Raw genomic sequence first — 115,343 nt, 5'->3', positions numbered from 1 at the left:
CTGAATGTGGCTCGACACCGCTGCCTCCTCCCCGGTCCCCCTACCGGGGATTCAGGGCTTCATTGTCCATCGCCGGGAGCTGTTTCGCTCTGGATGTCTCGGCGGCGTACTGGATACCATCGGATATGCCCTGGCGGCCCTCGTTCTTCTCACCCGCTCCTGCGGACGCGGCGGCCGGCCCGCCGGAGATCCCCGGCGTGCGGCGTTCCTATGTCACCGCTCGCGGGGTGCGTTTCCACGTCACCGAGGCGGGGCCGACGGATGGCCGCCCCGTGTTGGCCTTGCACGGCTGGCCCGAGCATCATTACGCCTATCGTCACCTGCTCGCCGACCCGCCGGACGGACTGCGGATCATCGCGCCCGACCTACCCGGCTACGGCTGGTCCGGTCCCGCGCCGCACCGGTGGGCCAAGGACGAAGTCGCCTCCGACCTGCTCGCATTGCTGGACGCGCTCGGCCTGAAGCGCGTGCTGCTGGTCGGCCACGACTGGGGCGGTTACATCGCCCACCTGCTCGTGCTGCGCGAGCCGGAGCGATTCGACGCGCTGCTGGCGCTCAACATCGCCCACCCGTGGCAGACACCGCGCACTTTCCTCCCGCACGCGTGGCGGTTCCTGCTCTATCAACCCGCCGTCGCGGCGTTCGGCACCTACCTGCACCAGCGCACCCGCTTCCTGGACCTCGTCTTCGCCGGCGCCGTACGCGATCGCGAGAAGTTCGGACCCGAGGCGATTCGCGTCTACGCGGACCGTTTCCGCGACCCCGTCTGTGCCCGCACGGCGACCGACACCTACCGCACTTTCCTGCTGCGCGAAGTTCCGCGCTCGGCCGGACACGGCGAACGACGTCGAGCGAAGATTCCGATCCGCACCCTGTTCGGAGTCGAGGACGCGGCGGTCCATCCTTCGCTCGCCGCCGAGGAGACCGCGCGTGCCGACGACTACCGCCTGGAACCGGTGCGGGGCTGCGGCCACTTCATTCTCGAGGAACGTCCGGATCTGGTCCGTGCCCGGCTGGCCGAGTTGGCGGCCGCTACCGCGCGATCCGCCTGATCACGGCCGTCGTCGCGGCCTCACGTCGAGGATGCGCACCCGCCACGGCGAGTATGTGTGGCCGGAAGGCGCCGCGCGCGGCTGACCGATCGCCGCACCGGCGCCCCGACGCCGCCTGTCGGTGGCGTCGGGCACGATGGACCGCATGACCACGGCCACCGACGCGTCTCCGATCGACCTCACGGCCCCCGACCTGCGCGAGCACGCCGAACAGCTGCTGCGCGAGCTGGCCGGGGCGGGCGCCGCGCTGCGGGAGGATCAGTGGACCGCGATCGAAGCGCTCGTCGTACGGCGGCGCAGGGCGCTGGTCGTGCAGCGCACCGGCTGGGGCAAGTCGGCGGTGTACTTCATCGCCGCCAAGCTGCTGCGCAGGGCCGGGCGCGGGCCCACGGTGATCGTGTCGCCGCTGCTCGCGCTGATGCGCAACCAGGTCGCGGCGGCACAGCGCGCGGGAGTGGTCGCCGCGACCATCAACTCGGGCAATGTCACCGAGTGGGACGAGATCCACGCACAGGTCGCCGCCGGTGCGGTCGACGTGCTGCTGGTCAGCCCGGAGCGATTGAACAATCCGGATTTCCGGGATCAGGTGTTGCCCCGGCTCGCGGCCGACGCCGGGCTGGTGGTGATCGATGAAGCGCACTGTGTGTCGGACTGGGGCCACGACTTCCGGCCGGACTACCGGCGCATCCGGACGCTGATCGCCGACCTGGGCTCGGACGTCCCGGTGCTCGCCACCACCGCGACGGCCAACGACCGGGTGGTCACCGATGTCGCCACCCAGATCGGCACCGACACCCTGGTGCTGCGCGGCACGCTGGATCGCGAGTCGCTGCACCTGTCGGTGGTCCGCTTCGACGATGCCGTGGAGCGCACCGCCTGGCTCGGCGGGCACCTCGACCGGCTGCCCGGCTCCGGCATCGTCTACACGCTCACCGTCGCCGCCGCGCACGATCTGGCCGACGTGCTGAACTCACACGGCCACACCGTCGCCGCCTATACGGGCCAGACCGACCCGGCCGAACGCGAGGCGCTCGAAGCGGCGCTGTTGAACAACGAGGTGAAGGCGCTCATCGCCACCTCCGCGCTCGGCATGGGCTTCGACAAACCCGATCTGGGATTCGTGGTGCACATCGGTGCGCCGTCCTCGCCCATCGCCTACTACCAGCAAGTGGGACGCGCGGGGCGGGGCACCGACCGGGCCGAGGTGATCCTGCTTCCCGGCCCCGAGGACGCGCGGATCTGGAGCTACTTCGCCTCCGTCGCCTTTCCCCGCGAGCACATCGTGCGTGCCGTGCTCGACGCGCTGGACTCCGACCGGGCGTTGTCCACCGCGGCGTTGGAACCGCTGGTGGAGTTGAACCGCTCCCGGCTGGAGATGGTGTTGAAGGTGCTCGACGTGGACGGCGCGGTGCGCCGCGTGCGCGGCGGCTGGATCGCCACGGGCCGGCCGTGGACCTATGAAACCGAACGGTACGAGCGCCTGTCCATCGCCCGCGAGGCCGAGCAGCAGGCCATGATCGACTATCAATCGACCGCCGGTTGCCGCATGGAATTCCTGCGCCGCCAGCTCGACGACCCGGGTTTGTCCACGGATTCGCCCGGCTGCGGCCGCTGCGACAACTGCACCGGCCACCGCCCCGACCGCACTGTCGCCGCCGACGCGGTGGCCGCGACCAAGGCCCGGCTCGATCGTCCCGGCCTCGATCTCGCGCCGCGCAAGCAGTGGCCCACCGGTATGGCCAAGCTGGGAATCCCTTTGTCCGGCAAGATATCCGGCGGAGCCGAGACCGGTCGTGTTCTCGGCAGGCTGACCGACCTCGGCTGGGGGCAGCGACTGCGCGCGCTGCTCGACGGCCCCGACGACCCGGTTCCCGACGCGGTCTTCGACGCCTGCGTCGCCGTTCTGCGCGAGTGGGATTGGGCCGCCCGCCCGACCTCGGTGCTCGCCCTGGAATCGCCACGCCACCCCGTGCTCACCGCCACCCTCGCCGCCCGCCTCGCCGAAGTCGGCCGCCTGCACGACCTCGGCACGCTGCGCACCCGCCCGGACCGACCGCCCGTCTCGGCGGCGAACTCCGCGCATCGCGTCGCCGGACTCTTCGATTCCTGGGAGATCCCCGACCTGACCCGAGTACCGGGCCCGATCTTGCTGGTGGACGCCATCACCGACACCGGCTGGACCTTCACCGTCGCCGCCCACGCCCTCCGAGCAGCCGGCGCCGCCGCCATCCTCCCCTTCGCCTTGGCCACACCGACATAACGACGACACCCAGCGAACGCGTGCGGTCTCCTGACCCACGAAGAAGCCGCACGCCGTCGAACAGGCTCCACCGGCATCCATCGGGCACGCCTGCAACGCGGTTCGTAAGCGTCGCCTCGCTGAACGTCCAACGGGTCGTAGCGGCTAGTTGTTGCCGGGCAGATCGATCAGGAAATCTGTGATGCGGTTCCAGATCTCTTCGTGCGGTGCACCGTGTTCGGTCAAATCACCCAGGTCACGGACCTCGTCGATGACGATTCGTATGCGAGTGACCGCGACCGGGTCCCGCTGCCAATGTTCCTGGCCGACTCGCAGCGTCGCGACCAGCAGGTCACCAGGAAAAAGGTCGCCTCCGGCCAGCGGATTCCATTGCAACTGGTGTAACACACGCGGCAGTAGGACATCGACGCCTTCGTTCTGCTGCAGAAGACGACGAACATCTTCGTCGGTCAGACGCCCGATCGGCTTGCGCCGCAGCTCATGCACAGTACGCATCAGACCGCTCGCATCCGCAGGCATCGTGGGCCACACGTCGTCCTCGAGCTGCTCCAACGACAGATCCTCATCAGCGTCCGCGCATACCGTCCATCTCCCGGTTTCGTACCGGAAAAAGAGAGTAGCGACGTTGTCCGGTGCATGAACGATTCGCGCGAAGGCGACATCTCCGAAGAGGCGGAGGCCCGAAACCTCGAAAGTAGGCTCACCGATCGGCTCACCAGACGGCTCGTCATAGTCGGGATCGGGCACATTGTCCAAGAACTGCTCGGCTTCCTCGGCGCACATCAACGCGGCCATCTCACGAGGGATCCCGCGCTCCACCGCCACCCAGAACTCGTTGATCAGCCCCAGGATCAGCGACTCGTCGTCACCCGGAGACCTCATCCCGGCATTCTGCCCGCACCGCCGTCCCCGTGCCCCGTCCGCCGAAGTCACAGACTCAACGTCGCCCGCAAGCGCGCGTCCAGGGATTCCGTTTCCTCCAAGGAGAGCACGCCGAGGTGTTCGGTGAGCCAGGGCCGGTAGGCGCGGTGCAGTTTCAGGGTGTCGGCCCAGCCGTGCTCGGTGTGGGTGGCCAGCACGTGGCCCGGGTCGGCGTCGCGCAGTGGAACGACTTGCAACCAGCGATAGCGCGAAGTGATCACCGCCGAATCGGACACCAGCACCACTGTCATGCGCCGCGGGAAGGGGGTGCCGTCGCTGAGGGTCGGGGCGTAGCGCCAGACCTCACCGCGTCTCATGCGGCGCCGTCGGCGTCGTCGGCGGCGGCGGCCTGGGTGATCGCCACGTCGTCGTAGGCGGCGGCCAGTTCGGCTTCCTCGTCGATGGTCAACGCGGTCAGGCTGTCGTGCACGAGCGTGGTGCGCAGCGCGGCGTTGATCACCGCCGACAGGCTGCGGTTCTGGCGATCGGCGGCCGCTCTGGCCCACTCGGCCACCTGTGGATCCAGCGTGACGGTCACGCGCGTCGCCTTGCTCATACCCGTATGCATACCAGAGCGGTGCAGCGCCGCGGACCGGTACGGGACATCCGTCGCGGCGGCGCGCGATCGTGCGCGGATTTCCTTCGGCTCGGCCACTACAGTCGACCCGTGGCCAGCAAATCCACCGGGTCGGCGATCGAGCTAGAGGTCGGCGATCACACGCTCAAAGTCTCCAACCCCGACCGCGTCTACTTCCCGGAGTCCGGCGCGACCAAGCTCGACTTGGTGCGGTACTACCTGAGCGTCGGGGACGGCATCGTCAACGCGTTGCGCGGCAGGCCCTGCATGCTGCACCGGTTCCCCAAAGGACTCGCGGGCGACAAGGTGCATCAGAAGCGGCTTCCCGCGGGCGCGCCGGACTGGATTCCGACTGTGCGGGTGTACTTTCCGCGCTATGGACGGCACGCCGACGAGTTGTGCGTCGAGAAGCTCGCCGACGTCATCTGGGCGGTGCAGATGTCGACCGTCGAGTTCCATCCGTGGAATTCCCGCGCCGCCGATACCGAGCGTCCGGACGAGTGGCGCATCGACCTCGACCCGATGCCGGACTGCCCGTGGTCGCGGGTGCAGCGGGTCGCGACGGTGGTGCAAGAGATCCTCGACGAGATCGGCGCCGTCGGATGGCCGAAGACCTCCGGCGGCAAAGGCCTGCACGTGTACGTCCGGATCGCGCCGCACTGGGGTTTCCAGGAGGTGCGCCGGGCGGCGCTGGCGTTCGCCCGCGAGGTCGAGCGCCGCGCACCCGATGACGTGACCACCACGTGGTGGCGGCGCGACCGCGACCCGAAGCTGCTGTTCGTCGACTACAACCAGAACGCGCGCGATCACACCATCGCCGCCGCCTACTCGGTGCGCGGCGTCCCCGCCGCGACGGTCTCCACCCCGGTACGCTGGGACGAGATTCCCGACATCGATCCGCGAGACTTCACCATGTCCTCCGTCCCCGCTCGCTTCGCCGAACTCGGCGATCTGCACGCGGGCATGGATGACGCGGTGTTCCACCTGGATCCTCTCCTGGAGTGGGCCGAGCGGGACAAGGTGGACGTGGAGCTCGACGACGAGCAGAGCGGGGCCTAGCGCCGCGCCCGGCGGTGCTACGGTCGCAACGTCCACCCGCTCGCGACCACGTCCTACTGCTCCGAAGGAGGTCCAACCATGAACCGGCCGGCAGTAACGATCGCGATCGCCCCCGCCGATCCTGCCCCCACCCTAGTGGAGAAGGCCGTGGTGGAGGCGGGCGCCGCCGTCTCCGATCTCGACGAGGCGCAAGGGCTGATCTGGGTCGGCGGCCCGGGCGAGTTCCCGGAGCGACTGCCCGCAGGCGTGGAATGGGTGCAGCTCCCGGCCGCCGGTATCGAGGAATGGTTCACCGCGGGCGTCATCGCCAGGCATCCCGGTGTGCGATTCACCTCAGCCGCAGGCGCTTTCGCGGCGAGTGTGGCCGAGCACGCGCTCATGCTGCTGCTCGCGGGCGTCCGCTATCTGCCCGAGCACTTGCGCGCGGCGGACTGGCGGCAGCAGGACTTCTTTCCGCACGTCGGCACGCTGCGCGGCAAGACCGTCACGATCGTCGGCGCGGGCGGCATCGGCCGTGCGCTGATCCCGATGCTGGTGCCGCTCGGCGCGCACATCATCGCGGTGAACCGCAGCGGACGGCCGGTCACCGGCGCAGGCATCCCGCCGTCGGTCGAGACGATCTCCGCCGAGCACCTCGGCCGGGTCTGGCCGCACACCGATCACGTGGTGGTCGCCGCGCCCGCCACGCCCGCCACCAGGCATCTCATCGGCGCGGACGTACTCGCGCGGCTCAAGCCGTCCTCCTGGATCGTCAACGTCGCGCGCGGCAGCCTCGTCGACACCGACGCACTGGTCGACGCGCTGCGCTCCGGCGCGATCGGCGGCGCCGGACTCGACGTCACCGACCCCGAGCCGCTCCCGGCGGGCCATCCGCTCTGGTCGCTGCCGAATGCCATTATCACCCCGCATGATTCGAATCCGCCCCAACTCCGCTTGGCGGCCTTCGCCGACCACGTCCAGGCGAACGTCGAGCGCTTCATCGAACGCCGCCCGCTGCTCGCACCGATCGATCCCGCGCTCGGGTACTGACGAAGGCACTTTGCGCGCAACAACATTCGAGTGTGTCAGCCGAACAACGCTCGACCGAGGATTTCCTCGACGACTCCGCTCTTGGCGTTGGCGTAGTGCTGCACGAACTTCCATTCGCGCTGCGTCAGTTCCCGTTTGGTCCGTTCGTAATACGCACGATCGTCCTCGTGCGTGCGCAACCAGTCGCGGAAGGCCAGGATCCGCTCGATCTCGGGCCCTCCCGATTCCGGCGAGAGCACATGCAGATTCACGTTCCACCGCGCACCGCTGTCCACCCGACGAACGAAACAGCGATGCTGGTACCAGTCCGGTTGCCGGATACGCAGCTCATACCCGGCAGCCTCGAGGGCTGATAGATAGGCGACTTCGGCGGCGGCATCCGGAACAAGCAGCAGGATGTCGATGACCGCCTTGGCCGCGAGAGGGGGAACCGGCCACGCCGGGTTGTATTCCTCGAGCATCACCCCGGCCGCGTAGGGCCGCAAGTCGCCGACCGTCGCCGCCGCTATGTCGTCGTCATCCAACGTCGCCATACGTGACGGTAACCGGCACACGCATCAGCCTTCTAGAAATGTGCCATTGACAACTGGCACATTCATCACTGATTCTTAGCGCATGACAAGGTCGACGAGGACCTCGGTCCCCGGTGTTCCCACCGCGCCCTCGGCACGCGCCACTGTGGCCGCGGCAGCTACCAGGCTCACCCTGCGTCCGCTGAACTGCGCGGTTCCGATGAATCCGCCGGGTGTCTGGTTCGCGCGTAAGCTCATCGCCACCCTGATGGCCGTCGGCGGTCCGGTTCCGGCAGGCACTTCCGTCACTCAGGTCCGGTCGGGCGCGGTGCGCGGTGAATGGGTGCGGGCGGCGGGGGTGCCGTTCGGAACGCGGGCCGTCTACTACATCCACGGCAGCGGCTACGTGATCTGCTCGGCTCGCACCCATCGCGGGCTCGCGGCCCGGCTGTCGGCCGAGACGGGACTCCCGGTCTTCCTCTCCGACTATCGTCTGGCGCCCGAACACCGGTTCCCGGCCGCGGCCGACGACGTCGAAGCGGGCTACCGCTGGCTGCTCGGCCGTGGCATCGCCCCGGAAGACCTGGTGATCGCATGCGACTCCGCGGGTGGGCATCTCGCACTCGACCTGCTGGTCGAGAACGGACGGCACCGACGGCCGCAGCCCGCGGCCGTGGCGATGTTCTCCCCGCTGCTCGACCTCACCCTGAGCCTGGCGGCCGAGCGGGAACGCGTCCGGACCGATCCGCTGATCTCGGCCGCCGCCGCGAGCAAGCTGCCCGCGGCCTACACCAGCGGCCACGCCGCCGACGCGGCGCGCCTGCGGCTGGCCATCCCGCACGGTCTCGCGCTGCCGCCGATCCTGGTGCAGGTCGGCGGCACGGAGATGCTCGGCGCCGACGCAGAGGCGCTGTGCGAAATGGTCCGGCGCGCGGGCGGCAGCTGCGAACTCGAGATCTGGCCGGGACAACTGCATGTCTTCCAGGCCCTTCCCATGGTGGTGCCCGAAGCCGACCAGGCTCTCGCCCGCGCCGCCGACTTCCTGCGCGCGGCGCTGGTCGCTACCTCCGGCACGGAAAAGGTGAGCTGAGATGTTCGGATTGGACAAGTTGGTGGGCCTGGGCCGCACCCGGCGCACGCACGGCGCGCGAGCCGTGGTCACCGGCGCGGGCAGCGGCATCGGCCGGGCGTTCGCGCTGGAGATCGCGGCCCGCGGCGGACGGGTGATCTGCGCCGACATCGATGAGACGCGCGCCGACGAGACGGTCGCCCTGATCGAACGCGATCACCCTGGCGCCGCGCACGCCTTCCGCTGCGACGTGGCGCAACGGGAAGACGTGGAGCTGCTGGCCCGCTTCGCCGAAACGATTTTCGACCGCCCGGTCAGCCTGGTGATCAACAACGCCGGCGTCGGCATCGGCGGAAAAGCCGTGGGAAACATCGGTTTCGACGACTGGCAGTGGGCCCTGGGCATCAACCTCTGGGGCGTCGTGCACGGCTGTGAAGTGTTCGCTCCGCGTCTGCGCACGGCCGGGCGCGGCGGCATCATCAACGTCGCCTCGGCCGCCGGATTCGCCGCCGCGCCCTCGATGGCCGCCTACAACGTGTCCAAGGCGGGCGTGCTGTCGTTATCGGAGACCATGGCCGCCGAGCTGAGCGGCTCCGGAGTCGCGGTCACCGTCCTGTGCCCGACGTTCGTCCGCACGAACGTCGCGCGCGACGGCCGGATCACCAAGGAATCGGCGCAGCTGGCCGACTTTCTCATGCGCTGGACGGGATTCTCCCCCGAGCGCGTCGCGCGCACCGCCCTCGACGCGCACGACCGCGGGCAGCTCTACGTACTCCCCCAGCTGGACGCGCACGTCGTCTGGCTGCTCAAGCGGTACTTCCCCGCGCAATACACCTTTGCCCTCGGGCTCCTGGAGCGGCTGCTGCCACAAGAGGACTCGACCACCACCGACCGCACGTCGGTCACCGACAAGACAGGAGTCTGACATGGCCGCCATCGCGATGGACTTCGACGACATGCTCCGCAAGATCAAGGACCGCCAGTGGGCACTGGCCGACATCGATTGGGACGCTCCGGGCGCCGAGACGATCACGCCGGAACTGCACGCCAAGCTCAAGCCGTTCATGGCCGATCTGATGTGGATCGAGAACGTCGGCGCGCGCGGCTTCGCGGCGATGGCCAAGAAGGCGCCGAACGAGACGCTGCGCGAGATCTACCGCTATTTTCACGCCGAGGAGCAGAAGCACGCCAACGCCGAGCTGGCGCTGATGCGTCGGTGGGGCATGCTCGACGGCGACGAGATCCCGCAGCCGAACGTCAACGTCAAGCTGGTGATCGATTTCCTGGACAAGTACTCCGACGACATGTCGCTGTCGTTCCTCGGCACCGTCATCCCGATGCTCGAGGTCGCGCTCGACGGCGCGCTGATCAAGTTCATCATGGACGAGATCGAGGACCCGGTCTGCCAGGAGGCGTTCAAGAAGATCAACTCCGACGAATCCCGCCATCTGGCGGTCGATTTCGCCGTGATGGACCTGCTGGGGCACGCGGAGATGCGCAAGCTGCTCATCGACCTGGTCGGCGGCTGGGCCAAGCCCTCGCTGATCATCGGCGTGCTGAGCTACGTGCCGCTGCTGAACAAGATGCGCGACAACATCGTCGCGATGGGCGTGGACGAGGAGAAGCTCTACGGCGCGCTCAAGCGGTACGCGAACGTGGGCGAGCGTAGTGAATTCGCTCGCAGGCTGCCGATGTACCAGATCGTGAAGACGCACGGCAGCTGGGTAATCGACCGTGGCCACCCCTACCACCTCGTGGCCGACGCGCTGGTGAAGATCACCGGGTTGGTGCCGAAGACGCTGCTGCGCAGCAACCCGACCTGGTCGAAGGAACTGACCTACGAGCCCGCGGCATGACAGGGAATCCGATGAGTACGCACACCCTCGACGTCGCCGTCATCGGCGGCGGATTCGCCGGAATCGGCACGGCCATCCGGCTGAAGCAACGCGGAATCCGTGATTTCGCGATTCTCGAGCGCGGCACCGCGATCGGCGGAACCTGGCGCGACAACACCTATCCCGGTGCGGCGTGCGATATTCCGTCGCGGCTGTACTCCTACAGTTTCGCGCCGAACCCGAACTGGTCGCGCACCTACTCCGGGAGCAACGAGATCCTCGGCTACATCGAGGCGATGGCCGCGGAGTTCCGGCTCGGTCCGCATATCCGGTTCGGGCACAACGTTTCCGGCATGGTGTTCGACGAGCAGGCCGGGGTGTGGGAGATATCGATCGACGGCCACGCGGACCCGATCCTCGCCCGCACCGTCGTGCTGGCGTCCGGCCCGCTGGCCAATGCCAGTCTTCCGGACATCCGCGGCATCGAGACCTACCGAGGGCACAAGATCCACAGCGCCCGTTGGGATCACGACTACGACTTCACCGGCAAACGGGTCGCGGTCGTCGGCACGGGCGCCAGCGCGGTCCAGATCATCCCGGAACTGGTCGACAAGGCCGCCTCGGTGAAGGTGTTCCAGCGCACGCCCGGCTGGGTGCTGCCACGGATCAATCGGCAGACCAACGGCTTGACCAAGGAGCTCTACCGTCGGCTGCCCGCCGCCGAGCAACTGGCGCGACGCGCCTGGTTCTACGGCCACGAGTCGGTAGCGCTGGGCGTGGTCTGGAACACGCCGCTGACCAGGGTGGTCGAGCTGGTCGGCAAGGCGCAGCTGCGCAGGCAGGTCAAGGATCCATGGCTGCGCCGCCAGCTCACTCCGGACTTCCGGGCCGGCTGCAAACGCCTGCTGATGACCGACGACTACTACCCCGCCCTGCAGCGGGACAACTGCAAGTTGATCACCTGGCCGATCGCCCGGATCTCCGAGCACGGCATCCGCACCGCGGAAGGCATCGAGCACCAAGCGGATTGCATCGTCTTCGCGACGGGATTCGACGTCTCCAAAACCGGGACGCCCGTTCCGGTGGTCGGACGCGGTGGCCGGGTTCTCGCGGACGAGTGGTCGCGCGGGGCCTACGCCTACAAGAGCGTCGCGGTTTCCGGATATCCCAACCTGTATCTCACGTTCGGCCCCAATTCCGGCCCGGGACACAACTCGGCGCTGGTCTACATGGAAGCCCAGATCGACTACCTCGTCGGCGCGATCGGCGTCATCCTGGACCGGGACCTGCGCATGCTGGACGTGCGGCGCGACCGGCAGGACCGCTACAACGCCGCCATCCAGCGCAGACTGTCGGCCACCACCTGGAACTCGGGATGCCACAGCTGGTATCTCACCGAGGACGGCTTCAACGCGACCATGTATCCGGGCTTCGCCACCCAGTACGTCCATCAATTGCGCAAGGTCGATCTGGACGACTACTTCGTGGTCGAATCGACCGCCGACCAGCGGCGACAACGAGTGGCACGGGTTTCCTGAGTGCCGGAGGTACCGGCGGCGCGGACGATAGACTCGGTCCGCAGGGAGTTCTACAGCGCGCCGCCGGTCCTTCGGCGCCGTGGGCAGCGAGGGAGGTGAGGTCGACGCCGGAGTACCGGATCGATGACCTCGCGCGCGCCGCGGGCACCACCACCCGCAACGTGCGCGCCTACCAGGAACGCGGGCTGCTGCCGCCGCCGGTCGGCAAGGACGGCCGGGCCAGCATCTACGACGACGCGCACCTCGAGCGGCTGCGCTTGATCGACGCGCTGCTCCAGCGCGGTTTCACCACCGCGCACATCGCCGACTTCATCACCAGCTGGGAGACCGGCAAGGACCTGACCGAGGTACTCGGCCTGCAACACGCCGTGACGGCGTCCTGGGCCAAGGACGAGACCTTCGAGGTGCCCCGCGAGCTGATCGGCACCATCCTCGGCGCCGACGCCGACGAGCTGGTCGACCGGCTGCGCGAGATGCGGCTGGTCCGGCTGGAGGGCGACACGGTGGTGTTCACCGAGACCCAGTTGCTCACCTCGTTCGCCGAACTGCACGAGTACGGTCTGGAACTGCGCACGCTCATCGAGATCTATGCCAAGGTGGCCGACCGGATCGATGACATCACGCACATCATGATCACCGCCGCCAAACAGCACATCATCGACGAGCACGGTCCCGGCTGGATGCCCGACACCAGCGGCGAAATCGCCGAGACCACAACGATGCTCAACAAGATGCGCGAGCTGGCGGTCGCCTCGGTGCACGCCACGCTCGCCCGCTCGCTGGACGTCACGCTGCGCCGCGAACTCGGCGACTATCTCGCCACCGCCGCCGAGCGAGAGAAACAGCGCAGCGAATCCGGGCGCGACGTACCCTCCTAGACAAGCGCAGAGTGCCGACCTTCGACGGATGGAGTCGCCGTGGCGTCCGACCGACCGAGAATTCCGCCGCTGCCGCTGGTACGGGCCGTCGAATCGGTGCGCGCCGCCCTGGCCTTCGCGTTCCGCAAGCTGGTGCCCGGGCACCTCGCGCTGATGGAGCTGATCGCCGCCGGATGGATCACGCAGGCCATCCACGCCGCCGCGGCGCTCGGCGTGGCCGACGCACTCGCGGCGGGGCCGCGGTCGGGCGCGGACCTCGCGGCGGCGGTCGGCGCCGACGAGGACGCGCTGCGGCGGTTGCTGCGCCTGCTGATCAGCCACGGCATCTTCACCCAGCGGCGCGACGGACGGTACGCGCTGACGCCGATGGCGCGAGCCCTGTGCCGCGACTCGGACGTGTCGTTGCGCGACGCGGTGCTGTTCTTCGGTTCGCCCGGGCACCGCAACCACTGGTCGCACTTGGTCGACGCCGTGCGCACCGGCGAACCGGTCGGCGTGAAGCTCGACGGGATGCCGTTCTTCGAATACATCCAGCACGACCGGGAACTCGGCGCACTGTTCGACCGCGCGATGACCAGCATCGGCACCCTGTCGATGGAGCCGCTGTTCGCGGCCTACGATTTCGGCCGCTACGCGACCCTGGTCGACGTCGGCGGCGGCGAAGGGACGATGCTCACCGAGATCCTGCGCCGCGCACCACGATCGCGTGGCATTCTGTTCGACGTGCCCGAAGTGGTGGCCGCGGCCCCCGCTCGGCTCGCCGCGCTCGGTCTCGCCGATCGCTGCGCGGTGGAGAGCGGATCCTTCTTCGACAGCGTCCCCAGGGGCGGCGACGCCTACATCCTCAAGCACATCCTGCACGACTGGGCCGAACCGGACGCCGGTCGCATCCTCCGCACCGTGCGCGCGGCCATGGAACCCGACGCCCGGTTGCTGATCGTCGAACTGGTCGTCCCTGAACACACCGCACCGCACCCGAGCAAGTACATCGACTTGGAGATGCTGGTCAACGCGGGCGGACGGGAACGCACCGAGGCCGAGTACCGCGACTTCCTCGCCAGGAACGGATTCACGCTGACCCAGCGCGTACCGACGGCTTCCCCGGACAACGTGCTCGAGGCCAGGCCGAGCTGAACCCGCTCGCCGGACGCGTTGCCGCTCGGCGGCGCTACGACGTGGCCGGGACGACGAACGCCAGCGTGGCGATCCCCACGGCGCCGTCGGCCACACAGGTGGCCCGCATCGGCTTTCCGACCGGCGTCTGCCGCGACTCGAAGCCGCTGTAGTAGCCGAACACCGGCCCGGACCGCTCCGACGGCAGGAAGAAACCGAGGCATTCGGCTTCCAGCACCGACGCTCCCTCACCGCTGTGGCACAAGGCGGCCGCGTCCGTGACGCCACGGTCGACATAGCAGCCCGCGGGCTCCGCTGCGGCGGACCCGGCTCCGACCCAGGCGAGGCCACCCGCGAGGAACAACAGAACGGTTCCCGCGCCCACTCGCCGCATCATGGTGTGCACCGCAATACCTCCTCGGCAGATCTCAGCCCTACCCGGTCGCTGCCGTGCTCTTCCACTATTTCAGCAGAATCGAAGGGGACGGTCGAGCACGACACCGCCGCGCAAATACTGTTTCTCCAGGGCGGATACCGAACCCATCCGGCGAGGCCGTGGCGTCTCCCCGCGGGAGTTCCCCCGTCCGGCGTCGAGACCGCTAGGCTACGAACAGCATTGGCTGGTTCGGTGAGGATGTGATTCGGCCGTGGAATGGACCTTCACTCCGGACGAGTTCGCCCATATCTGGCGCGAGACAGACCTGGATCGTCACCCCTACCCGCTGCGCATCCTGGAGACGCCCAGAACCGAGGACGACGCCGAGAAGTTGCGCATCGCCCTCGCCGAACGGCTGCCGCTGGGCTCCGACCCCGACCTTTCGGCCTGTCTGCGCATTCTGGCCAGGCCGCATACCAGGATCGTTGCCATCGGTGGTACACACCAGCCGGGCGGCGAACTGCGGTTGCTGGCCGCCGCCATCTACGATCGTGCCGTGCTCGCGGTGCAGGAACCCGGCGCGATTCCGGATTTCGGTGGTCGCGTGCGCATTTCGATCGGGCACAGCGCCAAACTGGGCCGGCGGATCGCGGCGCTGCTGCCGAAGACCCCCGCGGGCCGCGAACCCGCTCGCGTCGCGTCCGGGGCCGCCGTGCGCGACCGAGAGACCGTGACCGCGCGGCAGCAAGCAGCGCCGCGGATTCGCAAGTTGCTGCTGGAGCCGCATACCGCCGAGGGCCACATCAGGATCGAGTCGCGGCTCGATCGACCGACCCAGCCCCCGCCGATCCATTACACCTGGATCGATGTGCGCGACGACGGAAGATACCTGATCAAAGCGGGCGACGAGGTGCGCATCGCGCCCGCCTCCGCTGATCAGATCGCGACCCAATTGCAAAAGCGCATACCGATATAGCCCACTTTGGTGACCACTGCCGCCGACTATTGCTGACCCGGCGCTGGGCTTCCGGTTAGTCTGGGGCAGACCGACCGATCTCAGGGGTGAGCGATGACGATCGATACCAGCCGAGCCGATATCGCCCGATTCAAGGAGGCCGCGCAGGCCGGGACCGTCCAGTTCGATCCGGCGGCGGCTCGGCAGTGCGCCGAAATGTACGAACGGCAGGCCGATCGGCTGATCCACCTACAGCAGAGTCTCGAATCCGCCGCGGATCTAGGCGGTTTCGGTGGATTCGTCTCCGCCCAGCAGTTGCAGGCGGGATTCAGCCACAAAGCGCGTGACGCGGCGGCGCTGCTCGACCACTACATCGAAGCGGCCTACCGCATGAAGGAAGCGTTCTTGATCAGCGGAGGACTGTTCGAAGAGGCCGACGCCGCGAGCGCCGCCGCCCTGCGCGCGGTCCGGACGAGGTTGCCCCGATGACCGGTTCCGATCCCACCTACATCAACTCGATGGAGCATTTCGAGTCGATGCGGCACGACGAGATCTACGCGAAGGCACAGCAGATCGATCCCGCGCAGGTGCTGCACGCGTCGACCATCTGGCTCGACGCGGCCGGTACGCTCACCACGTCGTTCCCACTCACCCACGGCGGCGTCGATCGCGTGATGGACGCGGCGGACTGGAAAGGCGCCGCCGCCGACGCCGCTCAGGCTTGCGCACGCAGCTTCGCGGCGTCGGCCGACGAGCTGGCGGCGGTGCTCGGTCAAGTGGGCGCCCGCCTCGGCGGGGTCGCCGCGGCCGCCGAGGCGGTGAAACTCGCGGTGGTGCCGCCCGGCGCTTCCGGACCGGTCGGCGCGATCGCGCAGTTACTGGAGGCGGCGCACGTCATCGACGCGCAAATGGCGCAGGAGGCGCTGCGCCAAGAGGCCGTGCTCGCGATGAACATGGTCTACAAACCCGCCTATTCCACGGCGGGATCCGCGGTGCCCGCGCTGCCGGCACCACCCGCCGCCACGGCGCCGTCCGCGCCGCAGGCGGTCTCACCCGGCACGCCGCGACACTCGGCGCCCGAGCAGACATCGCCGAACAACCAATGGTCGCCTGGAACAACGCAACCCGCGCCTGCCGCACCGGAATCGCCCGCACCGTCGCATAATTCGACACCGCCCGGGCCGAAGCCGGATCCGCAACAGACGCCTTCGGCGCCGCCCACCCAGCAGGCTCCGCCGCCGCAGCAAGCGCCGTCCGCGCAGACGCCACAGCCCACGCCGACACCCGAGCCGACACAGCAAGCGCCGTCCACGCAGACGCCACAGCCCACGCCGACACCCGAGCCGACACAGCAGGCGCCGTCCACGACCGCGCCGCCGAGTCCCGCTCCGTCGCCACAGACCCCGGCGCCAACGCAACCGCCGAGTTCGTCGGCCCCTCCCCCGCCGACTACCGAACCGACGCAACCGCCGAGTTCATCCGCGCCACCTCCGCCGCCGAGCCCACCACCTCCGACCCCGGAACCGACGCAGCCGCCGAGTTCGTCCGCGCCGCCACCCGCAACCCCGGCCCCAGCCCCTGCGCTGCCGCCGAGCCCGCCGCAGGCACCGGCACCGGCTCCCGTTCCAGCCGTACCGATGCCCGACCCGAACGGCCAGCCGGGCGTCACCGGGCCGGTGGACGGCAGCCAGCAGCAGATTCCGACGACCAACCAACCTGGCGTCGTCCCGTCCTGACGGCCCGTCACCGGAGTCTCCGCAACACGAGCCACACCCCGGTACCTCGGAAACCGTCGGCAGCGCTCCTTGTGGCGGTCGGGCACCTCGACGAGGCTGCTCGCCGCACCGGCGGCACCGTGATCGAGTTCCGTCTGGCAGGGAATGCGACCCCGAACTTCCACCAAGGAGTCATCGCCTACCACGACCATCACGTCGCGGTGGTCGCGCTGCGCGATCCGCGGTGCTGGCGGTCGCCGACCCCCGGGTGATCGATTTCGATGACGCGGCGATCGAGTCCGGGCCCCTCACATTCATCGAGGCTCCTGACCTGGTCGCTGCTCTGGCCGAACAATCAGGGTTCGAACTACTCACAACGGCCGAACTCGCCCAGCCGTTCGATGCGGCAGCCTGGCCCGAACTGGACCGAGACGATGTCCGGTATTGGAGACCACAGACCGTCGGCGACGCGCTCTTCAACTATTGGGACTGAAGCGACCCGCCGTCCTGGCTCCCGGGTCAGTCGCTCGGTCGTACCGGTGACCTGTCGAACGGTGCCTGATCAGACCTTCACGAGGTCGTCGGCGTGGATGACGGGACGCTGCATCGTGTCGGGGAGTTCGGCGGTGGAGCGGCCGAGCATGCCCGCCAGTTCGGTGCTGTCGTATTCGACGACGCCCCGCGCGACAACGCGATTGTCCGGAGCCACCAGATCGACCACGTCGCCGCCGTAGAAGCGGCCACGGACGCCCACGATCCCGGCCGCGAGCAGCGACCTGCGGCGGTGCGCCACCGCTTGGACCGCGCCGTCATCGATGAGCAGCGTGCCGCGGCTGTCCGCGGCGTGCCGGACCCAGAACTTGCGGGCGGACAACCGCACCGGCCGCGCGGCGAACGCGGTGCCGACGGTGCCGGTGGACAACGCGGTAGCCGCCGACGAAGCGGCGGCGAGCAGAACCGGCACGCCCGCGTCCGCGGCCAGGCGCGCCGCCGACAACTTGGACGCCATGCCGCCGGTGCCGAGCGCGCCGCCGCTGCCCGCGATGACGCCGTCCAGGTCGGCACTGCTGCGCACCTCGGGAATCAGCGTGGCCGCACCCTTGCGCGGGTCACCGTCGTAGAGGCCCGCCACGTCCGACAGCAGCACAAGTGCGTCGGCGCCGACGAGGTGGGCGACGAGCGCGGCGAGCCGGTCGTTGTCGCCGAAGCGGATCTCCTCCGTCGCGACCGTGTCGTTCTCGTTCACCACCGCCACCGCGCCCAGCGAGCGCAGGCGATCGAGGGTGCGCTGCGCGTTGCGGTGGTGCTCACGCCGGGAAAAGTCGTCGGCGCTCAGGAGCACCTGCCCGACCGTGCGGTCGTAGCGGGCGAACGACGTGCCCCAGGCATGCGCCAGGGCCAGCTGCCCGACGCTCGCCGCGGCCTGCTTGGTGGCCAGGTCACGCGGACGGCTGGTCAAGCCCAGCGGCGCGATGCCGGCGCCGATGGCGCCCGAGGATACGACCACCACATCGGATCCGGCGCGCATCCGCGCCTCCACCGCGTCGGCCAGCCGATCCAGCCGCGCGGTATCCAGGCCGCCTTTCAAGCTGGTCAGCGCGGAAGAACCGATCTTCACCACGACCCGGCGCGCCGCCGCGATCGCCAACCGCGCCTCGCTCAGGCCCGAGGAATCCGCCTCGGCGCTGATAGACCTCACCCGCATCCCCACCGAACTCCCTGCACCACAATCGAATCCACGGTAGTCGGGACCCAGCCGCGAACGATCGAGTCCGCCGGACACGGCGCCCACCGAGGGCGCACGGCGACTCGACCGTGGTCCACGTCTACTCCTCGTCTTCCTGTACCAGACCGCGTCGCACCCGGGACGCGTGCTTGCGCTCGGCCGCGCTGACCCGGTCGGTCTGTTCCAGCCGGATATCGGTGCCGCGCCCGGTGGGCACCATGTCGATGCCAGCCGAGATCTGCGGCTCCCAGTCGAACGTCACGTCGCCGATGGTCACCGGCGCTCCCGGCTCCGCGCCCAGCCGCACCAGTTCGTCTTCCACGCCCAGGCGCGCCAGACGGTCGGCCAGGTAGCCGACGGCCTCGTCGTTGTCGAATTGGGTCTGCCGCACCCAGCGCTCCGGCCGGGTACCGCGCACGATGAAGCCGCCCGGCTCCTCCGGGTCGGCGAGCACGCTGAATCCGGTCTCGTCGACCGCGATCGGGCGGATGACCGGGCGCTTCGGCGCTGCCTGCGGATGCTCCTCGCGGTACCGGCGCACCAGATCCGCGAGGGCGAAGGTCAACGGACGCAGGCCCACGTGGCTCACGGCGGAGATCTCGAACACCGGCCAGCCGCGTTCGGTGAACTCCGCGGTCACCATCTCGGCCAGTTCGGCCGCGTCGGGTACATCGATCTTGTTCAAGATCACCACGCGTGGGCGGTCGGCCAGATCGCCGAGCCCGGCGTCCGCGCTCAGCGCCGGCTGGTAGGCGGCGAGTTCGGCTTCGAGCGCGTCGACATCGGACACGGGGTCGCGGCCCGGCTCCAGCGTGGCGCAGTCCACCACATGGGCGAGCACCGCGCAGCGCTCCAGGTGCCGCAGGAAGTCCAGCCCGAGTCCGCGGCCCTCGCTCGCGCCCGGGATCAGTCCGGGCACATCGGCGATCGTGAAGGTGGTCTCACCGCTGGCGACGACGCCGAGATTGGGTACCAGCGTGGTGAACGGATAGTCGGCGATCTTCGGCTTGGCCGCCGAGAGCACCGAGACCAGCGAGGACTTGCCCGCCGAAGGGAAGCCGACGAGCCCGACGTCGGCGACCGACTTCAGTTCGAGCACCAAGTCGAGTTCTTCGCCGTCCTCGCCGAGCAGCGCGAAACCCGGCGCTTTGCGGGCCTTCGACGCCAGCGAGGCGTTGCCGAGTCCGCCGCGGCCGCCGCGGGCGACGATGAAGCGGTTGCCGGTACCGACCAGGTCGACGAGCACTTTGCCGTCGTCGTCGAGCACCACGGTGCCGTCGGGCACCTTCAGCACCAGGTCGACGCCCTGCTTGCCGTCGCGGTTGCCGCCTTCGCCCGGCTTGCCGTTGCCCGCCTTCGCGTGCGGGTGGAAGTGGAAGTCCAGCAAGGTGTGCACGTTGGAGTCGACCTCGAGGATGACGTCTCCGCCGTTGCCGCCGTTACCGCCGTCCGGCCCTCCGAGCGGCTTGAACTTCTCGCGATGCACCGAGGCGCATCCGTGGCCGCCTTTACCCGCACGCACATGCAGTACGACACGGTCGATGAACTTGGACATACGCCGAATCATCCTCCTTCGGGACTGGTCGTACTGAGGGCTGCTCGTTCGCGAACACGAAAAACGGGCCAGGGTTCCGAGACCCTGACCCGCTCGCTGTTATCCGGAAGTGGTTCGGCGGTCAGGCCTGAACCGGCTCCGGGGTCACGATGTTGACGGTCTTGCGTCCACGCTTGGTGCCGAACTCCACCGCGCCCGCCGCCAGGGCGAACAGGGTGTCGTCACCGCCACGGCCGACGTTCACGCCGGGGTGGAAGTGGGTGCCGCGCTGACGCACCAGGATCTCGCCCGCCTTGACCGACTGGCCGCCGAAGCGCTTGACGCCGAGTCGCTGGGCGTTGGAATCGCGTCCGTTCCGGGAGCTGGACGCACCCTTCTTGTGTGCCATAGCTGGTTCTCCTCGGGATGTCTTACTTGATGCCGGTGACCTTCAGGACCGTCAGCGGCTGACGGTGTCCCTGGCGCTTGTGGTAGCCGGTCTTGTTCTTGAACTTGTGGATCCGGATCTTCGGGCCCTTGGTCTGCTCGACCACCTCGGCGGCCACGGAAACCTTGGCCAGCTTGTCGGCGTCGGTGGTCAGCTCGGCGCCATCGACGACGAGAACCGGATCCAGCGCCACGGCGGTACCCGGCGCACCCTCGATCTTCTCGACCTTCACCAGGTCACCGACCGCGACCTTGTACTGCTTTCCGCCGGTCTTGACGATCGCGTACGTTGCCATCGGTCGGCTGCCCTTCTTCCTATAGTGCTCGGCACTCGTTCACGCGGCGACACCTCCGGTCTGAATCCACCGGAAACCGCCACACGACTGGTCTGGTAATCGCCACCGCCTCGGCACCTGGTGGCTCTCGGTATCGAACTGTCGAGAACCGGGCCACGAAGACAAAACATGTTGTCACCGGGCAGCGACTGTCCAAGATTACAGGACGGCTACCGCGACGACCAAACCGGCGTTCACCCGCGCACCGCGGCCCTGCCACGCGTTCGCTGCGGGAACGCCTGTGGCCCCCGACCGGAAGGACCGGCGGGGGCCACAGTGGTGTCGGCGAGAACTCAGTTCGCGGCGTCCGGCGCGCCTGCCGGGCGGCCGACCGACCGCCTGCGCGGCCGGTTGCGCTGCGGCACCTCGACCGGCTCGGGCTGGGAGTAGTCGACCGCGGGCGCGGGCGCCTGGTCTCCGGTGGGCAGCACGAACACCGCTCCGGAGCTGTCCGCGGCGGGCGCGGCGGCCGAACGGGCAACCCGCCGGCGACGAGCCGGACGGCTCGGGCCCGGCTCGGCGACCCCGTTGGCGGCGGCACCGTTCTCGGTCGTCGCGACGGGCTCGGCAGCCGCGACGGTGTCGGCGACCGGCTGCGGCGCGGCATCCGAGACGGACGCACCGACGGGCTCGGAGACGGGCTCTTCCGCCGGTGCCGACTCGACCTTTTCGACTTGCTCGACGACCTCGACCACTTCGGCGGGCTCGGTCTCCGGCTCCTCGGCGGGCACCGCGACCGCGGCCTCGACGGTCTCCGTGACGACGCGCTCTTCGGCGGCCTCGTCCGCGACGGCGGCCTCGGCCGTGTCCGCGACCTGCGGCTCGGCGAACGTGTCCGCGGTCGCTTCCGGCGCCTCCTCGGACTGGTGCGCGGCCATCGCCAGCGCCACCGGATGCGCCCGTTTGACGGCCGCGTCGTCCTCGGTGGGTTCGGCCGCGGGACCGGACCCGTTGGCAGGCTGGGGAGCCGCCGCGGCAGCCTTGTCCCGGCCTCGACGCCTGCGCGAACCGCTCTCGCGGGTGCGCGCGGCCGGCTCTTCACCGGAGCCGGGCTCCACCGGGTAGCTGTGCACGAGGATGCCGCGTCCGTGGCAGTGCTCGCAGGTGGTGGAGAACGCCTCGACCAGGCCGGTGCCCAGCTTCTTGCGGGTCATCTGGACCAGGCCCAGCGAGGTGACCTCGGAGACCTGGTGGCGGGTGCGGTCCCGGCCCAGCGCCTCGGTCAGGCGGCGCAGCACCAGATCGCGGTTGGACTCCAGCACCATGTCGATGAAGTCGACGACGATCATGCCGCCGATGTCGCGCAGCCGCATCTGGCGCACGATCTCCTCGGCCGCCTCCAGGTTGTTCCTGGTGACCGTCTCCTCCAGGTTGCTGCCGCCCGCGCCGGTGAACTTGCCGGTGTTCACGTCGATCACCGTCATGGCCTCGGTGCGGTCGATCACCAGGGTGCCGCCCGACGGCAGCCACACCTTGCGATCGAGCGCCTTGGACAGCTGTTCGTCGATCCGGTAGGTCTCGAACACGTCGACGCCGTTGTTCTCGTGCCGGGAGACCCTGGTGAGCAGGTCCGGCGCGACGGTGCCGATGTACTTCTCCACTGTGCTCCAGGCCCGGTCACCCTCGATGACCAGCTTGGAGAAGTCCTCGTTGAACAGGTCGCGGATGACCTTGACCAACAAGTCGGGCTCTTCGTAGAGCGTCTTGGGCGCGTTGCCGTCCTTGCCGGTCTGCTCCTGGATGGTGCGCCAGGTCGCCTGCAGCCGCTCCACGTCGCGGGCCAGTTCGGTCTCGCTGACGCCTTCGGAGGCGGTGCGGATGATGACACCGGCGTCGGCGGGCACGATGTCGCGCAGGATCTCCTTGAGGCGCTTGCGCTCGGTGTCCGGCAGCTTGCGGCTGATCCCGGTGGAGGTGCCGCCGGGCACGTACACCAGGAAGCGCCCGGCCAGGCTGATCTGCGTGGTCAGCCGGGCGCCCTTGTGGCCGACCGGGTCCTTGCTCACTTGGACCAGCACCTGGTCGCCCGGCTTGAGCGCCTGCTCGATCTTGCGCTCCTTGCCGCCGAGCCCGGCGGCCTCCCAGTTGACCTCACCGGCGTACAGCACGCCGTTACGGCCGCGGCCGATGTCGACGAAAGCGGCCTCCATGCTGGGCAGCACGTTCTGCACCTTGCCCAGGTAGACGTTGCCCACCATGGACGCGGAACCTGTGCTCGTCACGAAGTGCTCGACCAGGACGTTGTCCTCGAGCACGGCCACCTGCGTCGCGGTGGGGTGATCCGGGAACGACTTCTCGCGCACGACCATCACGCGGTCCACCGCTTCGCGCCGGGCCAGGAACTCCGACTCGGTCAGGATCGGCGGGCGGCGACGGCCCGCCTCGCGCCCGTCGCGACGGCGCTGCCGCTTGGCTTCCAGCCGGGTGGAGCCGGTGATGCCCTGGACCTCGTCGACCGCGACGCGGCCGCGGCTCTTGTTGCGCGGCTCGCGCTCGTGCACGACCGTGTTCGGCGGATCGTCGTCAGCGGGTTCGTTCTCGCCCGAGTCACCGGCCACCTTGCGCCGACGGCGGCGACGGCGACGGCGGCTCGAGCCTTCCGGCACGCCGTCCTCGTCCTCACCTTCGCCCTCGGCGGTCTCGGCGGATTCCGCCGCGTCGGTGGCTTCGGCGGACTCGGCGGCTGCGGGAGCCGACTCGTCGTCGGTCTCGGTGTCCTCGCCCTCGCCGTCGCCATCGGACTGCTGCTCGCCCCGGCCGCGACCGCGCCCCCGGCGGCCACGGCGACGGCGCCGCGGCTGGTCGGCGTCGCCGTGCTGATCGGACGACTCGCGCTCGTCCTCGGTGACCTCGGTCTCGTCCTCGACGGGCTCGGGTGCCTGCTCGTCGGCGCGGCGGCCCGCACGCTCGGCGCGGCGCTGTTTGCGCGCCTCCTCGGCGGCCGCGGCGTCCGGCGACAGGAACAGCGGCGCCTGCACGACGGCGGCGGCCTCGAACACCGCGGGAGCCACCGGCTCCGGTTCCGGCCGCACCGAGTGCGTGAACAGGTGCGTGTGGTTGGCCGGCGCGCTGAGCGGCGGCTGCGCGGTGGACACCGTGTCCGGCGCGGAGAAGATGACGCCCGCACCGGAGAACGGAACGTCACCGGCGGGTGCCGGTGGTTCCGTGGCAGGCGCGGGTCGTTCGGCCGCGGGCGTCGGCTGTTCCGGCGCCGGTTGCTCGGCCACGGGCGCCCGAGTGGGCGCGCCTTCCTCCGGCTGCGCCGGTACGGAGGCGTCTCCCGGCCCGGCGGCGGGCTGCTCGGCCGCGGCGTCCGCCTCGACCGTCACCAAGGCGTCGCGCACGGACTCCGCGACGGCTCGGTCGACGTTCGACTGGGCGCTGCGCGCGTCCGCCCCCATCTCGGTGAGCTTGGCCAGGATGCGCTTGCTCGTCACCCCCAGCAGCTTGGCGAGTGCGTGAACTCGGATTCGCTCCGGCAATTGTTCGGCATCCTGTGATGTTGTTTCCAGCGGCTCTTGATCGGCCACGAAGTCTCCTCGGGCCCCCGGGCGCGTCCCTCCCGGCGGGAGTGACGCGGCCGACGCGGGGGCGCTGTCCGTTCGACTCGCACCCGGTGGGCGCGAGATCAAGTGGTCTCGCCCCGCGTGCCCGGTTATCTCCTCGGTTGTGCGTCGGTCGGGCTAACTGGTCACGCGGCGCCTGGCTGTATGGCTGAACTCCGCGGCGCGAGCGCTCATCCAGCGTGCCTACACGAACAGCGGACCCGGTGACCAGGCCGTTTGTCCATGGCAGCGATGATCGGCATCGAACCGTGGTGTCATCCGGCTGCCCTCGTCACGTTTCGTTCGCGCACCTGCACGAACAGTCGGCGTCGAAAGCAGCCGATGCCAGTATCCCATACCGCGCGCCGGGCGTTCGCCATCGGCGCTCGACTCGGTCCCGCCCGCGGCGCGAACGCGGGTCTCGCGGCGGCGCGGGCACGACGATCGAGACTCGGTCAGGCGGGCAGTTCGGGGAACCAGAGGGCGATCTCCCGCTTGGCCGATTCGGGTGAATCGGAGCCGTGGACCAGGTTCTCCTGGGTCTCCAGAGCGAAGTCTCCGCGAATGCTGCCGGGCACGGCCTTTTCGACCGGGTCGGTGCCGCCCGCGATCTGGCGGAACGCGGCGATGGCGCGCGGGCCCTCCAAGATGGCCGCGACGACCGGGCCCGAGGTGATGAACTCGATCAGGGACCCGAAGAACGGCTTCTCGGCGTGCTCGGCGTAGTGGCCCTTGGCCAGTTCCTCCGACACGTGCTTCAGCTCCAGGGCGACGATCTTCAGGCCCTTGCGCTCGATCCGTGCCAGCACCTCGCCGACAAGGCCACGGGCCACACCGTCCGGCTTGATGAGTACCAACGTCTGCTCAGTCACGGCGCACAGCCTATCCGGCATACTTCCGGGCACCGCACCAGCGGTCGGCTGATCGGCTTCCCGGGCGCTCGGCAGGGAGACCTCCGCTGGAAAAAGTGCGACCGGCAGCGTCCTTGGCGGCCCTGCGGCTACGACCGCTGGATGCGCTGGCTCGGCAGCAGCCCTTTCTCCATCCGGCCGCGCACGTCGGCGCGCAGCACCAGGATGAAGCCCCAGACCACGGCGAACACCACACCGATGACGCCGATGGACACATGGATGAACGCGCCGAGCAGCACCAGGACCTGCAACCCGAGGTTGAACGGCAGCGCCCAGGACCGCCGCTGCAACCCGGCCCCGAGGAACATCACCACCGCGAGCACCACGAGATAGGTGCCGGACAACCAGGTCACGCCGCCGCCGACGTCGGCGACCACCGGCAACGCGAGCAACACCACGATCGCCTCGAGCACCAGCGTGCCCGCCATCACCCCACGGAAGCCCTTCCACGGGTCGGTCGCGGGCGCGGGCACCGACTGCTCGTCTCGTTCGGCCGGTTCGCTCATGCTGTGCCCTCCTCGGCATCCGCCGGGCTCGTGCGGTGACCGGCGCTCATGCGGTGGTTCCCGGTCCCACGATGGTCGAGTGGGCCGCGGTGCACGCACCTGGCGCTCACGCCGGGTCCTTTCCGAACAGCGCGCGAGCCGCGCCCGCCGTGACGACCGATCCCGTGATGATCACTCCCGCGCCGGACACCATCTCGCCCGCGTCGCCCACTTCCTCGGCGATCGCGATCGCGGTCTCCAGCGCGTCGGGCAGGGTGGCGGCGGATACCACGCGCTCGTCGCCGAACCGCTGGACCGCGAGGTCGGCGAGGGTCTCCACGTCCAGCGCGCGGGGCGACCCGTTGCTGGTGACGACGATCTCGTCGAACACCGGCTCCAGCGCGGTGAGGATGCCGTCGGCGTCCTTGTCACCGAGCACCGCGACCACGCCGACCAACTTGCGGAAGTCGAATTCGTCGGTCAGCGCCGCGGCCAGCGCCCGCGCGCCCGCCGGATTGTGCGCGGCGTCGATGAAGATGGTGGGCGCGCTGCGCATCCGCTCCATCCGCCCGGGACTGGTGACGCTCGCGAAGCCCGCGCGCACGGCGTCGATGTCGAGCCTGCGCTGCGCGCCCGCACCGAAGAAAGCCTCCACCGCCGCGAGCGCGAGCACCGCGTTGCGCGCTTGATGCTCGCCGTGCAACGGCAGGAAGATCTCGTCGTACACCCCGCCCAGGCCCTGCAACTCGAGTTGCTGCCCGCCCACCGCGATCTGCCGGGCGAGCACGCGGAACTCCGAGCCCTCGCGCGCGACCGCGGCGTCCACCTCGACGGCACGGCGCAACAGCACCTCCATCGCCTCGGGTTCCTGCTGCGCGATCACCGCGACGTTGTCGCGCGGCACCAGGCTCTCCGGGGCGCGCTTGATGATCCCGGCCTTCTCCCCCGCGATCGAGGCCAGGTCCGGACCCAGATAATCGGTGTGGTCCAGGCCGATCGGCGTGATCACCGCCACCTGCCCGTCGATGACGTTGGTGGCGTCCCAGGTGCCGCCCATTCCCGTCTCGACGACCGCGACATCGACCGGCGCCTCGGCGAAGGCGGCGTAGGCCATGCCGGTGAGCACCTCGAACTTGCTCATCGCGGGCCCGCCCGCGGCCGCCGACTGCTTGTCGATCATCTCGACGAACGGCAGCAGTTCGCGATAGATCTCCACATACCTCGCCGGGGTGATCGGCGCGTTGTCGATGCTGATCCGCTCGGTGGCCAGCTGCAGATGCGGACTGGTGATCCGGCCGGTGCGCCGATGCAGTGCGGTGAGCAGCGCGTCGATCATCCTGGTCACCGAGGTCTTGCCGTTGGTGCCCGCGATGTGGATCGCCGGATAGTTCTGCTGCGGCGAGCCGAGCAGATCCATCAGCGTGGCGATCCTGGTGAGCGACGGTTCGATCTTGGTCTCCGGCCAGCGCTGGTCGAGTTCCGCCTCGACCAGCGCCATCTCGGCCAGTTCCACCGGCGACGGACCGGAGCCGAGCCGCGCTCCGCCGCCACGGCCCTCGTCGTCGCCGTATTGCGGTTCCGGCTCGTGGTTCACTTGCCGCTCAACTCCGCCAGTCGGGCCCCGATGCGCGCCACCTCGTCCGCGGCGACCTGCTGCCTGCCGCGGATCTTCTCGACCACGTGGTCGGGCGCCTTGGCCAAGAACGCCTCGTTGCCGAGCTTGGCGGCGGTGCCATGGAGTTCCTTCTGCGCGGCGGCCAGATCCTTCTCCAGCCTGCGGCGCTCGGCGTCCAGGTCGACCGCGCCCGAGGTGTCCAGCTCCACGGTGACCGTCCCGGCGCTCAGGCGGACCTCCACCGACGCGGTCGCGGCGAAGCCCGCGTCCGGCTCGGTGAGCCGCGCCAGGTTGGCGACCGACGCCGCCTGCTCGCCGAGCCCCGCCTCGCCGACCCCGATCAGCTTGGCCGCGACCTTCTGCTTGTCCGCCAAGCCCTGGTCGCTGCGGAACCGCCGGATCTCCGTGATCAACCGCTGAGTGTCGGAGATACGTTGCGCCGCCTCCTGGTCAACGGGCACCCCGGAGGCCTGCGGCCACGGCGCGATCACGATCGACTCGCCGCCGGTCAGCGCCTGCCACAACGCCTCGGTGACGAACGGCACGACGGGGTGCAGCAGGCGCAGCACCGCGTCGAGCACGGTACCGAGCACCAACCGGGTCGCTTCCGCCCGCGCGCCGTCGGCGGCGAACTGCACCTTGGCCAGCTCGAGGTACCAGTCGCACAGCTCGTCCCAGGCGAAGTGGTAGAGCGCCTCGCACGCCTTGCCGAACTCGTAGGCGTCGAACGCGGCGTCCGCTTCGGCGCGCACCGCGTCCAGCCGGTCCAGGATCCAGCGATCGGCGTCGGTGAGCTGTGCGCGATCGGGCAGGTCGCCCACCCGCGCGCCGTTCATCAGCGCGAACTTCGTCGCGTTGAACACCTTGGTCACGAAACTGCGCGAGGCGAGCACATGCGGCTCGCCGACCGAGAGGTCGCCGCCGGGCTGCGCGCCGCGTGCGAGGGTGAAGCGCGTGGCGTCGGCGCCGAAGGCGTTGATCCAGTCCAGCGGGTCGATGCCGTTGCCGCGCGACTTGGACATCTTCTTGCCGAACTGATCGCGGATCAGGCCGTGCAGGAACACGTCCTTGAACGGCACCTGCCGCGCGCCGCCCTTGCCCGTGGTCAGCACGGCGTCCTCGGCGACGTAGGTGCCGAACATCATCATCCGCGCCACCCAGAAGAACAGGATGTCGTAGCCGGTGACGAGCACGCTTGTGGGATAGAACTTCTCGAGTTCGGCGGTGGCGTGCGGCCAGCCCATCGTGGAGAACGGCCACAGGCCGGAGGAGAACCAGGTGTCGAGGACGTCCGGGTCCTGCACCCAGCCCTCGGGCGCCTGCTCGTCGGGCCCGACGCACACCACTTCGCCCTCGGGGCCGTACCAGATCGGGATGCGGTGGCCCCACCACAGCTGACGCGAGATGCACCAGTCGTGCATGTCGTCGACCCAGCCGAACCAGCGCGGCTCCTGGCTCTTGGGGTGGATCACGGTGTCGCCGCTGCGCACGGCGTCGCCTGCGGCCTTGGCCAGCGACTCGACCTTCACCCACCACTGCATGGACAGGCGCGGCTCGATCGGCTCGCCGGTGCGCTCGGAGTGCCCCACGGAGTGCAGGTACGGCCGCTTCTCGGCGACCACACGGCCTTCTCGCGTGAGCCGCTCGCGCACCTTGACGCGGGCCTCGAAGCGGTCCATGCCATCGAATTCGGTTCCGGTGCCGGTGATCCGGCCGCGCTCGTCCATGATCGTCGGCATCGGCAGCCCGTGCCGCAGACCCATCTCGAAGTCGTTGGGGTCGTGCGCCGGTGTGATCTTCACCGCGCCGGAGCCGAATTCGGGATCGACGTAGTCGTCGGCGATGATCGGGATCTGCCGTCCGGTGATCGGATGCTCCAGGGTCGTGCCGATCAGCGCCCGGTAGCGCGGGTCCTCCGGATGCACGGCCACCGCCGTGTCGCCGAGCATGGTCTCCACCCGGGTGGTGGCGACGACGACGTGCGGTTCGTCGTCGCGGAGCGAGCCGTAGCGCAGCGAGACCAGCTCGCCTTCCACGTCCTCGTACTTGACCTCGATGTCGGAGATCGCGGTGCGCAGTTCGGGCGACCAGTTCACCAGCCGCTCGGCGCGGTAGATCAGGCCCGCGTCGTAGAGCCGCTTGAACATCGTCTGCACGGCGCGCGACAGGCCTTCGTCCATCGTGAAGCGGTCCCGGCTCCAGTCGACGCCGTCACCGAGCGCGCGCATCTGCCACTGGATGGCGCCGCCGGATTCCCGCTTCCAATCCCAGACCTTCTGCACGAACAGTTCGCGGCCGAAGTCTTCCTTCGTCTTGCCGTCCACCGCGAGCTGCTTCTCCACCACGGTCTGGGTGGCGATGCCCGCGTGGTCCATGCCGGGCAGCCAGAGCACCTCGTACCCCTGCATCCGCTTGCGGCGCGACAGCGTGTCCATCAGGGTGTGGTCGAGCGCGTGGCCCATGTGCAGCGTGCCGGTGACGTTCGGCGGCGGCAGCACGATCGAGTAGGGCGGCTTGCCGCTGCCGGTGTCGGCGGTGAAATAGCCAGCGGCTACCCAGCGCTCGTACATCTCGGCCTCCACCTCGCTGGGAGTCCAGCTCTTGGGGAGGGCATCGGCACGATTACGCGTGTTGTCAGGGGCTGCGCTGGTCACCCCGCGATTCTAGAGCGCGTCGCCGCGCCGACTTCGGGTCGGTCGACCCGGCTCGCCGCTACCCGCGGATCCGCCGGGCGGCAGCGCTGTGGAAATCGGGCGGGATATCGGCCCGCGGGCGCTCCGGACGAATCGCGCGGAGCGGTATTTCGCGACGGAGACAAAGAAAGGCGGAGTCTTCGGTGGATGAGGGACACCGAACACTCCGCCTATGCCAGTAGCTTACCGGCGATCCGAGGCCGGACTCGGAATCCATAAGCAATTCTCAGCTTCCGGCATTTTCTACCCCGGATATTCCCCTTATCGGGCCGGCACGGTGACGTCGGCCGACACCAAGTCGCCGTTGATCGCGATCGCGGCGGTCGAGCCCGCGCCCGCCGCGGAGATCACCTGCGCAGCCGGATCGCTCACATTACCGGCGGCCCATACGCCCGCCACGCTGGTGCGCCCGGTGGCGTCCGTCACCACCCAGCCGCTGTCGTCGAACGCACACCCGAGCGCCACCAGCACGTCGTCGTTGGCGCGGAAGGTCGGCGCGACGAACATCGCCGTCCTCGGCACCGCTCGCCCGTCGGCCAGCTCCACACCGCGCAGCCGGTCCTGCACCACGAACCGGGCGACCTCGCCGTCGAGCACCCGCACGCCGCGCGCGTCCAAGCGAGCGCGGTCGTCGTCTGACAGTGGCATCGTGTTCGGGAAGAAAATGACGTCGTCCGACCACTGCGGCAGCAGCAGGGCCAAGTGCACCGCCCGCGCCGATGCGCCGGGTTCCCGCCCGCCGAGCACGCCGAGCGGCTGGTCACGCACCTCGTAGCCGTGGCAATAAGGGCAGTGCAGCACGTCGCGCCCCCATCGTTCGCGCACTCCGGGCAGCCGCGGCAGTTCGTCGCGCAGCCCGGTCGCGACCAGCAGGCGGCGCGCCCGCAGCGTCGCACCGCCCCGCAGCCGCAGCACGAACTCCGACTCACCCACCCGTTCCGCGCCGACGACGACATCGGAGATCACCTTTGCGCCGTAGCCCGCCGCCTCCTCGGCTCCGGCCGCCAGCAACTGCGCGGGCGGCATCCCGTCCCGGGACAGGAACCCGTGCATGTGCTCGGCGGGCGCGTTGCGCGGCGCGCCGCCTCCGACCACCGCGACCCGCCGCCGCGCCCGGGCCAGGACCAACGCCGCGGACAACCCCGCCGCACCGCCACCCACGATCACCACGTCATATGTCTCGCTCATCCGCGATCACCTCCACCGACACAGTGCCGTCGCTCGGCGCATATCAGCAACTATTGTTGCCAAATCCGGGACGACGCGGTGCACTGGTGACATGTCCACACCACCAGGCGTCGCCCAAGCCCTCGCCGACATCGGTCCGCGACTCAAAGCGCTGCGGACTCGACGCAACGTCACGCTCACCGCGCTGGCGGAAAGCACCGGGATCTCCAAGAGCACGCTGTCGCGGCTCGAGTCCGGCCAGCGAAAAGCCAGCCTGGAACTGCTGCTGCCGATCGCGATGGCCCACCAGGTGCCGTTGGACGAACTGGTGGCCGCACCGCGGATCGCCGACCCTCGGGTCCACACGACGGCACGAAAGATGAACGGGCTCAGCATTCTTCCGCTGACCCGGCAGCCGGGGCCGTTGCAAGCGTTCAAGATCATCATCCCGCCCGAGCGTGGCGAGCCCGACCCGAAGGTGCACGAGGGTTTCGAGTGGCTCTACGTCCTGTCCGGACGACTCCGGCTGGTGCTGGGCGAACACGATCTGGTGCTCGGCCCCGGCGAGGCCGCGGAATTCGACACCCGCCAACCGCATTGGTTCGGTAGCGCGGGCCGGGGACCGGTGGAAATTCTCAGCCTTTTCGGGTCCCAGGGTGAACGAATGCATCTTCGCGCGCGGTCGGCGGGCCGGAAACCCACATGAACCGATAGTGTCCGAAATGTCCAGTATTGCCGAAAGGACGAAACCTCGGGACTCTGGGAAGGGTGAACACCCCAGGCGCATCTCACTCGGCGAATCACCAAGAAAAACGGGGGTTTTCCCGGATGCCGAACCCGTCTCGGCTGCGGACGCTGGGAGAGGTGAACCCCCCGCTGGAAGCCGTGCCCGGGCACGCCCCCGAACCGCGACCGCCGATCCTGGTCCCGGATGCGCTGCACGATCTACGCGGTCGCGCGGTCGCGGAGATTCGATACCCCGCCGCGGCGGCGCTGATCGTCGCGGGCGTCCCCGGCGCGGGTAAGAGCACCGCCTTGCGCAAATTCTTCGGCGCCGACGCGGCGGCCACCGCACCGTCGCACAGTCCCGCCGGGGTGCTGGTGCTCGACTCGATGCAGGCGCGCAATCGCTGGCGGCCCAGACTCTGGTGGCTGCCCTACCTGCTGTGGCGTCCGGTGGTGCACGTGGCGCACTTCGTCGCTGTTCGCGCCGCGCTGCGTGAGGTCGACGGCCCGGTCGTCATCCACGACTGCGCCACCTTCCGGTGGGCGCGCGTTCTGATCGCGCGCTGGGCGGCGGGACGTGAATTGCACCTGCTCCTGCTCGATGTGCCCGCGCCGGTGGCCAGGGCGGGCCAGCACAGCCGCGGACGACGGATCAATCACGTGGCCTTCCGGCTGCACGTGCGCGGCTGGCGGCGATTGATGAGCGTGGTGGCGACGGAACCCGCGGCCCGCGGTTCCCGGTCGGTCGTCATCGTCGACCGCGCGGCCGTCGACCGCCTTGGGTGCGTGACCTTCGCCTGACCGGCGAAACCGCCGCCTCGGTGCGCCTCAGGGCACCAGGACGGTCAGTGCCGCCGGGACGGCCCTGATGGTGAGCGGCAGGGTGCCCGCCGGTTCGCCGTCGGCCGTGGCGGGCGCGCCCGTGGCGGTCAACGTGACGGCCGCGGCGCGGAACTGCTTGACCTCCGGGTGATTCTGGCGTTTCCCCGCCGACAGCGCGGGCAGCAAGCGCAGCATCTCCCGCCGCGACAGCGCGCCGACCACGGTCAAGTCGAGCAGTCCGTCGTCCATGATCGCGTCCGGGCAGATCAACATGCCGCCGCCGTAGGTGCGGGTGTTGCCGACCGCGACCATGACCGCCTCGGTCTCCAGCAGCGAGCCCATGCCGGGGTTGGTGAGCCCGTCGGTCACCGCGTCCACCAACTCGACGCGGTAGGGAACGGTGAAGCGCCCGGAGATCTCGGCCAGCGCGGCGACGGTATAGCGCAGCCTGCCTTTCGGCCAGCGCATCTCATTGGCGCGCAGCGTGACTCGCGCGTCGAATCCGGTGCCGGTCACCGTGGCGAACCACATCGGCGCGCCGGGCGACTCGATCCGGCCGAGATCGATCGTCCTGGTCCGCCCGCGCAGCACGAGCGCGGCGGCGGCGAGCGGGTCGTCGGTCGGCACACCGAGTTCCCTGGCCAGGTCGTTGCCGGTGCCCGCGGGAACCATGCCGAGCGGGACGCCGGTCTCCGCGACGGCCTGAAGGGTCAGGTTGATCAAGCCGTCGCCGCCGGCGCAGACCACGGCATCGGGCGGCGCGTCGCCCGCGATGACATCTCGCACCTGCTGAACCGTTTCGGCGGCCGAGGGCGCGCACACCTCGGCGACCTCGGCGCCGCCCGCGCGGAGACGGGCGATCGCGGCGCTCGCCGCCGCGCCGCTCTTACCGTGCCCGGACCGCGGGTTGGTCACCACGGTGACCTTGCGTACCGGCGAATATTCGGTCACGGCACCAGCTTTCCCGGATTGAGGATGCCGGCCGGATCGAGTTCGGCCTTCACCGCGCGCAGGACGCGCACGCCGAGGTCACCCACTTCGTCCGGCAACCAGGGGCGGTGGTCGGTGCCCACCGCGTGGTGGTGGGTGATGGTGCCGCCCGCCGCGACGATGGCGTCGCCCGCGGCGCGTTTGGCGGCCTGCCACTGCGCCAGCGGGTCGTCCAACTGCTTGGCGACGACGGTGAAGTACAGCGACGCACCGGTCGGGTAGGTGTGCGAGATGTGGCACATGACCAGCGGGGGCGTCCCCTGCGCACTGAGCGAATCGGTCAGCGCCCCGGTCACCTTCTCCTTCAGCGCGCTCAGATTCGACCAAGTGGTGGCGGTTTCCAGCGTTTCACAGAGCACCCCGACATCCAGGAGCGCGTCGCGCAGGTACGGCGCAGCGAAACGACCGTGCTCCCATTCCCTGGCCGCTGCCTCGCCCAGGGCCGAGCCGCCCGCCGTGGCCAGCAGCGCACCCGCTTCGGCGCTGCGCGCGGCGACGTGCGCGGCACTGCCCTCGTAGGTGGTGACGGCCAGACATCCGGCCACCGGGTTGCCGCCGATATCGCCGGAGCGGGCGAGGTTGATCCCGGTCTCCGCCTCGTCGGACAGCCGGAGCACGGTCGGCGCCGCACCCTCCTGCACCACCGCGCGCAACGCTGCGGCGCCGGTCGCGAAATCGGGAAACGACCACGCCTGATAGGCGACGGTTTCCGGGACCGGGTGCACGCGCAAGGTGACCGCGGTGATCACGCCGAGCGTGCCCTCCGATCCGACGAACAGCTCACGCAGATCCGGCCCCGCCGCCGAGGCGGGGGCGCGCCCGAGGACGAGCGTGCCACTGGGCGTGGCGATCTCGAGCCGCTGCACCATGTCGTCGAAACGGCCGTAGCCCGCCGAAGCCTGGCCGGACGATCGCGTCGCGGCGAAGCCACCGATGGTGGCGAACTCGAAGCTCTGCGGGAAGTGCCCGAGGGAGAAGCCGTGCACGCCGAGCAGTTCCTCCGCGCGCGGGCCGGTGAGTCCCGCGCCCAGTGTGGCAGTGCCGCTGATCGGATCGATCGCGGTGATCGTATCCAGCCTGCGCAGATCCAGGGCGATCACGGCGTCGAAGCGACCGCGCACGGGTTCGACGCCGCCGACCACACTGGTGCCGCCGCCGAACGGCACCACCGCGACGGCGTTCGCCGCGCAGTAGGCGAGCACGGCGAGCACCTCGTCGTGGTCGGCGGGGAAGACGACGGCGTCCGGCGCGTCCTGCGGGCCCTCGGCCCGGCGGCGCAGCAGATCGGGTGTGCTCTTCCCCCCTGCGTGCCGCAACCGATCGCGGTGGTCGGCCGACACGTTCCCGGAACCGACCACCTCGACCAACCCGGCCCGCCGCGCGGGCGTCAACGCCGATTCGCGCAGTGGCACGTCGCCCTCATCGCGGCGCGCCACCGGATCGCCGGACACCCCGAACACCTGCGTCAGCAGACCACGGATCCGCTCCGAAAGTGGCTGGTGCCCAGCCGGGATTCCCCAGGCATCCCAGACCATACTCGCCGCCGACCCGCTCACGCCGGTCTTTGCCGCGGAAGCCGAATCGCCCGCGGCGTGCTGCCGTGTTTCCACCATGCGTTACAGTTTGACATAGACTGTCAAGCAGTAACGAAGGTTCGGACCATTCCCCTTGGTCGACGCCAGCCGTCGGCCGATCAACCCCCGGTGGTGACACCTTGACCGCTCCTGACGACTCCGCCGAGCGCCTCTCGGCGACCGACCTGGCGATCCTCGACGCCGCTCGCGCGTGCGTGGAGGAATTCGGCGTGCGCCGCACCACCCTCACCGAAGTGGCGCGGCGAGCGGGCGTCAGCAGGCCGACCGTCTACCGCCGCTGGCCGGACACCGGCGCGCTGGTGGCCGAGCTGCTGGTCCGCGAGCTGCGCGGGATCGTGGCGGCGACCATGCCGTCGGCGGGCAGCGCGCGCGTCAGGCTGGTCGAGGGCGTGGTCGCGGGAGCGGCGACGGTCCGGTCGAATCCTCTGTTCGGCAAGATCTTCCGTACCGACACCGATCTGATGCTCACCTACGTCTTCGGCAGGCTGGGGCGCAACCAGCGCGCTCTGATCGAGCTGTTCGCGGCGGGTATCCGCGACGGCCACCGGGACGGCTCCATTCGCGGGGGCGACCCGGAACGGATGGCCACGATGCTGCTGCTGATCGCCCAATCCGCGGTGCAATCGGCGGGCACCGTCGCGCCGCTGCTGGCGGGCGAGCATCTCGACGCCGAACTCCGTCGCGCGATCGACGGGTACCTGGACGACCACACCCGGGAGACGACCGAGGACACCGACCGGAGACAAGCGCGATGAGCCGTCTTCGCACCCTTCTCGCCGTATCCGAAAGGCATTGTGATGAGCACTGATCCGGGGCACACCGGGGACTCCGCGTTGAACGCCGCCCGCCGTGCGGCGGATCTGTCGCGGCTCGGCGACGGCGCCGAGGTCGACGTGCTGGTGATCGGCGGTGGCGTCACCGGCGCGGGCGCGGCGCTGGACGCCGCGGCCCGCGGGCTGCGCACCGTGCTGGTGGAACGCCACGACCTGGCCTTCGGCACCAGCCGCTGGAGTTCCAAGCTGGTGCACGGCGGCCTGCGCTATCTCGCGAGCGGCCGCGTCGGCATCGCCCACGAAAGCGCCTCGGAGCGCGGCATTCTCATGCGCACCACGGCGCCACATCTGGTGCGCCCGCTGCCCCAACTGGTCCCGCTGCTGCCGAATATCGGCACGACGCAAGCCGCACTGGTGCGCGCCGGTTTCCTGGCGGGTGATCTGTTGCGGCGTGGTGCGGGCACCCCCGCGGCGCTGCTGCCCCGGTCCCGGCACGTCGCCGCCGCGGAGGCGGTACGGCTCGCACCGACCGTGCGCCGCGCGGACCTGCGCGGCGGGCTGCAGGCATGGGACGGACAGCTGGTCGACGACGCGCGCTTGGTCGTCGCACTGGCGCGCACCGCGGCGGCCAACGGCGCGCGCATTCTGACCCGCGTCGAAGCGCTCGACGTGACCGGGAATTCGGCGACCCTGCGTGACACGCGCACCGGCGAGACCCTGGCGGTGCGGCCGCGCGCCGTGGTGAACGCCACCGGAGTCTGGGCCGATCAGGTGGATCCGAGCATCCGGCTGCGCCCGAGCCGCGGCACCCACCTGGTGTTCTCCGCCGCGTCCTTCGGCGGCCTGTCCGCGGCGCTCACCGTACCGGTGCCCGGCAGCATCGGCCGCTTCGTCTTCGCCTTCCCCGCCGCGCACGGCCGGGTGTACCTGGGGTTGACCGACGAGGACGCGCCGGGCCCGGTTCCCGACGAGCCGAAGGCCACCGACGGCGAGATCGATTTCCTGCTCGAGACCATCAATCCCGCCCTGCGCGAGCCGCTGACCCGCGCCGATATTCGCGGCTCCTACGCCGGGTTGCGCCCACTGCTGGAGACCGCCGACGACAGCACCGCCGACATCTCGCGCAAACACGCGGTGCTGCGTTCCCCGAGCGGGATCGTCACCATCGTGGGAGGCAAACTCACCACCTACCGCAAGATGGCCGAGGACGTGATCGACGCCGCCGTCACGCACAACGGTCTCGCCGCGGCACCGTGCCGCACCCGGCGGCTACCACTGGTAGGCGCGGTCTCCGGAGCGGCGCGCGACCGCATCGACGCGCCGCCGGTGCTGATCGAACGCTACGGCGGTGAGGCGGACGCCGTGCTGGCCGCCGCGCGCCGTGATCCTGCCCTCGCCGAGCCGGTCGCGCCCGGAATCGACGTACTCGGAGCCGAATTCGCGTTCGCGGTGTCCCACGAGGGCGCGCTGGAGGCCGACGACCTGCTGGATCGGCGCACGCGCATCGGCCTGATCGCCGAAGATCGGGCCGCCGCGGCGCCCGCGGCCGTACGCGCCCTCGCCTGACGGCACGACGCGTCCGGGCGGCTCAGTCCATCGACCATGCGGACAGTTCCGCGCGCATGCACGCGCGCGGCCAGCGGTCGAGGCCGTGGGCCTGCTCGGCGGCGCGCAGCGCGACCAGCCCCGGCGTCTCCTCCCCCGCCGACAGGTAACGGAAGCCGAGCCGCTCGTAATACGGCCCGTTCCACGGCACCTCGATGAACGTCGTCAGCGTCATCGCGGGTAGGCCCGCGACGGCGGCCCATCGGGCGGCCTGGTCGAGCAAGCGCTTGCCGATCCGGCGCCGGGCGTGATCCGGGCGCACCGAGACCTGCTCGATGTGGGCGTTCCCGTCGACCACTGCCGCGACGAGGTAGCCGATCGGCAGGTCGTCGTCGGTCCACACCCAGGCCCGCCCGGCCTGCTGGAACTGTCGCAGAGTCGCCAGCGAGGGCGGTTCGTCGTCGGCCACGGTCGTCATCCCGATTCGCGCGAACGGCTCGCCCGCCGCGCGCTCGATGTCCTGGAGCACGGGGAGGTCTCGGGATGTCGCGGGTCGGATCACCGGCCCATTGTCGGTCCGCCCCCACGACATGAACCAGCGAATTTCACTGCGCCCGCGTGGCGAGGATGCCGTTGAGCAGCACTTGCACGGCCCAGGCCGCGCGCGCCGCACCGCCGCCCGCCAGCAGAGCCTCCCGCATGGCCACGACGGTCGGATAGCGGTCGGCGGGCAGTTCGGCGAAGCGACGCTCGATCGCGGCGAGGTACTCCTGCTCGCTGCCGCCCCCGATGCGGTGCGCACTCTGTTCGGACGCCGACGCGGTGATGTGCAGGAACAGCAGGTCCACCGCCCACGACGCGGTCAGCTCGTCCAGTCCCGCCTCGGTGAGCGCACCGAGCATCAGCTCCACCAGCCGCAGGGCGTTCGGACTGCTCGGAATCACACCGAGCGCGACGAGCGCCAGCCCTTCGTGCCTGCTCATCGCCGCCACCGTGGCATCGACCAGCTCGGTGAGCCGCTCGCGCCAGCTCGCCCAGGCGGGCTCGGGGACGGAACCGAGGACATGGTCGAGCATGGCGGCCATCAGATCGTCGCGATTGGCGACGTATACGTACAGCGAGGCGGCGCCGGTGTCCAAGTCCTGTGCGACCCGGCGCATGGTCAGCGCCGCCGCTCCATCCCGGTCCAGGATGCGCAGGCCGGTCTCGACGATCACCTCGCGGCTCAGCGGAGCTTTGGCCGGGCGGGCCCTGCGGCTGACGGCTGCTGCGCTCATGAGCCGAGCATAACGAGGGACGAACGCCGTTCGGGTGAGCGGCGCAAGTCCATGCGCGTCCGGAGCTGCCGCGAAGAGGCCGATCCGGCGGGACGGAGCAGGCCGCCGAACGCCGCTTGCTGCGGAAAACACCACAACATGCAGCTCACAGCCTTTGCAAAGGTTGGCGGCGACCGCTCACGAGAACCCGCCCGACAGAGCGTGATTCGAGAATCCGATGACACGGCGAGACGTTCGCACTGTCCGCTTCGCGATACGCGCAGACCCCGGTTCGGTTGTCGCCGACGCTCTATGCTGGCTTCGGTATGCCGGTAGTGCGCCGGGAAGGAGGGCGCGGGTGCGCAGAAAACCGTCCACCGTGGGTGTCGCACCGGGCGACGGACTCGTCGCCCGTTTCGGTGCGGTCGTCGCCTACCTCGGGGCCGAAACGACCTCCACGGACCGAATACTCGGCACCATCGAAGCCGTGGCCGAAGGCGAGCATCCCGGCGCCGCGCTGGCGCAACGCTTGGCCGCGGTGATCTTCGGCAGCACCGTCCAACCGCCGCCGTTCGGTGTGGTCGCCCCCACCGCGGACGGCGTGCTGATCCTGTTGCGCGGACCGGTCACCGCGGAGATCCAAGGCGCGGAGGGCACCCGCCGCCTCGACGGCGGGCGTGCGTTCACTTGGGTGGACGAGATCGTGCGCGAACCGGTGCGCCGCATCACGATCGGCGCGGACACCGGCGAGCCGCCGACCGCCTTGCCCCGCACCGACCTGCGCGCCGGCGTGGTCCCCGGCGGCGGCTTCGTGCTGCACGCCGCGGTACGACGCACCGGAAAAGCCGCCGAACCACGCACGTCCGAGCCTTCCGCGCAGGCCGAGCCCGAGGCGACGGCGGCGGCCGGTTTCGCGGCGATGCCGGAACCGACCGGCGCGTCCGACGCCGTCGCGCAAGCATCGCCCGCTCCGCGACCGACCGGTGCGTCCGACGCCGCCGCACAGGCAACGCCGATCCCTCGGCAGACCAGCGCCGCCGACGCCCTCGCACAGGCAACGCCGATCCCTCGGCAGACCAGCGCCGCCGACGCCCTCGCACCAGCGACACCCAGGCCGACCGAGTCGGTCCGCCCCTTCGCCAAACCGCGTCCGCCCCGGCCGGTCCCGGACCGACCGCCGGCGTGGTCCCAGGTGCAGCCCGCGCGCGAACCGGTCGCCCTGCGCAAAGCGCCCGAGAACGGCGGAACGCGAGCCATGAGCCCGGCGGCGCTGTCCGGAGACGCCGTCGGTGCGCTGGTCACCGAAGAAGGGGCGGCCTACCCGTTGGACCGCGCCTACGTCATCGGGCGCGGACCGCAGGTGGACGAGGCGGTCCGCACCGCCGCCGCCACTCCGATCGTCATCCAGCGCGATCGCCATGTCTCGCGGGTCCACGCCTATGTGTCGGTGGACGGCGGCAAGGTGTACATCCGGGACGCCGCCGCTACCTCCGGCACCTTCATCGCCGGTCCCGGCACCGACCAGTGGACCAGGATCAGCACGTCCCCGACCGAGCTCCCGCCCGGCTGGCGGGTCCGCATCAGCGAGCGGGTCCTCACCTACCGAGGCGACGAGCAGCGCACGGGCACGGCGGATATCGCGGGAGCGCGCCGCCGTTCGTAGCCGCCGAGGGCGCCGGCAAAGTGGCCGCGGTGACGAGTTCGCCTGCCAGCACCGGCGCCCGGGTACTCGAACAGCGTCGCCGCGCCCGCACACGCACGGCATCGGGCACCCGGACCGGCGCCGACCACCGAGCCGCAGTGCGGTGGACTGCGTTCGAGCATGTCATGACCCCGGCGCTCGCGGCTGCCTCGCACCAGGGCGCCGCACAGCGTGAACGGCTCGCCGAGCCGCCGCGCTCGCGGAACCGGGCTCCGGGTCGGCCCCTCGCACGGCCGAGGCCAGGCCGCACCACGGCCGTGTACCGGACGGCTTCGCGCCCGGCTCACCGGCCTCGCGCCGGGGACGGCCGATCAACCGGTCGAGTCGAGCCCGGATCGCGCGGGGAGCACAATGGCGACATGCACCGAAACGGACCGAGCCGCGACATCGACGAGTCCGAGCTGACGGTGACCCCGCCCGAAGAGCAGGCCGCGGGCGTCACCGCCGTGGCGGTGGCGTTGAAACGCTCGATCGAGGAGATGGGCGTCATCCGCACGGCGCGCACCCTGGCCCGGGTCAATCAGGTGCACGGCTTCGACTGCCCGGGCTGCGCCTGGCCGGAGCCGAGCGGCCATCGCAGGCCCGCCGAGTTCTGCGAGAACGGCGCGAAGGCCGTCGCCGAGGAAGCCACGCTGCGCACGGTGACTCCCGAGTTCTTCGCCACCCACTCGGTGGCGGACCTGAGCGACAAATCCGGCTATTGGCTCGGGCAGCAGGGCAGGCTGACCCACCCGATGGTGCTGCGTCCCGGAGACACCCACTACCGGTCGATCGCCTGGGACGACGCCTACCGTTTGATCGCCGACACGCTACGCGGGCTGGACTCGCCGGACGAGGCGGTGTTCTACACCTCCGGCCGCACCAGCAACGAGACCGCGTTCCTCTATCAGCTGCTGGTGCGCAGCTACGGCACCAACAATCTGCCGGACTGCTCCAACATGTGCCACGAGTCCTCCGGCGCGGCGCTGTCGAGCTCGATCGGGATCGGCAAGGGCTCGGTCTCCATCGACGACTTCGCCAAGGCCGACCTGATCATCGTCGCGGGACAGAATCCGGGCACCAATCATCCCCGGATGCTCAGCGCGCTGGCCGCGGCCAAGGCGAACGGCACCCGGATCGTCGCGGTGAACCCCCTGCCCGAGACCGGGCTGCTCGGCTTCCGCGACCCGCAGACGATCAAGGGCGTCACCACCGGCGTGCCGATCGCCGACGACTTCCTGCAGATCCGCCTCGGCGGTGACCTGGCCCTGTTCCAGGCGCTCGGCCGCCTGCTGCTGGAAGCGGAGGACCGCGCACCGGGCACGGTGGTCGACCGGGCGTTCGTCGACGCCCACTGCGCGGGCTACGCCGAATACGAAAAGCACGCGCGCACGGTCGATCTCGACACCGTACTGGAAGCGACGGGTCTCACCGCGGCCGAACTCGAGCACACCGCCGAGCTGTTCGCCCGCTCGCGCAACATCATCCTGTGCTGGGCCATGGGCCTGACCCAGCAGGCCCATGCGGTGGCCACCATCGAGGAGGCCACCAATCTGCTGCTGTTGCGCGGCATGATCGGCAAACCGGGCGCGGGTGTGTGCCCCGTGCGCGGTCACTCGAATGTGCAGGGCGACCGCACCATGGGCATCTGGGAGAAGATGCCCGACACCTTCCTCGACGCCCTCGACCGCGAATTCGGCATCAGCAGCCCGCGCGAGCACGGCCTCGACACCGTCGCCGCCATCCGCGCCATGCGCGACGGACAGGCGAAAGTCTTCATCGGCATGGGCGGCAACTTCGTCTCCGCCACCCCCGACACCGCCGTGACCGAAGCCGCGCTGCGCGACTGCGCGCTCACCGTGCAGGTCTCCACCAAACTCAACCGCAGCCACGTCGTGCACGGCCGTACCGCGCTCATCCTGCCGACGCTCGGGCGCACCGACCTCGACCTGGCCCCGGACGGCGCCAAGAATCAAGTCTCCGTGGAGGACTCGATGTCGATGGTGCACCTGTCCACCGGACGGTTGCGGCCGGTCAGCGACCAGCTGCGCAGTGAAGTCGCCATCGTCTGCGAACTCGCCCGGGCAGTCCTGGGCCCCGACCACCCGGTGCCGTGGGCCCGCTTCGCCCGTGACTACGACAGCATCCGCGACGCCATCGCCCGCGTCGTGCCCGGCTGCGCCGACTACAACGCGAAAGTTCGCGGCCGGGGCGGCTTCCAGCTACCGCATCCGCCGCGCGACGCCCGCGAATTCCGCACCGCCACCGGCAAGGCCAACTTCGCGGTCAACGAGCTGACCTGGCTGCCGGTCCCCGCGGGCAGACTGATACTGCAAACCCTGCGCAGTCACGACCAGTACAACACCACCATCTACGGCCTGGACGACCGCTACCGCGGCATCCACAACGGCCGCAAAGTGGTGCTGGTCCACCCCGAGGACATCACCGCGTTCGGTTTCCGCGACGGCGATCTGGTCGACATCGTCTCCGAGTGGACCGACGGCACCGAGCGCCGCGTCGAAGGCTTCCGCCTGGTCTCCTACCCCACACCGCGCGGCAACGCCGCCGCCTACTACCCCGAGACCAATCCCCTGGTGCCACTGGACCACGTCGCGAAACGATCGAACACGCCAGTCTCCAAAGCGGTCACCATTCGGTTCGAGGCGAGCAAGGCATGACCAGCCGGGTCCGGCCGCAGGACAGTGCTCGCGCCGAAGGGAACACGGCATGAGCCGCGTCACCGCTCGCCGCCGGATGCGCCGGATCTCGCCCAGCGGGCAGATCCAGCGCCCGGACACCTTGGCCGTCGAAGAACCGCTCGAGATCCGCATCGACGGGCAGTCGCTGACGGTCACCATGCGCACCCCCGGCAACGACATCGACCTGGTGCACGGATTCCTGCTGAGCGAAGACGTCATCGGTTCCGCCGAGGACATCGTGGCGGCCCGCTACTGCGCGGGCACCGACGACCAGGGCCGCAACACGTATAACGTCCTCGACGTCACCCTGCGCACCCCCGTGCCGGTGTCGACCCGCTCGTTCCTCACCACCGGAGCCTGCGGACTGTGCGGAAAGACCGCCCTGGACGAGGTCCGCAAGCGCACCCGATTCCCTCTGCCCGCCGCAGGCCCGGTGGTGGACACCCGGGTACTGGCCGCGATGCCCGGCATGCTGCGTGACCGCCAATCGGTGTTCGAAGCCACCGGCGGCTTGCATGCGGCGGGCCTGTTCACCACCGACGGGCAAGCGCTGGCGGTGCGCGAGGACATCGGCAGGCACAACGCGGTGGACAAGGTGATCGGCTGGGCACTGCGCGAATCCAGGGTGCCCGCCCATGATCTGGTGCTGATCGTGAGCGGGCGCGCGTCGTTCGAACTGGTGCAGAAAGCCGTCATGGGCGGAATCCCGATGCTCGGCGCGGTCTCGGCGCCGAGTTCGCTGGCCGTCGATCTCGCCGCCGACGCCGGACTGAGTCTGATCGGCTTCCTCCGCGGCGACACGATGAACGTCTACACCGTCCCCGAGCGGCTGCGCACCGATCCGGGCGCCGACTCGTTGTTGGCCTGACTCACTATTGCCCGCGCCGGACGCCCGTTCTACCGTAACTGCACGGAGCCGGAACGGATTCGGCGAGAACGGAGCGGCCGATGCGGATATCGGTGGAGGGGAACTCCGAGGGCCTGCGGATGCGGATGCGGTTCGAGCAGTACCGCCGCCTGCTGCTGACGCGGATCGTGCTGGCCGTCTTGGCGGTACAAGGAGCGATCGTCGGCCTTTGGGCCACGTTCGCGCCGCATTCCTGGTACACCAGTTTTCCGGGGTTCGGCGCCAAGTGGGTGGCGGCGGACGGCCCTTACAACCACCATCTGGCGGCCGACGTGGGTGCCTTCTTCCTGGCGCTGACAGCGGTGACGATCGCCGCGCTCGTGGTCAACCGAACCACGGCGGCCCGGATCGCGGGCGTCGGCTGGCTCACCTTCGGTGTCCCCCATTCCCTTTACCACCTCTTCCACAAGCCCGCGGACATGGGCGCGGCGAGCTTCACGGCCAGCCTGATCGCGGCGTTGCTGCTCGTGATCGGCGGAGCGGCCTGCCTCTTCCTGCCGCCGCGAGGCGAGTTGTCCCTCTCCGACCCGCAACCGGTGACGCTGCGTTTCCCGCGCCGCCGTCCGCGCGCCGTCCGCTGATCGGCGAACCCGGCAGCAGAGTCCGGGACGCCCGTGGGAGATCACCACGGGCGTGATCCGGTGGATCCGCGGATGACGCCGCGACTTGGCGAATTCCCCGACCGTCAGTCCTTCAGCGCTTCGAGCAGTGCCGCGCGCTGACGCGCACCGAGCCCGCCGATCCGGCGATCTTCCGGGATCTCCGCCTGGTCCATCAACTTCGCGGCCTTCACCGGCCCGACACCGGGCAGGGCCTTGATCACCGCGGCCACCTTGGTCTTCTTCACCAGCTCGTCGGAGTCTGCCTTCTTCAGCAGATCCGCGACCGAAACCTTGCCCGCCTTCACCTTGCCGATCAGTTCGGAGCGTGCCTTGCGGACCGCAGCCGCCTTGGCCAAGGCCTCGGTGCGCTGCTCTGCGGTCATGGTAGGCAGTGCCATGTCTCCTCCGCTTCCACTCGTCACTCGAACATCTGGTTGACCGGACCGAGTAAACAGCACGGCACCGGGAGCGCAAGCTCGACACACCGGGCACGAACTGCGGAAATGACGATGAATTTCCCCGGTTCGCGCCGTCGGAATCAGTGGACGGCCGACGGGCTACAGACGAATAGGACGAAAGGAACACCACGTCACGGAGCTGTCCCTCGCCCGGATCGTCGCGTGGGACGACACGTACCGAGAACCCCGAGCAGAAGCGGTGCGCCGGGACGGCGACTACTCCGAAGCGGCCGTCGCCGCGCGGTAACGCGGGATGAGCCGTTACCGACAAAGTCAGCAAATACCGAACGCGGGTCTGGTTCAACGGCGAACCAAGGGGGATCAACGGCGATCCCCCGGGCCCGCTCGGGTCACACCGAGCGGAGCCTTCACCCCCGGACAACAGAAAATATCGCGGTTCGCACGGCCCGTGACAGCATGACGGCATGGAGCCGAGCACTCCGCCGGGGACGACTGCGTCCGCGATTCTGTGGCTATGGCCTGGGCAGGCGATCTATCGCGGACCGTCCCTGCGTCCGGACGCGCATTCCACCGCCGTGAACTGTCTGGCCGTTGGGTTGGACGCGCCGTTCACACTCGCGACCGATGCCGTCACGCACACCGTGCGCAGCGCGCTGATCCCGCCGCGCCGGGTGCACCGCGTCGTCGCGGGCGGCGACCAGATGATGTTCTGCTATCTGGATCCGGGGTCGCGGGGCGCCCGAGCCTGCCGGGATCGGATGATCCGGTGGCACGCTGAATTCGGACTCGGCCATCGGGCGGAGGCCGCGCTCGCCACGGCTGCGAGCGGCACGTGCCCCGATCCGCGCTCGCTGGCCGAACTCATCGGCGCCGGGCCGGTCCCCACGCCGGACGACCGGGTAGCCGAGGCGATGGCGACCCTCCTCGCCCATCCCGCGCGGGAGTTCACCGCCGCCCGGTTCGCCGCGGCCGCGCACCTGTCGGAGTCGCGCTTCCTGCATCTGTTCGCCGCCCAGGCGGGCACCTCGTTCCGGCGGTACCGGCTGTGGGCCAGGATGCTCGGCGTCGGCCGCGCGCTCGCCGAGGGCGCGAACCTCACCGCCGCGTCGGCCGACGCGGGCTTCGCCAGCCCCTCACACTTCAGCGACGCTTTCCGCACCCTGTTCGGCTTGTCGGCCACCACACTGCTCGCCACCGGAGTACGGATCGTCGTGCTGGACGAAGCGGAAGGGATCGAATCGGGCGTCCGAACGCGCTAGGCTACAAATTAGAACACGTTTCATTTCGGAGGAGACTCGATGGCCACACAGATTCGCGACGTGGTGGAGCAATACGTCAAGCTGGTCGGCTCGGGGCCGACCGAGGACATCGTCGCCCTGTACGCGCCCGACGCGATCGTGGAGGACCCCGTCGGCACTCCACCCAAGCGCGGCCACGAGGCCATCCGCGAGTTCTACGAGGTGATCGCCGCACTGGATCGGGAGACCGAGCTGCGGCCGGAGGACGTGAGAATCGCGGGCAATCAGGCCGCGTTCCCGTTCACCATCGTCACCAAGGTCGGCGGGCAGCGCTTCGTCCTGTCACCGATCGATGTGATGGAGTTCGACGAAGAAGGCCGGATCACCGGGATGCGCGCCTACTGGAGCCAGGAGGACATGCGGGTCGAGCCCGAGTAGCGCGCGCGGCGGCCGGGTGCGCCAGGTCACATCGCGGCCCCATCACATTCCGGCACGGTCTCTCGTCCGAGAAGTAGGAAACACATCCGCTGATCGAAGGAGATCGACATGAGCGCCACCCGTATCGCCGCCGTCACCCCGCAACACGCGGGACCGACGACCAAGCTGCTCTACCGGCTGGCCAAGCGCCGCTTCCGCGAAGTGCCGGAGCCCTTCGCCGTCACCGCCAACCATCCGAAATTGCTGAGGGCCAGCGCGGTCCACGAGACCATGGTCGGCAAGGCCAGCACCGCCCTGCCCGCCGTAATCCGCGAGATCGCGGTGTATCGCACGGCGTGGACGATCGGCTGTTCGTGGTGCGTCGACTTCGGAGCCATGCTCATGCGCCTGGGCGAGCTGGACGTCGCGCGGCTGGAACACATCGCCGACTACGCGACCTCGCCGCTGTACTCCGACGACGAGCGCGCCGCCATCGCCTACGCCGACGCGATGACCGCAACGCCGACCACGGTCACCGACGAACAGGTCGCCGACCTGGAGCGGCGCTTCGGCCGAGCGGGTGTGGTGGAGCTCAGCTATCAGATCGCGCTGGAAAACTCACGCGCCCGGTTCAATTCGGCGCTCGGGATCACGGCGCAGGGTTTCAGCACCGATTCGTGCCGGGTGCCCTGGTCGTGAAAAGGGCCGCGGCGCTGCGGGAATGGTGCGATCCGACCTGGTACTTCGGCGCCGCGTTCACCCGGGGCTGTCGTTACGGCCCGGAATGCACTAAGAATAAGAGGTGTTGACGTCGCCTGGCCGTGCCGCGGCCGGCGGGCTACCTTCGCGAGTTTCGGTGCGGGGTAACGGCGTCTTCGGTTTCTCGAGTTCCCCTCCGCCCGACCGTTTGGAGCCGCATGCTCGACGAACAGACCCCGGACGACGACGTCGCACGGCTGGCGAGACGAGTCGAGAAGGCCCGCGGCCGTCTCGCCTACCAGTTCGACCCGGCTCTGACCGGCGCGCTGTCGGAGGAGGAACTGCTCGCTGAACGCGAACTGGCCGAACGGATCCGGACCCAGGACCGCGAACAGCGCTGGAAGCACGCCGAGGCGGGCGCCGCGGCCTCCGACCGGGCGCGGCACACCGCGGAGGCCATCGAGAAGGCCGAGATCAGGGACCTGCTTTTGGCGCGCAAGGCGATTGCCGCGCAGCGGCGCGCGTCCAGCCCGCACGCCAGGTTGGCGTCGCTGTACCGGCACCGCTCCTGGTCGCTCGGCGCGCTGGCCGGCGTGGTCGCCGCCGGAATGCTGTGGTCGGCGGTCAACGTTCAGCACAACATCGCCCCGGGTGGCCCGGACGACCCACTGTACTGGTTCAGCTACCTGCTCGAGGCGATGATCAGCGTGTCGCTGATCATCATCATGATCGGCACGAACAAGGTCACCGAATGGGGCGTGCTGGACAACCGGAGCCAAGTGGCGGCGGCGGAAATGGCCCTGCTCGCGCTCACCGTCGGACTGAACACCTACCCGTACGTGAGCGCCGGGCGATGGTTCGACGCCGCCGTGCACGGTGTCGCCCCGGTGATGATCGGCGTCGCCCTGCTCATCCACGATGCCGCGAGCGCGCGATACGGACGCGCGATCGGCTATGCCACCGAGCAGGTGCGGAGCTTGCCCGACCCGACCGGGCACGACCCCTTGCCGGAACGCTCCGCGGCGGACAGCCTGTCCAGCGCGGACGCTGACTTCCCAGTGGATCTGCACACCCCCGTGGTGCAGGGCGCACACAGCTAGACCTATCAGCCTGCGGTGCGGGGCAAGTCGTCGAAGAATGCCCGCTCTACTTCCGCGCCGGCGCGCGAGCCGTCGAGCCCTGTGCTCGCGCTCCGGTGATCAGTACGGATACCGGCGTTCGACCGCTTCCTTGGCCTCTTTCAGGCCGCACCCGGTGAGTTCGCGATACCGCTTGATCGCGTGAATCTTCTTGCCCTGCGCCAGAAGCGCATCGATCTCGGCCATGCCGTCGCCGCGCGGGACCGCCGGCACGGCACGCGGCGGCACGGCCGCTGCCTGCGCCTCGATGCCCAGATGGGTCATGATCAGGTCGAGCTTGGCGTGCAGGGCGTCGACCTTGCGCTCCAAGCGCCGGTTGGCGAACATGCCCCGATGGTATCGACCCCGGCCGCGTCAGGCCGCGTCGAGCACGGCGTCGGCGAGACTCGACATCGTCTCGAAGCGCGCCAGATCTCCCGCCAGCTCCAGCAGCCGGTCCACACACCGGGGTCCGGTCACCAGGCGCATCCTACGGCCGGTCTGGGCCAGCATGGACCGCGCGTCGACCAGGACGTGCAACCCGGCGACGCCGAAAAACGTGATCTTCGACAGATCTACGACCACCACAGGCGCCGCCGTGCCCAGCGAGCCGATCAGCCTGCGTCGAAACACTTCGACGGTGTAATGATCGACTTCGCCCGCGAGCGCGCACAGCGTGACCGCGTCGCTCGGCACTGTGACCGAAATCTTGAGCCGCTCGGCGGGGTGATCGGCATTGCGAGCGGCGGTGAGAACGTACGTGGGGTTGGCCAAGCCTGTCGACATGAGGACCTCGGTCCAGTCGCCCGCGAGCAATCTCGGAAACGGGCTTGCTCGCGGGTTCAATGATGCGCCCCGGAGAAAAACGCCGGAACTAGGCTGTCTGCTCAACCCTCACAGAGGAGTACCCCCTGCGACGGGTCGCCACACCCGAATTACGCCGACTTCTCCCGGCGCTCCGGCCGCTGCGCCTTGCGCGGCACGATGGTGGGCAGGACGTTGTCGTTGACCGTATCCGCGTTGACGACGACCTTGGCGACGTCGTCGCGGCTGGGGATGTCGTACATCGCGGGCTGCAGGACTTCCTCCATGATCGCCCGCAGGCCACGCGCGCCGGTGCCGCGCAGAATCGCCTGGTCGGCGACCGCCTCCAGCGCGTCATCGGTGAACTCGAGGTCGACCCCGTCCATCTCGAACAGCCGGACGTACTGCTTGACCAGCGCGTTCTTCGGTTCGGAGAGGATCTTGACCAGCGATTCCTTGTCCAGGTTCGTCACCGACGCGACCACGGGCAGGCGGCCGATGAACTCCGGGATCAGGCCGAACTTGATCAAGTCCTCTGGCATGACCTCCGCGAAGTGATCGGTGGTGTCGATCTCGGCCTTCGACCGCACCTCGGCGCCGAAACCGATGCCGCGGTGGCCGGTGCGGTCGGAGATGATCTTCTCCAGACCGGCGAAGGCGCCCGCCACGATGAACAGCACGTTGGTGGTGTCGATCTGGATGAACTCCTGGTGCGGGTGCTTGCGCCCGCCCTGCGGCGGCACGCTCGCCTGAGTGCCCTCCAGGATCTTCAGCAGGGCCTGCTGCACGCCCTCGCCGGACACGTCACGGGTGATCGACGGGTTCTCGCTCTTGCGGGCGATCTTGTCGACCTCGTCGATGTAGATGATGCCGGTCTCGGCGCGCTTGACGTCGTAGTCGGCCGCCTGGATCAGCTTCAGCAGGATGTTCTCGACGTCCTCGCCGACGTACCCGGCCTCGGTCAGCGCGGTGGCGTCGGCGATGGCGAACGGGACGTTCAGCATCTTCGCCAGGGTCTGGGCGAGGTAGGTCTTGCCGCAACCGGTGGGACCGAGCATCAGGATGTTGGACTTGGCCAGCTCGACGGTCTCGCCGCGGCTGTCCCGACCCTTGTCACCGGCCTGGATGCGCTTGTAGTGGTTGTAGACGGCCACCGCGAGAGTGCGCTTGGCGGTGTCCTGGCCGATCACGTAGTTCTCCAGGAAATCCCGGATCTCGGCGGGCTTCGGCAGCTCATCGAGTTTGACCTCGCTGGACTCGGCGAGTTCCTCCTCGATGATCTCGTTGCAGAGATCGATGCACTCGTCGCAGATGTACACCCCTGGTCCCGCAATGAGCTTCTTGACCTGCTTCTGGCTCTTTCCGCAGAACGAGCACTTCAGCAGATCGCCGCCATCTCCGATGCGCGCCATCTCGTGGGTCCCTACTTCCTTGTCCGCGTGCAACCGTCCGTCCAGGTTGCCAGCTGTCCACCACTTTCGCAGCCGCAAACGCATCGGCTGATTTCGTGGCCGGTGGGGCAGTGCCGTCAACCGGGAGCAAAGGTCCCTAGGTTGACCGTACCCGGTGTTCGGGATGGAGGTCGACAACTCGCGCATGTTTCTCGCGCGGGTTGTGCGAGTCGTCACGAGCCATACCTCCGCACCGCCCGCCGCGCGGCGCCGTCGGTTCGAACAAATTCTCGAACCGCGGCGGCGCGAGGGCGGCCCGGCCGGGCGGTATGCCCCATTGCGTACTTCCCGGCCGGAATTCCCTGTCACAAAGCAATTTAGAGCGAACAGCCCCGGGATCGGCAATTCGCCCCCGCCGTCCCGGCCCCGGCCGGAAACGACGATTCGCGCCTTATTTCTGCGCGCTCAGCTTCCGGTAGTCGAACACCGTGTCGATGATCCCGTACTCCTTGGCCTCCTCGGCCGTCAGGATCTTGTCGCGGTCGGTGTCCTTGCGGATGGTGTCGGCGTCCTTGCCGGTGTGCCGCGCGAGCGTGCTCTCCATCAGGCGACGCATGCGCTCGATCTCGGCGGCCTGGATCTCCAGATCCGACACCTGGCCCTGGATGCCGCCCTCCAGCGAGGGCTGGTGGATCAGCACGCGCGCGTTGGGCAGGCAGGCGCGCTTGCCCGGCGTGCCCGCGGCCAGCAGCACGGCGGCGGCCGAGGCGGCCTGGCCCAGGCAGACGGTGGCGACGTCGGCGCGCACGTACTGCATGGTGTCGTAGATGGCCATCAGCGAGGTGAACGAGCCACCCGGCGAGTTGATGTACATGGTGATGTCGCGGTCGGGGTCCAGCGACTCCAGCACCAGCAGCTGCGCCATGATGTCGTTCGCCGAGGCGTCGTCCACCTGCACGCCGAGGAAGATGATGCGCTCTTCGAACAGCTTGTTGTACGGGTTGGACTCCTTGACGCCGAAGCTCGAGTGCTCGATGAACGACGGCAGGATGTAGCGCGCCTGCGGGCTCTGCGGTGCCATGCCGGACAGGCCGGCGCGCGGGTCGATCGAATTGGCCATCTTCGTCTCCAAAGTCGGTGCGGCGGCCGGACGTTCGAGGTGTCCGGGGGCCTGTGGGTGATCCGGTGCGTTACTTCTTGGCGCCGTTGGCCTGATTCGCGTGGCTGATCACGTGGTCGATGAAGCCGTATTCCAGGGCTTCGGCCGCGGTGAACCAGCGGTCGCGGTCGGCATCGGCGGTGACCTGCTCGACCGACTTGCCGGTGTGCTGCGCCTGCAGTTCGTTCAGCTCACGCTTCGTGTGCGCGAACTGCTCGGCCATGATCGCGATGTCGGCCGCCGAGCCGCCGATCCCCGCCGAGGGCTGGTGCATCATGATCCGCGCGTGCGGCAGCGCGTAGCGCTTGCCCTTGGTGCCCGCGGTGAGCAGGAACTGCCCCATGGACGCGGCCAGGCCCATGCCGTAGGTGGCGATGTCGCACTCGGCGAACTGCATCGTGTCGTAGATGGCCATGCCCGCGGTCACCGAGCCGCCCGGCGAGTTGATGTAGAGCGAGATGTCCTTGGTGGGATCCTCCGCCGAGAGCAGCAGGATCTGCGCGCACAGCTTGTTCGCGATGTCGTCGTCGACCTGTGTGCCGAGGAAGATGATGCGCTCACGAAGCAGGCGCTCGTACACCGAATCACTGAGGTTGAGACCAGCAGTCGCGGTTGTCATGACCCCTGCCTGGTTGATTGTCACGGATACCTGCCTTCTCTCGCCGGCTCGTTGCGGATTGCCACATAGCCATCACTGGTTGGATATGCCGCACCCGGTCGGACATGGCCATCCAACTTGTCGTCACAAACATTAACGAAGCAGGGCGGCACCGAACTCCCGGTACCGCCCTTTCTTCGCTCACAGCGCAATCAGCGCACCTCGCGGGCGTCGATCACGCCGACATTCCATGGAGTTATTCGGCGTCCGCCGGGGCCGTCTCGACGGCCGCGTCCTCGTCGGCGGAATCGGCGGGGGCGCCGAACATTTCGGTGGTGTCCACCGAGTTGCCCGCGGAGTCGGTGACGGTCACCTGGCCGACCACGCCCGCCAGCGCCTTGCCGCGCCGCACGTCGGCGAAGATCGCGCCCAGCTGGCCCGCCTGCTGCACCTGCTGGATGAACTGCTCCGGCGACAGGCCGTAGCGCTGCGACTGGAACAGGATCCGCTCGGTGAGCTCCTCCTGGCCGACCTGGGTGCCCTCCGCCTCGGCGATCGCGTCCAGCAGCAGCTGGGTCTTGACCGACTTCTCGGCGGCCTGCTTGGTGTCGGCGTCGAACTCCTCGCGGGTGCTGCCCTGCGCCTCGAGCGCCTCGGCGAACTTGGCCTCGTCGTGGTCGAAGCCGTGCACCGCGTCGTGGGTCACCGCGTCGATCTCGGCCTTCACCACGGCCTCGGGCAGCGGCACCTCGACCTGCTCGAGCAGGGTGTCCAGCACCTTGTCGCGGATCTCGCCCGCCTGCTGCACCTTCTTGACCCGCTCGACGCGGCCGCGCAGATCGTCCTTCAGCTCCTCCAGCGTGTCGAATTCGCTGGCCAGCTGCGCGAACTCGTCGTCGGCCTCGGGCAGCTCACGTTCCTTGACGGTCTGCACGGTCACGGTGATGACCGCGTCCTTGCCCGCGTGCTCGCCCGCGACCAGCTTCGAGGTGAACTCCTTCGACTCGCCCGCCGACAATCCGACCAGCGCCTCGTCCAGGCCCTCGATGAGCTGACCGGAACCGACCTCGTGGGACAGGCCGGTCGTGGCGGCCTCGGCCACCTCCTGGCCGTCCACGGTCGCCGACAGGTCGATCGAGACGAAGTCGCCGTCCTGCACCGGACGCTCCACCCCGGTCAGGGTGCCGAAGCGCTGGCGCAGCGACTGCAACTGCTCCTCGATGTCCTCGTCGCCGACGGTGAACGCGTCGACGGTGACCGCGATGCTCGCGTAGTCCGGCAGCGTGATCTCCGGCCGCACGTCGACCTCGGCGGTGAAGGCCAGCTCCTGGCCGTCCTCGATCTTGGTGATCTCGATCTCGGGCTGACCGATGACCTTCACCTCGGAGGTGGTGACGGCCTCGCTGTAGCGACCGGGCAGCGCGTCGTTGACGACCTGCTCCAGGATCGCGCCACGGCCGAGACGGGCCTCGAGCAGCTTCGCTGGCGCCTTACCGGGACGGAAGCCGGGGATGCGGACCTGCTTGGCCAGTGCCTTGTACGCGCGGTCGAAATCCGGCTTCAGCTCCTCGAAGGGCACCTCGACGTTGATCCGGACCCGGGTCGGGCTCAGCTGCTCGACGGTGCTCTTCACGGACATGCTCCTTGTTCGTTGTTCGTACTGGTTGACGTTCGTCTTGCGGCGCCCCGCCCCCGGCATTCCGGGATCGGAACGGCGGGCCAGGCGGCCCTACGCCGGCTGCCGCATTCCCCCACCGGCGCCGATCCGAACCGGAGTCCCGGCCTCGGCCGAGACGACGAGGGGTGCGGCGTACGCCACGCATCCCGACCAGGTTAGTTGACCGGCCGAGCGGACCTGCATCCGGCGGTGCCCGGCGGGCGACGCGAGCGGCCGGGCTACTTCCCCACCGAGACCGCGTCGGTGACGAAGACCAGCGTCTCGTACGGGGCGATGCCACGCCCGCCCGCGCCGTAGCCCAGCTCCGGCGGCACGATCAGCAAGCGGCGCGCGCCCTCCTTGACGCCGACGAGTCCCTGATCCCAGCCGGGGATGACCTGTCCCCCGCCGAGGGTGAGCTGGAACGGCTTGCCGCGCTGGAACGAGCTGTCCAGCGTCTTCTTGTCCGACCAGGTGACCAGCGCGTAATTCATGGTCAGCTGCTGGCCGGGCGCGGCGCCGGGCCCGCTGCCCTCCTTCAGATCCTTGACGATCAGCTGCTTGGGCGGGTCGCAGTTGTCGGGGAGGGTGATCTTCGGCGCGGCGCCGAAATCTCCGGTGACGCGGATGTCGTCGGCGGTGCACTCGCGGCCCTTGCTCTGGGTAGCCGGGCGCTGCGCGGAAGGCCCAGCCGCCGCGGTGGTCCGCGTCGTGGAGACGGCGGGAGCGGACTCGTCGTCCGAGCCGCAGGCCGCCAGCACGATGGTGGTCGCGGCGACGGCGCCGATACCGATGATCCTGCCGAGAATGTGCATGCCGCGGACCCTAGACCACGAACGGGCCCCGGGTGGGACGAGCTTCCCGCGACACGCTCGGACCGCCGCGCGGCCCGCTGCGGCTAGGCTGGCGGTGAATTCTCCATCCGGCGTTGTCGATTCCGATCGGCAACCTTCGCAGGACCGCGACGGCGGCCGGTCGTGGCGCCGCCGTCCCCGATGCCATGAGCGTGAGGAGAGTCGGCACATGACCCACATGGCGAGTGCGGGTGGCGATACTTCGGCGGACAACGTCGGCAGCACCGGCGGCCGGACCGTCGCACCGCGTCCCTACCGGCTGGCGGACGTGCCGGGGCCACTGACACGCGACGAGCTGGCGGCGATCGACGCGTGGTGGCGCGCCGCGAACTATCTCGCGGTCGGCCAGATCTACCTGACGGCTAATCCGCTGCTGCGCGAACCGCTGCGCGCCGAGCACGTCAAACCCAGGCTGCTCGGGCACTTCGGCACGGTGCCCGGCCTGAATCTCGTGTGGGTGCATGCCAATCGCGCGATCCGGCAACGCGGCCTGAACGCCGTCTTCGTCGCGGGCCCCGGGCACGGCGGTCCGGGCCCGAACGCGTGCGGCTGGCTGGAGGGGACGTACTCCGAGGTCTACAGCCACATTCCGCAGGACGCCGCGGGGATGGGCGCGCTGTTCCGCCAGTTCTCCTTTCCCGGCGGGGTGCCGAGTCACTGCGCACCGGAGACGCCGGGCTCCTTCCACGAGGGCGGCGAACTCGGCTATTCGCTGCTGCACGCGTTCGGCGCCGCCCTGGACAACCCCGATCTCACCGTGTTCTGCGTGGTCGGCGACGGCGAGGCGGAAACGGGTCCGCTGGCCACGAGCTGGCATGCGAACAAGTTCCTCAATCCGGCGCGCGACGGCGCGGTGCTGCCGATCCTGGCGCTGAACGAGTACAAGATCGCCAATCCGACCATCCTGGCGCGCATCCCGGAGCCGGAGTTGCTGTCGCTGCTGCGTGGCTACGGTTACGAGCCGATCGTCGTCGCCGGCGACGATCCCGCGGCCGTCCACCAGGCGATGGCCACGGCGGTGGACACGAGCATGGAACGCATCGGGCGGATCCAGGGCGCCGCACGCGACGGCGCCGATGGGGCACGGCCCAGCTGGCCGATGATCGTGCTGCGCACACCCAAGGGCTGGACCTGTCCGCCGGTGGTGGACGGCGACCAGGTCGAGGGCACCTTCCGCGCGCACCAGGTGCCGTTGCCGGGCGCGCGCACCGACGCGGACCACCGCGCGGTGCTGGAACAGTGGCTGCGTTCCTACCGTCCGGAGGAACTGTTCGACGACGACGGCAAGCCGGTGCCGGAGCTGACCGCTCAGGTACCCGTCGGCGAACGGCGGATGAGCGCCAACCCGGTCGCCAACGGCGGTACGCTGCTGCGCGACCTGTACCTGCCGGACTGGCGCGACTTCGGCGTCGAGGTCACCGCGCCGGGCGCGACCCGGCACGAGGCCACCAGGGTGCTCGGTGGCTGGCTGCGTGAGGTCACCAGGCACAATCCGGACAACTTCCTCACCTTCGCGCCGGACGAACTGGCCAGCAACCGCTTGCAGGACATCCTCGAGGTCACCGGCCGCAACTGGCAGGCGGAGATCGACCGCCGCGACCAGAAACTCGACCGCGGCGGCCGGGTGATCGAGGTGCTGTCCGAACACATGTGCCAGGGACTGCTGGAGGGCTATCTGCTGACCGGCAGGCACGGCGTGTTCACCTGCTACGAGGCGTTCATCCACATCGTGGACGCCATGTTCAACCAGCACGCCAAATGGCTCGACGCCAGTTCGGCGGTGCCGTGGCGGCGTCCGATCCCCAGCCTGAACTACCTGTTGTCCTCGCACGTGTGGCGCCAGGACCACAACGGCTTCACCCACCAGGACCCCGGATTCCTGGACGTGGTGCTGAACAAGAAGGCCTCGATCGTGCGGGTGTACCTGCCGCCGGACGCGAACACGCTGCTGTCCACCTACGACCACTGCCTGCGCTCCCGCCACTACGTGAACGTGGTGGTCGCGGGCAAGCAGCCGCAGGCCGACTGGTTGTCGGTGACCGAGGCCGCCGAGCACTGCGCACGCGGGATCGGGATCTGGCCGTGGGCGGGCCACGGCGACGAGGTGGGCACCATGCCGGACGTGGTGCTCGCCTGCGCGGGAGACATACCGACGCTGGAGACCCTCGCCGCGGCCGCGATCCTGCGCGAACGTCTGCCCGACCTGCGCGTCCGGGTGGTGAACGTAGTCGACCTGATGCGGCTGCAAACGCAGGACGAGCACCCGCACGGCCTGCCGGACAGTGAGTTCGACACGCTCTTCACCCAGGACCGGCCGGTGATTTTCGCTTTCCACGGCTATCCGTGGCTGATCCACCGGCTGACCTATCGGCGCACCAACCACGACGAACTGCACGTGCGCGGCTATCGGGAGCGCGGCACCACGACCACGCCGTTCGACATGGTGATGCTGAACGATCTGGACCGCTACCACTTGGTGATGGACGTGATCGATCGGGTGCCGTCCCTGCGCGAGCGGGCCGCGGGGCTGCGGCAAGAGATGGTCGACGCGCGGTGGACGGCCCGTGCGTGGACCAGGGAACACGGCGAGGACCTCCCCGAGGTCGCCGACTGGAATTGGCCTTACCAGCGGAACTGAGCCCCAAGAACCCGGCGGCAGAAAGTACGATCGACCGTATGGAAAGTGGTCAGCGAACCGCTGAGATCACCGACAAGCGCCTGTTGCGCGGTGCGAAGACGCGTGCCACGGTACTGCGGCATGCGGTCGACATCACCTCGCTCGACGGATTGGACGGCCTGAGTTTCGGCAGGCTGGCCGAAGACACCGGTCTGAGCAAGGCCGGAATCCAGACCCTCTTCCGCACCAAGGAAGCACTCCAACTGGCCACCATCGATCACGCACGCGACCGCTTCGTGGAAGCGGTCGTCGAACCCGCACGGTCCGCGCCGCACGGCGTCGCCCGTCTGCGGGCCTTGGTGGAGCACTGGATGGTCTATGCCACGACGCCGCTGTTCGCGGGCGGATGCTTCCGCGTCGCGACCATGGCCGAGCACGACAGCAAGCCGGGCCCGGTGCGCGACGCCCTGCTCCGCGATCAGGGAGCGTGGGTTCGGCTGCTGGCGCGGGAGCTGCGCGCGGCGGCGTCCGCCGGTGAGATCCCTCAACTGGACGCCGATCTGGTCGCCTTCCAGATCGATGCGGTGCTCTGCGCGACGAATACCGCGCTGCGGATCGGTGATCCGGAGGCCGCCGACCGCGCCCACCGCATCGTCGAAGGCTTTCTGCGACCATCGTGAACTCGCGCTATACGCGTTGAGTATGACTCGAATCGAATTGTCGCAGGTACCAGGACATTCGGAAATCTCGGACACGAGCCCGCACGACCTTGTATCTTGCGAACAACGCGTTCCGCGCGTTTCCGAAGCAACTCCCCCATCCGTCGCCGTTGCCGGAGGGCGCGCAGAAGGGCGGTTCCCCATGAACCACACAGCCGAGGCGACCGGGTTCGAAATCCTAGGTGCGATCTTGATGGTGGCCTGGATGGTCGTCATGTGGGCGGCCGTCGGCGTGCTCGCCATCGCGATGCGCAAACCGTTGCGACCATGGATGTTCCGCACCGCGCTCGGTGTGATCGCGTTGGGCGTCATCGCCCAGATAGGTCACTTCCAGGAGCACGTGGCACAGGTCGGATACTGGGTCCAGCACCCGAACTCACCGGCGTGGATGACGCCGTGGGGCACCGGCTTGGCCAAGGGATTCGGCCAGGTCAACCATATGAAGCCGTCGCTCGGGATGGAAATCTTGCACTTGGTCGGCAATTTCCACTTCCTCGCCGGACTGGTCGGTGTCGCACTGGTCACCCACCACGCCCTGGAGAGCAAGGCGCGCAAGTGGGGCCGCATGGGCGTACTGATGCAGGGCATCCACGGACTCGAGCATCTCGCGCTCACCCTGACGGTCGCCTTCGGCACCAAAGCGATCGGCCTGTCGACCTTCTTCGGCCTGCTCGACCCGGGAGCCGGTGCGTCGACCTACCGCATCTGGTGGCATTTCCTGGCCAACGTGATCGGCACGAGCATCTTCGCCATGGCGCTGTACTACCTGTGGCAGGAGCGCGCCGTGATCGAAGCCCCGTTCCGCGACCCCGCCGCCGCGAAGCCGAGCCGCGCGCCCGCGGCGGCCACGGGTTCAGGGGCCCCGGCATACGCGGCGGTCACCGAGGCCTGATCCAGCAACCCTAAAAGGGCGTCTGCCATCGCGGCAGGCGCCCTTTTCGTGTATGCGCGAAGGGCTTTCCGTCGCAGCCCGTTCATCAGCCCACAGCGGCGAGCCGCGCGGCACTGCCGCTGCCCTTCTTCGCCCCCGCATCCCGCGCGCATGCCGGCTCCACCTCCGCGGTCAGCACGGCCCTGGCGTGGTGAGTGCAACGAAGACACAGCCCCCGTGCCCCGGCCGGTCGTGCTACCCACGTCACTTTCGGCGAGAGCGCCGCATCACTGCCGCGCCCCCTACCCGGCCCGCCGGAAGGCCGCACCGTCCCGAAAAAGCATCGCGTCGAGCAAGTTTCGCAAAGCCCCCGGGTTACAGGCGGTCGGCATCACCCCTGGTCAAGACGCCGACCCACGCCGGAAACTCCGCAATTCTTCCCAAGTATGGGAAAGCACTCGACAAGGTATCGACCCGTCGATTAATGTGACGTTATCCAACGGCACGATAGATAGGGACCCGCCGATCGGACCACACCGGGCCGATCTCCGATCCCGAGGTGGCGAGATGAACGGACGCGAACGATGACCGGCATCACGCCGCACCAGCGACGGACACAGACCTGGCTCGTCCGCCCGCTGATCGTGAGCGCGATAGCGGCCACGCCGGAAACCCCGGCGCCGGCCGAAGCGCTGGCCGGGCCCGACGCGATCGTCGCGGCACCGCGCCCCGCAGACCCGGGCCGCCACGGAGACGACAGGCCGGGCTCTTCCCATCCCGACAACCGGGACCGAGCCGACCGGCACCGGCCCGCGGACCAGACGTCCGCGACGGATGCCGCCCCGATCCCTTCCCCGCCCCCACCTCGCGCGGCAACCCCGACCATCGACGTTCGCCGCACCGCCGCCGCTCGAACCGTGTCGCCGCGCACGGCTCGAATTCCGAACGGAGACTTACGATGACCGCCACGACCAACTCCGCCGCACGGCGACTGCTCGCCTGTACCGCGATCGTCGGCATCCTCACCGCCGGCGCCGTCGGCATCGCGGGCGCCGAGTCGCACTCGGGCCCCTCCGACCCGCGCAACGGCACCGGCGACACCAACGGCTGGCACCAGATCGACCCGATGGGCTACAACCACCGCGACAACGACCCGCTCCGCGCGGACGAGCACGACGACGCCCTCCGCGACTACCACCAGCGCCAGAGCACCCCTGCGCCGGCCGACACCACCACGGGCAACAATTCCGTCAGCCCCAGCTGGTCGCGCGTCGCCCGCCCGGACGGCAGCGGCTACACCGTCTGCCGCCCGCAGGCCCGCTGGTGCCAGTGATCGCCGGACCGGCTCACTCACTCGCACCCACAATCTTCCGCGACGTCCTTCTGGACTGATCGTACCGCTGTCTAGCGGCACATTACTTGAAGTATCACCAATCCCGGAAATCCACTCCGGCCGGGATAGCGCACGAAAGAGAAACACCAATGATCAACATTAACGGGCTTCGCCGGACGACCGCGTGTAACGACAAGCGCGGCACGGCACGGACGCTCACCCTGCTGGCGGCGGCAGCGGTGGCGGCGGGCGGCCTGAGCCTCGGCGCGGGCACCGCCGAGGCTCAGGGCGCTGCCTGCCTCTGGGCCGGTGGCGCCTACGGCCAGGGCACCACCGTCGTCGCGGGGGGCTCGACCTTCACCTGCGGCACCGATGGGGTCGGCGCGCCCTACTGGCACCGCGGACACAATGTGCGGCAGGCCAGCACCGTGCCCAACCCGGGCGCGTACACCCACCCCGCGGGCCTGTTCAGCCCCGGCGCCCGCCAGTACGGCACGGAATACAACGACTACTGCGTCGGAAGCCAGCTCATCGAGGGTTCCGAGGACGTCTACCAGGTCGTCTCGGACGGACGCGGCTCCGTGTGGTGGAAGGCCGCGGGATCGATCGACCAGTGGGCCTTCGATCCCGGCACCGGGCCGCAGCATTCCTGGCGGTCGTCGAGCCTGTGCTACGACGGCTCCCTGACCTGACCCCTGACCGACCTTCCTACCGGCACGCCCGTGACCGCCGCCGCGGTTACGGGCGTGTTCGCGTTCGCGCGGGCCTTCGCTCCGATTCCAGCCGAATCCGCTCCTCGAGGTGATCCGGTACGTGCCAGCTGATGTCGGCCCTGGTAGCCGCCATCAGCTTTCTGCGTACGGTCGCCACCTGCGCATCGACCGTCCGGATCGAGCTGCCCCTGCGCGCGGCGATGGCGCTGTTGGCCCAGCCCGCGGCGGCCAGCACGGCGACCTCGCGTTCCGCGGGCGTCAACTCGTCCCAGCGCGAGGCCGTCGACCTGGCCTGCGACCGCCGCGCAGGCAGCAGCCGATCGGCGGGCAACCTGCCCAGCAGCAGTAATTGCAGTTCGTCGCGTTCGGGACGCAGGCGGGCGCCGCGCTGAACCGCCGCTTCGTGCGCCTCAGCGCCGAGGACCGCGGTGACCGCCGCGACCGCCTGAGCGGTGCCCCTGGCCACCAGGGTCACCCGGTCTGCGACGATGCCCATGGAGCGGTGCAGCGTAGCGATCCCGCCTTGCAGATGGGCGATCTCGGTGGCGGCGGCGATCGCTTCGGCGCTGTCGGTGTCCCCCGCCTCGATCCGGGCGGACAGCAGGTAGGTCAGCGCCATCATCATGAAATGCGCGACCCAGCCCGCCGTCCAGGTGTCCCCCGTGATCAGCAGGCGTTCCAGGGTGGACCGCCCGAGCGTGACCGCCTCTCGCGGATCGCCGTGCCGGGACACCGCGATCATCCAGGCCAGCTCCGCCCATGAGGTCGCCCAGCCCGCGTCGGAAGCGACGGCCCGGTCCAGATGCCTGCGCGCGGCCCCGAGCGCGACGTCCGCGTCACCGAGGTTCGCGTACGTGAGCGCCTCGAACAATTCGCTGCGCTGCTCTCCGGCCCGGTCGCCCAAGGTGGCGAATTTCCTGCGCGCCCTGGCCAGCACGTCCACCGCCCGGATGTCGAGATGGATCAGCAGCAGTTCGAGTCCCCAGGTGAACTCCACCGCGGCGGGCAGGCCGACATCGGTCGCCGTCGTCTCCCGCCAGCCGCGCCGAAGTTCCGCGTCGGACAGGCACTCCGCGGCGCATTCGTCCAACAACTGCGCGGTATAGGCGTGTCTGCCCTGCCAGATGGCGATCCAGCCCACCAGCGCGGTCGCGTTGATCCGCAGCCGGGTCGGCGGCGGCTCCACCTGCGCGGTGACTTCCAGCGCCTGTTCGGTCAGGCTGGTGATGGCGCGGTTGGACCCGGTGATGAACGGCACGCGCAACGCCATCAGCGTCGCGGCGGTCTCCAGCCCGACCACGGCCTCCTCCGGATCGGCGAGACTGGTCTCGACGGCGATGAGGATGTTGTCCCAGGCCGCCCGGGCCCAGGCGATCCACTCCTGCTCCCGCGGGCCGTACCAGGTGGCCGGGCCCGCCGCCACGCGGTCGCGATAGTGCCGCCGATGCCGGGCGAACAGCCGCGCCTCGTCCAGGTGATCGCCGCGGGCCGACAGCCGGTCGCGCACGAACACCCGAACGCTTTCCAACAGGTAGTAGCGCACCGTCGAGGTGGTGATACGGGCCGACAGCAGCGAGCGTTCCACCAGGCGCTCGAGCAGCCCCTCGATTCGCTCCGCGGGCAACGTCGCGTCCGCGCACACCGCGACGATCGCGTCCACGTCGGCCCCGCCGCACGGCGTCTCGTCGTCCTCGGCGTCGCAACCGGTGGCGAACACGGACAAGCGGTCCAGCAGCAACTGCTCCGACGCGGTACACAGGCCGTAGGACCAGGCGATCACGTCACGCACGCTGCGGTGCCGTTCGCCGATGCCGCCCCTGGCCCCGTGCGTCCACTGCAGGCGGCGATCGTCGGTGTCACCGGACAACTCGCGCAACAGGATCGCCGGTGGCCGGTGCAGCAGCCGCGCCGCGGCCAGGCGGATGAACAGCGGGTTGTTGTCGACGTGCCCGCAGATGCGGGTGGCGATGGCGAGCTGGCCCGGATCCTCGGAGATCGGCCGCCCGGTGCGCTCGGCTCGCCGCCGGAACAGTTCGAGGGCGTGCACGCTGGACAGCGGAGGCACGGCTACCAGCTGCTCGTCGATCCAGCCGATCGGCTCCCGGCTGGTCGCGACGATGGTCAAGCCGGGGGCCGCCTGGAGCAGTCCGATGATCAGCGGGCCGACTCCGGCCAGCACGTGTTCGCAGTTGTCCAGCACCAGGATGGTCCGGTGCGTCTCGCCATCGGCGAGACCGTCGGCGAAGATCTCCACCAAGCCGTCCCAGGCGGAGCGGCCCGCGATGCCGTTCTTCGCGACGGACAGCAGCACCTCCTCGGCGACCGCCCCGGTCTCCGCGCCGGGCACCAGCCGGGCCAGGCGCGTCCAATACACCGGGTGCCGTGCCGCGCCGCGATAGCGCCGTACGGCTTCCACCGCCAACGTCGTCTTGCCGATGCCGCCGGGCCCGACCAGGGTGATCAACCGGGCGCTGGACGAGCTCAGCAGGGCTTCTATCCGCCGCAGTTCGGCATGCCTGCCCACGAACTCGACGGGCGCGGCGGGACCGTTGTCACCACCGCTGTTCACCTCCGACATGCCGACGCACCTACCGATCCAGACAATCACCGCTCGAGCAGCCTAATGGGCGCGGCCGGGGGAAGGGTTTCGCACGCCTCCGGCCCGGTCGCCGGGGAGGCAGTCGTCTATCGATCCCGGCTCCCCCCTCGACGGCGCCGGCTGGGCCGCCGCTCGGATTCGTAGCGCACCCGATCGGCGAGCTCGTCGGGGATGTGGGCCGCGATGTCGGCGCGCGAGGCGATCTCCAGCTTCTGCCGGATGGCGGCGACCTGCGCGTCGACCGTGCGGATGGAGCTGCGCCGCCGCCCGGCGATGGCGCTGTTGGGCCAGCCGGCCGCCGCGAAGACGGCGACATCGCGCTCGGCGTCCGACAGATCGTTCCAGCGGGAAGCGGGCCGCCGCGACACCGGCCGGGAGGCCGCCGGGCGATCCGGGCGCCGGGAGGCCGGGACCGGATCCGCGGTGGAACACCACAGTGCGTCCAGTTCGGGCCGCAGTCGCGTTCTGCGCTCGGCGGCGGCATAGGCCCGGTCGCCGAGCACCGCGCGGGCGGCCTCCGCCGCGCCGCGGAGTTCGGCGGCGATCAATGGAACGCGTTCGACGGAGATGCCCATCGAACGCTGCCGCGTCTTGAAACTGCCGACCAGATACGCGATCTCCGTCGCGGTGTCGGCGCACGCGGCGCGATCGCGGCCCTCGGCGCGCTGCGCGAGCAGGACCTGGGCCAGCGCGACGATGTGCGCGCCCACCGCCCAGCTCGCCGTCCAAGTGTCCTGCTCACCGCGGTGGCGCGTGAGCACACCATGGGTCAGCGTCAGCGCCTCGGCGGCGGACCCGTGCTTGGCCAGCGCCACCGCGCGCGCGATCTCGGCCCAGGCTCGCGACAACGTCGAGCCCGACGATGCCGACCGCGCCAGGAACCGCGCGGTGTGCTCCAGCGCCTGCGTCCGGTCGCCGACGAGAGCGGCGCAGAACACCACGAACACGTCACTGCGCTCCGCGCCGATGCGATCGCCCTGTTCGGCGAACTTGTGGCGGGCCCGGGTGAGGATGGTGATCGCGCGCCGGTCGCCGCGCACAAGCATCAGTTCGAGGCCCCACATCCACTCGACCGGCGCGGGCAGCCCGAAATCTGTGTCGGTGTATCGCGGGCCCGCATCCGACGGCAGGGCCGCGCGGTCGGCGAGCAGTTGCGGGATGTGATCGGTCCGCCCCTGCCACAGCGAGTTCCAGCCGAGCAGAGCGGTGGCCAGGTCGGCGAGCCCGGAGGTGCCGGGGCCGGAGCCGCGGGTGGCCTCCAGCGCGCGTTCGGTCAACCGGGTCAGCGCGCCGGCGCCGGACTTGACGTACGGCACCTTCATCGAGAGCAGGACGGTGGCGATCTCGAGGGCGACCACGGCTTCGGCCGGGTCCGCCAACCCGGATTCGATGCCGAGCACGATGTCGTTCCAGGCCGACCGCGCCCATGCCAGCCAGGTCTGATCCTGCGGACCGAGCCAGAGGGCCTGTCCGGCGACCACCTTGTCCCGCAGATACCGGCGGTGCCGTCCGGCGAGCCGGTCGAGCTCGGCGCGGCCCCGGCGGCACAGCCGCTCCCTGGCGAACACCCGGACGCTGCCCACCAGGTACCAACTGACCGTGGTCGCGGTGAGGTGCGCGGACAACAGCGACTGTTCGGTGAGCCGCTCCAGCAGATGCTCGATCTCACCGGCGGGCAGGTCGTCATCGGCGCATACCGCGATCGCGGCGTCGAGGTCGATGCCCCCGCGCAGCGACTCGTCGTCGGTCTCGTATCCGGCGGCGAAGACCGACAGCCGCTCGAGCAGCAACTGCTCGGAGGCCCCGCACAGCGCGAACGACCACGCGATCACGTCGTAGACGCCGCGGTGGCGCCGCTCGGCGCCCGCACGTGCTCCGTGGGTCCAGTGCAACCGCTTGTCATCCGCGTCGCCGGTGAGTTCGTGCAGCACCATGATCGGCGGTTGATGCCGCAGGCGCGCCGCGGCAAGTCGGATGAACAGCGGGTTGTGGTCGACCCGGCGGCAGATCCGCGCGGCAACGGCCGTCGCCTCGCGCTCGTCCGGGATCGCGCGTCCGATGAGTTCGGCCCGCTGCCGGAACAATTCGAGCGACTGCCGCGGCGACAGCGGCGGTACGGGCAGGATGTACTCGTCGGCCCAGCCGATCGGTTCGCGGCTGGTGGCCAGGATGGTCAGTCCCGGTGTGCCTTCCAGCAACTCGGCGATCATCGCCGCCACCGCGCCGAGCAGGTGTTCGCAGTTGTCCAGGACTAGCACGGCGCGCTCGGTGCGACGGTCTCCGCTGGTGAAGGTGCGCACCAGCGCGTCGCGGGCCGGCGGCGAACCGGCATCGGCGCACACGGCCGACTGCATCACGTCCTGCGCGGTGGCGGTGCTGTCGGCCTCCAGCCCGGCCAATCGCGCCCAGTACACCGGCCTGCCCCGCACGCGGGCGCCACGGCGTAGGGCCTCCGCGGCTAATCGGGTTTTGCCGATCCCGCCCGGGCCGACCAGGGTGATCAGGCGGGCGCCGCCGTCCAGCAGCGTGCCCAGCCGGTCCAATTCCGTTTCCCGGCCGACGAATTCACTGGTGGATGCAGGCAGCACGTCGCCACGTGCCTGAACCAGGGACATAAAACGAAAGTTAGCCGACGACGGGGCAAAGCGCTCGACAATCAGAGGTTACGTCGACGGTGAAGCCGTCCGCTCGCGCGGTCGCCGGTCCGGTACGCGCTTCCCGCGCCGGTTCCTACCTGGCGGAGGCCATCTGCTGGTAGTGCATCTGGACCACCGCGCTGTCGAAGGTCATCACGTCCACCAGCTGCAAGCCCGACACCACCGCGGGCGTCGGGAACAGCGGAATCCCGCCACCGAGCAGGATGGGATGCACGAACAGCCGGTACTCGTCGATCAGGTCGTGCTTCATGAACGCCGACGCCGTCTCCGCGCCGCCGAACAGGACCATGTCGCATCCCGGCTGCGCGCGCAACGCCGTGACCTCCTCGACGAGGTCCTCCCTGACCACGCGGGTGTTCCACCCCGCGCAGGCCATGGTGCGCGAGAAGACCAGTTTCGGCGTCTCTTTCCAGCACCGCGCGAAGTCCACGTAGAACTCCGAGATCGCCGGATCCACGTCGGCGGTCGGCCAGAACGACGCCATGATCTCGTAGGTCTTGCGGCCGTAGAGGAACAAGTCGGCCGAGCGCAATTCGTCCAGGAACGACTCGCACAGTTCCTCGTCCACCACCGGCCAGTGGACCTCCTGATCCGGCCCTTCCGCGAAGCCGTCGAGCGACATCTGCATCCACAGTGTCACGCTTCCCATGTGCCCACACCCATCTGCTGCCCTTGTGCGACATTCAGATTGTCGGGGGGAGCGACACTTCGGCGCATCGGTAGGTTGCCCGCAGACATACCTAAGTAGGGGATGTCAGGCGACTCGGCGCCGCGATCGCGCGCCGGATGGTCCCAATATACCGTTGATCAACGGCACGTTACCGCCACGTATCGCCAATGATGGGAATCTGAAACACAAATTCTTCGGTCGGCGACGCCAGGCGGTCGGATCAGGCTTCCGGCAGCGCCTCGGCCAGCTCGGCGTCCTGGTCGAGATACCTTGCGACGAGCCGGTTCACGAGTTCGGCGGTGGTCTCCGCCGGGACCGGCCTGGTCGCCGCCAGGCGCTGGGCGAGCTCGGCGACCTGCGCCGGACCGCGTTCGGAGTCCTGGAACGACGCCCACGCGGTGCGCCGGAACAGGTCCACGTAGCGGCGGGCGATCCGCTCCGCGTCGGCACGCAGCTTCTCCAACTCGCCGAGGACCTCGTCGGCCGGGATGCCCGCGGCCGCCATCTGGTCGAGACTCTGGGTCAGACGGCGGTCCGCGATCCGGTAGGTCGCGGCGTCGACGGGCTCGTACAGACCCGCGGCGACGACCCGGGCCAGACCGTTGGGCACGTCGCGATAGCGCTCCGCCAGTTCGGTCGCCGCGATCGTTTCCCCGGCGTCCACGACGAGCGGCTCGGTCGCGCCGGGCTCGCCGACACCGAGAATGTCCCCCAGGTCGTCGCCACGGTCCCAGGCGTTGAGCAATTCCTTGATGCCGTTGAGCTTGATCCCACGATCGAGCAACCTGCTGATGGTGCGCACCCGATTGAGGTGGTCGGCACCGTAGAACCCGGTACGCCCCTTGACCTGCGGGGGCGGCAGCACACCGCGTTCGTGGTAAACGCGCAGGCTGCGCACGGTCGTACCGGCCTCCCGCGCCAGCTCGTCGATCGTGTATTCCACACCCGCAGTCATACCTCAAGGAAACCACATCGCAACACGTGACGACCGCCGGTGCGCGGCCATTGCCGGGACGACCGACCGGTCTCTAGCGACATTTCAGCAAACATCACTGGCGTGCTGCGACGCGGCCTCCCGAGGGCGCGCCCACCAGCCGTTCTTCCCGCCTCTGGAAATCCATCCGACGCCCGGTTCCGCCGCTGCGCCTATCCTTCCGGCATGGGTGAATCCGCGGGTCTTCCGGCCAGTCTCGCCGACCGCGAGCGCGCGATGCGCGAGCTGACCCACCACCTGGGCACCGGACGGTTGAGCCTGGCCGAGTTCGACGAACTCAGCGCGGCCGTCGCGGCCGCGACCAGCAAGAGTCAACTGGCCGAACTGTTCGCCGACCTGCCGGGCAGCACACCGCCCCCGGCCGAGGTCAACCCGGTCAACCCGCTGCCGCGCCTGGTGGTGCTGGGCGGGGCGGCCGTGGTCTTCTCGGTCGTGCTCGCGGTGACCACGGGCAACTGGCTGTGGCTGCTGATGATATTGGCCGCGCCAGCGCTTTTCATGCTCACCGCGCGCACCACCTGAGACCGCTCACCACCTCGACTTCGGCCGCACGTAGTTGGCCAGGTCGACCAGGCGGTAACGGTGCAGCCGGTGCGGGGCGATCCGGGCCAGCGCCCGGAGGCTCGACTCGAGCCCGCGTTGCAGCCCCAGCGGGGTGAACGGGAAACCGAGCAGGGTGGCCTCCGCAGTGGCGGCCTGACCGCCCGCGCGCACCCACTCCAGCGCCGCGCCCACCACGATCACCTGCAGTTGCAGCGCCCGCGGTTCGTCCGGCGCGGCGTCCAGCCGCGCGGCCGCCTCCAGCAGGTCGGCCTCGGTGGTCTCCGGGATCGGTTGCGAGACCAGCAGCAGACACCCGGTCATGCGCGCCACGTTCTGATACCGCGACGCCTCCGGCACCTGATCGAGCACCTCGACGGCTTCCAGCAGGCCGCCGTCGGCGGCGAGCCTGCGGGCCAGGCCGAACGCCGCGCTCACCACGCCGTGATTGGTCCGCCAGACCGTGCGGTAGTACTCCTCGGCGAGCCGATGCCAGTGGTCGCCCGCGGCATCCCCGAGATGCTGGAGGGTGAGCTCGGCGGTGGCCGCCAGCGCCAGCGCGGGGGCGATCTCACCGGGCAGCATGCCGTGCACCAGGTCGAAGTACTCGTAGGCGCGCTCGTACTGCCCGTCCAGCAGGGCGGCGACGGCCGAGTACCACTCGATGCGCCAGTCCGTGCCGTAGTCCGGCCGCAGATCGGCGAGCCGGTCGCAGGCGGGCACCACCTCGCCCAGGTCCAGGTGCGCGCGCACCGCGGTGAGCGTGCCCTCCAGTTCGAACGTCTCCGGCTCCGGGATGGTCCCGGAGACGATCCGGTCGGCGGTGCGGCGCAACGCGTCCAGGGCGTGCCTCGGATCGCCGTGCAGCAGTGTGGACAGCAGATCGGCGCTGGGATCCTCGCTGTCGATCAGCGGCACCGGCAGGGCGGCGACGACGCTCGGCGCGTCCAGCGCGGGCAGGCGATGCCGCCCGTCGGTCATGCCGTCGGTCTGGCCGATCAACGTCTCGATCCCGAAATCGCCGCGCATCGCGCCGAATTCCAGCGACGCCTGCGGATGTTCCTTCCCGGTGTCGTAAGCCAGCACCATCCGCAGCACGCCGGCGAGCTGGCCGTACATCGCGTAGGCGGTCGGGAAGCGGCGCCGCGGATCCGGATCGGTCGCCCGGCACAGCAGCCTGCGCAACGCCGGATATTCCCGCAGCAGCGGCTGATCGTCCGGCGAAGGGACGCCGGGCAGTTGGTGTCCGTCGGCGTTCTTGGGCATGTCCAGCACCAGCGCGGCCAGCGTCCGCCCCACGGTGTAGATGTCCGAGGCGACCGTCGGGCCGGTCTCGGTGATCTCGGGCGCCTGATAGCCCGGGGTGCCGTAGATGCTGCCGTAGGACTCCATCGCGGCCACCGCGCCGAGGTCGATCAGCTTGACCTCGTCCTCGCTGACCATGATGTTGTCGGGCTTGAGATCGTTGTAGGCCAGGCCGAACGAGTGCAGATAGTCCAGCGCGGGCAGGATCTCCATCATGAATGCGATCGCCTCGGACGCCGGAATGCGTTCCGGCGCACGCAGATCCAGCATTTTCTTCAGCGAGCGTCCGCCGACGTACTCCATGACGATGTAGCCGTCGGCCACGTCGCGCCCGGAACGGTGCTTGACGAAGTTGTGGATCTTGACGATGCCGGGATAGGCCACCTCGGAAAGGAATTGGCGTTCGGCGAGGGCCACCACGTGCGCCTCGAAGTCGAGCGGGTTCTGCAACCCCTTCAACACCACCCAGCGGTCGCTCACATTGCGATCGATCGCAAGGTAGATCCATCCGAGCCCGCCGTGGGCCAGGCAGCCCTGCACTTCGTACTGGTCGGCGACCATCTCCCCCGGCTGGAGCAGGGGCCGGAAGTTGAACGGCGAAGCGCATCTTCCGCATTCGCCTTCTACGGCGCCGGGCCGCGCTTCGGTGGTGCGGCCGACCGGCTGCTGGCATTTCCAGCAAAACCGTTTGTGCTCGGGCACTTCCGGGTTCTGCATCACCGCGGTGCGCGGGTCGAGGGGGCTCACCTTGGGCATGGACACCAGGCCGCCGCCCAGTCTGCGCCCGCTCGGCCGCGAGCGCGCGCTGCGCCCGGAACCGGGGTCGGACTCGAGTGCGCCGAGCAACAACTCGGCGGTCCCGATGGTGTGCTCGTCGCCGTCCCGGTCGGCCGGTTCGACGGCGCTCGGAACCGAGTCGACTGCCACGGCACGTGGTTTCTCGACATACCGTGGAGTCGACCACGGATTGGGTGGTAGCGGAGGCACTTCGGTCTTGAGCAGGTGCCGAGTTGCCCAGGGGTGAGCAGTTCGCCGGGGCACGTCGGTACCGCGCATGCGCCGATTCGCCCAAGGGTGCGCAAGTGGACGGTCGGATGCGCTGGGGTGCTCCGGCATACGAACCTCTCAGACCCGCCGTGTGATCGCGGTTTCATTCTGGTCCGTCGCCTGTCGATGCGCGCTGGTTTTGTTCCCGACATTGGGAATAGATCCGCCCCGGACGAACGGCCCGGGGCGGATACTGCCTTACTCTTCGTCGGGCTTGTCGAGGATCACCACCGGATCGCCCGATTCGCGGCGCGGGCGCTCGGCCAGGACCGGGAACTGACCGGTGATGCCCTGGCGGATCTCCGCGATCTGCAGCACCCGCTTTCGGGCGAGGAACCAGCCGCCCACCAGCGCGGGGGCCATGATGACGACCATCGCGATCACCGCACCGCGCTGCACGTGGTCGTCGCTGAAGGCCATCAGCCCGACCACGACGGCGAGGAACACCAGCGTCGCGAAGCTCGTGTACGGCGCGCCGATCAGCCGGAACGACGGACGCTGCGCGCGGCCGGTGCGCGACCAGCGCCACAGCTGCAGCTGGCAGACCACGATGGCGGTCCACGCGAAGATGGTGCCCAGCGCCGACATGTTCAGCACGATCTCGAAGGCCTGATCCGGCACCACCGCGTTCAGGCCGACGCCGATGAGCGCGACCGCGCCGGTGGCGAGGATGCCGACGTAGGGCACGCCGCCGCTGGACATCCGCGCCGCGATGGTGGGCGCGCTGCCGTTCATCGACATCGAGCGCAGGATGCGGCCGGTCGAGTAGAGACCGGCGTTCAGGCTGGAGAACGCCGCGGTCAGCACGACCAGGTTCATCACGGAGCCCGCGCCCTCCACGCCGAGCCGCGAGAAGAAGGTGACGAAGGGGCTCTCGCCGTTCTTGAACGCGGTGTAGGGCAGCAGCAGCGCGAGCAGGACCAGCGAACCCACGTAGAACAGCGCGATCCGGGCGATCACCGAGTTGATCGCGCGCGGCATGATCTTCTCCGGGTTCTCCGCCTCGCCGGCCGCGGTGCCGACCAGTTCCACGGCGGCGTAGGCGAATACGACACCGGTGGTGACCAGGACCAGCGGGAGGAGCCCGGTCGGGAACAGCCCGCCGTGGTCGGCGATCACGCTCGGACCTGTGGTCTGGCCGTCGATCTTGAAGCGGCCCGCGAGGAACACCGTGCCGACGATCAGGAAGGTCACCAGCGCGACCACCTTGATCAGCGCGGCCCAGAACTCGAGCTCGCCGAACCACTTCACCGAGACGAGATTGATGCTGACCACGATCGCGAGCGAGACCAGGGCGATCGTCCACTGCGGTATCGCCTCGAACGCTCCCCAGTAATGGACATACGTCGCGATCGCGGTGATGTCTACGATCCCGGTCATGCACCAGTGGAAGAAGTACATCCACCCGACCGCGAACGCCAGCTTCTCGCCGTAGAACTCGCGGGCGTAGGAGACGAACGATCCCGAGGAGGGGCGATGCAGCACCAGCTCACCGAGCGCCCGCAGGATGAAGAACACGAACACGCCGCAGATGGCGTACACGAGGAACAGGCCGGGGCCCGCGCTGGCCAGCCGGCCACCCGCGCCGAGGAACAGGCCGGTGCCGATCGCCCCACCGATCGCGATCATCTGCAGCTGACGCGGGCGCAGCGACTTGTGATAGCCCGAGTCCTCGTCTTCGAGCGCGGCAGCCTGCGCGGGCGCATCCGCGGGTGGTCGAACTGTGGTCATGGCGGTGGCCTTTCACGTGACGGCGATCATAACTTCGCTCAATGTACCGTTATGTAGCGGCACGTTCAATAGCGAGTCGCGACTTGTAACACGCTGGACATCAAAGTCTTTGAAAAAAGGGCGTCCGATCAGCGACGATCGCCGCGACATTCGTTGATCGTGCCACCGCGTATCGGTACGCTAGATGAGACAAATCGGATGAGGGAGCGCAGATGGCCTGGTTCGAGCGGGAATTCATCGCGGTCCCCGAGGACCGCAAGAACCAATTGGTCTACAAGTGGCCGGACGTCAACATCCGCCGGTACAGCCGCGCGATGGTCAACGCCGACCAGATCGCCCTCTTCCTGAAGTCCGGGCGTGTGGTGGGCGCGATGGGCCCGGGACGCCACCGCATCGACGCCGACGAGCTACCGGTGCTCGGCGCGCTCGTCGACACCCTCACCGGCGGCAACTACTACCGCGCCGAACTGTATTTCGTCTCCACGCGCGAGTTTCCGGGGATTCGCTTCGGCGGCCGACTGGACGACATCCTCGACCCGGTCAGCGAGCAGGTGGTGACGCTGCGCGTCTTCGGCGAATTCGCCGTGAGCGTCCGCGATCCGGCCGAACTGCTCACCGCGCTCGCGGGCACGGCCGATCTCACCGACCAGGAACGGGTGCAGAACTGGTGCGCCGACCTGCTGCTCAAATCCATGAAGATGGCGGTGACCAGGGGGGTCGCAGGCGGCGACTGGCCGGTGCTGGGCCTCTCGGCACAGCTGCAACCCATCGAGCAGGCCGTGTTGCGCCAGACCAACACCGCGCTCTACGAATACGGGCTGCGCATCCCTCGGATGGGTAACTTCGACATCAGCCTCGCGCCGGAGGACGCCGACCGACTGAAGCGGCTGGCCAAAGACGTCAAGTACATCAACCTCACCGGCGATTTCCAGCGCTATGCCGCGGGCGAGCTCGCACTCGGCGCGAGCCAAGGCTTCGCGCGCGGGCACCACCACGGCGTCGAAGGCGGATTCCTCGGCGCGGCGCTGAGTTTGAACGCGATCGGCCATCACGTCGGCAGCCCCTCCCCCGCGCCGCAATTGCCCGCCGCCGCGCCCGAGACGGCCCAGACGTCATGCGCCGCTTGCCAGTCCGCGAATCCCGCGGGCGCGAAGTTCTGCATGAACTGCGGGGCGCGTCTCGCCCCGCAACCGCGGCACTGCCCGAACTGCGGTTCGGAAGCGACGCCCGGCGCCAAGTTCTGCGGCAACTGCGGAACGCCGATGCCCGGAGGCTGACGCCGAGCGCCTGCCTCCGGGCATCGGGTGGAAGATCAGCCCGCGACCGTCGGTGCGACGGTCGACTCACCGCCGCTCACCATGCCGCGCACCTGCCGCGCCGCCACCGAGAGCGCCGCGAGATCGTGCGTCTCGGACGCGAAGATCTGCGCCAGCGCCGCGCCGGCACGGGCCAGCCGAGACCGGTTGGTCGATTCCCAGTACGCGATCTTCTCCGCGGTGCTGTCCTGCGGTTCGGTCGCGGTCAGTACGTCGCGGGTCAGCGACCGCAGCGAATCGTAGAGATCCTCGCGGACCGCCAGCCGGGCCAGCGCCCGCCAGCGCCCGCCGCGCTCCAGCTCGCCCACCGCGGTCACCAGCCGTTCGATCTGGAAGTGCTCGTTGAGCGCGTAGTACAGCGCCGCGACCTCGGCGGGATCGCGATCGGCGATGTCGGCCAGGTCGATCACGTCCAGCAGCGGGAAGCGGTGGATCAAGCCGAACGCTTCCTCGGCGAGTTCCCGCGGCGCGCCGCGGGTGATCGACCGCCGCGAACGCTCGGCGAGGTCGTCGCTGAGGTAGCCGGTCAGCCACCCGGGGACCTGGCCGGAGAGGGCGCGCACGCCGTCGCGGTACCTGGCGATGTCCGCGCCGATCGCGATCGGCTGCGGCCGGTTGGACAGCAGCCAGCGCGCGGCCCGATCCAGCGTGCGCTTGGTCTCCAGCTCCAGCTCGTTGCGCGCCGCCGTGGACATCGGCGTCTGCCTGATCCGCTCCCACAGCGCGTGCAGATCGAAGATCTCCACCGCCGCCTTGTACGCGCGCACCGCGTCGTCGGTGGTCGCCCCGGCCTCTTCCGCGAGCCGGAAGGCGTAGGTGATGCCGCCGTAGTCCACCATCTCGTTGATCACGACGGTGGCCACGATCTCGCGCCGCAGCGGGTGCCTGCCGATCGCCGTGGCGAACCGCTCCCGCAGCGGCGCGGGGAAGTAGGCGGGCAGCACCGACGCGAACGCCGCGCTGTCGAGCAGATCGCCGGCCAGCAGGTCGGCCTTGAGCGAGAGTTTGACGTGCGCCATCAGATTCGCCAGCTCGGGCGAGCTGAGCCCGAACCCCTCGGCGGCGCGGCGAGCCAGTTCCGCCTCGGTCGGCAGTGCCTCGAGTTCGCGGTCCAGACCGCGGCGCTGCTCCAGGTCGTTGATCAGCCTGCCGTGCACCCCGGACATGCCCGCCGCGTCGGCCCGCGACATCCCGAGCCGGAAGTTCTGCGAGATGTTGTCGCGCAGCACGAGTTCGGAGACCTCGTCGGTCATCGAGGCCAGCAACGGGTTGCGCTCGTCGACGGCGAGTTCACCGCTGGAGACCACGGCGTCGAGCAGGATCTTGATGTTGACCTCGTGGTCGGAGCAGTCCACGCCCGCCGAGTTGTCCAGCGCGTCGGTGTTCATCCGTCCGCCGTTGCGCGAGAACTCGATCCGGCCCAGCGCCGTCGCGCCCAGGTTGCCGCCCTCGCCGATCACTTTGACCCGGAGCTGGTCGGCACTCACCCGGACCGCGTCGTTGGACTTGTCGCCCACCTCGGCGTTGGTCTCGGTGCTCGCCTTGACGTAGGTGCCGATACCGCCGTTCCAGAGCAGGTCGACCGGAGCCAGGAGAATGGCTTTGATCATCTCCGGCGGCGACAGGGTGGTGACGCTCCCGGGCAGGTCGAGCGCCGCGCGCACCTCGGGCGTCACCGGGATCGCCTTGGCTGAGCGATCGTAGACGCCGCCGCCGGGGCTGATCAGCGACGTGTCGTAATCCGCCCACGACGACCTCGGCAACGCGAACATCCGCTTCCGCTCCTGATAGGAACGCGCGGCGTCGGGAATCGGGTCGAGGAAGATGTGGCGGTGGTCGAAAGCGGCCACCAGACGAATGTGCTCGGACAACAACATGCCGTTGCCGAACACGTCACCACTCATGTCGCCGACACCGACCACCGTGAAGTCCTGGGTCTGGGTATCGATCTCCATCTCACGGAAGTGCCGCTTGACACTCTCCCACGCACCCTTGGCCGTGATGCCCATCGCCTTGTGGTCATAACCCGCCGAACCACCCGAAGCGAACGCGTCACCCAACCAGAAACCGTAACTCTGCGCCACATCGTTGGCGATATCGGAGAACGTCGCGGTGCCCTTGTCGGCGGCCACCACGAGATAGGTGTCGTCACCGTCCCGGCGCACCACCTGCGCGGGCGGAAGCACTTCGCCGGTCGCGCGATCGACGTTGTCGGTGATGTCCAGCAGGCCGGAGATGAACGTGCGATAGCAGGCGACGCCTTCCGCGCCGAAGGCCTGCCGGTCGGCCGCCGGATCGCCGGTGGCCGCCGGTGGCTGCTTGACCACGAAACCACCCTTGGCGCCGACCGGCACGATCACCGCGTTCTTCACCGCTTGCGCTTTGACCAGACCGAGAATCTCGGTGCGGAAGTCCTCCAACCGGTCCGACCACCGCAGACCGCCACGCGCGACCGAACCGAAGCGCAGGTGCACGCCTTCCACCCGCGGCGAGTACACGAAGATCTCGAACTGCGGCTTCGGCTTGGGCAGTTCGGCGATCGCGTGCGGATTGAGCTTGAGCGACAGGTAATCCAGCGCGGCTCCGGCCGCGTCGCGCCGGTAGTAGTTGGTGCGCAGGGTCGCCTCGATCAGACCGAACAGCGCGCGCAGGATGCGGTCGGTGTCCAGGCTGACCACCGCGTCGATCTCGGCCTGCACCCGCTCGGCGATCTCCGCGGCCCGGCCCGCGGCCTCCGCCTCGACGCCGTCCGGGTCGAAGTACGCCGCGAACAACTCGATGCACGACCGCGCCGTCGCCGGATGGGTGAGCAGCACGCGGGTGATGTTGCCGAAGGTGTAGGCGAATCCGGCTTGCTGCAAGTACTTCGCGTAGGCCCGCAGCAGGGCGACCTCACGCCAGTGCAGGCCGGCGCGCAGGACCAGTTCGTTGAGGCCGTCGACTTCGGCGCGGCCGAACCACATCGCGGTCACGGCATCCGGGAAACGCCGTCGCACACTGGTTTCCGGCAGCGACGCGGCCTCGACGGAGTGCGCCAGCTGCGCGAGCGGCTCGGCGGCGAGCGCTTCCCGCAACGGCGCCGCGGTCACCCGCAGCCCGAAGTCGTAGATCCAGCGGTCCGGCCGGTCCGCCAGCACGACACGGTAGGGCCGCTCGTCGACCACCTCCACACCGAGGCTGTGCAGCACCGGCAGCACGCGGCTCAACGAGATGCCCTCGCCCGCGACGTAGAGCGTGAAACGCCATTCCGGTGCGGCGGAGTCGCCCTGGCGGTAGAGATCGGTGTCGATCTCCCCATCGGACAGCCGCTCGAGGCGGCGCAGATCGGTGAGCGCGTGCGCGGGCTCGTGCTCCTGCTGGTAGCCGGTGGGGAAGGCCGCCGCGTAGTCGGTGGCCAGCGCCTGCGGTACGTCGGACGCGCCCGCGGCCTCGGCGACCAGCCGGTCGCCCCAGGTCCACGTCGTCGCCAGCAGCAGCTCCTGGATCCGCTCGCGATTCTCCTCGGAGATGTCGGCGGCGTCGGCGCCCGGCTTGCGGTGCACCGTGAAGTAGACGACGGCCAGCTCCGATTCGGTGGCCCGCGCCGAGTACGCGATCTGTTCGGCGTCGAACTGCTCGCGCAGGATCTCGCCCATGCGCACGCGGACCTCGGTGGAGTAGCGGTCGCGCGGCATGTAGACCAGGCAGTAGATGGTGTCGCTGCGCGAATCGCGCCGGATGAACAGCCGCACCTGCCGCCGCAGACCCAGATTCATGACCGCGGAGACGGTTTCGAACAGCCTGCGCGCGTCGGTGGAGAACAGCTCGACCCGCGGGAACGACTGCATCATCTCCAGCATGGCCTGCCCGGAGAACGAGTCCAGGCCGAAGCCCGCCCATTCGATGACCTGCAGCACGCGCCGGGAGATGACGGGGATGTCGAGAATGTTCTCGTGCAGGCCCGCGACGGTGAAGGTGCCGACGAAGACGTGTTCGCCCTTGACCATCTTCACGGTATCGCCCCAGGCCGCACGGCCGCTCGGGTCGCTCGCGCCGTAATCGGCCACGCTGATGAAGTACAGATCGCGGGAGCCAGGCAGCAGCGAGTCCACGGAGCCGTTGGCCATCCGCAGCACGGTGCGCTTCGCGCCGACCACGGGCACGCTGATGTCCGCGGTGGCGCCGTTGCCGAGGATGCCGAGCCCGGTGCCGGGCAGCTGCCACGGCTCGAAGGGGGCGTCGGCGCTCGGCGCGGAGCGGCGGAAGTGGTAGTAGCCGTAGCCGAGCGGGGTGAAGTGCCCGTCCGACAGCCAACGCAGCAGACCGGCGGTCTGCGGGATCTCCGCGTCGCCCGCCCATTGCGCCGCCTGATCGAGCTGGTCGGCAACGGTATTGAGCACTTCGACCATGGTCGGCGTGTCGTCGGCCACGCGGCGCAGGTCGGCCAGCAGCGGCGGCAGGGCCTGTTCGATCCGGTCGACCAGTTCGTCGGACAGACCCGCGCCCAGCTGCACGTGGATCCACGACTCGCGCAACGCCCGACCGTCGGTCTCCGCCGCCGGTTCGGCCACACCGTCGCGGGGCGCGATGGACAGCGCCCGGCCGTCGGCGTCGCGCGACACGTCGAACACCGGATGCACGACCTCGGTGACCGTGGCGCCCAGGCGGCGCAGCGCGGCGGTCACCGAGTCGACCAGCAACGGCATGTCGTCGTTGACGATCTGGATCGCGGCGCCGACCCCGGCGCTGTCGTCCGGCCGGTAGACGTGGGTGGTCGCCGAACCGGGCGCGCGCGTGGCCGCCAGTTCCAGATGCTGACGGAAGATCCGCTCGGCCCGATCCGTGATCGCCGACGTCGAGGACCCCGGCTGGATCCACCGGAAGTACGCCGCTTCCAGATCGGTCGGATCATCGCGGAACCGCTTCGATGAAATCGTCTGCTGGGTGGTTGCCACCATCGATCCGTTGCCTTCCCGAGAACTGCGCTCGTACGTGTTTCGTACTTCACATAACGTACCGCTAGATAACGGCACAATCAACAGTGTAACAATAATTTTCCCTGGCGGACATGGGTTACGGCGTCCGGATCAGGGATTTTCCGAGCCCGGCTGACGCGGGGCTGCTACGTCAGCGGACCAGCCCCGCACGCGACAGGAAGGTCTGCGCGCCCGTTCGACCGGCGAAGTTGCTTGTCTCCAACCGGAAGCCGGTCCGGGTGTCCGCGTACCAGACGGTTGCCGACGGGCCGATCGCCGCGTAGACGGGACCGTCGACCAGCGCCGTCCCGCCCGCGCCGCGCCATCGAGAGATGCTGTCGGCCAGACGATCCTGCGGTAGGAGTTCGGCGTAGAAGGTCAGGTCCCGGCCGCCCGCGATATTGCCGAACAACATCGGGTCGGTGGCGGCGATAACGCACTTCTCCCGCTGCCCGCCGGAATCCAGCGGTTGACAGGTCGCCGCCGTGCGCAGCAGATCCGGCATGGCCCGGACCGGCGCGCTCCCCTGCGCAAGCGACGGCAGCGACGGCGAACAGGAGCGCAGACCCCAGACGACGGCCACGACCATCAGCAACCCGAGCACCCCGACCGCCCGCCACTGCCAGCGCGGATATGCCTTGTCGACAAACCTTTTCGCCTCGCCGCCGACCTTCTCGGCGACTTCGGCGGCCTGGGCGGGCAGCTTCTCCGCAGCGGATCGCACCGCGTCGACGGCCGCGCGCAGCGGCGCTCCGCAATGCGCACAGCGGGAATCGGCGCCGGTGTTGCGGTGGCCGCAGTACTGGCAGGCGAGTTCGGGCAGCGCAGACACCTCAGTGCCCCGTGATGACGATGGACGCGATGGCAGTGGTGTTGATCGATGCGTCGCCCTTGGACTCCAGCACGGTCAGCACGATCTTCGAGGCGCTCACCGCCGGCTCCATCTTGGTCACCACCAACGTCCGCTGATCGAGGGTCGGCTGCGTGTAGACGGTCTTGTTGCCGTCGTCGAACTGGTACGAAACCCGGCTGACGGTCCGATACTTCGCCCACTGGTCGGTGCCGTCCGCACTGATGTGATCCCAGCCGGGCACGATGCCGATCGAGTCGATCTGATAGGTCTTGCCCAGGTCGATGGTGATGACCTGACCATCGACCTTGTACGCGCGCACGCAGGACCAGGCCTTGCCCGTCTGCCCGCCGAAAGCGTCCATCCCGGAGGTACTCCCGGGCGGGCACTTCGACTCCGCGGACTTCGGCTGGATGATCGAGCTCGACGGCGGCGCGGGCGAGGCCGAGGACGCGGCAGAGGTCGGCGGCGGCGTGACCACCAGAAGCTGGTTCTGCGCCGTGTTCTTCTCCCCGCCACCGGTGGTGATCAGCAACAGCAACAGCAGCACGGCGACCACCGCGGCGACGATCAACGCGACTTTGGGCTTGCGCAGCTGGACCAGCGCATCCTTGGCGATCTGCTGGGCGGGCGGGAGCCGGTTGGCCGTGGCGGTGGACGTGCGTTCCGGCTCCGGCTCCGGCTCGGACGGCGCGTTCGTTCGGGCGGCGACCGAGGAGTAGTCGTTGGCGAGATCCATCGCCGGGGTCGAATCCTGCGCCTGCCCGTTCAGCAGTGCGAGAATTCGTTCGCTCGCCTTCGGCCCATCGCCGGTGCGACGCCGCGGCGCGACGTCACGCGGCTCCGAGTCGAGATCGGGCAATCCCAGCGACGCGACGCTGTTCTCCGCACCGCCCAGCTCCGCCCCGCCGTCGAAGTCGACGCCGGCGCCGGACGACGCGGCAGAGGACCCGAGCGAAGGATCGGCGAGCAGCGTGTCGAGGACCGCACCTCGATGACGGAGAAAAACGTCTCCCGGGTCCTCGGCGGGCATGGTCCGGATCGTAACCGGACGGAGCCGCCCGCCGAGCCGACGCTATTCCCGGTGGAGAGAACAGCCGACCGTCCGGGTCAGCGCTTCTTCTCCTCGGTCACGAAGTACTCCGGCGGCACGTCGAAGACCCGGGCCAGCGCGATCACCAAATCCAGGCGCGGGATCGCGTCACCGTGGATCAGCCGGTACAGGCCGGACTGCGACACCGGCACGTCCGGGTAGGCCAGTTCCAGGTGCTGCGCCAGCGAGTAGAGCGTCAGCGACCGCGTCGATCCGTCCTCGGTCGAGACGACGGATTCCGCGATCAGCTCCGATAACCGGCTGGAGAAGATCGCCGCAGCTGCCTGTCTCGGGGTCAGAGCGTCCCCGGCGTCCTGATGAGGGAGTTCGCCACCATCGGAATGGGTGTCCGCTACCACGGTGATAGACATTAACCGACCGCTCCCATCAGCTCACGCGACGGCCACCGGGTTGCGGAGGTGCAACCACGGGTCCGGATGCCCCCGCGGGATGCGCGGGCGGGCCGTCGACAGTATCGAAATATCGGGTTTCGCCTCTCGGCTCGATGAGGTCAACCCGCACCGTGCGCATCGGAATGCTCACGTCCACCGCGGTCGCGCTGACCTGGTTGATCGCGAGATCGACCGCACGCCTGCGCGGACCGCCGGGCTCGCTGATGGTGACCGTCGTGTGCGCGTTGGACGCACGCGGCGGCAGATGGTCGAAGACCGCGATGGTGGCCGGGATCTCCGCCTCCGCATTCGCTGCGCCGGTGTGCTCGTCGCCAGGGTCGGCCAAGCGCATGGAGCGCGGGTCGCCGACCGCGGTCACGAGCTGGCGCCAGCTGTCCGGCCGCGCCGAATGGATCTCCACGTCCGCGCCGACCACCATCGCCCGCAGGATGATCTGCTGAGCGACGGGCAGCTTGGCGTGAACGTCGATGGTGCGCCTGCGCGGGTTGAACCGGGCCGGGTCGAACAGCGGCAACGCCAGGGTGTGGCGCGGCTGGCCGCTGATCGCGCCGAGGATCTGGCCGTTCGGACCGATCGCGATGGCCAGCTCGGCAGCGAGATCCTCGGGCGCGATGTCAGCGCCGGACTCGAAGCCGCGCAAGGTGCGGATGGAGCCGCCGGTCGGCAACGACGCCAGCAGGGCCTTCGACTGGTCGCCGCCCAATAGCCGCAGGTAGTCCGGCGGTTCGGTGGTGACAGCCGGGCCGATGAACCGGACCAGGGCGCGTGGCCCATCGGTGTCGGAGGTCAGGCTCACCACCAGGGTGGTGCGGCCGCGGTTCCAGGTCCAGCAGTCGTCCAGGCCCACCCCGCCCAATCGGGACCAGTCGATCAGGAAGCTGGTCACGCACCGGCCGGGGACCGATGTCTGCAGATTGCTCCAGGTCTCCCGAAGGTCGGACAGTTCGATTCCGGCGTGCAGCAGGCGCGTCGCGTCCCGCAGGGCGGCGGCGGGCAACGGTTGCGCGGCGATGCCACGCTCGCGCAGCCGCCCCGCGATCCGATGCGTGGCGCTGGCCAGCGCTTTGGGGGCGACCACCGAGCACGGCCCGCGCTTGCTCAGCGCCGCCAGATTGCGTTCCTGATCGAGCCGGACCACCAGCCAGGTCAGCCGGTCGCCCACCACCGGGTGGGAACCGATCAGCTGGTCGTAGAGCATGCTGTAGCTGCCGGTGGAGCGGACCCGCTGACCGGTCGTGACGATGTCGATGTCGACCGCGATGCCGAACTGGTCCAACATCGGTAGCAGCAGGTCCACCGGGATGGTGTCCTCGGTGTAGAGGGTTCGCTCGGCGATCACAGTGGGCAGATCGAGGTTGGGCGCGAGCTGGATCATCGCGATCAGCGTGTCGCCCGCCTCGTTCACGCCGCACACGCCCGCGGCGACCTGTACGTCCTGGATCTTCGCCGACTGTGTGCGTTCGCGCGCCCGCGCGGTCCGGCCGGTGCGGTAGGCCGCCCAGTCCAGCAGCCAGCGCATCGCGGTCCGCCCGTTCACCCGGACGGTCACCGTGGTGACCAGGACCGTGACCACCACCGCGCTCACCCACCACGGCGTCTTGGCCGACAGCCCGACCAACAGGGGGCTGCCCACGACGACGAAGGCGGCGAACGGACCACGCTCGACGCCGGCGACCCGTACGCTCGGAAAACTCACCGGCGCCTCCGCATCGCGGAACTCAGGTGGCTTCCCGCCAACCCGAGCAGCACGGCAGCGAGGATGACGACGGTCGCGGTGACGGCGGGACGCAGATCCTTGGCCCGCGGCGGAGGAGGAATCGGCAGTTCCGAGGACCGGAACAGGCCCGCGGGTTGCTGGGGCGGTGTGCGGTAGCTGAGGGCGGCCAGCGGGTCGATCATCCCAGCGCCCACCATGTTGTCGATGCCGCGCGCCGGAGCGTGCGCGCTGGCTTGCAGGCGGGAGGCGATCTCTCGCGGAGTCTCGTTGGGGAACCGCGAGCGCAACAGCGCGGCCACACCGCCCACATAAGCCGCGGCGAACGACGCGCCGCCGACCGGCACCAGCTTGTCCGGTTCGCCGACGCCATTGATCAGGCCGCCGCCGCTCGGGCCGAGCGACTCGATGCCGGTGCCGGGTGCGGCGACCGAAACCCACGGTCCGGTGAGGGAATCCGGCATGGGCGCGCCGGTCGCGGTGGTGAATCCCACCGTGAGCACGTCGGCGCCGAACCACCCCGGTGTGGAGATCGTCTTCACGTCGCGCCAGTTGCGAGGGTCGGCGGGGCGCGTCGAATCGATGTCAGGGTTCTGCGCGCAATTGGCGCCACCCCCGGCGTTGCCCGCGCCGGTCACGATGAGCGCTCCGCGCACATGAACGGCATAGCCGATGGCAGCCGAGAGCATGGACTGATCCGCCTGCGCGTCCACCGGCATGCAGATCGGCAGCGACACGATGATCACACCGGCGCCTTGGTTAGCGGCGCGAGTGATCGCCCTGGCCAGGGTCCGGATCTCGACGGCGATCCGCTGGCTCGGATCGGAGCTCGGGCGCTCGGGGCTGAACGCGCCGGAACGGGTGCGGATGGAGATGATCCGCGCGTCCGGCGCCACACCGGAGAATCCGTCCGTGGGATCCGCTGTGGCGCCGACGATTCCGGCGACCAGCGTGCCGTGCGCGTCGCAGTCGGACAGTCCGTCGCCGCCGGCGGCGAGGTAGTCGCCACCACCGACCAGGTTGGGCAGACGCGGGTGAGGCTGCACCCCCGTATCGATGACGGCGACAGTCACTCCGGCGCCCCGGCTCAGCGCCTTGGCGCGGCGCAGATCCAGCGCGAGTTCCGCCGGTGGGGTGCGACTGAGGTCGCTGTCGGGCAGCACGCCCGAGGCAAGGCAGCCCTTCTGCTGCTTCATCGGCTCCTCGGGGCCCGGCGGGTCGTCCGCGGGCGGCGAGCCGACCACGACCTGCGGCGGCTCCAGCGCGACAGCGGGGGCGGCGGTGATCGCCAGCATCACCCCGGCGAGAACCGCGACCGCGGCACTGCCGACCTTCATCAGATTCCTCGCATAGCGGTGTAAACGCCCATGATCCAGAAGGCGATCACCGGAACCATCAGGATCAGGGCGTATTCCACCAAGTCGATGACACGGCGGGTGACCGGGGACAGCCGCTTGCCCGGCAACCGCAGCGCGGCGACACACGCCGCGCACGCCGCCAACGCCACCACGAGTCCGACCACGAGACGCGCGATCGGGGTCTCGTAGGCGCCCACCTCGACGAAGCCGATCCCGCACACGGTGACGACAGACCCGGCGATCAGCGCGATCGCCTGGACCCGGTCGGGGTGCCAGCGCGCGCGCATCGCGAGCAGGCCGCCGATCGCGGCCCCCATGACGATCTCGCGGATGCCACCGGGGCTGACCGCGGCCGAGATCACCGAAGAGAGGGCCAGCACCGTGGAGATCGCGGCGATCAGGCCGCGCAGGCTGGTCACCGCGAGCCGCGCGCGGCCCTCGATACCGGCCTCCTCCGCGGTGCGCTGCCGTTCGCCGACCGCGGTGTGCTCGTCCCCTTCGCGCACCGTCTCCGCGTCGAAGATGTCGGTCAGCGTCGTCGGCGAGACCTCGTTGCCCGGGTCGGGCAGATCCGGCGGCCGGATGCGCGCGATGACCACGGCCAAACGCGGCGCCATGGTCAGCAGCACGATTCCGACGAACACCACTCCACCCGCGACCTGCCCGACGGACAGCTCCACATAGGTCAGCGGCAAGGCGGCGACGGTCAACGCGATCCCGAGCACCGTGACCGCCATCAGGGTCGCGATACCCATCCTGCTCAACCGCATCATGGTGGCGGCGGCCACCGCGGCGACCACCGCTCCAGCGGCCAGATTGGCCGCGGCGAGCGGGCCCGGCTGACCGTAGGCGGGCGGGACCAGCATGGCACCTCCGGCGAACAGCAGCGGCGTCGCCGCCAGCGTCAAGCCGAGGGTGATCATCGCCGGAGTGTTGCGCCTGCGCGACAGCGCGGCGCCCGCCCAGCACAGCCCGCCGAGCAACAGGGCGGGCAGGCCGCACCACAAGGTCGAACCGGTCATGGTCCACGACCAGGCCAGCATGGCGGCCACCGCCGAGGCCCCGATCCCGAGCACGGCCAGACCGACGATCGCGGCGGTGTTCGTGTCGAACTCGGCGAACTCGCGCTCGTTGATCAGAGCGAGGGCGTCGGTGATGTCCTCCACCACCGGCGTGAACACCTCCGCCGACTCGACCACCGACAGCATCAGCACCGTGCCGTCGGTGACGTCGTGGTCGGCGAGGCTGCGCCAGCGCGGAATCGGCGGCTCGCCCGGGCGGGCCAGGCTCCACTGCCCCTGGGGCGGCGTGAAATCGACGTTCTCGTCGTCGATCGCCGAGGCCAGCACGACCAGCAGGTCGTCGATGAACGTCTCGATGGTGAACTTGGTCGGCACCACCACATCGACCTGATACGTGGAGATCATCACGGCGATCCGAGCCCGTGCGACCTCCGCCGACGGCTGCGTCCCGGCAGGCGCGGGCGCGACGGCAGTACTCATCGCCACCCTCCGCGGTCACCGGAGTTGTCGGCGCCGCTGGAGAGGTATCCAGGGAATCCATCGGCCAGCCAGGCGGCCAGCTCCTCGAACGCGAGCACGGTCTCCTTTTCCAACAACCGCAGGTCGATCTCGCCGCCTTCGGCCAGGTGCGCATCGTAGGGCAGCACGCAGGTGGGGCGCTGCGCGGTTTCGAACAGCTTCTCGATCGCGTCCACGTCGACGGTCGGCTTCAGCGGCTGGTGGTGCACGATGCCGACGATCGACTTCGCGATCAGGTGTTGCAGGCCATGGGAGCTCAGCCAGTTCAAGGTGGCCACCGCGCCCGTGACGCCGCCGACGGTGGCCGGGGTGACGACCACGACGGCGTCGCTGGTCTGCAGCACCGTCGACGTCACCGAATCCAGTACGCCGGTCCCGCAGTCGACCACCAGCAGATTGAAGTGCTTGCGCAGGACTTCCACGGCGGTGCTGTACTCCCGGCCGGACAACGCCTCGGTGGCCTCCGTGCTCCACGGCGAGGCGATCACCGCGAGGTCGGAGGAGTTGATCGAGGTGAACGACTGCACCGCGGAGAACGCGTCGAGATTCTGCGACTGCGCCAGATCGCGCAGGGTCAAGCCGTACGGGTGCCTGCAGGTACGGGTCGAGAGGTCGCCGAAGTCCGGGTTCGCGTCGATCGCGACCACCCGGTCCGGGCGCAGGCCCGCGAAAGTCGAGCCGAGCGTCGCCGCGGTGGTGGTGCGGCCGACGCCGCCCTTCACGCTGATCACCGCGATCTGATAGGTCGTGGTCAGCTGGGTCCGGATTCGCGCTTTGCGGTCCTCGGCACGCTGTTCAGCGGGCGAGAGCCCGAGGTTGAAACCGACTTTGTTGAGCGCACCCCGCATTCCGGAGGAGGAGCGCAGCTGCGCGCGTTTCGCGGCGGAGATGTCGGCGAGCAGTTCGATCGAACTGAGCGCGGCGGGCAGCACCTCGATCCGCGGCGTCGGCTCATAGGCGGTGCGGTCGACGCGCTCGGGGACCCAGGGGGTCGCCGAGCCGGACGACCACTCCTCATTCGCGGATGCGGCGTCGGTGCGCGCGATCGCTTGAGACTGCGTGGCGGACTGCTGCTCGGCTCGGTACTGCTCGGCGGACCGCTGCTGTGCCGAATACTGTTGCGCTGCTCTCGGCGCTGCCGCAGGCGGCGCCGAGTAATCCGGCGAAGGCGTACCCGCCTGCGGCGGAGCGGAATTGAACTGAGGTGGTGGCGTACTCGTCTGCGCGGGCGGGACATTCGTCTGGGGCGGCGGCGTGCTTGCCTGCGCATTCATTTGCGGAGGCAGCGTGCTCGCGCCAGTCGGCGGCGTCACCATTGCCTGGGTCGAGCGTGGATCGGGTTCCCCGGCGGGCGGCCGTGGCTCACGCGGCGGGCCGATCACGGGGTCAGCGGGCGTGGGGTTGTCGGCGTCCTGCCGGGCCTCGGGGGCGGGGCCGGGTGCGACGGCCGCGTCGGTCAGCTCGTTCGTCGGTGCGAAGTACGCGTCGTAACCGCCGCGAGCGCGCGCGGACTCGGCCTCATGACCGTTTCTGCTCGGTGCTCGGTTCATTTCCGTCGTCCTCTCGACAAACACGGTCCGACGTTCAGCTCGTTCTGCTGGTGTCGAACCAACTTCGACCGGGCAGCAGGTCGATCAACGCCCCGATACCCGACCGTAGGGCCGCGTCATCGCCCGGCGCATATCTTGCCCACTTCCGTCCGTCCATCGCGACGCTCGGAGTCACGATGAATCGCCCCGACAGCGTATCCACCACGTTCACGCTGGATACGGACTGCGCGGAGCTGCCGTCGTGGTGCTCGATGATCACCACTTCGGCCCGTCGGACCACCTCGTCCAGCACCCGGCTCAGCACCGCGGCGGCATGCGGTTCCGCCCCGAGTTCTACCAGGGCGCGCCGCCGTTCGTCCTGTTCATCGGGAATCTCGCCGAATTGCTCCACCGTCGCGGCGACCGGCTCGAACTGCAACACCGGCGCCGGACCGAGAGCGGCGAGAACGGCCGCCGGCAAGGTGTCGAGCTGGTCGTCCTGCTGGAACACCGACTGGATGACGACATGGTCGTCGGAGCGCACCGCGAGTACATGGGTCTCGCCCGCGCGCACCAGTGACATCCGCACCATTCCTTTCGGCTGGCCATCCAAGCCGGTGTCCAGGATCCGTACCGCCATTTCCACGTCCGGCCGGTACAGGCACCGCAGCCAATGCTCGACGACCGGGTGCACGCGTCCGTCCTCGAGCACGCCCACTTCGGTGAGCTGCGCGGCGACTACGGCATGTACCCGATCCCGATCCTCGATGCGGTAGATGTTCGGCAGCAGCGCCAATACCGGCGGATAGGACTCGATGTCGACCAGATGCTGTAACAGCAGGGCCGCATCGACATTCAGGTCGATTGCGACCGGATCGTCTTCCACACCTTCCTCGAATGTATTGTGATCATCTCCTTCGACTGGATCGGCCTCGGCGCGCTTCACCGAGGACGTTCTGGGGAGGCGAGCACCGCTTCGTCTTCGTTGTCGTTTCGCTCTATGACGCCGACCGCCAGCACCGATTCGAGCATCGGCTCGTCTCGGCCGTCCCGGTCCTCGTACTCGATGACCCCGATGACAGGAGGTTGCTCGAGTACCGGAACATCCTGCGGTTCGCCAGGGACGAACACCTTCGACGACCTCTTCTCGTCGTCGCGGCGTCGTCGCATTCGCGCCTTGGGCGCAACCGCACCGCGCGGCGGGCCCTTCCTGGCCATCGGTCCGGACGCCGCTTGCTGCGGCATGGCGCCGAAGGCCCGCCCGGCTCCTGGATTCCAGTTGGTCGGCATCCGGAAACCGGTCGCGGCTCCTGGCATCGATCCGAGGCCGCCGCGGGCCATATTGAGCGCGACGAGACTCCCGGCCCCACCGCTCAATGCGGCCAACGTCGGCGAGTTCTGCGACGTGCCGTAGAGCCAGGAATCGTTCGTGGCTCCGTCTCCCATGCCGTTCATTCCCGAATCCCCGGACCAGCCATTGGCGTTCGGGTCCGGCGACAATTGCTCGGGATTCGTGGCCGGGTCCATCGGATCCGTCGGCTGGGTCGGATCCGCGGGCTGAGTGGGATCAGTTGGCTGGGTGGTGTCGGTGGGCTGTGTGGTGTCGGTGGGGTTCTGATCACCGCCCGATCCGGTGTTGTTGTCCGTTCCGGTCGGCCCATCGCCCGTAGACGTCGACGATAGGTCCGTCTTGGTGAAGTCGCTACCGGTGTAGTCGGTCGGGTTGTCGTAAGACACGTTTTGCGTCTGCGGGCCCGGCCCTGGCCCGCCCGTCACAATCGGGGGCGCCTCGAGCGGTGGCGGCAATGCGGCGAGCGTGGGCACCAGCGCGTTGGCATAAGCGCCCATGACGCCGAGGGCGGCCCCTCTGAGCGCAAGCAACTCGGCTTCGGCTTCGAGGAGGGCCGCCCCGCTCAACGGTCCGAAGCCGCCGCCGAGCGCGATACCCTCTTGGGCCCGGACCTGAGCGGCCTTGGCGGCGAGGACCCCCATGGCGGCCTTCGCCGCAGTGGAGATGTCAGCCGCTCGGTCCAGCAACTGGCCGGTTGCCTCGGCCACGGTCGCCTGCTCACGCAACCATGCCGCATGTTTGCGGAATGCCGCCTGTGCCTGGTCCGCGGTGAGCGCTTGGAACGTCGCACTCATCTGGAGTATCGAACTGTCGGTGTTGGCCGCGGCGGCATTCAATCGCGCGGCCATTGCCGTATAAACCTTGGCGGTCGCCCGCGTCGTGGCGACCCCATCGCCGGCGAGCACCGGGGCGATGATCCCCTCCGGCCCCAGCGCGCCGAGTACCACAGCAAGCATCTCGTCAGCTTTCGCTCGCGCTGTCCGCGCCTAGAACGCGGCTGCTCTGCTGAGCACCTGGCCATGGCCGACGATGTCGCCGGCAGCGAAGGCGGCGCCCACTTCCGGTAGAGCGCCCGCACCATCGGTGCCAAGGGCGATTCCGTTTGCCGTGGTGGGGAAGAACAGCCCCGCCTGCTTGGCGCACGCGACGGGGATGAGCGCGCTCACGTCATCGAGACCCGGCGGGGCCGGGACAGCGGCGGGAGCGGCCGCCCCCAGCATCAGCATCAGATCCTCCGCGCTGACGCCCAGTTGCGAAGCGATAACCGGGAGATGATCCCAATCGACAGCGAGATGCATGGAAGTCTCCTAACAACCAGTACCCACTCTTGGCGAGTAGTACATCGACATCGAGCGGTGCAATCAGAACGTTAAGCTATTCCCAGAGATGGGGATTCGGCACGGAGCTCGCATTCATCCCTACCGGCCACCCCCTCGCCGCCCTCAGAAGACCCTTGAAACCCGAACGGACGCGTCACGTGACACGAGTCGTCCGCCCACCCCGCCGACCGGCATCCAGGACATGCGATCGCCCTCGACGATGTTCGCGAACGAATTCGTCGAGGGCGATTGCATTCGATTTCCGAGCGGTCGCGGCACCGGCACAACGCGAGCACCGCGATCGCATCCGATCGACCTCACGGAGCCGGCCGGTGTCGAGCCGGACGATCCGCCGGAATGGCGATCGGGACCGGCGTCGTCAGAGCCCGATCTGCGAGAACCGCATGGCCTGACCGGTGTCGACGACGCGGAACTCACCGTCGATGCCGGACACGACCTTTGTGGCCGCCTTGAGATCGGTCAGTGCCTGATTGTACTGTTCGATCAACTTCATGATGCGAACCTGCAGGGCGTAGTTCTCACTACCGGCGTCACCCTGAAAATTCTCCGCGAGCAGCTTGGCGAGCGTGTCCCGCTCGCCCGCGTCGACGGTCATGTCGCTGAGCACCTTGTCGGTCCGGATGACCAGGCCCTCAACCGCATCGTAATCATTCTTCAAAGCCATTTTTCGAAACCTTTCCCGATTGCATTCTGGCGTTAACCGCGCATCAGAAATTCATGTTGTATTTGTTGACCTGCGCCGCGTTCTCTTGGTCTTTGCTATCGAAGTTCGCGCCGGCGGAATTCAGCACGTCGACGATCTCCATGAAGGTCTGATGCAGCTTGCCACCCTTGTCGAGAGCACCCTGCATGGCCGTCTGAATGGCGTTTCCGGTTGCACCCTGAACGGCGGGCGCATACTCCATCTTGATGCCCTCGAGAATACCCAAGTGGTTCCGGAAGGTGTCGGCGTGCGTGAAGAACTTCTTGGCGGCTGCGGTGATCTCGGTCGGGTCGCCGGTGTATCCGGTTGCCATATCTATTCCTATCCTGTAAGGCGTTTACCTTGCCTCGGACGGATTCGCCGAGGACGTTGACAGCGTGTGTGTCGGAAGCGTCGATGCGCGACTCAGGCCATCGACTGCCTCGGTCACACCGATTACCGGGGCTTTCTCCAGTACCGGCACCTCCTGGGTTTCTCCGGGAACGACTGCCGCCGCCGGATCTCGGATACCCGTCGTATCGGTGACGTCCCGAGGCGGGGCGATAGCACCGTGCGGGCCGCGGCCTCCCGGCAGAACGGCGGCGCCCTCACCGACTTCCAGTGGCATCCAGAATGGGTCGGTCACGGCCTCCCGCATGCCCGGCGGGGCGATGCCGACATCCGGGAGTGCCATGATGAGACTCCAATCGAGCGTGACTACCAGCTCGGATCGAGCGGCTGCTAAGGAAAACGGTAATTTATTCCCAACCTTGGGATGGGCGCCGAAGTCACATCTGCTGGGGCACCCAGGCCACCTGGACGAGATCTCGGCGAGAAGACATGGGCTCCACAAAGATTCCACGGCCCGGCGGCTGCTTGGTGGGTCGCACATCGCCGATCAGGATGCCGTCGAGCTTCGAACCGTCCATGATCAGACCCGAGGAATTGAGGTTCTTCATCTGACCGATCACGTTGTCGTACAACGCCGTGTCCGCTTGGGCGATATTGCGCGCCGCGACGACGTGCAAGCCGGTGTCGCGACCGTCGACGATGATGTCCTTCAACGGTTCCAGCGGATTCATCCCGCCACGCTGCACCACCATGTGGTAGTCGTCGATCACGACGAATACCTCGGGCCCGGACCACCAGGAGCGCTCCGCGAGCTGCCTGGTCGTCACGTTGTCCGGTGGGCGCCGCGAGCGCATCTTCTCCACCAGCGCCGGCAGCGCCTCCCGCACATCCCGCTCGCTGGTCACATGCCCGATGAGCATCTCCTGCGGCACCGTCTCCAAATGCCTGCGCCGATAGTCGATCAGCAACACGCGCGCCTGTGACGGGTCGTACTGGCGTTTGATGGATTCCAGCAGCGCGGCCAGGGTGGTCGATTTCCCCGATCCGGTCGAGCCGAGCACGATGAAATGGGTCGACACACCGAAATCGATCGTCGCCGGGCTCAGATCGGATTCCCGGACGCCGAACGGTACGACAAGACGCTGCGCGAGCGTTTGCGGCACCGGCCATCCGGCCCGCACCTCATCGATGCCCACCTGTGGCGGCAGCAATTTCACCTGCGGCGCACGCCTTCCCGGGTAGCGCTGCGTGATCTCGGCGGCCGCGGCGGCGAGGCCTTCGGCGGCCGAATTCGGATCGCCCACACCATCGATGCGAGGCAACGCCGTGAGCATGTGCAGACCGTCGGTCGAGATGCAGCGGCCCGGTCGATTGGCGGGGATCGCCGCGACGACATTGCGGTGGGTGTTGAAGGTCGTGTCGGCCAGGTCACCCAGCCGCATCTCGACGCGTGTCTGCATCAGGTCCTTGATCGCGGGACGAATCGCGATCCAGCGCGAACTGCTGACCACCAGGTGGATGCCGTAGTTCAAGCCCTGCAGGGCGATGGACTCCATCACCGGGGTGTATTCGTCGTAGTACGGGCCGTTCGTACCGAATCCGACATCCCATCCATCGATGACCAGGAAGACGTCACCGTAGGGATCGCGGTCGTGCCACGGCGGCCTGCCCCCGCCGTCCCGCAGCGTGCGGAACTTTCGGATCGAATCGATACCGAACTCGGTGAACATCGACTGCCTGCTCTCGAGCAGGTTCGTCACCAACGCGATCGTGCGGCGGATGCGATCGCCGTCCCTGGCCGCGGCGACCGATCCCACGTGCGGAAGGTTCGTCAGCGCCGCCAAGCCGCCACCGGAGAAGTCCAGGCAGTAGAACTGCACCTGTTCCGGGGTGTGGGTCAGCGCGGCGGACATGATGAACGTCTGCAGCGCGGTCGATTTGCCCGCCTGCGTGCCGCCGACGATGGCCATGTGCCCACCCGCGCCCGACATGTCGACCCACCAGACGTCCTGACGCTGCTGCCGAGGCTTGTCGACCAGCGCCAACGGCATCTGCAAGACGCCTTGCGGCACGGCGCGGATCATCCGATCGAGAGTCGGCGGCGTGCCCAGCGGCGGCAGCCACATCTTGTGCGCGGGCTGGCCGTGCCGAGCCAACTGCTGCAACACCGCTTCCATCACCGTGATCGACTCGCCGTCGGCCGTTTCCGGCGCATCTTGGACCACCACCGGCTCGACCACCGCGGGCCTGGTGTCGGCGATATGGCCGGCGATGAAGCGCTGCGGCGGCCGGTACCCGCCACCGGGCCGTCGCGCGCGCTGCGCGGAGGACGCGGACACCTGCGCGGGGGCCGAGTACTTCTCGCCCACGTACGCGGCCTGGAAACGCTGGAGGTCACCCGAGCCGACCCGCAGATACCCCGAACCGGGCTTCTTCGGCAGGTGGTAGGCATCCGCGGTGCCGATCGCGTCGCGCGAGTCGCTGGTCTGGTTGGTACGCAACGCCACTCGGTAGGAAAGGTGGGCTTCCAACTCGCCCATCCGGTTGGCGGGCACCTTCTGTGAGGCGAGCAGCAGGTGGATGCGCAATGATCGGCCGAGCCTGCCGATGGCCACGAAGAGTTTCGAGAAGTTCGGATGCTGCTCGAGCAGCTCGGCGAACTCGTCGAGAATGATCAGCAGCGTCGGCAGCGGTCGCAGGTCCGCGCCCTGCTCCCGGGCACGTTCGTAATCGGCGACGCTGGCGAAATTGCCCGCGTCACGCAGAATCCGCTGCCGACGCGCCATTTCACCGTTGATGACGTCTTCCATACGGGTGACGAGGTCGGCTTCTTCCTCCATGTTCGTCACGATGGCCGTCACATGCGACAGCCGGTCGAAACCGAGGAAGGTCGCGCCACCTTTGAAGTCGACGAGCAGCAGGTTCAGGACATCCGGCGAATGTGTCGCCACCGCCGAGAGCACCAGAGTGCGCAGGAATTCCGACTTACCCGATCCGGTCGCGCCGATGCACATGCCGTGCGGGCCCATGCCTTCCTCGGCCGATTCCTTGATGTCGAGATAGACGACACCACCGGCCGGGTCATGGCCGAACGGAATGTTCAGCCGTGCCCGGTCCTGATCGCGACGCCGGATCCACGCTTGCTCGACCCGGATGACGCCCGGGTCGTCGATGCCGACCATCTCCTCCCAGGATGTACCACCGCTGGCCTGCTCGGCGGCCACCGCCTCCACCACCGTGGACAACCGGTACGGCGAAAGGTTGCGCGCCATGGCCGTGATCGCCGCCGTGGACAGCGAATCGGCCACACCCACGCGACGCAGCCCGCGCGGGGTCACCTCGTTCAGCGACCGGTCCTCGGTGACGGTGAAGCGCAACGCCCTCGGCAGATTCTGCTCCGCGGGACCCAATCGCAGCCAGGTGCAGCCGTCGATGCCGGAGATGTCGCGGTCGCTGGCAGGGCCCTCGACGTCCACGATGAGCAGGAAGTGGGTGCGATCCAGGGTGGGCTGCGAATTCGCCGAGAACGGACCGCGGTTGAGTCCGGCGAGCACCTTGGTGCGCAACTCGGCCACGGTGCGGTAGACCATGCGGCTCGAGCCGATCGCGTCGTTGTCGCTCGGATGCTGTGCGTGCGGCAGCCACTTCAGCCAGGACCACTCCGGCGCGTCCGGATCGGACAGCACCGCGGCGACCGCCACCTGGTCCGGCCCGTGCAGCACCGCCACCTCGCCGATCATCGCGCGGACCAACCCGGCCACGAGCTCCGGATCGCCGTCGATGCCGACTTGCGGCGCCGACAGCAGATTGATCGCGACCGGCATGCCGCCGACCGTGGAATAGGCCTTGGCGAATCGAGTCAGCTCGACGACGCCGACCGGGTCCAGATCCGACGTGGGCGCGGCTTCCGGGACGATCACGCGCACTTGGTTGGCGATGCGTCCGCGGCCCACCCGCACGCGCAGGAACTGCGGACTGGCGACCTGCACCTCCCACATCCGCTTGCCCCCGATCAGCCGGGCGATCTCATCGGGACCCGGATGGGTGTAGCGCAGGTAGGCGTGGAGTTCGGCTTCCGCCGCGTGCACCGTCTTGCGGTTGTCGGTGATGCTGCGCAGGTAGTCCTTGCGTTCCTCGTTCAGGCTCGCCGCGCCGCCGGAGTTGCCCCCGAGCGCGCCGCCCATCATGCCGAACATCGACACCAGCATCATGGCCGGGAACATCAGCATCATCGGGTTCACGGCTCCGCCCCCGCGGAACATCATGACCATCATCCCGCACATGGCCGCCACCATGACCACGGGCATGATCATCCGCAGTCGCGACGGCGGAACCGGCTTGGGCAGCTCGGTCGGCGGTTGCAGCCGCAACTCGGTCACGGCGGGCGCTTTGGGACCGCGCACCATGCGGGCGGGCCGGACGAATCGGCGAGTGCTGGTCACTGCGTACCCCCGAGCCCGGCGACGACATTGTTGTTCGGGATTCCGTCGTGTTGGATGCGAGCTTCCTTCTGGGATAGAGCGGGACCAACCGCGAACAGCGAGATGATGCTCCACGGCGCGGGGACCGGAGCTCGTAGCGCGAGCGCGAGCAAGGTGGGGTCGGTGCCGCCGGCGCTGTTCGGTTCGGTGATGATGCCGTAGCGCACCCCGCTGTCGGAGACCCAGTAGAGCGATTCACGCAGTGGCGATCCCGGTTCGGTACCGGTCACCTGTACGAATCGCCCGGTGTCCCTCGGCAGGTACGCCGCATCCGCGGTGGTGCCGCGCGAAGCGGAGGATGTCACCAGGTCGACCGCGCGGCCCTGCTCGTCCTGCGTGAGCGGCAACTGCCTGCCCACCAGTAGTTCGGTGATCGCGTTCGGATCGCTCCCGGAGCGCGACCAGTGCAGGCACGTGACGCCGGAACGTTCCGGGTCGACCAGGCGAACGGGACGGGTCGGGTAGGTCGCGGTGCCCGGCCACTGTCCAGGGCGCAGATTCGCCGCGATCACGTTGGGTCCCACGGTGCGAGTGGTCACCGAGCCTTGGGCGTCCGCATTGCGGACCATCGCCGCCAGCACCGAACTGACCCGCACCAGCCCGGACTGGGAGACGAGGTAGTACGAGACGCCTTGATCCGGTGTCGACACGGTGAGCACCGACCCGACCGGCGTGGTGAATCCGTTGTTGAGCGAGATGGTCTCGCCCTTGCCCGGCACGTCGGGGACCCGCAGCGGCGGTGCTTCGGGAATCGCGTTGACCAAGCCCTTGGAGGCCGCCATCACCGGAGCGGTCGAGTCGATGCCGAGCGCCATGGCCACCGCGGTGTTCGCGAGGTCGATCGCGGCGCGCACCACGCCTTTCTCGGCATCCGCGTACACCAGCCAGGTCGTGGTGTCGTCGCGCAGCAGGCGGGCCTCGCCGTCACCCAGCGGGCGGTTGGCGTCGCCGTCGATGGCGAGCGGGCCGCCGATCGCCGTCGTTCGCACCGCGGACCGGCTGACGGTCGGCAGGCCGGTCGCCGGGTTCACCGGCGCGGCCGCACCGGTGCGCGTCGTATCGCACACCGTCCACGAGGAATCCTTCTCGTTGCTGTCGACGATGCTGCCGGGTGCACCGGGAATGCCGACCCATGGTCCACGCGGGTATTTCGACAACTCGTCCCGGGACACCTGCACCGGATTGTCGGGAGAGCCGACGATCAGCCGGGCCGAGGTGAGATTGAGCGCCGGGAACAGCCGGTTGTTGACGCGTACGAACAGCGCCCCGGTGTCCTTCTCGGCGACGATCTTGGAGTCCCCCACCTTTTTGGCGGGCTTGAAGAACGCCAGCACGGCGCTGCCTGCGATGAGCACGCACGCGAGCGCGATGCCGATGGTCAGCGCGGTCGAGCGGCCGCGCTGCGGGTCATCGATCATCGACGCGTCGCGACGGACCAGCGCGTGCTCGATCCGGCGCAGCAGGAAACGCCAGCCGGAAATCTGGTGTTTGGTCACAACCCGGAAGCGCGCCACCGGTTCTCGTTCCTTCCGCCGCCCTCACCAAACCGTAACCAGCGGTCACAGCATGAATACGACCGCTATACCCAGCATTGGGGATAGCGGATCAGCGGACGCCTCACACCCGCGTGCTCGGCGCCAAGCCCTCCAGCGCCGCGGTGACGTCGAACGCGTCGATCGTCATGAGCTCCTCGTCGGTCATCGCGGCGATATCGGCGTTCTCTCTGGTGAAGCGATAATCACGCTCGGCTTCGGCGGCCTCGACCACATTGCGCACGAAACGGCCGTTACCGGCCAGATCGATCAGCCGCCTGCCGTTCTTGGTCTGTCCCGCCAGCTCCTCACACCTCAGGCGCAGCACCTCGCGAGCCTGCTCGGACAGGATCGAATCCTTCTTCCGCGCGATGTGTTCGGCGATCTGCACCAGTTCGTCGGCGTCGTAACTGGCGAAGCGGATCCGCTTGGTGAAACGAGAGGCAAGGCCGTCGTTCGAGGCCAGGAACCGGTCGATCTGGTCCTCGTAGCCCGCGATGATCACGACGAGCTTGTCGCGATCGTTCTCCATGCGAGCCAGCAGCGTGTCGACCGCCTCCTTGCCGAACGCGTCCCCGCCGGAAAGACCTTCCTGGATAAGGGTGTACGCCTCGTCGATGAACAGCACCCCGCCGAGCGCCGAGTCGATCAGCGCGTTGGTCTTGGGTGCCGTGTGGCCCAGGTGGGTGCCGACCATGTCGTTGCGGGAGACCTCGATGACCTCGGCGTTCTCCACGACACCCAGGCCGGCGAAGATCTTGGCGATCACCCGGGCGATGGTCGTCTTACCGGTACCGGGCGGGCCGGAGAAGATCAGGTGCTGCGACTTCGAATCCACGGCGAGTCCACGCTTGGCGCGCACCTGATCCATCAGCACGCCGGACTTGAGCCGGTCGACCTGCTCCTTGACCGAATCCATGCCGATCTGCGCTTGCAGCAGGTCGGAGGCCTCCGCGAGGAGACTCTCCCGTTCCGCGCGCGCTGCGCTGGCGGCCGCTTCGCGCGGGTCGTCGCCCGTCTTGGGATCCCACCTGTTCGTCCTGGACGCGATGAGTTCCGCGGTGGCGACCTCGAATCGGTACGACTTGTCGCGCACCGCGCGCTGCCATTCCTCGCGGTCCGGCCAGAGGGCCGAGCCCTGCAGCCCTTTGAGGACCTTGTCGGCGGCGTCGTGATCTCCGTTGTGCCGCATCAGCATGCCGAGCAGGAAGTGCGCGTCGGCCCAGATGTAGGACAGGCTACCGGAGGAGCTGTCCTCCACGATTCGCTGCGCGCGCGGCATGGCTTCACCGAAGCGGCCCAGGTGCGCCAGCGACTGCGCGGTCATCAGCTCGGCGGCGATGTCCAGCAGGCCGTCCTCCAGCACCGGCCGCGCGTTGCGCAACGTGAGCACCTCCGGCCACTGCTTCGTCCGGAAGTACAGCGACATGCGCACGAAGTCGGACACGTCGTCGCGCGGGACCTCGTCGAGGATCGCCGCGGCTTCCTGCCATTCACCGCCTTCGGCATACGAGCACGCCTGCGCGATGGCGATCTGATCGCGATCGGCCATCGCGACGCGCAGGCCGTACATGCCGATCTCGACCTGGCACCACAGGGCGCGATCGACCAGACCCGCCCGCTGCTGGTCGCGGTAGAGGTTGTGCACCGAGCGGTAGGCCCCGTAGATCACCTCCGAGGTGACCTCCCCGGCCATGGCACGCCCGAGCCAGGCATCGCACATGTCCGGGTCGAGATCGGTAGCGGCCCGAAACGCCGCCGCCGCGTGCTGGTCGTTGCGCACGCCACCCGCGACCAACCCAAGATTCTGAACACCCGTGTAGAACGCGTCCTCGGCCGCTGACACTCGGACTTCCCTTCCGCCGATCAAGCCTGCTCGAACGATAGATTCCGGGGATCACGCCCAGGACTCGGTTTCTTCCCAACATTGGGAAGTCGAGACGGAGACGACGCCGCTTCCGCGACATGCCAATTTTGAACGTGCCGTCAGTTAACGGTATGTTTACCTCGGGGTCGGCAATCATCCGCCTGCAGATGGCCCCTTCGGCGGCGGCTGGCCAGCCGCGATCCGGTCCACCCAGCCGCCGCGCAGCAGGTCGCACGCTTGATTCGAAATTCTTGCCGCTATTTAGGTGCACACTATTGAACGTTCCGACAGAAGAGGGTACTGTCTGAACACAGATCGTCAGTCCCTCATCCTGACGATCTGAACCCAAAAGCAACGGCCGGTGGCACCGGCAGGCCACCGGCCGTTGCGAGGGGAACGACACCCTGTGCGGTAGCGCGGTTCGTCTACGTCTACCATTCCCGCCACCTCCACTCAGCAACCCATTCCCGCGCCTGGGAATGGGTTTTCTTGTCGGAAGCCTGTATTCGCCCGATCGCCCCGTCAGGCGCGCGAAGGCGGCGAGTCCGTGCGATCGGATGCCGGAGCCGTCGCCCGCGCCGGCGCGGGCGCGGGCATCGCGTCGGCGAGGTCGGCGCTGTTCGCTTCGGAGCCCTTCTCCCGGACCAACCGCAGTGGCGGCCGCGTGGCCGGAGCGTGCACCACGGCCGGGACATCCCGGGTACGACGGGTTTTGGTCCACGGAGTGACCGCGGGCTTGCGCACTTTGGGCGTGGCCTTCGCCGGACGTTCGGATTTCGGCGGCGCGGGGTCCGGCGCGCCCGGCCCCGGCACGGCTCGGCCCCAAGGCGTGGACGCCGCACCTGGACTCTGCCGTGCGAGGGGCGCAGCTCCCAGCGAATCACCCGAGACGGAGCCCGCGACTGCGTTCTCTGCGAGCACATGGTCGGCGGGTCCGCCCGCTTCGGTGGCCCAGCCGGACCGGCCAGCGTCGGGCTCGACCGCCGGTCGCCCCCCGACCTCGGGCGCCGCTTCGCGGGCAGCCACCGGCCCGGCATCCGCTCCCGCCTGCGCGGACATCGCGGAAGGGCTTTCGACTCCTGCCGGTCGGTCCGCCGCGTCCATGCCCACACCGCTCGGTGCGGCCCCCACTGGCGCAGTCTTGTTCGCGAACTCCCGGGCCGACTCGAAAGATTCCGACCCAGCCGGCGAGAAAGATCGCTCGCCGGTCGGGACCGGCGTCTCTGTGCCACCTTGGGATACGTTTCGATCGACCGGCCGTTCCGCGGCGCCGATCGCCTCCGAGGCGTCGCGCGGCGCGACCGGGACGCGCGCGTCGTCTCCGAGTCCGTGGAGACCGGTGGTCGCCGCCGATACGTTCTGGCCGAAGCGCGACTGCGGCTGTTCGCCGTGCTGGAACGGGATTCCCCGCTCCGTCGCGGCGGGACCACGCCGAGCGCCCGCATCCCCCTCGGTGGGCTGCGCCGCGTCGGCGAACGGTGTCGATGTCGTGAAATCGAGCGTCGAGACGTTCTCGGCGAATGTCGCCGCGTGCCGCATGATGTCGTCGGCGTGATCGTCGAGCACCTTTGCGAAGTGCTGCACCGCGTCGGGATCGATGCGCAGCGGCGCCGGTCTGCCCGACGACGGGACGTCGAGCGCGTCGCGGGTCGCGTCGTAGACGATCCCCTTGACCATGTCGTCGATGGCCTGTTCGAGCGGTTCGATCGCCTTGCCGATGACTTCGGCGACGATATAGCCGATCAGGTACTGCGCCATCTGCTCACACAGCTTGCGCGCCGCCGCGGCGATCAGCGGCGCGGAAGGCGCCAGCGGCGGCGTGATCATCATCGAGGCATAGGTGGCGGCCAGGGCGGCGAGTTCGGCCAGCACGGCGACCTTCACCGCGGTGATCACCGTCGCCGCGACGTCGAGGGCCTGACCGACGATCTTGCACGCGCTGTCGAGTCGCCGCATGTGGGTCGCGCTCATGCCCGCCCAGGTGGCGACCAGTTGCTGATAGGAATCACCCGAGTAGAAGGCGCCCATCTCGTCGATCACGCCGGTCGCCGAGTCGTGCGTGTCCCGCACCTGTGCGGCGAAGGTCCGCACATGCCCGGCGAGAGCACGGACGTCGTCCTCGTTGATATCCGGGTAGGGGATGCCGCAGATGTTCAGGAACAGCGCGACCTCGCTGGGGATGTTTATGGCCACGCGATCCTCCCCATGGTCACCGCGTCACAGCACCCGCACGACGACGGAGTTGCTGTCCATCCGTGACCACTTCACCGTCGAACCCGTGTAGGGCGCCTCGATGACCATGCCGTTGCCCGCGGCCAGCTGCACGTGCTCCGGCCCTCTGGCGCTGAAGGAGCTGCCGGGAAACACCAGGTCACCGGGGCGCACGTCCTCGGCGCGCTCCAGCCGGATCCCACTGTAGATCTGCTCGTAGGTGGTGCGGGGCAGCACCACTTCGCCATTGCTCGCCTGGGCGATCGCGTATTGCGTGAGACCCGAGCAGTCGAATCCGCCGCCGCTCGGACCGCCCGCGCCGCCACCGCCCCACACGTAGGGGGTCCCGAGCCATTGGCTGGCGGCCAGTACCGCGTTGCCGCCCCTGGTTCCGTCAGAGCGCACGGCGCCCTTGGGGCGCAGCCGGGACGAGGAGCTGGACCTGGAACGCGTCCGTCGCCGCCTGCGCGGCGACGGACCGTGCCTGGTCTGCCGGGTCGCCGGCGTGGCGGGCGGCATGATCTGCGCGGCCTGCTGCCGTGCGGCGGCGACATCGGCGTCGACCTGCTTGGTGGCATTCGAGATGGTGGTCTGTGCGGCATCCAGCAGCGCGGGCCCGCTGAAGCGAGTGTCGCCCACCGAAGCGATGGCCTGTATCCGGCTCTGGAAATCCGCGATGTGGTTGTTCAGGCGGCCGCGACCGTTGACCGTTCCGTCACCGGACTCGCCCACGGCCTTGCCGACGATGCTGTCCTTGCTCGCATGGGATTCCGCGATCGACATCTGCATGCCGTGCGCCTCGCCGTACCGCAGCGCCACCGCTCCGGACTGGGGACGCAGATCGGCGGCGAGAGCTTGGGTCGTGGTCGCCGCCTGGCCGGCGGGCTGGCCGTCGCCGTACAGCGCAAGCAGCGATCGGAGCACTCCGTCCAGGTCGTTCGTCAGTGCCGGTGCCATTCGACCGACTCGCCATCGCTCATCACCGACCGCCTCTCACACTCTCCAGCTATTGTGTCGCCCGAACCGAATCGGTCGTATTCCCATTCGTGGGTGGGTAATCGAACTATGCGCCACTTCCCATAATCGGGAAGCCGAGACAATGGGTGTGACTTCTGGAAGGCGGTGGCGACGGTATGGCGACAACGGCGGCGGAGACCAAAGCCAAAAAAGCATCGGCGCTCGCGTCCACCCCTCTGGCCAGCGTGGCCTCCGAGGTCAAACATTTTTGGTTGGTCGACCTGCATTGCCCGCCCGGGGCCTCGGAAGGGCTGCGCGCCTACATCGCGATGGCGGACACCGCCATTCAAACCGCCGTAGACCTGCTCGGGCGCGGCATGACCACTCCCCCGCCGAAAGTCGCCGACCTGCTCGAGCCCGCCTTCTACAAGGCGCTCGGCAAAGGGGAAGCGGACGACGAGTACCGCAAGACGATCGACAAGGTAGAGGCCAGGCAACTGCAATTGCTGCAGATGGACGACAAGGTCGTCAAGACCTCCGTCACTGTGGCCGCCGAGCAAGTGCAGGCGCTGCGGTCCATCAAAACCATCGTGGCCGACCTCAACACCAAGCTGAAGGCCGCGGGAACCGCCAAACTGAAGCCCGCTCAAGAGCTTCCGTTGCTCAAGGCGGTCGCCGCCGCCGTGGAGGCGGTGTACGACAAGGTCACCGTGATCGCCGACCTCAACGAGGATATGGCCAACGGCAGCGGCAACGGCAACGGCAACTCGAAAGGCGGCGGCCAGAACAGCGGTGGCGGCACGGCCGGTGGTACCAGCGGCGGCGGTGACGGTGGCCTCTCCTCGCTGCTGCCGATGCTCGCGATGCTGCCGATGGCAGCTATGCCGCTGGTCTCCCAGATACCTGAGATGCTGCACAAGGCCGAAGAGGACAAGGCGAAGAAGGCCGAGGAGAACCAGAACAACGGCGCGCCGGGTAAGCCGGGGCAGGCGCCGCCGCCCGGCAATCAAGGCCAGCCCGCGGCCGCGCCGCCGCAGGGCGATCCGAATGCCCAACCCGCCGCCGCGCAGCCGGAAACCGCACAGCCCGGCGGCATCACCGCGGCGCCTGCTGCCAATACCGCGCCGCCCGCCGAGCAGGATGGAGCGCCTGCCGCTACCCCGTCACCCAGCGTGATCCCGGCTCGGCGGACCAGAGACGGGTCCGCGCCCGCCCGGACGGGCAGCGAGACCGCCCAGGACGCGGAGGCCGAGGGCGAACCGACTCCGGAAGAAAGTCCCGTCATCGAGGCGTAGCCGCGTCGAGCCGCCTTTCGGAAGGCGTTCGAACATCTCGAGTCCGTCGGCGGGTTCGGCATGCGCCGGTTCCGGCTCCCGTGTTCGCGGCGTGCATTGATCACCCAGTCGGCTTTCCTGTGGCCCACACAGCGCCTCGGGCTGGTTGACCGCAGTGCGGCGGTCGTACTACACCGCGAGAAGCGGGATTCCGGTTCCGGACGGCTACTGGCAGTGCCGCTGCGTACGAGAGCGCACATCGTGTGCACGGTCACCGATGCCGATTCGGCAGCGCGGATGGAGCGGCGATCCGCACGGGCGTCACCACGTTGCCATCCGGCTGCCGGTATGGCCGGACTCCACGGAAGGACCCTCAGCGACAGACGTACCGACGCCCGGCTCGTGGCGCGGCGGGATCGCACCCACCGCGCCACGCCCGGACCAATGAATCGACCTACGCTCGCGGAGCTTTCACGACTGCTCCGGAGGCGCCACCGGCGGCGGGGTCGAAGGCGGGGCCACGACGGTTGGCGGCGGCCCTCCGGCGACCGCGGGTGCGGTGACCGCCGGTGCGGTGACCGAAGGAACCACTGTGGGCGGGGCGACACGCTCGGGCTGCACGGCGGTGGAGACCGGCGCCGGTGTCGAGACGAACTGTGGATGCAGCGTGACCTGTTCGTGGGCGTAGACGGCATCGCGCAGGGTCTGCCTGCTCGTCTCGTTCGCCAGCAGCAGCACCAATTCGTTGCAGCGCCGCTCGAAAACCATGCTGCGCAGCGGGGATGCCCCGGCGTCCAGCCGAAGCTGCCCGATCTCCACCCGGCCCACGTCGACCCGCTGCCCCAGCATCGAGGCCGCCAGCAGATCGTCGGCATCCCGCAGTTCGTCCCACAGCTCGCGCGGCACCGGCCTCCCGGCTTGCAGCTCGGCGAGAATTCGCTCCCGAACCCGGCGCGAAGTCGCGGCTTCCACGGGCGCCGGTCCGGAGCGTCCGACCTGCCCGTGGGCGTCGGCCGCCAGTTCCACGCACCGCGATCGCACCTGCGCATCGGGCACCGACGAGACTTGTTCCAGGCCGGAGATCGAACCGGCGAGGCCGAGGCGGTCGGCCGTATCCGGGGTGAACTCGCGCAAGTCGACGTCATAGGACGGAGCGACGAGCCCCTCCATCGCCGCTTCACCGAAGCGGTTGCGCAACCCCGGATCGATCGGACCGGAGGACACGAGGGCGGACAGACTTGCGTTCGCCTTCGCACCCCAGGCCAACCCAAACTCCGCCAGGACCCGGGCCGGATCGGTGACTCCTTCCCACGGCGATCCGGCGCCGTCGTCGGCGGCGAGCAACTCGTCCCAGTTCCACGGCGTGGAAACCTCACGCGGCAGGAACAATCCGGCGGGCAACCACCCACGTCCTTCGTTCGACGTGATGAAGACACCCGTTCCACCGGGACCCCGCATCACCGAGACGGCCCAGGCCATGCCCACCGGGGAGTCCACCGCGGCGAGCACGCTGCCGAGCAGCGTCCTGGCCAGCACGAGATCGTCGTTCACCTGGCTGCCAACCACGTACGCGGGTTCGGCCTCCTTGTCCTTCGCCGAGGCGACGGCGGCCGCGAACGGGCTCCCCACCTGCACCGGCATGGGCGGCAGATCGGACCGGCCCGTCGCGCCGGTGGGCGGTTGCGTAGCGCCTCGATCGTCCGGGGCTCCGTTGAGCGGGCCGACCCCGGCGGGCGGCATGCCCGCGGTCGAGGGCGCTGTCACGCCGGTGCTCGACGGGCCACCGGGTGTAGTCGTTCCCGTCGCGTTCGGCGTGCCGGTGCCGTTGGCGCTCACCGGGTCCGTCGACGCGGCGGTCGCGCCGGGCACGCCCGCTCCGGCCGGGGACGCCTCGCCGGGTTTGCCCTGCGAAGTGCCGAGCGGGTCGGTCTGAGTGCCGTCGGGGGCGGCCGAATCCCGACCGGCGGAACCGGGACCGGCCGTCACGGGGTCGGCCTCGGGCGATACACCGGGCGTCGACACGGACGGCGTCGTGGGGCGGTCCGTACCGAACGGAGCGGCGGAGCTTCCCGGCACCGGGGACGGCTGATCGGTGAGGCCGGCCACCTGCCGGATGTGCTGGGCGAACTCGTCGTCGGATTGCTCGTAGGCGTCCGCGGACGCACGCAACGATGCGGCGGTGCGATCGTGTTCGCTGGCCAGCGCCTCGCCCGCGCGCTGCCGTGCGTCGTAGTATCGCTCCAGCGCTTCATAGACCGGGTAGGCGATCTTGCCATAGGTGGGCAGGAAGCTCGCGAGCCAATCCACCGGCGGCTTGGCCCATTCCCTGGTATCGGCGGCCACCCGACTGTGTTGGTCGGCCAGCTGACGCAAAACCGCAGGGTCGATTTCCATGCTGTTCGGCATGCTCGATCAGATCCTTTCCCACCACACGTCCCCCTATTGTCGATCCTTCCCATGAGTGGGGAGTACGCAGCCGTCACTCGTTCCGGCACTTGCGCAGTGACGTTGGGCGGCAACGCTTTTCGACGATCGAAGGTATCCAGCTACTGATCAGCGGCCTGGCCCCGCGGTGATGGTCGGGCGGCGAGGCGCAGCCGCGGCGGGCGCGGGAGCCGGTGCAATGAAGGCCGGATGACCCACGATCTGCGTGTGCGCGTATATCGCGTCGCGCAGAACCTGTCGTGTCGCCGCCTCCGCCAGCAGCAGCACGAGTTCGTCGCAACGCCGTTCGAAGACCATGGCCCGCAGGCCGCTCATCTCCGACGCGTATCGGCCGTCGGCTCGGTCGGCGCGCAACTCACCCAACGCGACCCGCGAGACATCGGCGCGCCGCGACAACATCGTCGCCGTGAGCAGATCGTCGGCATCCCGGAGCTCCTCCCACCACTCCTGCCGCACTTCGCGGCGCTGCCGCAGCGCGCCGAGGATCCGTTCGCGTGCCGCGGGCGCTCCCAGCGCGGCCGGGGAACCCAGGCCGGCGCCGTAGACCCGAACGTGTGCGTCGGAGGCCAGCTCCCAGCAGCGCAGCCCGATCTCCGACTCCGGCGTGGCCGCGGCGCGCTGCACCAGCGCCGGGGCCGCGACGAGTTCGAGGCGGTCGACCAGACTGGGCCGCGGCGCGCTGAAGTCCATCGCCGACGAGGCGGCCACTTCCCCTTCGATCGGCACCTCGCCCAACTGCCGTCGCAGTTCGGCGTCGACCTCTTCGGAGGAGACGACGGCGGTCAACCGCGCACCGGACTTGCGCCCCCAGGCGATCCCGAACTCCGCCAGCACGCGCGCGGGATCCGCGACGCCCTCCCACGCGCTCTCGGCTACCTCCCACACCCACGGCGTGGACATCTCACGCGGCAGGTACAGCCCGGCGGGTATCCAGCCGCGCCCCTCGTTCGAGGTGACGAACGCGGTGATCCCGCTCTGGTGGCGCATCACCGAAACCGCCCACCCGAGGCCGAGGACCGCCTCGCCGCCCGCGGCAAGGACGCCCGCGAGCAGTGTGCGGGCCAGCACCAGGTCTCCGTCCACTCGTGCGCCCAGGACGAACGCGGGGGCCGCCGCCGAGGTCATGGCAGCGCCGACGACATTGCGCATCGAATCGTCGCTGTCGTCCGCCTCGTCCTTGCCCGCGTCCGCGCGCTGCTCGGTCCGCTCGGGCGGCTGTGTCTTCCCCACCGCGCCCGCACCGGGGGGCGGTCCCGCGCTCACCGCCGTGACCTTGGGCGCGGCGGCCGGTCCGCGCGATTCGCCGGGTGGAGCCGTGGTCTGCTTCGCCTGCACTTGCGGCGGACCCGAGCCGGCCGGTGCCGCTGGAGCGGAGACCGCCGGTCCGGACGGGCCGCTGGAGACTCCCGAGGCGGCCGGTGCCGATGCTGCCAGGGAACCCGGCGTCACCACGGGTGGCGGAAGGACCAATGGCGGCGCCGCCGACGCCGCCGGGCCGCCCGCGGACACAGCGACATCGCCGGTCTGGTCGGGTGCGGCGGCGTCGTGCGTTTCCGCCGCCGAAACGGTGGTGGAGCGGTCGTGGGTCCCGGATTCGGCCTCGTCGACCGAGACATCCGAACCCCTTCCGTGCGGATCGTGCGCGTCCGAGCCGGGCGCATCGTGGTCGCCGCCGTCCGCCAGCACTTCCCGATCCGAAGTCATGGGCTCGGTGTCCGTGAGCTGTCCGCGAGGCGGGCCGCCCGCGGCGGTCAGGCCGGGTCCGCCGTCGGATGCCCCGCCGGGCGTATGACCGACGGGGACGGCCGTCGTTCCCCCGGGCGGATACTGGCCGGGCACCGGGTCCGTGACCGGAGATTCGGTCGAAGTGTCCTGGGTGGTGCGAGGATCCGGCTGCCTGCCGACCTCGTCTCCGGGCGCCGACGGGTCCACGGTAGCCACGACCGGCTGCTCGTCCGCGTTCTCCGGGAACACCACAACGGGCGTATCGTCCTTCGGCCGATCGGTCCGGGGGGATCCGTTGTGCCGTGGATCGCCGGAGTGGTCGGTCGCGGGCCGGTGCTGTCCCCGGTCGCCTGCACGGTGGTCGCCGCCGCTGTGGTCGTCCGCGTTGCGATGGCCCGGGTCCCAGGGGCCCGGCTGCCCCAGCGCGTCGGCGATCAAGCCCAAACTGGGCAGCCCCTGGGGGCTGATCGAGCTGAGCGCCGCCCGGACGACATCCTCCACGTCTTCCCGTGCGGCGGCAATCATTCCGGGAATCCGGCTACGGATGGCCTGGGCGTCGGATTCGTCGTCTTCCGCCGCGGCCGCGCGCTTGGTCGCGTTGACCCTCGCCGTGGCCTCCTCGACGATGTCGAGGATCTTGTTGCGGGTCCGATACACCAGGTCGGAGAAGTCCCGGAAGGTGTCCGCCGCGGCCTCCAGCGCGTCGGCGAACGCCTGCGGGTTCATCCGCTGGCGCGCCATGTCGTCCTTGACCGGTTGCAGACCGGCACTGGAGCGGACCCGTTCGTCGAAGTCACGCCGTCTGCGGTCGGCGTCGAGCAGGTCCAACGCCCCCGCGCCGTCCCGCGCGAGGCGTTCCAGCGCACTCCAGTCCCCCGGCGAGATCGCCGGCCAGTTGTCGCCGACGATGGCGTCCCAGTACGGACTGTCGCGCTCCGGTTCCATCAGCGAGTCAGACGAACTCGGTACGGCTGCGCACCGCGGCGGCGCCCGCGCGATCGGCGTCACCATGGGTGTACGACACTTGGGCGGTGACCGCTGTCGTCGCGTCCACACGACGGCCGTTGGCGCGCACCGCACGCTCGAACGTGGTCTTGATCCACTGTGTGTGCGCAACCAGTCGCCGATCGATCTCCGATTCGGGACGCCTCGGCGCGACGAAACCACTACTGATCTGCTGAACTTGGCCGCCGACCGTGGTGATCGCGGTGTGGAACTTCTGCGCGGCGGCGACGACCTCGTGCGGATCGTCGGTATCGAATTTGTCGGTCATGTCGCTGTCCTGTCTCGCCGTTGCGGCGGTCGGCACTCAGGTGTCGCGTCGGAACTCGGCTTCCTCCATAGCGCGATAAGACGCCTCGGTCGGAAGGTCGAACGAATCGATCGTGTAGGAGCGGGTGCCCTTGTACTCCATCTCCGCCCGCAGCCCGACGCGCGACTTCGCGTGCGCCAGCCGCGCCAGCTTGACGATCTGCGAGGCCAACCACTCGTCGCCGTTCTCGCGGGCGTCATCGGTGATGTACAAGCCGATGATCTCGCCGTCCCGGTCGCATCCGACGCCGACGGTGTGGTCGGGGTTGAACACCTCGTAGGTCATCTTCCGCCAGTCCGGTGCGGCGGCTTCCCGCTCGTCGAGATCATCGACATCGTCGACGTCGTAGTCGTCCATGTGGATCGAATGTATGTCGGTCATCGGCTGCTCTCCGAGAATCGTTCACCGGGCTGCGGATTGATCAAGTAGTCGGCGTCGTCGGTCATCGACTCCAGGCGCGCGGCCAGCGCGGACCAGGCGGCGTCCTCGATGCGCATGACTTGGCGCATCTGCCAGAACCGGGCCCCGAGATACAACTCGCCGGTGCCGTCCGGGGCCACGTCGAGATGGTCGGGACCTTCGGTGGCCGGGTTCAACGTCACCGCCGTCACCGGCGGACGGGTGTCGTCGACGTTCACCAGCGTCGCGCCGCCGCCGGGAATGAAACTCTGCCGCAGCCTGGCACTGCTGCCGATCGCGACGTCGGCGCTGTTGGTGGTGACGGTGACCTCCGGATTCAACAGCAGTTGCAGGACCCACGATCGGGCCGTCTGCTCGGGACGGTCGGCGTTGATCGCGATCGTCAAGGTCGCGGCCAGGTCGATCACCAGGACCGCGTCGGTAGTTGTGACACCGGCGACCACCAGACGGCGGGCCGTTCCCGTCGGATACGGCAGGTCGTCGGCAGCCAGGGACACCACGTCCGCGCCGACACCGCCACCTGTGGCGGGATGCGCGGAGACGGTTCCGGTGGCGACATCGATCGTGTAGGCGACGATTAGGTCCGAGATGCCGTCCGCTACCCCGGCGAGCCGGACCAGCCCCTCGTCGTGCAGCCACCGCACCGTATCCGCGACGGTGACCTCTGGTGCGGGTTCGGTCATCAGGCCTGCCCGGAAGCGGTGGTGACCGGCTCGTCTGCGTCGATGGGGCGCTCCATCACGCTCTGGTACTGCCGCGCCGCGTCGGCGGTGCTCTCCCGGATCGCGGCCATGATCTCGGTGACCAGTTCGGGGCAGGTGAGCCGGTCGGCCGTGCCCGGCGCGAGGTAGAGATCGGTCAGCCTGCCCATCGCGTCGACCTCCGGGATGACCGCGCCGCCGGGCGAGGGCCTGCGGGCGCGAATGTTGTCGATCTTCTCCCGCATCTCGGCGATCCGGTGCCGCAGATCCCGGGCGGCGTCCAAGGCCGCCTGCACGTCCGGGTGGATGGAACTCACGACGCCACCTCGCTGCGCTCACTCATGCGTTACCTCCGGGTTGGGAAGGGGTTTGGTTGCTCGGCGCCGGCGTCGGCGGAGTCACGGTCGGGGCAATGGTCGGCCGTTCCCCGATCACCGCTTCGGTGTGCGGTGTGTCGTCCACGTACATCAAGCGGTCGGGGTGCCACGCCACGACGCGGTTTCGGTCGTTGTTGCCACCCGAGTTGCCCATGCCGGGCGCCATCGGCATGTACGGCATCATCGGCGATCCACCGCGCGCGGCGGCAGCGGTGGCCGCCGACGACGTACCGAGAGGTTCGATCACCGGTGTGCGCGGCATGCCCGAACCCAGGCTGGCCGCGGCGGCCACCGGCAAGGCGCTCGCCGTAACGGTTTCCGCTTCGACATCCGGGATGCCGAGGCCGGGACTGCCGACGGGCATCCCGCTCGGGCTGCCCGTACCGAGCCCGCTGGGGATGCCGAGGTCGTCGTAACCGTAGTCGTCGAGGCCGTAGTCGTCGTAGGCGTCCGAGGTATCCGACTGTCCGAGTTGACTCAACGGCGTGCCGGCCGAGGCCATCGCGCTCATCAGGGCGGGCAGCATCTGGGTCAACGCGCTGCTGTCGCCGCTGCCGCTGCCCTTTCCGGCGCTTTCGCTGGTTCCCTCGCTCGCGCCCACCTTCGAGCCGACCTCGGTGGAGTAGCCGGTGATCGTCTCCGCCGAACGCGCGTTCTGCTCGTTGAACTTCGCCAGGGCGGCCTGGATGCCGAGCTCGTTCTTGGAGCGCATCGCCGCGATGAGCTCCTTGCGCGCGGCGATGATCTCCTCCGGCGTGGGGTGTTTGGCTTTCGCGGTCCGGAACGCGTCGCTGTAGGTGTCGATTCCGTCGGCCAGCATCCCGAGGCCGAGGCCGAGCTGGTCCAGCCACCCCCGGCGCTGGCCGAGCTCCGCGGCGGCCGCGGAGCCGACCGGTTCCCAGTTCTGCATCGACTTCGCCGCCGAGGTCACGCCCTCGATCGCCGCGAGATGCGGACCGCCGGCGAATTTACGCAGCGCGTCCGCGAATCCCTTCGCCGCACCGGGCCCGGGGCCCGAGTGCAACTGCTGAGCGAAAGTCAACGGGTCGACCGCTCCGCCCGCGGCGGGGAACCGCAGACCCGGCGGGCGCCGTTGGCCGATCTCCTGTACTTCGCCGACTGGATTGGCGAGCAACTCACCGCCGCTGCCGTTGATCCTGCGAGCGCCGTCGTCGTCGGCCGCGGTGTAATCGGCGGCGGCCGCGCCGATGTTGTACGCGGTCCGCTGGATATCGGTGAGGACACCCGCCATTCCGTTGAACAACGAGGCGGCCTGCGCGTTGAGTTGCGGTACCGCCGCGGCGGAAATCGGGTCAGCGCCCGCGGGCACGACCCACCCCCCGGGCATCGCCGCACCGGTATCGCGCGCCATCGCGGCGAGTTTCGACGCCGCAGCGACAAGTTCCTGCGGATCCACCTTCAGCGCCATCGCGACCTCCTCTCCTCATCTGCCGCACTGCTCGCGCGATCAGCCCGCGGGTGCCGCGGCAACCGGCATTGCCGCGGCCGCGGACTGATCGGCCGAGCCCGGCGTACCCGAGGGCGCGCCCCCGTCCGCCGGCGCGGTCACTTCGATGCCGCTCGGATGCGCGAAGCCCTCGAAAGTGTTCGTTTCCGAGGCGATCTCGGGCATCTTCGGGTCGAAAGGCTTCAGCTCGCCCTTGACGATGACCTCCAATGTGCCACCTTGATCGGCGGGGAACACAACGAGGACCGCGGTCGAGTTCGTCCATGTGGCGACGTCGCCGGTCATCAGCTCGAAGTCACCCACACGTTTGCCGATCTGCTTCTTGTCCGACCACTTCGCCGGCGTCTTCTCGTATGCCTTCTGCGCGGAGGTGTCCGCGTGGTTGCCGAACGCCGCGTCGAGGACCTGGGCGACCATAGCGGACACCTTCTGCGTACGTCCGTCGGGGAAGGTGTAGGTCACGCTGCCGTCCGCATCCGGAGTTCGTCCGGGCGCGACCGTCGGCTGGGTGGATGTCGTGCCGGTGGGCGCCCCGCTGTGCTGCGTCGCCGGGGCCGTCGTGGACGGCTGCGCGACCGCGGGCTGGGCCGTGACCGGCGGTGCGACCGGCGGCGGAGCCACCGCATCGAGCTCGTCGTCGTAGCGGCTCGGATCCAGATCCCTGCGACGGCTGTTCAAGTCCTGGTCGGCCATGTTCCGCATCATCGCCTGCTGCATCATCATCGGCAGCATGGAACTCATCAGGTCCATGCCGGAGCCCATCGGCGAACTGACGGGGGTCTGCGGCACACTCGGCGTGGTGGGTGTCGTCACGCCCGGCGTAGTGGTCCCGGTCGGGTCCAGGCTGCTCGGCGTCTGACCGGTCGAGCCGGGGCTGCCGGGGGTGTCCAGATCGGGCAACGTCGTGCTGGGAGTGGTCGGGTCGTCGAGGCCGTCCAGGCCGGGGGGAAAGGTACTGTTGTCCACGGCCGGGGGGGTCGTCGGGTCGTTGACACCGGGGGTCGTCGGCCAGTTCGATGTGTCGACGGGAGGCGGAGTGCCTGCCGGGTTGTTCGCCGCCGCCTCCAGCTTCTTTATCTGATCTTGCAGTTCCTTGATCATCTTGGTCTGATCATCGATGTCCTTGGCCACGCCGCTCTGCCCCTGCCTGACGGTATCGATCTCGGTGGCAAGGGAATCGTTGGCGGTCGTCACCCAGGTCAAGATATAACTGTCGATTTGTATGCCCTGGGGTGGCGTGGTAGGCGCCATCGCCACGACCTTCTCGTCGATTACCTTGTTGGTCGCTTGCTGCCCCGCCTCGGACCATTTTCCGGATTCGCGTATCGAGTTCACCAATTCGGTGACGTTGCCGTTCAGGTCGCTGTACGACCGCTTCAGTTGCACCGCCACTTCCGCGTAGTTCGTAAAACTGCCGATATTCGCAGGGGCGACCTGTGGCACATCCGGAGCTTTGGGTGGATCACTCTTCGAATCTTTTCCGAGGCTCTTCCAGATCCCGTCGAAGTTTTGATACAGGCTCTTGAAGCAGGAATCGGTGAAGACCGAGAAGACCCATTCGGCCGGATAATTGCCCTCCTGGATCTTCTTCCGGTCGGGCATCAACATCGGGTGCATGTCCGTCATGGAACCGCCCCTCAGCTAGTGCTGAATGTCGTTGACGCATTGAGTGGCTTGGTCGGCAGCATCGCCGGATATGACTGCCCTTGTCCCGGAGCCGAGCCCGGCCCCCCTTGATGCCCGACGCCCGAAATCCCGGCAGTCACGCTGGCGCCGGTCAACCAACCGCGGGCCGCATTCAAGGACACGCCTCGTCCAGTCCACGCGGCTCCGATATTCGCAGCCGGGTTACGGATGGCAGGGTTGAATGCGCCTGTAGCCGCCCGTGCGAGCAGATTTCGTCCCCCCGCGTTCGCCATGGCCCGCATGGCCCCACCGGCCCCGCCTCCGAGCAATGACAAGGCGCCGGTTTCGACGCCGTTATCCAAGGACTCGCCCCAGCTTTTGTGTTCGACAGTCTTGTCCCAGAGCGTCTCGGCGACGAAGCCGCTCAGAGCACTGGCCGCCGCAACGCCGATCGCCGTGCCGACACCCGGGATGACCGACCCGAGCGCACCACCGGCAAAGGTGATACCAGTGGTGACCGCGAACTTACCGATAGACGACCATGAAACACCGAAGGGCATGGGATCACCTCGAGATGCTAGGCGGAGCGCCGGTGCACGGCGGCTTGCTGGTCTTCACGTGCGTCCATCGCGGCCGACCCGACCTGGGTCAGAGGCTCGCAAGGCTCGTGCCTCACCACGGCAAAGTCCGCCTTTCGATCGAACTCCCCATCGTCGACCGGAGCGGCGTACGCGGTGATCGACCATGAGTGAGACCTACTTTCGACGTCTTCATTGTCGAGGCTTCCCAACTACGGGAAGCAGCGCGCTGGCAGAACCGGGAGGCCGGTCCGAATCCGTCTACACTGACATGCGCGAATTGTCCAGGCTGCCAGATGAGTTCACAGCGACTTGTGAGGATGGGTTGGATGAACGTCTGCGACCCACCGCTCGAACCTATCGTTCGGGCATCCTCCACCTGCCGATGGCACCGACAACCGGGGGACGATCATGACCTCTGCTGAAATCTGGCCCGCCGGGGTCGAGGTGGCAGCGCAAGAGCCGGAGACGGCGGAAGATCAGCAGACCGGCCCGGCGACGCCATGGTCGAGTCGGCCGGATCAGCAGCGGTCACGGCCGGGCACGGCCGTACCGGGACAACCGAGCGTTTTTCCTCCGCCGGGGCAAGCTGGCGCTCCGGCACCCGGCCGATCCGCTAGCGCCGGACAACCGAATGTGTCCAACTCGCCGGGTGTTTCGGGTCCGTCTGTGCCGGGTGGGTTGGGTGTGCCTGGTCAGGCGGGTGTGCCTGGTCAGGGTGTGCCTGGGCAGCCGGGTGGGGTGGTGGCTCCGCGGGTGGAGTCGGCGCCGGGGCGTGGTGGG

General features: G+C 69.0%; 96 protein-coding genes (1 of these 96 running past the window's edge). 35 read left to right on the top strand and 61 right to left on the bottom strand.

Annotated elements, in window-relative coordinates:
- Positions 1 to 18 carry the beginning of a hypothetical protein gene (locus ABZW96_RS07500; protein WP_355072329.1) on the bottom strand. The gene continues 525 nt to the left of window position 1, outside the view, so 18 of the gene's 543 nt are visible here — the first part of the coding sequence; its start codon is at positions 16 to 18; the stop codon falls past the left edge of the window.
- Between the two features lie 107 nt (positions 19 to 125).
- Between ABZW96_RS07500 and ABZW96_RS07495 the strand changes: the two genes are divergently transcribed.
- Positions 126 to 1,052: an alpha/beta hydrolase gene (locus ABZW96_RS07495; RefSeq protein ID WP_355072327.1), complete on the top strand. Its 927-nt coding sequence runs from the start codon at positions 126 to 128 to the stop codon at positions 1,050 to 1,052.
- Positions 1,053 to 1,197: 145 nt separating this feature from the next.
- On the top strand, positions 1,198 to 3,312 hold the full coding sequence (locus ABZW96_RS07490) for a RecQ family ATP-dependent DNA helicase (protein WP_355072325.1): 2,115 nt from the start codon (positions 1,198 to 1,200) through the stop codon (positions 3,310 to 3,312).
- Positions 3,313 to 3,456: 144 nt separating this feature from the next.
- On the opposite strand, the gene ABZW96_RS07485 is transcribed toward ABZW96_RS07490, so the two are convergent.
- From ABZW96_RS07485 to ABZW96_RS07475, 3 genes are read right to left on the bottom strand one after another with little or no spacing between them, the layout of a single operon-like run.
- Positions 3,457 to 4,194, bottom strand: a complete 738-nt coding sequence (locus tag ABZW96_RS07485) for a contact-dependent growth inhibition system immunity protein (protein WP_355072323.1) — start codon at positions 4,192 to 4,194, stop codon at positions 3,457 to 3,459.
- Positions 4,195 to 4,241: 47 nt separating this feature from the next.
- Entirely contained in the window at positions 4,242 to 4,550 is a 309-nt protein-coding gene (locus tag ABZW96_RS07480; protein ID WP_355072321.1) for a hypothetical protein, read from the bottom strand.
- The gene (locus tag ABZW96_RS07475) at positions 4,547 to 4,789 is read right to left on the bottom strand and encodes a hypothetical protein (protein ID WP_355072320.1); all 243 of its coding nucleotides are present in this window, start codon (positions 4,787 to 4,789) and stop codon (positions 4,547 to 4,549) included. The genes ABZW96_RS07480 and ABZW96_RS07475 overlap by 4 nt, the downstream gene beginning before the upstream one ends.
- Positions 4,790 to 4,900: 111 nt before the next feature.
- Here ABZW96_RS07475 and ligD point away from each other — a divergent pair, with 111 nt between their 5' ends.
- Both ligD and ABZW96_RS07465 read left to right on the top strand, forming a co-directional pair.
- The gene (gene ligD / locus ABZW96_RS07470; RefSeq protein ID WP_355072318.1) at positions 4,901 to 5,869 is read left to right on the top strand and encodes a non-homologous end-joining DNA ligase; all 969 of its coding nucleotides are present in this window, start codon (positions 4,901 to 4,903) and stop codon (positions 5,867 to 5,869) included.
- 78 nt (positions 5,870 to 5,947) lie between these two features.
- Positions 5,948 to 6,898 carry a D-isomer specific 2-hydroxyacid dehydrogenase family protein gene (locus ABZW96_RS07465; protein ID WP_355072316.1) on the top strand — a complete coding sequence of 317 codons (951 nt, stop codon included), beginning with the start codon at positions 5,948 to 5,950 and terminating at the stop codon, positions 6,896 to 6,898.
- 35 nt (positions 6,899 to 6,933) lie between these two features.
- On the opposite strand, the gene ABZW96_RS07460 is transcribed toward ABZW96_RS07465, so the two are convergent.
- On the bottom strand, positions 6,934 to 7,431 hold the full coding sequence (locus tag ABZW96_RS07460; protein ID WP_355072314.1) for a GrpB family protein: 498 nt from the start codon (positions 7,429 to 7,431) through the stop codon (positions 6,934 to 6,936).
- A gap of 82 nt (positions 7,432 to 7,513) precedes the next feature.
- Between ABZW96_RS07460 and ABZW96_RS07455 the strand changes: the two genes are divergently transcribed.
- The 6 genes from ABZW96_RS07455 (at position 7,514) to ABZW96_RS07430 (ending at position 13,864) form a co-directional block, all read left to right on the top strand.
- The gene (locus tag ABZW96_RS07455; RefSeq protein WP_355072312.1) at positions 7,514 to 8,500 is read left to right on the top strand and encodes an alpha/beta hydrolase; all 987 of its coding nucleotides are present in this window, start codon (positions 7,514 to 7,516) and stop codon (positions 8,498 to 8,500) included.
- Between the two features lies 1 nt (position 8,501).
- Complete coding sequence (locus ABZW96_RS07450; RefSeq protein WP_355072310.1) at positions 8,502 to 9,404, top strand: SDR family NAD(P)-dependent oxidoreductase; 903 nt, start codon at positions 8,502 to 8,504, stop codon at positions 9,402 to 9,404.
- A gap of 10 nt (positions 9,405 to 9,414) precedes the next feature.
- Positions 9,415 to 10,335: a ferritin-like domain-containing protein gene (locus ABZW96_RS07445; RefSeq protein WP_355072954.1), complete on the top strand. Its 921-nt coding sequence runs from the start codon at positions 9,415 to 9,417 to the stop codon at positions 10,333 to 10,335.
- Positions 10,336 to 10,346: 11 nt separating this feature from the next.
- Positions 10,347 to 11,852: an NAD(P)/FAD-dependent oxidoreductase gene (locus tag ABZW96_RS07440; protein WP_355072308.1), complete on the top strand. Its 1,506-nt coding sequence runs from the start codon at positions 10,347 to 10,349 to the stop codon at positions 11,850 to 11,852.
- 95 nt (positions 11,853 to 11,947) lie between these two features.
- Positions 11,948 to 12,730, top strand: a complete 783-nt coding sequence (locus tag ABZW96_RS07435; protein ID WP_355072306.1) for a MerR family transcriptional regulator — start codon at positions 11,948 to 11,950, stop codon at positions 12,728 to 12,730.
- A gap of 39 nt (positions 12,731 to 12,769) precedes the next feature.
- Entirely contained in the window at positions 12,770 to 13,864 is a 1,095-nt protein-coding gene (locus ABZW96_RS07430; protein WP_355072304.1) for a methyltransferase, read from the top strand.
- 34 nt (positions 13,865 to 13,898) lie between these two features.
- Here ABZW96_RS07430 and ABZW96_RS07425 read toward each other — a convergent pair whose 3' ends face one another.
- The gene (locus ABZW96_RS07425; protein ID WP_355072302.1) at positions 13,899 to 14,249 is read right to left on the bottom strand and encodes a hypothetical protein; all 351 of its coding nucleotides are present in this window, start codon (positions 14,247 to 14,249) and stop codon (positions 13,899 to 13,901) included.
- Positions 14,250 to 14,490: 241 nt separating this feature from the next.
- Here ABZW96_RS07425 and ABZW96_RS07420 point away from each other — a divergent pair, with 241 nt between their 5' ends.
- From ABZW96_RS07420 to ABZW96_RS07400, 5 genes are all read left to right on the top strand, one after another.
- A complete protein-coding gene (locus ABZW96_RS07420; protein WP_355072300.1) occupies positions 14,491 to 15,195 on the top strand; it encodes an ESX secretion-associated protein EspG in 705 nt (234 codons plus the stop codon).
- A gap of 93 nt (positions 15,196 to 15,288) precedes the next feature.
- Positions 15,289 to 15,663 carry a hypothetical protein gene (locus ABZW96_RS07415; protein WP_355072299.1) on the top strand — a complete coding sequence of 125 codons (375 nt, stop codon included), beginning with the start codon at positions 15,289 to 15,291 and terminating at the stop codon, positions 15,661 to 15,663.
- Positions 15,660 to 16,910, top strand: a complete 1,251-nt coding sequence (locus tag ABZW96_RS07410; RefSeq protein ID WP_355072297.1) for a hypothetical protein — start codon at positions 15,660 to 15,662, stop codon at positions 16,908 to 16,910. The genes ABZW96_RS07415 and ABZW96_RS07410 overlap by 4 nt, the downstream gene beginning before the upstream one ends.
- Before the next feature lie 71 nt (positions 16,911 to 16,981).
- Positions 16,982 to 17,161, top strand: coding sequence for a hypothetical protein (locus ABZW96_RS07405; RefSeq protein ID WP_355072295.1), 180 nt, complete (start codon positions 16,982 to 16,984; stop codon positions 17,159 to 17,161).
- Positions 17,158 to 17,382, top strand: coding sequence for a hypothetical protein (locus ABZW96_RS07400; protein WP_355072293.1), 225 nt, complete (start codon positions 17,158 to 17,160; stop codon positions 17,380 to 17,382). The genes ABZW96_RS07405 and ABZW96_RS07400 overlap by 4 nt, the downstream gene beginning before the upstream one ends.
- Before the next feature lie 69 nt (positions 17,383 to 17,451).
- On the opposite strand, the gene proB is transcribed toward ABZW96_RS07400, so the two are convergent.
- The 10 genes from proB to ABZW96_RS07350 form a co-directional block, all read right to left on the bottom strand.
- Complete coding sequence (gene proB / locus ABZW96_RS07395) at positions 17,452 to 18,552, bottom strand: glutamate 5-kinase (RefSeq protein WP_355072952.1); 1,101 nt, start codon at positions 18,550 to 18,552, stop codon at positions 17,452 to 17,454.
- Between the two features lie 163 nt (positions 18,553 to 18,715).
- Positions 18,716 to 20,170, bottom strand: a complete 1,455-nt coding sequence (gene obgE / locus ABZW96_RS07390) for a GTPase ObgE (protein ID WP_355072291.1) — start codon at positions 20,168 to 20,170, stop codon at positions 18,716 to 18,718.
- 121 nt (positions 20,171 to 20,291) lie between these two features.
- A complete protein-coding gene (gene rpmA / locus ABZW96_RS07385) occupies positions 20,292 to 20,558 on the bottom strand; it encodes a 50S ribosomal protein L27 (protein WP_355072289.1) in 267 nt (88 codons plus the stop codon).
- A 22-nt stretch (positions 20,559 to 20,580) separates the two neighbouring features.
- The gene (rplU, locus tag ABZW96_RS07380; protein WP_039796660.1) at positions 20,581 to 20,892 is read right to left on the bottom strand and encodes a 50S ribosomal protein L21; all 312 of its coding nucleotides are present in this window, start codon (positions 20,890 to 20,892) and stop codon (positions 20,581 to 20,583) included.
- A gap of 332 nt (positions 20,893 to 21,224) precedes the next feature.
- On the bottom strand, positions 21,225 to 24,461 hold the full coding sequence (locus ABZW96_RS07375) for a translation initiation factor IF-2 N-terminal domain-containing protein (protein WP_355072287.1): 3,237 nt from the start codon (positions 24,459 to 24,461) through the stop codon (positions 21,225 to 21,227).
- 470 nt (positions 24,462 to 24,931) lie between these two features.
- On the bottom strand, positions 24,932 to 25,348 hold the full coding sequence (gene ndk, locus ABZW96_RS07370) for a nucleoside-diphosphate kinase (protein WP_355072286.1): 417 nt from the start codon (positions 25,346 to 25,348) through the stop codon (positions 24,932 to 24,934).
- 128 nt (positions 25,349 to 25,476) lie between these two features.
- Positions 25,477 to 25,893, bottom strand: a complete 417-nt coding sequence (locus ABZW96_RS07365; protein WP_355072284.1) for a DUF4233 domain-containing protein — start codon at positions 25,891 to 25,893, stop codon at positions 25,477 to 25,479.
- A 106-nt stretch (positions 25,894 to 25,999) separates the two neighbouring features.
- Positions 26,000 to 27,370: a folylpolyglutamate synthase/dihydrofolate synthase family protein gene (locus tag ABZW96_RS07360; protein ID WP_355072950.1), complete on the bottom strand. Its 1,371-nt coding sequence runs from the start codon at positions 27,368 to 27,370 to the stop codon at positions 26,000 to 26,002.
- A 92-nt stretch (positions 27,371 to 27,462) separates the two neighbouring features.
- On the bottom strand, positions 27,463 to 30,141 hold the full coding sequence (locus tag ABZW96_RS07355) for a valine--tRNA ligase (protein WP_355072282.1): 2,679 nt from the start codon (positions 30,139 to 30,141) through the stop codon (positions 27,463 to 27,465).
- Positions 30,142 to 30,441: 300 nt separating this feature from the next.
- Positions 30,442 to 31,368 (bottom strand): NAD(P)/FAD-dependent oxidoreductase, encoded by a 927-nt coding sequence (locus ABZW96_RS07350; RefSeq protein ID WP_355072280.1) that lies wholly within the window; start codon positions 31,366 to 31,368, stop codon positions 30,442 to 30,444.
- A gap of 91 nt (positions 31,369 to 31,459) precedes the next feature.
- Between ABZW96_RS07350 and ABZW96_RS07345 the strand changes: the two genes are divergently transcribed.
- Together ABZW96_RS07345 and ABZW96_RS07340 are read left to right on the top strand one after the other, a co-directional pair.
- Positions 31,460 to 32,053, top strand: a complete 594-nt coding sequence (locus ABZW96_RS07345) for an XRE family transcriptional regulator (protein WP_355072278.1) — start codon at positions 31,460 to 31,462, stop codon at positions 32,051 to 32,053.
- Positions 32,054 to 32,175: 122 nt separating this feature from the next.
- The gene (locus tag ABZW96_RS07340) at positions 32,176 to 32,874 is read left to right on the top strand and encodes a hypothetical protein (RefSeq protein ID WP_355072276.1); all 699 of its coding nucleotides are present in this window, start codon (positions 32,176 to 32,178) and stop codon (positions 32,872 to 32,874) included.
- Between the two features lie 27 nt (positions 32,875 to 32,901).
- Here ABZW96_RS07340 and ABZW96_RS07335 read toward each other — a convergent pair whose 3' ends face one another.
- Together ABZW96_RS07335 and ABZW96_RS07330 are read right to left on the bottom strand one after the other, a co-directional pair.
- Complete coding sequence (locus tag ABZW96_RS07335; protein WP_355072274.1) at positions 32,902 to 33,846, bottom strand: diacylglycerol kinase; 945 nt, start codon at positions 33,844 to 33,846, stop codon at positions 32,902 to 32,904.
- Positions 33,843 to 35,420 carry an FAD-binding oxidoreductase gene (locus tag ABZW96_RS07330; RefSeq protein ID WP_355072948.1) on the bottom strand — a complete coding sequence of 526 codons (1,578 nt, stop codon included), beginning with the start codon at positions 35,418 to 35,420 and terminating at the stop codon, positions 33,843 to 33,845. The genes ABZW96_RS07335 and ABZW96_RS07330 overlap by 4 nt, the downstream gene beginning before the upstream one ends.
- A gap of 179 nt (positions 35,421 to 35,599) precedes the next feature.
- On the opposite strand from ABZW96_RS07330, the gene ABZW96_RS07325 reads away from it, so the two are divergent.
- Both ABZW96_RS07325 and ABZW96_RS07320 read left to right on the top strand, forming a co-directional pair.
- Positions 35,600 to 36,235, top strand: a complete 636-nt coding sequence (locus tag ABZW96_RS07325; protein WP_355072272.1) for a helix-turn-helix domain-containing protein — start codon at positions 35,600 to 35,602, stop codon at positions 36,233 to 36,235.
- Between the two features lie 42 nt (positions 36,236 to 36,277).
- Positions 36,278 to 37,819, top strand: coding sequence for a glycerol-3-phosphate dehydrogenase/oxidase (locus ABZW96_RS07320; protein WP_355072270.1), 1,542 nt, complete (start codon positions 36,278 to 36,280; stop codon positions 37,817 to 37,819).
- A gap of 22 nt (positions 37,820 to 37,841) precedes the next feature.
- Here the strand turns inward: ABZW96_RS07320 and ABZW96_RS07315 are convergent, their stop codons facing one another.
- Positions 37,842 to 38,360: a GNAT family N-acetyltransferase gene (locus tag ABZW96_RS07315; protein WP_355072268.1), complete on the bottom strand. Its 519-nt coding sequence runs from the start codon at positions 38,358 to 38,360 to the stop codon at positions 37,842 to 37,844.
- A 43-nt stretch (positions 38,361 to 38,403) separates the two neighbouring features.
- A complete protein-coding gene (locus ABZW96_RS07310) occupies positions 38,404 to 39,075 on the bottom strand; it encodes a TetR/AcrR family transcriptional regulator C-terminal domain-containing protein (RefSeq protein ID WP_355072266.1) in 672 nt (223 codons plus the stop codon).
- A gap of 337 nt (positions 39,076 to 39,412) precedes the next feature.
- Here ABZW96_RS07310 and ABZW96_RS07305 point away from each other — a divergent pair, with 337 nt between their 5' ends.
- The 4 genes from ABZW96_RS07305 (at position 39,413) to ABZW96_RS07290 (ending at position 44,922) form a co-directional block, all read left to right on the top strand.
- The gene (locus ABZW96_RS07305; protein WP_355072264.1) at positions 39,413 to 40,717 is read left to right on the top strand and encodes an FHA domain-containing protein; all 1,305 of its coding nucleotides are present in this window, start codon (positions 39,413 to 39,415) and stop codon (positions 40,715 to 40,717) included.
- A 398-nt stretch (positions 40,718 to 41,115) separates the two neighbouring features.
- Entirely contained in the window at positions 41,116 to 43,413 is a 2,298-nt protein-coding gene (locus tag ABZW96_RS07300; RefSeq protein ID WP_355072262.1) for an FdhF/YdeP family oxidoreductase, read from the top strand.
- Positions 43,414 to 43,462: 49 nt separating this feature from the next.
- Complete coding sequence (fdhD, locus tag ABZW96_RS07295; RefSeq protein WP_355072260.1) at positions 43,463 to 44,302, top strand: formate dehydrogenase accessory sulfurtransferase FdhD; 840 nt, start codon at positions 43,463 to 43,465, stop codon at positions 44,300 to 44,302.
- An 80-nt stretch (positions 44,303 to 44,382) separates the two neighbouring features.
- Positions 44,383 to 44,922, top strand: a complete 540-nt coding sequence (locus ABZW96_RS07290) for a hypothetical protein (protein WP_355072258.1) — start codon at positions 44,383 to 44,385, stop codon at positions 44,920 to 44,922.
- 104 nt (positions 44,923 to 45,026) lie between these two features.
- Here the strand turns inward: ABZW96_RS07290 and mihF are convergent, their stop codons facing one another.
- The gene (gene mihF, locus ABZW96_RS07285; protein ID WP_039796616.1) at positions 45,027 to 45,341 is read right to left on the bottom strand and encodes an integration host factor, actinobacterial type; all 315 of its coding nucleotides are present in this window, start codon (positions 45,339 to 45,341) and stop codon (positions 45,027 to 45,029) included.
- A 485-nt stretch (positions 45,342 to 45,826) separates the two neighbouring features.
- Here mihF and ABZW96_RS07280 point away from each other — a divergent pair, with 485 nt between their 5' ends.
- The 4 genes from ABZW96_RS07280 (at position 45,827) to ABZW96_RS07265 (ending at position 48,816) form a co-directional block, all read left to right on the top strand.
- The gene (locus ABZW96_RS07280) at positions 45,827 to 46,621 is read left to right on the top strand and encodes an AraC family transcriptional regulator (protein ID WP_355072255.1); all 795 of its coding nucleotides are present in this window, start codon (positions 45,827 to 45,829) and stop codon (positions 46,619 to 46,621) included.
- A 39-nt stretch (positions 46,622 to 46,660) separates the two neighbouring features.
- A complete protein-coding gene (locus tag ABZW96_RS07275) occupies positions 46,661 to 47,038 on the top strand; it encodes a nuclear transport factor 2 family protein (protein WP_355072253.1) in 378 nt (125 codons plus the stop codon).
- A gap of 108 nt (positions 47,039 to 47,146) precedes the next feature.
- Positions 47,147 to 47,716 carry a carboxymuconolactone decarboxylase family protein gene (locus tag ABZW96_RS07270; RefSeq protein ID WP_355072251.1) on the top strand — a complete coding sequence of 190 codons (570 nt, stop codon included), beginning with the start codon at positions 47,147 to 47,149 and terminating at the stop codon, positions 47,714 to 47,716.
- Between the two features lie 218 nt (positions 47,717 to 47,934).
- Positions 47,935 to 48,816: a hypothetical protein gene (locus tag ABZW96_RS07265; protein ID WP_355072249.1), complete on the top strand. Its 882-nt coding sequence runs from the start codon at positions 47,935 to 47,937 to the stop codon at positions 48,814 to 48,816.
- Positions 48,817 to 48,915: 99 nt separating this feature from the next.
- On the opposite strand, the gene ABZW96_RS07260 is transcribed toward ABZW96_RS07265, so the two are convergent.
- The 7 genes from ABZW96_RS07260 to ABZW96_RS07230 form a co-directional block, all read right to left on the bottom strand.
- The gene (locus ABZW96_RS07260) at positions 48,916 to 49,182 is read right to left on the bottom strand and encodes a ribosomal protein L7/L12 (RefSeq protein WP_355072247.1); all 267 of its coding nucleotides are present in this window, start codon (positions 49,180 to 49,182) and stop codon (positions 48,916 to 48,918) included.
- 27 nt (positions 49,183 to 49,209) lie between these two features.
- Positions 49,210 to 49,620 (bottom strand): STAS domain-containing protein, encoded by a 411-nt coding sequence (locus ABZW96_RS07255; RefSeq protein ID WP_355072245.1) that lies wholly within the window; start codon positions 49,618 to 49,620, stop codon positions 49,210 to 49,212.
- Positions 49,621 to 49,769: 149 nt separating this feature from the next.
- Positions 49,770 to 51,050 carry an ATP-dependent Clp protease ATP-binding subunit ClpX gene (gene clpX, locus ABZW96_RS07250; protein ID WP_195131826.1) on the bottom strand — a complete coding sequence of 427 codons (1,281 nt, stop codon included), beginning with the start codon at positions 51,048 to 51,050 and terminating at the stop codon, positions 49,770 to 49,772.
- Between the two features lie 430 nt (positions 51,051 to 51,480).
- The gene (locus ABZW96_RS07245; RefSeq protein WP_355072243.1) at positions 51,481 to 52,149 is read right to left on the bottom strand and encodes an ATP-dependent Clp protease proteolytic subunit; all 669 of its coding nucleotides are present in this window, start codon (positions 52,147 to 52,149) and stop codon (positions 51,481 to 51,483) included.
- Positions 52,150 to 52,219: 70 nt separating this feature from the next.
- Positions 52,220 to 52,807 (bottom strand): ATP-dependent Clp protease proteolytic subunit, encoded by a 588-nt coding sequence (locus ABZW96_RS07240; protein WP_355072241.1) that lies wholly within the window; start codon positions 52,805 to 52,807, stop codon positions 52,220 to 52,222.
- A 235-nt stretch (positions 52,808 to 53,042) separates the two neighbouring features.
- A complete protein-coding gene (gene tig, locus ABZW96_RS07235) occupies positions 53,043 to 54,419 on the bottom strand; it encodes a trigger factor (RefSeq protein ID WP_355072239.1) in 1,377 nt (458 codons plus the stop codon).
- 263 nt (positions 54,420 to 54,682) lie between these two features.
- Entirely contained in the window at positions 54,683 to 55,258 is a 576-nt protein-coding gene (locus ABZW96_RS07230) for an FKBP-type peptidyl-prolyl cis-trans isomerase (RefSeq protein ID WP_355072237.1), read from the bottom strand.
- Between the two features lie 208 nt (positions 55,259 to 55,466).
- Here ABZW96_RS07230 and ABZW96_RS07225 point away from each other — a divergent pair, with 208 nt between their 5' ends.
- From ABZW96_RS07225 to ABZW96_RS07205, 5 genes are all read left to right on the top strand, one after another.
- Complete coding sequence (locus ABZW96_RS07225) at positions 55,467 to 57,935, top strand: phosphoketolase family protein (RefSeq protein WP_355072235.1); 2,469 nt, start codon at positions 55,467 to 55,469, stop codon at positions 57,933 to 57,935.
- Between the two features lie 38 nt (positions 57,936 to 57,973).
- On the top strand, positions 57,974 to 58,594 hold the full coding sequence (locus ABZW96_RS07220) for a TetR/AcrR family transcriptional regulator (protein ID WP_355072233.1): 621 nt from the start codon (positions 57,974 to 57,976) through the stop codon (positions 58,592 to 58,594).
- A 181-nt stretch (positions 58,595 to 58,775) separates the two neighbouring features.
- Positions 58,776 to 59,525, top strand: coding sequence for a DUF6008 family protein (locus ABZW96_RS07215; protein WP_355072231.1), 750 nt, complete (start codon positions 58,776 to 58,778; stop codon positions 59,523 to 59,525).
- Between the two features lie 937 nt (positions 59,526 to 60,462).
- Positions 60,463 to 60,837: a hypothetical protein gene (locus ABZW96_RS07210; protein WP_355072229.1), complete on the top strand. Its 375-nt coding sequence runs from the start codon at positions 60,463 to 60,465 to the stop codon at positions 60,835 to 60,837.
- 149 nt (positions 60,838 to 60,986) lie between these two features.
- Positions 60,987 to 61,529 carry a hypothetical protein gene (locus ABZW96_RS07205; protein WP_355072227.1) on the top strand — a complete coding sequence of 181 codons (543 nt, stop codon included), beginning with the start codon at positions 60,987 to 60,989 and terminating at the stop codon, positions 61,527 to 61,529.
- Positions 61,530 to 61,575: 46 nt separating this feature from the next.
- Here the strand turns inward: ABZW96_RS07205 and ABZW96_RS07200 are convergent, their stop codons facing one another.
- The 4 genes from ABZW96_RS07200 to ABZW96_RS07185 form a co-directional block, all read right to left on the bottom strand.
- The gene (locus ABZW96_RS07200) at positions 61,576 to 64,128 is read right to left on the bottom strand and encodes a hypothetical protein (protein WP_355072225.1); all 2,553 of its coding nucleotides are present in this window, start codon (positions 64,126 to 64,128) and stop codon (positions 61,576 to 61,578) included.
- A gap of 107 nt (positions 64,129 to 64,235) precedes the next feature.
- On the bottom strand, positions 64,236 to 66,764 hold the full coding sequence (locus ABZW96_RS07195) for an AAA family ATPase (protein ID WP_355072223.1): 2,529 nt from the start codon (positions 66,762 to 66,764) through the stop codon (positions 64,236 to 64,238).
- 115 nt (positions 66,765 to 66,879) lie between these two features.
- Positions 66,880 to 67,455 carry a dihydrofolate reductase family protein gene (locus tag ABZW96_RS07190; protein WP_355072221.1) on the bottom strand — a complete coding sequence of 192 codons (576 nt, stop codon included), beginning with the start codon at positions 67,453 to 67,455 and terminating at the stop codon, positions 66,880 to 66,882.
- A 241-nt stretch (positions 67,456 to 67,696) separates the two neighbouring features.
- Positions 67,697 to 68,431, bottom strand: a complete 735-nt coding sequence (locus tag ABZW96_RS07185; protein WP_355072219.1) for a MerR family transcriptional regulator — start codon at positions 68,429 to 68,431, stop codon at positions 67,697 to 67,699.
- Between the two features lie 204 nt (positions 68,432 to 68,635).
- On the opposite strand from ABZW96_RS07185, the gene ABZW96_RS07180 reads away from it, so the two are divergent.
- Positions 68,636 to 68,992 carry a DUF1707 domain-containing protein gene (locus tag ABZW96_RS07180; RefSeq protein ID WP_355072217.1) on the top strand — a complete coding sequence of 119 codons (357 nt, stop codon included), beginning with the start codon at positions 68,636 to 68,638 and terminating at the stop codon, positions 68,990 to 68,992.
- A 6-nt stretch (positions 68,993 to 68,998) separates the two neighbouring features.
- On the opposite strand, the gene ABZW96_RS07175 is transcribed toward ABZW96_RS07180, so the two are convergent.
- Positions 68,999 to 71,242 carry a tetratricopeptide repeat protein gene (locus ABZW96_RS07175; RefSeq protein WP_355072215.1) on the bottom strand — a complete coding sequence of 748 codons (2,244 nt, stop codon included), beginning with the start codon at positions 71,240 to 71,242 and terminating at the stop codon, positions 68,999 to 69,001.
- A gap of 318 nt (positions 71,243 to 71,560) precedes the next feature.
- On the bottom strand, positions 71,561 to 73,093 hold the full coding sequence (locus ABZW96_RS07170; RefSeq protein WP_355072213.1) for an amino acid permease: 1,533 nt from the start codon (positions 73,091 to 73,093) through the stop codon (positions 71,561 to 71,563).
- 212 nt (positions 73,094 to 73,305) lie between these two features.
- Between ABZW96_RS07170 and ABZW96_RS07165 the strand changes: the two genes are divergently transcribed.
- Entirely contained in the window at positions 73,306 to 74,370 is a 1,065-nt protein-coding gene (locus ABZW96_RS07165) for an SPFH domain-containing protein (RefSeq protein ID WP_355072211.1), read from the top strand.
- A 35-nt stretch (positions 74,371 to 74,405) separates the two neighbouring features.
- Here ABZW96_RS07165 and ABZW96_RS07160 read toward each other — a convergent pair whose 3' ends face one another.
- From ABZW96_RS07160 to ABZW96_RS07075, 18 genes are all read right to left on the bottom strand, one after another.
- Positions 74,406 to 79,346 carry an NAD-glutamate dehydrogenase gene (locus ABZW96_RS07160; RefSeq protein ID WP_355072209.1) on the bottom strand — a complete coding sequence of 1,647 codons (4,941 nt, stop codon included), beginning with the start codon at positions 79,344 to 79,346 and terminating at the stop codon, positions 74,406 to 74,408.
- Between the two features lie 169 nt (positions 79,347 to 79,515).
- Positions 79,516 to 80,196 carry a hypothetical protein gene (locus ABZW96_RS07155; RefSeq protein ID WP_355072207.1) on the bottom strand — a complete coding sequence of 227 codons (681 nt, stop codon included), beginning with the start codon at positions 80,194 to 80,196 and terminating at the stop codon, positions 79,516 to 79,518.
- Position 80,197: 1 nt separating this feature from the next.
- Positions 80,198 to 81,247, bottom strand: coding sequence for a discoidin domain-containing protein (locus ABZW96_RS07150; protein ID WP_355072205.1), 1,050 nt, complete (start codon positions 81,245 to 81,247; stop codon positions 80,198 to 80,200).
- A 77-nt stretch (positions 81,248 to 81,324) separates the two neighbouring features.
- The gene (locus ABZW96_RS07145; RefSeq protein ID WP_039804933.1) at positions 81,325 to 81,678 is read right to left on the bottom strand and encodes a helix-turn-helix transcriptional regulator; all 354 of its coding nucleotides are present in this window, start codon (positions 81,676 to 81,678) and stop codon (positions 81,325 to 81,327) included.
- Between the two features lie 16 nt (positions 81,679 to 81,694).
- The gene (gene eccE / locus ABZW96_RS07140; protein ID WP_355072203.1) at positions 81,695 to 83,416 is read right to left on the bottom strand and encodes a type VII secretion protein EccE; all 1,722 of its coding nucleotides are present in this window, start codon (positions 83,414 to 83,416) and stop codon (positions 81,695 to 81,697) included.
- Complete coding sequence (gene mycP, locus ABZW96_RS07135) at positions 83,413 to 84,771, bottom strand: type VII secretion-associated serine protease mycosin (RefSeq protein ID WP_355072201.1); 1,359 nt, start codon at positions 84,769 to 84,771, stop codon at positions 83,413 to 83,415. The genes eccE and mycP overlap by 4 nt, the downstream gene beginning before the upstream one ends.
- On the bottom strand, positions 84,771 to 86,294 hold the full coding sequence (gene eccD / locus ABZW96_RS07130) for a type VII secretion integral membrane protein EccD (protein ID WP_355072199.1): 1,524 nt from the start codon (positions 86,292 to 86,294) through the stop codon (positions 84,771 to 84,773). Before eccD ends, mycP begins: the two co-directional genes overlap by 1 nt.
- Complete coding sequence (locus ABZW96_RS07125; protein WP_355072197.1) at positions 86,291 to 87,883, bottom strand: AAA family ATPase; 1,593 nt, start codon at positions 87,881 to 87,883, stop codon at positions 86,291 to 86,293. The genes eccD and ABZW96_RS07125 overlap by 4 nt, the downstream gene beginning before the upstream one ends.
- Before the next feature lie 34 nt (positions 87,884 to 87,917).
- The gene (locus ABZW96_RS07120) at positions 87,918 to 88,748 is read right to left on the bottom strand and encodes an ESX secretion-associated protein EspG (RefSeq protein ID WP_355072195.1); all 831 of its coding nucleotides are present in this window, start codon (positions 88,746 to 88,748) and stop codon (positions 87,918 to 87,920) included.
- 56 nt (positions 88,749 to 88,804) lie between these two features.
- On the bottom strand, positions 88,805 to 90,169 hold the full coding sequence (locus tag ABZW96_RS07115) for a PPE domain-containing protein (RefSeq protein WP_355072193.1): 1,365 nt from the start codon (positions 90,167 to 90,169) through the stop codon (positions 88,805 to 88,807).
- Between the two features lie 30 nt (positions 90,170 to 90,199).
- Entirely contained in the window at positions 90,200 to 90,511 is a 312-nt protein-coding gene (locus tag ABZW96_RS07110) for a hypothetical protein (protein ID WP_355072191.1), read from the bottom strand.
- 400 nt (positions 90,512 to 90,911) lie between these two features.
- Positions 90,912 to 91,148 carry a hypothetical protein gene (locus tag ABZW96_RS07105; protein WP_355072189.1) on the bottom strand — a complete coding sequence of 79 codons (237 nt, stop codon included), beginning with the start codon at positions 91,146 to 91,148 and terminating at the stop codon, positions 90,912 to 90,914.
- Positions 91,149 to 91,260: 112 nt separating this feature from the next.
- Positions 91,261 to 91,569: a hypothetical protein gene (locus ABZW96_RS07100; RefSeq protein ID WP_355072187.1), complete on the bottom strand. Its 309-nt coding sequence runs from the start codon at positions 91,567 to 91,569 to the stop codon at positions 91,261 to 91,263.
- A gap of 454 nt (positions 91,570 to 92,023) precedes the next feature.
- Entirely contained in the window at positions 92,024 to 96,028 is a 4,005-nt protein-coding gene (gene eccCa, locus ABZW96_RS07095) for a type VII secretion protein EccCa (RefSeq protein WP_355072185.1), read from the bottom strand.
- Positions 96,025 to 97,581 carry a type VII secretion protein EccB gene (eccB, locus tag ABZW96_RS07090; protein ID WP_355072183.1) on the bottom strand — a complete coding sequence of 519 codons (1,557 nt, stop codon included), beginning with the start codon at positions 97,579 to 97,581 and terminating at the stop codon, positions 96,025 to 96,027. The genes eccCa and eccB overlap by 4 nt, the downstream gene beginning before the upstream one ends.
- 103 nt (positions 97,582 to 97,684) lie before the next feature.
- Positions 97,685 to 99,445, bottom strand: coding sequence for a type VII secretion AAA-ATPase EccA (gene eccA, locus ABZW96_RS07085; protein ID WP_355072181.1), 1,761 nt, complete (start codon positions 99,443 to 99,445; stop codon positions 97,685 to 97,687).
- 543 nt (positions 99,446 to 99,988) lie between these two features.
- Complete coding sequence (locus ABZW96_RS07080) at positions 99,989 to 101,659, bottom strand: hypothetical protein (RefSeq protein ID WP_355072179.1); 1,671 nt, start codon at positions 101,657 to 101,659, stop codon at positions 99,989 to 99,991.
- 24 nt (positions 101,660 to 101,683) lie between these two features.
- Positions 101,684 to 102,634, bottom strand: a complete 951-nt coding sequence (locus ABZW96_RS07075) for an NlpC/P60 family protein (RefSeq protein WP_355072177.1) — start codon at positions 102,632 to 102,634, stop codon at positions 101,684 to 101,686.
- A 176-nt stretch (positions 102,635 to 102,810) separates the two neighbouring features.
- Between ABZW96_RS07075 and ABZW96_RS07070 the strand changes: the two genes are divergently transcribed.
- Positions 102,811 to 103,929, top strand: coding sequence for a hypothetical protein (locus tag ABZW96_RS07070; protein ID WP_355072175.1), 1,119 nt, complete (start codon positions 102,811 to 102,813; stop codon positions 103,927 to 103,929).
- Positions 103,930 to 104,379: 450 nt separating this feature from the next.
- On the opposite strand, the gene ABZW96_RS07065 is transcribed toward ABZW96_RS07070, so the two are convergent.
- The 9 genes from ABZW96_RS07065 to ABZW96_RS07025 all read right to left on the bottom strand — a co-directional run bounded on the left by ABZW96_RS07065 (position 104,380) and on the right by ABZW96_RS07025 (position 114,542).
- On the bottom strand, positions 104,380 to 106,314 hold the full coding sequence (locus ABZW96_RS07065) for a type VII secretion target (protein ID WP_355072173.1): 1,935 nt from the start codon (positions 106,312 to 106,314) through the stop codon (positions 104,380 to 104,382).
- A 147-nt stretch (positions 106,315 to 106,461) separates the two neighbouring features.
- Positions 106,462 to 109,023, bottom strand: a complete 2,562-nt coding sequence (locus ABZW96_RS07060; protein ID WP_355072171.1) for a hypothetical protein — start codon at positions 109,021 to 109,023, stop codon at positions 106,462 to 106,464.
- 7 nt (positions 109,024 to 109,030) lie between these two features.
- Entirely contained in the window at positions 109,031 to 109,351 is a 321-nt protein-coding gene (locus ABZW96_RS07055) for a hypothetical protein (RefSeq protein ID WP_355072169.1), read from the bottom strand.
- Positions 109,352 to 109,387: 36 nt separating this feature from the next.
- Positions 109,388 to 109,771, bottom strand: a complete 384-nt coding sequence (locus ABZW96_RS07050; RefSeq protein WP_355072167.1) for a hypothetical protein — start codon at positions 109,769 to 109,771, stop codon at positions 109,388 to 109,390.
- The gene (locus tag ABZW96_RS07045; RefSeq protein WP_355072165.1) at positions 109,768 to 110,493 is read right to left on the bottom strand and encodes a hypothetical protein; all 726 of its coding nucleotides are present in this window, start codon (positions 110,491 to 110,493) and stop codon (positions 109,768 to 109,770) included. Before ABZW96_RS07045 ends, ABZW96_RS07050 begins: the two co-directional genes overlap by 4 nt.
- Complete coding sequence (locus tag ABZW96_RS07040) at positions 110,493 to 110,828, bottom strand: YbaB/EbfC family nucleoid-associated protein (protein WP_355072163.1); 336 nt, start codon at positions 110,826 to 110,828, stop codon at positions 110,493 to 110,495. The genes ABZW96_RS07045 and ABZW96_RS07040 overlap by 1 nt, the downstream gene beginning before the upstream one ends.
- A gap of 22 nt (positions 110,829 to 110,850) precedes the next feature.
- Positions 110,851 to 112,317: a PPE domain-containing protein gene (locus ABZW96_RS07035; protein ID WP_355072161.1), complete on the bottom strand. Its 1,467-nt coding sequence runs from the start codon at positions 112,315 to 112,317 to the stop codon at positions 110,851 to 110,853.
- A 39-nt stretch (positions 112,318 to 112,356) separates the two neighbouring features.
- Complete coding sequence (locus ABZW96_RS07030; protein WP_355072159.1) at positions 112,357 to 113,982, bottom strand: hypothetical protein; 1,626 nt, start codon at positions 113,980 to 113,982, stop codon at positions 112,357 to 112,359.
- 11 nt (positions 113,983 to 113,993) lie between these two features.
- The gene (locus ABZW96_RS07025) at positions 113,994 to 114,542 is read right to left on the bottom strand and encodes a hypothetical protein (RefSeq protein WP_355072157.1); all 549 of its coding nucleotides are present in this window, start codon (positions 114,540 to 114,542) and stop codon (positions 113,994 to 113,996) included.
- Between the last annotated feature and the right edge of the window lie 801 nt (positions 114,543 to 115,343).

The sequence above is a fragment of the Nocardia sp. NPDC004168 genome (assembly GCF_040610355.1).
Taxonomy (GTDB): domain Bacteria; phylum Actinomycetota; class Actinomycetes; order Mycobacteriales; family Mycobacteriaceae; genus Nocardia; species Nocardia sichangensis.
The sequence above is the reverse complement of the archived record's forward strand: the minus strand, read 5'-3'. Positions and strand labels throughout refer to the sequence as shown.

Bases quoted from the DNA above. Each gene is read 5' to 3' on its own strand.
- ABZW96_RS07495 (WP_355072327.1), top strand. From the start codon at position 126: ATGCCCTGGCGGCCCTCGTTCTTCTCACCCGCTCCTGCGGACGCGGCG.
- ABZW96_RS07490 (WP_355072325.1), top strand. From the start codon at position 1,198: ATGACCACGGCCACCGACGCGTCTCCGATCGACCTCACGGCCCCCGAC.
- ABZW96_RS07485 (WP_355072323.1), bottom strand. From the start codon at position 4,194: ATGAGGTCTCCGGGTGACGACGAGTCGCTGATCCTGGGGCTGATCAAC.
- ABZW96_RS07480 (WP_355072321.1), bottom strand. From the start codon at position 4,550: ATGAGACGCGGTGAGGTCTGGCGCTACGCCCCGACCCTCAGCGACGGC.
- ABZW96_RS07475 (WP_355072320.1), bottom strand. From the start codon at position 4,789: ATGAGCAAGGCGACGCGCGTGACCGTCACGCTGGATCCACAGGTGGCC.
- ABZW96_RS07465 (WP_355072316.1), top strand. From the start codon at position 5,948: ATGAACCGGCCGGCAGTAACGATCGCGATCGCCCCCGCCGATCCTGCC.
- ABZW96_RS07460 (WP_355072314.1), bottom strand. From the start codon at position 7,431: ATGGCGACGTTGGATGACGACGACATAGCGGCGGCGACGGTCGGCGAC.
- ABZW96_RS07455 (WP_355072312.1), top strand. From the start codon at position 7,514: ATGACAAGGTCGACGAGGACCTCGGTCCCCGGTGTTCCCACCGCGCCC.
- ABZW96_RS07450 (WP_355072310.1), top strand. From the start codon at position 8,502: ATGTTCGGATTGGACAAGTTGGTGGGCCTGGGCCGCACCCGGCGCACG.
- ABZW96_RS07440 (WP_355072308.1), top strand. From the start codon at position 10,347: ATGAGTACGCACACCCTCGACGTCGCCGTCATCGGCGGCGGATTCGCC.
- ABZW96_RS07415 (WP_355072299.1), top strand. From the start codon at position 15,289: ATGACGATCGATACCAGCCGAGCCGATATCGCCCGATTCAAGGAGGCC.
- ABZW96_RS07410 (WP_355072297.1), top strand. From the start codon at position 15,660: ATGACCGGTTCCGATCCCACCTACATCAACTCGATGGAGCATTTCGAG.
- obgE (WP_355072291.1), bottom strand. From the start codon at position 20,170: ATGTCCAAGTTCATCGACCGTGTCGTACTGCATGTGCGTGCGGGTAAA.
- rpmA (WP_355072289.1), bottom strand. From the start codon at position 20,558: ATGGCACACAAGAAGGGTGCGTCCAGCTCCCGGAACGGACGCGATTCC.
- rplU (WP_039796660.1), bottom strand. From the start codon at position 20,892: ATGGCAACGTACGCGATCGTCAAGACCGGCGGAAAGCAGTACAAGGTC.
- ABZW96_RS07365 (WP_355072284.1), bottom strand. From the start codon at position 25,893: ATGAGCGAACCGGCCGAACGAGACGAGCAGTCGGTGCCCGCGCCCGCG.
- ABZW96_RS07360 (WP_355072950.1), bottom strand. From the start codon at position 27,370: ATGGCGCTGGTCGAGGCGGAACTCGACCAGCGCTGGCCGGAGACCAAG.
- ABZW96_RS07350 (WP_355072280.1), bottom strand. From the start codon at position 31,368: ATGAGCGAGACATATGACGTGGTGATCGTGGGTGGCGGTGCGGCGGGG.
- ABZW96_RS07345 (WP_355072278.1), top strand. From the start codon at position 31,460: ATGTCCACACCACCAGGCGTCGCCCAAGCCCTCGCCGACATCGGTCCG.
- ABZW96_RS07340 (WP_355072276.1), top strand. From the start codon at position 32,176: ATGCCGAACCCGTCTCGGCTGCGGACGCTGGGAGAGGTGAACCCCCCG.
- ABZW96_RS07330 (WP_355072948.1), bottom strand. From the start codon at position 35,420: ATGGTCTGGGATGCCTGGGGAATCCCGGCTGGGCACCAGCCACTTTCG.
- ABZW96_RS07320 (WP_355072270.1), top strand. From the start codon at position 36,278: ATGAGCACTGATCCGGGGCACACCGGGGACTCCGCGTTGAACGCCGCC.
- ABZW96_RS07310 (WP_355072266.1), bottom strand. From the start codon at position 39,075: ATGAGCGCAGCAGCCGTCAGCCGCAGGGCCCGCCCGGCCAAAGCTCCG.
- ABZW96_RS07300 (WP_355072262.1), top strand. From the start codon at position 41,116: ATGCACCGAAACGGACCGAGCCGCGACATCGACGAGTCCGAGCTGACG.
- fdhD (WP_355072260.1), top strand. From the start codon at position 43,463: ATGAGCCGCGTCACCGCTCGCCGCCGGATGCGCCGGATCTCGCCCAGC.
- ABZW96_RS07290 (WP_355072258.1), top strand. From the start codon at position 44,383: ATGCGGATATCGGTGGAGGGGAACTCCGAGGGCCTGCGGATGCGGATG.
- mihF (WP_039796616.1), bottom strand. From the start codon at position 45,341: ATGGCACTGCCTACCATGACCGCAGAGCAGCGCACCGAGGCCTTGGCC.
- ABZW96_RS07280 (WP_355072255.1), top strand. From the start codon at position 45,827: ATGGAGCCGAGCACTCCGCCGGGGACGACTGCGTCCGCGATTCTGTGG.
- ABZW96_RS07275 (WP_355072253.1), top strand. From the start codon at position 46,661: ATGGCCACACAGATTCGCGACGTGGTGGAGCAATACGTCAAGCTGGTC.
- ABZW96_RS07270 (WP_355072251.1), top strand. From the start codon at position 47,147: ATGAGCGCCACCCGTATCGCCGCCGTCACCCCGCAACACGCGGGACCG.
- ABZW96_RS07265 (WP_355072249.1), top strand. From the start codon at position 47,935: ATGCTCGACGAACAGACCCCGGACGACGACGTCGCACGGCTGGCGAGA.
- ABZW96_RS07260 (WP_355072247.1), bottom strand. From the start codon at position 49,182: ATGTTCGCCAACCGGCGCTTGGAGCGCAAGGTCGACGCCCTGCACGCC.
- ABZW96_RS07255 (WP_355072245.1), bottom strand. From the start codon at position 49,620: ATGTCGACAGGCTTGGCCAACCCCACGTACGTTCTCACCGCCGCTCGC.
- clpX (WP_195131826.1), bottom strand. From the start codon at position 51,050: ATGGCGCGCATCGGAGATGGCGGCGATCTGCTGAAGTGCTCGTTCTGC.
- ABZW96_RS07245 (WP_355072243.1), bottom strand. From the start codon at position 52,149: ATGGCCAATTCGATCGACCCGCGCGCCGGCCTGTCCGGCATGGCACCG.
- ABZW96_RS07240 (WP_355072241.1), bottom strand. From the start codon at position 52,807: ATGACAACCGCGACTGCTGGTCTCAACCTCAGTGATTCGGTGTACGAG.
- ABZW96_RS07230 (WP_355072237.1), bottom strand. From the start codon at position 55,258: ATGCACATTCTCGGCAGGATCATCGGTATCGGCGCCGTCGCCGCGACC.
- ABZW96_RS07225 (WP_355072235.1), top strand. From the start codon at position 55,467: ATGACCCACATGGCGAGTGCGGGTGGCGATACTTCGGCGGACAACGTC.
- ABZW96_RS07220 (WP_355072233.1), top strand. From the start codon at position 57,974: ATGGAAAGTGGTCAGCGAACCGCTGAGATCACCGACAAGCGCCTGTTG.
- ABZW96_RS07215 (WP_355072231.1), top strand. From the start codon at position 58,776: ATGAACCACACAGCCGAGGCGACCGGGTTCGAAATCCTAGGTGCGATC.
- ABZW96_RS07210 (WP_355072229.1), top strand. From the start codon at position 60,463: ATGACCGCCACGACCAACTCCGCCGCACGGCGACTGCTCGCCTGTACC.
- ABZW96_RS07205 (WP_355072227.1), top strand. From the start codon at position 60,987: ATGATCAACATTAACGGGCTTCGCCGGACGACCGCGTGTAACGACAAG.
- ABZW96_RS07200 (WP_355072225.1), bottom strand. From the start codon at position 64,128: ATGTCGGAGGTGAACAGCGGTGGTGACAACGGTCCCGCCGCGCCCGTC.
- ABZW96_RS07195 (WP_355072223.1), bottom strand. From the start codon at position 66,764: ATGTCCCTGGTTCAGGCACGTGGCGACGTGCTGCCTGCATCCACCAGT.
- ABZW96_RS07190 (WP_355072221.1), bottom strand. From the start codon at position 67,455: ATGGGAAGCGTGACACTGTGGATGCAGATGTCGCTCGACGGCTTCGCG.
- ABZW96_RS07185 (WP_355072219.1), bottom strand. From the start codon at position 68,431: ATGACTGCGGGTGTGGAATACACGATCGACGAGCTGGCGCGGGAGGCC.
- ABZW96_RS07180 (WP_355072217.1), top strand. From the start codon at position 68,636: ATGGGTGAATCCGCGGGTCTTCCGGCCAGTCTCGCCGACCGCGAGCGC.
- ABZW96_RS07170 (WP_355072213.1), bottom strand. From the start codon at position 73,093: ATGACCACAGTTCGACCACCCGCGGATGCGCCCGCGCAGGCTGCCGCG.
- ABZW96_RS07165 (WP_355072211.1), top strand. From the start codon at position 73,306: ATGGCCTGGTTCGAGCGGGAATTCATCGCGGTCCCCGAGGACCGCAAG.
- ABZW96_RS07160 (WP_355072209.1), bottom strand. From the start codon at position 79,346: ATGGTGGCAACCACCCAGCAGACGATTTCATCGAAGCGGTTCCGCGAT.
- ABZW96_RS07150 (WP_355072205.1), bottom strand. From the start codon at position 81,247: ATGCCCGCCGAGGACCCGGGAGACGTTTTTCTCCGTCATCGAGGTGCG.
- ABZW96_RS07145 (WP_039804933.1), bottom strand. From the start codon at position 81,678: ATGTCTATCACCGTGGTAGCGGACACCCATTCCGATGGTGGCGAACTC.
- mycP (WP_355072201.1), bottom strand. From the start codon at position 84,771: ATGAAGGTCGGCAGTGCCGCGGTCGCGGTTCTCGCCGGGGTGATGCTG.
- eccD (WP_355072199.1), bottom strand. From the start codon at position 86,294: ATGAGTACTGCCGTCGCGCCCGCGCCTGCCGGGACGCAGCCGTCGGCG.
- ABZW96_RS07125 (WP_355072197.1), bottom strand. From the start codon at position 87,883: ATGAACCGAGCACCGAGCAGAAACGGTCATGAGGCCGAGTCCGCGCGC.
- ABZW96_RS07115 (WP_355072193.1), bottom strand. From the start codon at position 90,169: ATGCTTGCTGTGGTACTCGGCGCGCTGGGGCCGGAGGGGATCATCGCC.
- ABZW96_RS07110 (WP_355072191.1), bottom strand. From the start codon at position 90,511: ATGCATCTCGCTGTCGATTGGGATCATCTCCCGGTTATCGCTTCGCAA.
- ABZW96_RS07105 (WP_355072189.1), bottom strand. From the start codon at position 91,148: ATGACCGTCGACGCGGGCGAGCGGGACACGCTCGCCAAGCTGCTCGCG.
- ABZW96_RS07100 (WP_355072187.1), bottom strand. From the start codon at position 91,569: ATGGCAACCGGATACACCGGCGACCCGACCGAGATCACCGCAGCCGCC.
- ABZW96_RS07075 (WP_355072177.1), bottom strand. From the start codon at position 102,634: ATGGCACCGGCACTGACGAACGACCTGGACGGAGTGCTCCGATCGCTG.
- ABZW96_RS07070 (WP_355072175.1), top strand. From the start codon at position 102,811: ATGGCGACAACGGCGGCGGAGACCAAAGCCAAAAAAGCATCGGCGCTC.
- ABZW96_RS07065 (WP_355072173.1), bottom strand. From the start codon at position 106,314: ATGCCGAACAGCATGGAAATCGACCCTGCGGTTTTGCGTCAGCTGGCC.
- ABZW96_RS07060 (WP_355072171.1), bottom strand. From the start codon at position 109,023: ATGGAACCGGAGCGCGACAGTCCGTACTGGGACGCCATCGTCGGCGAC.
- ABZW96_RS07055 (WP_355072169.1), bottom strand. From the start codon at position 109,351: ATGACCGACAAATTCGATACCGACGATCCGCACGAGGTCGTCGCCGCC.
- ABZW96_RS07050 (WP_355072167.1), bottom strand. From the start codon at position 109,771: ATGACCGACATACATTCGATCCACATGGACGACTACGACGTCGACGAT.
- ABZW96_RS07045 (WP_355072165.1), bottom strand. From the start codon at position 110,493: ATGACCGAACCCGCACCAGAGGTCACCGTCGCGGATACGGTGCGGTGG.
- ABZW96_RS07035 (WP_355072161.1), bottom strand. From the start codon at position 112,317: ATGGCGCTGAAGGTGGATCCGCAGGAACTTGTCGCTGCGGCGTCGAAA.
- ABZW96_RS07030 (WP_355072159.1), bottom strand. From the start codon at position 113,982: ATGACGGACATGCACCCGATGTTGATGCCCGACCGGAAGAAGATCCAG.
- ABZW96_RS07025 (WP_355072157.1), bottom strand. From the start codon at position 114,542: ATGCCCTTCGGTGTTTCATGGTCGTCTATCGGTAAGTTCGCGGTCACC.